Origin of the sequence: Kribbella sp. NBC_00359, assembly GCF_036097425.1 — a bacterium.
GTDB lineage: Bacteria > Actinomycetota > Actinomycetes > Propionibacteriales > Kribbellaceae > Kribbella.
On the sequence record NZ_CP107975.1, the window covers coordinates 2,894,130 to 3,009,472 of the forward strand.

Annotated in this window: 104 protein-coding genes and 2 pseudogenes (2 of these 106 cut by a window edge); 53 read left to right on the forward strand and 53 right to left on the reverse strand. The window is 68.6% G+C overall.

Features of this window, described 5'->3' with window-relative positions; all coding sequences use genetic code 11:
• From OG876_RS14250 to OG876_RS14265, 4 genes are all read right to left on the reverse strand, one after another.
• On the reverse strand, window positions 1-383 hold the 5' portion of the coding sequence (locus OG876_RS14250; protein WP_328525320.1) for a penicillin-binding protein. 2,023 nt of this gene lie to the left of the window's left edge; the window shows 383 of its 2,406 coding nt (coding positions 1-383); its start codon is at window positions 381-383; its stop codon lies off the left edge, out of view.
• Window positions 384-525: 142 nt separating this feature from the next.
• Entirely contained in the window at window positions 526-2,877 is a 2,352-nt protein-coding gene (gene lon, locus OG876_RS14255; protein WP_442914128.1) for an endopeptidase La, read from the reverse strand.
• A 96-nt stretch (window positions 2,878-2,973) separates the two neighbouring features.
• Window positions 2,974-4,095, reverse strand: coding sequence for an ArsA family ATPase (locus OG876_RS14260; protein ID WP_328525321.1), 1,122 nt, complete (start codon window positions 4,093-4,095; stop codon window positions 2,974-2,976).
• Complete coding sequence (locus tag OG876_RS14265) at window positions 4,092-5,042, reverse strand: ArsA-related P-loop ATPase (RefSeq protein WP_328525322.1); 951 nt, start codon at window positions 5,040-5,042, stop codon at window positions 4,092-4,094. The genes OG876_RS14260 and OG876_RS14265 overlap by 4 nt, the downstream gene beginning before the upstream one ends.
• A 95-nt stretch (window positions 5,043-5,137) precedes the next feature.
• On the opposite strand from OG876_RS14265, the gene OG876_RS14270 reads away from it, so the two are divergent.
• The 5 genes from OG876_RS14270 to OG876_RS14290 all read left to right on the forward strand — a co-directional run bounded on the left by OG876_RS14270 (window position 5,138) and on the right by OG876_RS14290 (window position 8,454).
• Entirely contained in the window at window positions 5,138-5,299 is a 162-nt protein-coding gene (locus OG876_RS14270; protein WP_165553378.1) for a DUF4177 domain-containing protein, read from the forward strand.
• Entirely contained in the window at window positions 5,296-5,757 is a 462-nt protein-coding gene (locus OG876_RS14275) for a RidA family protein (RefSeq protein WP_328525323.1), read from the forward strand. Before OG876_RS14270 ends, OG876_RS14275 begins: the two co-directional genes overlap by 4 nt.
• Before the next feature lie 7 nt (window positions 5,758-5,764).
• A complete protein-coding gene (locus OG876_RS14280; protein WP_328525324.1) occupies window positions 5,765-6,592 on the forward strand; it encodes an NUDIX hydrolase in 828 nt (275 codons plus the stop codon).
• Window positions 6,589-7,356 carry an MBL fold metallo-hydrolase gene (locus tag OG876_RS14285; protein WP_328525325.1) on the forward strand — a complete coding sequence of 256 codons (768 nt, stop codon included), beginning with the start codon at window positions 6,589-6,591 and terminating at the stop codon, window positions 7,354-7,356. The genes OG876_RS14280 and OG876_RS14285 overlap by 4 nt, the downstream gene beginning before the upstream one ends.
• Before the next feature lie 162 nt (window positions 7,357-7,518).
• Window positions 7,519-8,454, forward strand: a complete 936-nt coding sequence (locus tag OG876_RS14290) for a type IV toxin-antitoxin system AbiEi family antitoxin domain-containing protein (RefSeq protein ID WP_328525326.1) — start codon at window positions 7,519-7,521, stop codon at window positions 8,452-8,454.
• Window positions 8,455-8,656: 202 nt separating this feature from the next.
• On the opposite strand, the gene OG876_RS14295 is transcribed toward OG876_RS14290, so the two are convergent.
• Window positions 8,657-9,334, reverse strand: coding sequence for a Crp/Fnr family transcriptional regulator (locus tag OG876_RS14295; RefSeq protein ID WP_328525327.1), 678 nt, complete (start codon window positions 9,332-9,334; stop codon window positions 8,657-8,659).
• Between the two features lie 132 nt (window positions 9,335-9,466).
• On the opposite strand from OG876_RS14295, the gene nth reads away from it, so the two are divergent.
• The 6 genes and pseudogenes from nth (at window position 9,467) to OG876_RS14325 (ending at window position 13,661) form a co-directional block, all read left to right on the forward strand.
• Entirely contained in the window at window positions 9,467-10,231 is a 765-nt protein-coding gene (gene nth / locus OG876_RS14300) for an endonuclease III (protein WP_328525328.1), read from the forward strand.
• Window positions 10,228-10,815, forward strand: coding sequence for a TlpA family protein disulfide reductase (locus tag OG876_RS14305; protein WP_328525329.1), 588 nt, complete (start codon window positions 10,228-10,230; stop codon window positions 10,813-10,815). The genes nth and OG876_RS14305 overlap by 4 nt, the downstream gene beginning before the upstream one ends.
• Complete coding sequence (locus tag OG876_RS14310; RefSeq protein ID WP_328525330.1) at window positions 10,812-11,582, forward strand: NUDIX hydrolase; 771 nt, start codon at window positions 10,812-10,814, stop codon at window positions 11,580-11,582. The genes OG876_RS14305 and OG876_RS14310 overlap by 4 nt, the downstream gene beginning before the upstream one ends.
• Complete coding sequence (locus OG876_RS14315) at window positions 11,579-12,751, forward strand: MarP family serine protease (RefSeq protein ID WP_328525331.1); 1,173 nt, start codon at window positions 11,579-11,581, stop codon at window positions 12,749-12,751. Before OG876_RS14310 ends, OG876_RS14315 begins: the two co-directional genes overlap by 4 nt.
• Window positions 12,752-12,761: 10 nt before the next feature.
• Window positions 12,762-13,028: pseudogene (locus tag OG876_RS14320) on the forward strand (sigma factor); the annotation flags it as partial.
• 114 nt (window positions 13,029-13,142) lie between these two features.
• On the forward strand, window positions 13,143-13,661 hold the full coding sequence (locus OG876_RS14325; protein WP_328525332.1) for a hypothetical protein: 519 nt from the start codon (window positions 13,143-13,145) through the stop codon (window positions 13,659-13,661).
• A 3-nt stretch (window positions 13,662-13,664) separates the two neighbouring features.
• Here OG876_RS14325 and OG876_RS14330 read toward each other — a convergent pair whose 3' ends face one another.
• The 4 genes from OG876_RS14330 to OG876_RS14345 all read right to left on the reverse strand — a co-directional run bounded on the left by OG876_RS14330 (window position 13,665) and on the right by OG876_RS14345 (window position 17,604).
• On the reverse strand, window positions 13,665-14,570 hold the full coding sequence (locus OG876_RS14330; RefSeq protein ID WP_328526907.1) for an alpha/beta fold hydrolase: 906 nt from the start codon (window positions 14,568-14,570) through the stop codon (window positions 13,665-13,667).
• Window positions 14,567-15,010, reverse strand: coding sequence for a phage holin family protein (locus OG876_RS14335; RefSeq protein WP_328525333.1), 444 nt, complete (start codon window positions 15,008-15,010; stop codon window positions 14,567-14,569). Before OG876_RS14335 ends, OG876_RS14330 begins: the two co-directional genes overlap by 4 nt.
• A gap of 73 nt (window positions 15,011-15,083) precedes the next feature.
• Window positions 15,084-16,298, reverse strand: coding sequence for a Na+/H+ antiporter NhaA (nhaA, locus tag OG876_RS14340; RefSeq protein WP_328525334.1), 1,215 nt, complete (start codon window positions 16,296-16,298; stop codon window positions 15,084-15,086).
• 358 nt (window positions 16,299-16,656) lie between these two features.
• Complete coding sequence (locus OG876_RS14345) at window positions 16,657-17,604, reverse strand: glutathione S-transferase family protein (RefSeq protein WP_328525335.1); 948 nt, start codon at window positions 17,602-17,604, stop codon at window positions 16,657-16,659.
• Window positions 17,605-17,814: 210 nt separating this feature from the next.
• Between OG876_RS14345 and OG876_RS14350 the strand changes: the two genes are divergently transcribed.
• Complete coding sequence (locus OG876_RS14350; protein WP_328525336.1) at window positions 17,815-18,573, forward strand: GntR family transcriptional regulator; 759 nt, start codon at window positions 17,815-17,817, stop codon at window positions 18,571-18,573.
• A 6-nt stretch (window positions 18,574-18,579) separates the two neighbouring features.
• Here the strand turns inward: OG876_RS14350 and OG876_RS14355 are convergent, their stop codons facing one another.
• The gene (locus OG876_RS14355) at window positions 18,580-19,254 is read right to left on the reverse strand and encodes an SIS domain-containing protein (protein WP_328525337.1); all 675 of its coding nucleotides are present in this window, start codon (window positions 19,252-19,254) and stop codon (window positions 18,580-18,582) included.
• Between the two features lie 45 nt (window positions 19,255-19,299).
• Window positions 19,300-19,902 (reverse strand): NAD(P)-dependent oxidoreductase, encoded by a 603-nt coding sequence (locus tag OG876_RS14360; protein ID WP_328525338.1) that lies wholly within the window; start codon window positions 19,900-19,902, stop codon window positions 19,300-19,302.
• Window positions 19,903-19,981: 79 nt separating this feature from the next.
• On the opposite strand from OG876_RS14360, the gene OG876_RS14365 reads away from it, so the two are divergent.
• The gene (locus OG876_RS14365) at window positions 19,982-20,353 is read left to right on the forward strand and encodes a winged helix-turn-helix transcriptional regulator (protein ID WP_328525339.1); all 372 of its coding nucleotides are present in this window, start codon (window positions 19,982-19,984) and stop codon (window positions 20,351-20,353) included.
• Between the two features lie 46 nt (window positions 20,354-20,399).
• Window positions 20,400-20,837 (forward strand): MarR family winged helix-turn-helix transcriptional regulator, encoded by a 438-nt coding sequence (locus OG876_RS14370; protein WP_328525340.1) that lies wholly within the window; start codon window positions 20,400-20,402, stop codon window positions 20,835-20,837.
• Here OG876_RS14370 and OG876_RS14375 read toward each other — a convergent pair whose 3' ends face one another.
• A complete protein-coding gene (locus OG876_RS14375) occupies window positions 20,838-20,996 on the reverse strand; it encodes a hypothetical protein (RefSeq protein WP_328525341.1) in 159 nt (52 codons plus the stop codon). It lies immediately after the preceding gene.
• 267 nt (window positions 20,997-21,263) lie between these two features.
• Here OG876_RS14375 and acs point away from each other — a divergent pair, with 267 nt between their 5' ends.
• The 6 genes from acs to OG876_RS14405 all read left to right on the forward strand — a co-directional run bounded on the left by acs (window position 21,264) and on the right by OG876_RS14405 (window position 28,400).
• Complete coding sequence (gene acs / locus OG876_RS14380; protein ID WP_328526908.1) at window positions 21,264-23,198, forward strand: acetate--CoA ligase; 1,935 nt, start codon at window positions 21,264-21,266, stop codon at window positions 23,196-23,198.
• Window positions 23,199-23,315: 117 nt separating this feature from the next.
• Window positions 23,316-23,900 (forward strand): helix-turn-helix domain-containing protein, encoded by a 585-nt coding sequence (locus OG876_RS14385; RefSeq protein ID WP_328525342.1) that lies wholly within the window; start codon window positions 23,316-23,318, stop codon window positions 23,898-23,900.
• The gene (locus tag OG876_RS14390) at window positions 23,897-25,459 is read left to right on the forward strand and encodes an MFS transporter (protein ID WP_328525343.1); all 1,563 of its coding nucleotides are present in this window, start codon (window positions 23,897-23,899) and stop codon (window positions 25,457-25,459) included. Before OG876_RS14385 ends, OG876_RS14390 begins: the two co-directional genes overlap by 4 nt.
• A 103-nt stretch (window positions 25,460-25,562) precedes the next feature.
• Window positions 25,563-26,003: a hypothetical protein gene (locus OG876_RS14395; protein ID WP_328525344.1), complete on the forward strand. Its 441-nt coding sequence runs from the start codon at window positions 25,563-25,565 to the stop codon at window positions 26,001-26,003.
• 85 nt (window positions 26,004-26,088) lie between these two features.
• A complete protein-coding gene (gene asnB / locus OG876_RS14400; protein ID WP_328525345.1) occupies window positions 26,089-27,933 on the forward strand; it encodes an asparagine synthase (glutamine-hydrolyzing) in 1,845 nt (614 codons plus the stop codon).
• A gap of 50 nt (window positions 27,934-27,983) precedes the next feature.
• Window positions 27,984-28,400 carry a MarR family winged helix-turn-helix transcriptional regulator gene (locus tag OG876_RS14405; RefSeq protein ID WP_328525346.1) on the forward strand — a complete coding sequence of 139 codons (417 nt, stop codon included), beginning with the start codon at window positions 27,984-27,986 and terminating at the stop codon, window positions 28,398-28,400.
• A 181-nt stretch (window positions 28,401-28,581) separates the two neighbouring features.
• Here the strand turns inward: OG876_RS14405 and OG876_RS14410 are convergent, their stop codons facing one another.
• From OG876_RS14410 to OG876_RS14420, 3 genes are all read right to left on the reverse strand, one after another.
• A complete protein-coding gene (locus tag OG876_RS14410) occupies window positions 28,582-29,094 on the reverse strand; it encodes a hypothetical protein (protein ID WP_328525347.1) in 513 nt (170 codons plus the stop codon).
• A 262-nt stretch (window positions 29,095-29,356) separates the two neighbouring features.
• Window positions 29,357-32,947, reverse strand: coding sequence for a discoidin domain-containing protein (locus OG876_RS14415; RefSeq protein ID WP_328525348.1), 3,591 nt, complete (start codon window positions 32,945-32,947; stop codon window positions 29,357-29,359).
• A gap of 167 nt (window positions 32,948-33,114) precedes the next feature.
• The gene (locus OG876_RS14420; protein WP_328525349.1) at window positions 33,115-33,549 is read right to left on the reverse strand and encodes a hypothetical protein; all 435 of its coding nucleotides are present in this window, start codon (window positions 33,547-33,549) and stop codon (window positions 33,115-33,117) included.
• Between the two features lie 49 nt (window positions 33,550-33,598).
• On the opposite strand from OG876_RS14420, the gene OG876_RS14425 reads away from it, so the two are divergent.
• Entirely contained in the window at window positions 33,599-34,255 is a 657-nt protein-coding gene (locus OG876_RS14425) for a winged helix-turn-helix transcriptional regulator (protein WP_328525350.1), read from the forward strand.
• Window positions 34,256-34,300: 45 nt separating this feature from the next.
• Here the strand turns inward: OG876_RS14425 and OG876_RS14430 are convergent, their stop codons facing one another.
• From OG876_RS14430 to OG876_RS14475, 10 genes are all read right to left on the reverse strand, one after another.
• A complete protein-coding gene (locus OG876_RS14430; protein ID WP_328526909.1) occupies window positions 34,301-35,944 on the reverse strand; it encodes a solute symporter family protein in 1,644 nt (547 codons plus the stop codon).
• A gap of 5 nt (window positions 35,945-35,949) precedes the next feature.
• On the reverse strand, window positions 35,950-36,291 hold the full coding sequence (locus OG876_RS14435; protein ID WP_328525351.1) for a DUF485 domain-containing protein: 342 nt from the start codon (window positions 36,289-36,291) through the stop codon (window positions 35,950-35,952).
• A gap of 89 nt (window positions 36,292-36,380) precedes the next feature.
• Window positions 36,381-37,196, reverse strand: a complete 816-nt coding sequence (locus OG876_RS14440) for a class I SAM-dependent methyltransferase (protein WP_328525352.1) — start codon at window positions 37,194-37,196, stop codon at window positions 36,381-36,383.
• 38 nt (window positions 37,197-37,234) lie between these two features.
• Window positions 37,235-37,972 carry a glycosyltransferase family protein gene (locus OG876_RS14445; protein WP_328525353.1) on the reverse strand — a complete coding sequence of 246 codons (738 nt, stop codon included), beginning with the start codon at window positions 37,970-37,972 and terminating at the stop codon, window positions 37,235-37,237.
• A complete protein-coding gene (locus tag OG876_RS14450; RefSeq protein ID WP_328525354.1) occupies window positions 37,960-38,775 on the reverse strand; it encodes a hypothetical protein in 816 nt (271 codons plus the stop codon). The genes OG876_RS14445 and OG876_RS14450 overlap by 13 nt, the downstream gene beginning before the upstream one ends.
• Window positions 38,775-40,196, reverse strand: a complete 1,422-nt coding sequence (locus tag OG876_RS14455; RefSeq protein WP_328525355.1) for a hypothetical protein — start codon at window positions 40,194-40,196, stop codon at window positions 38,775-38,777. The genes OG876_RS14450 and OG876_RS14455 overlap by 1 nt, the downstream gene beginning before the upstream one ends.
• 10 nt (window positions 40,197-40,206) lie before the next feature.
• Complete coding sequence (locus OG876_RS14460) at window positions 40,207-41,331, reverse strand: aminotransferase class I/II-fold pyridoxal phosphate-dependent enzyme (RefSeq protein WP_328525356.1); 1,125 nt, start codon at window positions 41,329-41,331, stop codon at window positions 40,207-40,209.
• 2 nt (window positions 41,332-41,333) lie between these two features.
• The gene (pseB, locus tag OG876_RS14465) at window positions 41,334-42,317 is read right to left on the reverse strand and encodes a UDP-N-acetylglucosamine 4,6-dehydratase (inverting) (protein WP_328525357.1); all 984 of its coding nucleotides are present in this window, start codon (window positions 42,315-42,317) and stop codon (window positions 41,334-41,336) included.
• 98 nt (window positions 42,318-42,415) lie between these two features.
• Window positions 42,416-42,886 (reverse strand): type II toxin-antitoxin system VapC family toxin, encoded by a 471-nt coding sequence (locus OG876_RS14470; RefSeq protein ID WP_328525358.1) that lies wholly within the window; start codon window positions 42,884-42,886, stop codon window positions 42,416-42,418.
• Window positions 42,876-43,103 (reverse strand): AbrB/MazE/SpoVT family DNA-binding domain-containing protein, encoded by a 228-nt coding sequence (locus OG876_RS14475; RefSeq protein ID WP_328525359.1) that lies wholly within the window; start codon window positions 43,101-43,103, stop codon window positions 42,876-42,878. Before OG876_RS14475 ends, OG876_RS14470 begins: the two co-directional genes overlap by 11 nt.
• A 111-nt stretch (window positions 43,104-43,214) precedes the next feature.
• On the opposite strand from OG876_RS14475, the gene OG876_RS14480 reads away from it, so the two are divergent.
• Window positions 43,215-44,237, forward strand: coding sequence for a PseG/SpsG family protein (locus OG876_RS14480; RefSeq protein ID WP_328525360.1), 1,023 nt, complete (start codon window positions 43,215-43,217; stop codon window positions 44,235-44,237).
• On the opposite strand, the gene OG876_RS14485 is transcribed toward OG876_RS14480, so the two are convergent.
• On the reverse strand, window positions 44,230-46,380 hold the full coding sequence (locus OG876_RS14485; RefSeq protein ID WP_328525361.1) for a hypothetical protein: 2,151 nt from the start codon (window positions 46,378-46,380) through the stop codon (window positions 44,230-44,232). The genes OG876_RS14480 and OG876_RS14485 overlap by 8 nt on opposite strands.
• Window positions 46,381-46,524: 144 nt before the next feature.
• On the opposite strand from OG876_RS14485, the gene OG876_RS14490 reads away from it, so the two are divergent.
• Genes OG876_RS14490 through OG876_RS14515 form a run of 6 tightly spaced genes read left to right on the forward strand, consistent with a single transcriptional unit; the run spans window position 46,525 to window position 55,390 of the window.
• Window positions 46,525-47,508: a glycosyltransferase family 2 protein gene (locus tag OG876_RS14490; protein WP_328525362.1), complete on the forward strand. Its 984-nt coding sequence runs from the start codon at window positions 46,525-46,527 to the stop codon at window positions 47,506-47,508.
• A gap of 12 nt (window positions 47,509-47,520) precedes the next feature.
• Window positions 47,521-48,273, forward strand: coding sequence for an N-acetyltransferase (locus OG876_RS14495; protein ID WP_328525363.1), 753 nt, complete (start codon window positions 47,521-47,523; stop codon window positions 48,271-48,273).
• 50 nt (window positions 48,274-48,323) lie between these two features.
• Window positions 48,324-50,603 (forward strand): glycosyltransferase, encoded by a 2,280-nt coding sequence (locus OG876_RS14500; protein WP_328525364.1) that lies wholly within the window; start codon window positions 48,324-48,326, stop codon window positions 50,601-50,603.
• Window positions 50,603-51,424, forward strand: a complete 822-nt coding sequence (locus tag OG876_RS14505) for a hypothetical protein (RefSeq protein WP_328525365.1) — start codon at window positions 50,603-50,605, stop codon at window positions 51,422-51,424. The genes OG876_RS14500 and OG876_RS14505 overlap by 1 nt, the downstream gene beginning before the upstream one ends.
• Complete coding sequence (locus OG876_RS14510) at window positions 51,417-53,153, forward strand: hypothetical protein (RefSeq protein ID WP_328525366.1); 1,737 nt, start codon at window positions 51,417-51,419, stop codon at window positions 53,151-53,153. The genes OG876_RS14505 and OG876_RS14510 overlap by 8 nt, the downstream gene beginning before the upstream one ends.
• The gene (locus tag OG876_RS14515) at window positions 53,153-55,390 is read left to right on the forward strand and encodes a glycosyltransferase (RefSeq protein WP_328525367.1); all 2,238 of its coding nucleotides are present in this window, start codon (window positions 53,153-53,155) and stop codon (window positions 55,388-55,390) included. Before OG876_RS14510 ends, OG876_RS14515 begins: the two co-directional genes overlap by 1 nt.
• Here OG876_RS14515 and OG876_RS14520 read toward each other — a convergent pair whose 3' ends face one another.
• From OG876_RS14520 to OG876_RS14530, 3 genes are all read right to left on the reverse strand, one after another.
• Window positions 55,391-56,665, reverse strand: coding sequence for a class I SAM-dependent methyltransferase (locus tag OG876_RS14520; RefSeq protein WP_328525368.1), 1,275 nt, complete (start codon window positions 56,663-56,665; stop codon window positions 55,391-55,393).
• A 218-nt stretch (window positions 56,666-56,883) separates the two neighbouring features.
• Window positions 56,884-57,933 carry a pseudaminic acid synthase gene (gene pseI / locus OG876_RS14525; protein ID WP_328525369.1) on the reverse strand — a complete coding sequence of 350 codons (1,050 nt, stop codon included), beginning with the start codon at window positions 57,931-57,933 and terminating at the stop codon, window positions 56,884-56,886.
• Complete coding sequence (locus OG876_RS14530) at window positions 57,934-58,437, reverse strand: GNAT family N-acetyltransferase (protein WP_328525370.1); 504 nt, start codon at window positions 58,435-58,437, stop codon at window positions 57,934-57,936.
• A gap of 84 nt (window positions 58,438-58,521) precedes the next feature.
• On the opposite strand from OG876_RS14530, the gene OG876_RS14535 reads away from it, so the two are divergent.
• On the forward strand, window positions 58,522-60,099 hold the full coding sequence (locus OG876_RS14535) for a glycoside hydrolase family 10 protein (RefSeq protein ID WP_328525371.1): 1,578 nt from the start codon (window positions 58,522-58,524) through the stop codon (window positions 60,097-60,099).
• A 263-nt stretch (window positions 60,100-60,362) separates the two neighbouring features.
• Here the strand turns inward: OG876_RS14535 and OG876_RS14540 are convergent, their stop codons facing one another.
• Window positions 60,363-62,816 carry a hypothetical protein gene (locus OG876_RS14540; RefSeq protein ID WP_328525372.1) on the reverse strand — a complete coding sequence of 818 codons (2,454 nt, stop codon included), beginning with the start codon at window positions 62,814-62,816 and terminating at the stop codon, window positions 60,363-60,365.
• A gap of 115 nt (window positions 62,817-62,931) precedes the next feature.
• Here OG876_RS14540 and OG876_RS14545 point away from each other — a divergent pair, with 115 nt between their 5' ends.
• From OG876_RS14545 to OG876_RS14560, 4 genes are all read left to right on the forward strand, one after another.
• Window positions 62,932-63,108 (forward strand): hypothetical protein, encoded by a 177-nt coding sequence (locus OG876_RS14545; RefSeq protein ID WP_328525373.1) that lies wholly within the window; start codon window positions 62,932-62,934, stop codon window positions 63,106-63,108.
• Window positions 63,109-63,196: 88 nt separating this feature from the next.
• On the forward strand, window positions 63,197-63,400 hold the full coding sequence (locus OG876_RS14550; RefSeq protein ID WP_328525374.1) for an acyl carrier protein: 204 nt from the start codon (window positions 63,197-63,199) through the stop codon (window positions 63,398-63,400).
• The gene (locus OG876_RS14555; RefSeq protein WP_328525375.1) at window positions 63,397-64,638 is read left to right on the forward strand and encodes an AMP-binding protein; all 1,242 of its coding nucleotides are present in this window, start codon (window positions 63,397-63,399) and stop codon (window positions 64,636-64,638) included. Before OG876_RS14550 ends, OG876_RS14555 begins: the two co-directional genes overlap by 4 nt.
• Entirely contained in the window at window positions 64,631-65,377 is a 747-nt protein-coding gene (locus OG876_RS14560) for an SDR family NAD(P)-dependent oxidoreductase (protein WP_328525376.1), read from the forward strand. Before OG876_RS14555 ends, OG876_RS14560 begins: the two co-directional genes overlap by 8 nt.
• Here the strand turns inward: OG876_RS14560 and OG876_RS14565 are convergent.
• Entirely contained in the window at window positions 65,374-66,768 is a 1,395-nt protein-coding gene (locus tag OG876_RS14565) for an FAD-binding oxidoreductase (RefSeq protein ID WP_328525377.1), read from the reverse strand. The genes OG876_RS14560 and OG876_RS14565 overlap by 4 nt on opposite strands.
• A 117-nt stretch (window positions 66,769-66,885) precedes the next feature.
• On the opposite strand from OG876_RS14565, the gene OG876_RS14570 reads away from it, so the two are divergent.
• The gene (locus tag OG876_RS14570; RefSeq protein WP_328525378.1) at window positions 66,886-68,091 is read left to right on the forward strand and encodes a DUF2786 domain-containing protein; all 1,206 of its coding nucleotides are present in this window, start codon (window positions 66,886-66,888) and stop codon (window positions 68,089-68,091) included.
• A gap of 3 nt (window positions 68,092-68,094) precedes the next feature.
• Here the strand turns inward: OG876_RS14570 and OG876_RS14575 are convergent, their stop codons facing one another.
• Window positions 68,095-68,673 carry a TetR/AcrR family transcriptional regulator gene (locus tag OG876_RS14575; RefSeq protein WP_328525379.1) on the reverse strand — a complete coding sequence of 193 codons (579 nt, stop codon included), beginning with the start codon at window positions 68,671-68,673 and terminating at the stop codon, window positions 68,095-68,097.
• A 147-nt stretch (window positions 68,674-68,820) separates the two neighbouring features.
• Between OG876_RS14575 and OG876_RS14580 the strand changes: the two genes are divergently transcribed.
• Window positions 68,821-70,308, forward strand: a complete 1,488-nt coding sequence (locus tag OG876_RS14580; RefSeq protein ID WP_328525380.1) for an MFS transporter — start codon at window positions 68,821-68,823, stop codon at window positions 70,306-70,308.
• Here the strand turns inward: OG876_RS14580 and OG876_RS14585 are convergent, their stop codons facing one another.
• From OG876_RS14585 to OG876_RS14600, 4 genes are all read right to left on the reverse strand, one after another.
• On the reverse strand, window positions 70,309-71,277 hold the full coding sequence (locus OG876_RS14585) for a GNAT family N-acetyltransferase (protein WP_328525381.1): 969 nt from the start codon (window positions 71,275-71,277) through the stop codon (window positions 70,309-70,311). It abuts the gene before it with no gap.
• Between the two features lie 41 nt (window positions 71,278-71,318).
• Complete coding sequence (locus OG876_RS14590; protein WP_328525382.1) at window positions 71,319-72,347, reverse strand: alpha/beta hydrolase-fold protein; 1,029 nt, start codon at window positions 72,345-72,347, stop codon at window positions 71,319-71,321.
• A gap of 17 nt (window positions 72,348-72,364) precedes the next feature.
• Complete coding sequence (gene argS / locus OG876_RS14595; protein WP_328525383.1) at window positions 72,365-74,059, reverse strand: arginine--tRNA ligase; 1,695 nt, start codon at window positions 74,057-74,059, stop codon at window positions 72,365-72,367.
• Window positions 74,060-74,177: 118 nt separating this feature from the next.
• The gene (locus OG876_RS14600; protein WP_328525384.1) at window positions 74,178-76,400 is read right to left on the reverse strand and encodes a bifunctional glycosyltransferase/CDP-glycerol:glycerophosphate glycerophosphotransferase; all 2,223 of its coding nucleotides are present in this window, start codon (window positions 76,398-76,400) and stop codon (window positions 74,178-74,180) included.
• A gap of 24 nt (window positions 76,401-76,424) precedes the next feature.
• Here OG876_RS14600 and OG876_RS14605 point away from each other — a divergent pair, with 24 nt between their 5' ends.
• The gene (locus OG876_RS14605) at window positions 76,425-77,204 is read left to right on the forward strand and encodes a Fic family protein (RefSeq protein WP_328525385.1); all 780 of its coding nucleotides are present in this window, start codon (window positions 76,425-76,427) and stop codon (window positions 77,202-77,204) included.
• A gap of 266 nt (window positions 77,205-77,470) precedes the next feature.
• Here the strand turns inward: OG876_RS14605 and OG876_RS14610 are convergent, their stop codons facing one another.
• On the reverse strand, window positions 77,471-78,289 hold the full coding sequence (locus tag OG876_RS14610; RefSeq protein ID WP_442914129.1) for an HAD family hydrolase: 819 nt from the start codon (window positions 78,287-78,289) through the stop codon (window positions 77,471-77,473).
• A gap of 412 nt (window positions 78,290-78,701) precedes the next feature.
• Here OG876_RS14610 and OG876_RS14615 point away from each other — a divergent pair, with 412 nt between their 5' ends.
• Both OG876_RS14615 and OG876_RS14620 read left to right on the forward strand, forming a co-directional pair.
• Complete coding sequence (locus tag OG876_RS14615; protein ID WP_328525387.1) at window positions 78,702-80,396, forward strand: chitinase; 1,695 nt, start codon at window positions 78,702-78,704, stop codon at window positions 80,394-80,396.
• A 1-nt stretch (window position 80,397) separates the two neighbouring features.
• Window positions 80,398-81,312, forward strand: a complete 915-nt coding sequence (locus OG876_RS14620; protein WP_328525388.1) for a helix-turn-helix domain-containing protein — start codon at window positions 80,398-80,400, stop codon at window positions 81,310-81,312.
• Here OG876_RS14620 and OG876_RS14625 read toward each other — a convergent pair.
• Window positions 81,309-81,758, reverse strand: a complete 450-nt coding sequence (locus OG876_RS14625; RefSeq protein WP_328525389.1) for an aminoacyl-tRNA deacylase — start codon at window positions 81,756-81,758, stop codon at window positions 81,309-81,311. The genes OG876_RS14620 and OG876_RS14625 overlap by 4 nt on opposite strands.
• 4 nt (window positions 81,759-81,762) lie before the next feature.
• Window positions 81,763-82,971 carry an MFS transporter gene (locus OG876_RS14630; RefSeq protein WP_328525390.1) on the reverse strand — a complete coding sequence of 403 codons (1,209 nt, stop codon included), beginning with the start codon at window positions 82,969-82,971 and terminating at the stop codon, window positions 81,763-81,765.
• A 71-nt stretch (window positions 82,972-83,042) separates the two neighbouring features.
• Here OG876_RS14630 and OG876_RS14635 point away from each other — a divergent pair, with 71 nt between their 5' ends.
• A complete protein-coding gene (locus OG876_RS14635; protein WP_328525391.1) occupies window positions 83,043-83,930 on the forward strand; it encodes a LysR family transcriptional regulator in 888 nt (295 codons plus the stop codon).
• Window positions 83,931-84,017: 87 nt separating this feature from the next.
• Window positions 84,018-84,773, forward strand: coding sequence for a hypothetical protein (locus tag OG876_RS14640; RefSeq protein ID WP_328525392.1), 756 nt, complete (start codon window positions 84,018-84,020; stop codon window positions 84,771-84,773).
• Between the two features lie 49 nt (window positions 84,774-84,822).
• On the opposite strand, the gene OG876_RS14645 is transcribed toward OG876_RS14640, so the two are convergent.
• Both OG876_RS14645 and OG876_RS14650 read right to left on the reverse strand, forming a co-directional pair.
• Window positions 84,823-86,367, reverse strand: coding sequence for a glycoside hydrolase family 18 protein (locus OG876_RS14645; RefSeq protein ID WP_328525393.1), 1,545 nt, complete (start codon window positions 86,365-86,367; stop codon window positions 84,823-84,825).
• Between the two features lie 28 nt (window positions 86,368-86,395).
• Entirely contained in the window at window positions 86,396-88,138 is a 1,743-nt protein-coding gene (locus tag OG876_RS14650; RefSeq protein ID WP_328525394.1) for a glycosyl hydrolase family 18 protein, read from the reverse strand.
• A 232-nt stretch (window positions 88,139-88,370) separates the two neighbouring features.
• Here OG876_RS14650 and ssd point away from each other — a divergent pair, with 232 nt between their 5' ends.
• The 9 genes from ssd to OG876_RS14690 all read left to right on the forward strand — a co-directional run bounded on the left by ssd (window position 88,371) and on the right by OG876_RS14690 (window position 97,659).
• A complete protein-coding gene (ssd, locus tag OG876_RS14655; RefSeq protein WP_328525395.1) occupies window positions 88,371-89,423 on the forward strand; it encodes a septum site-determining protein Ssd in 1,053 nt (350 codons plus the stop codon).
• A 36-nt stretch (window positions 89,424-89,459) separates the two neighbouring features.
• Complete coding sequence (locus tag OG876_RS14660) at window positions 89,460-90,680, forward strand: TadA family conjugal transfer-associated ATPase (RefSeq protein ID WP_328525396.1); 1,221 nt, start codon at window positions 89,460-89,462, stop codon at window positions 90,678-90,680.
• Window positions 90,681-90,955: 275 nt separating this feature from the next.
• Window positions 90,956-91,534 (forward strand): type II secretion system F family protein, encoded by a 579-nt coding sequence (locus OG876_RS14665; protein ID WP_328525397.1) that lies wholly within the window; start codon window positions 90,956-90,958, stop codon window positions 91,532-91,534.
• 327 nt (window positions 91,535-91,861) lie between these two features.
• Window positions 91,862-92,578 (forward strand): type II secretion system F family protein, encoded by a 717-nt coding sequence (locus OG876_RS14670; RefSeq protein ID WP_328525398.1) that lies wholly within the window; start codon window positions 91,862-91,864, stop codon window positions 92,576-92,578.
• Between the two features lie 108 nt (window positions 92,579-92,686).
• Window positions 92,687-92,911: a DUF4244 domain-containing protein gene (locus OG876_RS14675; protein WP_328525399.1), complete on the forward strand. Its 225-nt coding sequence runs from the start codon at window positions 92,687-92,689 to the stop codon at window positions 92,909-92,911.
• Between the two features lie 68 nt (window positions 92,912-92,979).
• Window positions 92,980-93,981 (forward strand): TadE family type IV pilus minor pilin, encoded by a 1,002-nt coding sequence (locus OG876_RS44020; protein WP_442914130.1) that lies wholly within the window; start codon window positions 92,980-92,982, stop codon window positions 93,979-93,981.
• Complete coding sequence (locus OG876_RS14680) at window positions 93,978-94,436, forward strand: pilus assembly protein TadG-related protein (RefSeq protein ID WP_328525400.1); 459 nt, start codon at window positions 93,978-93,980, stop codon at window positions 94,434-94,436. Before OG876_RS44020 ends, OG876_RS14680 begins: the two co-directional genes overlap by 4 nt.
• 96 nt (window positions 94,437-94,532) lie before the next feature.
• Window positions 94,533-95,930 (forward strand): MFS transporter, encoded by a 1,398-nt coding sequence (locus OG876_RS14685; protein WP_328525401.1) that lies wholly within the window; start codon window positions 94,533-94,535, stop codon window positions 95,928-95,930.
• A gap of 1,108 nt (window positions 95,931-97,038) precedes the next feature.
• Window positions 97,039-97,659, forward strand: a complete 621-nt coding sequence (locus OG876_RS14690; protein ID WP_328525402.1) for a response regulator transcription factor — start codon at window positions 97,039-97,041, stop codon at window positions 97,657-97,659.
• Between the two features lie 62 nt (window positions 97,660-97,721).
• Here the strand turns inward: OG876_RS14690 and OG876_RS14695 are convergent, their stop codons facing one another.
• The 12 genes and pseudogenes from OG876_RS14695 to OG876_RS14745 all read right to left on the reverse strand — a co-directional run bounded on the left by OG876_RS14695 (window position 97,722) and on the right by OG876_RS14745 (window position 110,230).
• The gene (locus tag OG876_RS14695) at window positions 97,722-97,883 is read right to left on the reverse strand and encodes a hypothetical protein (RefSeq protein ID WP_328525403.1); all 162 of its coding nucleotides are present in this window, start codon (window positions 97,881-97,883) and stop codon (window positions 97,722-97,724) included.
• Between the two features lie 341 nt (window positions 97,884-98,224).
• A complete protein-coding gene (locus tag OG876_RS44025; RefSeq protein WP_442914176.1) occupies window positions 98,225-98,569 on the reverse strand; it encodes a VOC family protein in 345 nt (114 codons plus the stop codon).
• 296 nt (window positions 98,570-98,865) lie between these two features.
• Window positions 98,866-99,147, reverse strand: a pseudogene (locus OG876_RS44030) (VOC family protein); the annotation flags it as partial.
• A 93-nt stretch (window positions 99,148-99,240) separates the two neighbouring features.
• On the reverse strand, window positions 99,241-99,645 hold the full coding sequence (locus OG876_RS14705) for an NYN domain-containing protein (protein ID WP_328525405.1): 405 nt from the start codon (window positions 99,643-99,645) through the stop codon (window positions 99,241-99,243).
• A 447-nt stretch (window positions 99,646-100,092) separates the two neighbouring features.
• Window positions 100,093-101,340 carry a CehA/McbA family metallohydrolase gene (locus OG876_RS14710; RefSeq protein WP_328525406.1) on the reverse strand — a complete coding sequence of 416 codons (1,248 nt, stop codon included), beginning with the start codon at window positions 101,338-101,340 and terminating at the stop codon, window positions 100,093-100,095.
• A gap of 31 nt (window positions 101,341-101,371) precedes the next feature.
• On the reverse strand, window positions 101,372-102,490 hold the full coding sequence (locus tag OG876_RS14715) for an ABC transporter ATP-binding protein (protein WP_328525407.1): 1,119 nt from the start codon (window positions 102,488-102,490) through the stop codon (window positions 101,372-101,374).
• The gene (locus tag OG876_RS14720) at window positions 102,490-103,332 is read right to left on the reverse strand and encodes a carbohydrate ABC transporter permease (RefSeq protein ID WP_328525408.1); all 843 of its coding nucleotides are present in this window, start codon (window positions 103,330-103,332) and stop codon (window positions 102,490-102,492) included. The genes OG876_RS14715 and OG876_RS14720 overlap by 1 nt, the downstream gene beginning before the upstream one ends.
• Window positions 103,329-104,270, reverse strand: a complete 942-nt coding sequence (locus tag OG876_RS14725; protein ID WP_328525409.1) for a carbohydrate ABC transporter permease — start codon at window positions 104,268-104,270, stop codon at window positions 103,329-103,331. The genes OG876_RS14720 and OG876_RS14725 overlap by 4 nt, the downstream gene beginning before the upstream one ends.
• On the reverse strand, window positions 104,270-105,697 hold the full coding sequence (locus OG876_RS14730) for an extracellular solute-binding protein (RefSeq protein WP_328525410.1): 1,428 nt from the start codon (window positions 105,695-105,697) through the stop codon (window positions 104,270-104,272). Before OG876_RS14730 ends, OG876_RS14725 begins: the two co-directional genes overlap by 1 nt.
• Window positions 105,698-106,299: 602 nt before the next feature.
• A complete protein-coding gene (locus OG876_RS14735; protein WP_328525411.1) occupies window positions 106,300-107,067 on the reverse strand; it encodes a hypothetical protein in 768 nt (255 codons plus the stop codon).
• 406 nt (window positions 107,068-107,473) lie between these two features.
• Window positions 107,474-107,884, reverse strand: coding sequence for a hypothetical protein (locus OG876_RS14740; protein ID WP_328525412.1), 411 nt, complete (start codon window positions 107,882-107,884; stop codon window positions 107,474-107,476).
• Window positions 107,885-107,920: 36 nt separating this feature from the next.
• Window positions 107,921-110,230, reverse strand: coding sequence for a DEAD/DEAH box helicase (locus tag OG876_RS14745; protein ID WP_328525413.1), 2,310 nt, complete (start codon window positions 110,228-110,230; stop codon window positions 107,921-107,923).
• Between the two features lie 190 nt (window positions 110,231-110,420).
• Here OG876_RS14745 and OG876_RS14750 point away from each other — a divergent pair, with 190 nt between their 5' ends.
• The 4 genes from OG876_RS14750 to OG876_RS14765 form a co-directional block, all read left to right on the forward strand.
• Window positions 110,421-110,750, forward strand: a complete 330-nt coding sequence (locus OG876_RS14750) for an STAS domain-containing protein (protein WP_328525414.1) — start codon at window positions 110,421-110,423, stop codon at window positions 110,748-110,750.
• Between the two features lie 214 nt (window positions 110,751-110,964).
• Window positions 110,965-113,271, forward strand: coding sequence for a sodium-translocating pyrophosphatase (locus OG876_RS14755; RefSeq protein ID WP_328525415.1), 2,307 nt, complete (start codon window positions 110,965-110,967; stop codon window positions 113,269-113,271).
• 378 nt (window positions 113,272-113,649) lie between these two features.
• Window positions 113,650-114,642, forward strand: coding sequence for an ABC transporter ATP-binding protein (locus OG876_RS14760; protein WP_328525416.1), 993 nt, complete (start codon window positions 113,650-113,652; stop codon window positions 114,640-114,642).
• A gap of 1 nt (window position 114,643) precedes the next feature.
• Window positions 114,644-115,343, forward strand: the 5' portion of a protein-coding gene (locus OG876_RS14765) for an ABC transporter permease (protein WP_328525417.1). It continues 65 nt past the right edge of the window; 700 of the gene's 765 nt are visible here — the first part of the coding sequence; the start codon lies at window positions 114,644-114,646; its stop codon lies beyond the right edge, outside the window.

Sequence of the window (115,343 nt, forward strand, 5' to 3'; positions counted from 1 at the left end):
TTGTTCTGCAGCAGCGCGCGCAGTGTGCCCTTGAGGTCCAGCGCGCCGTGCTCGTAGAACCGGTCGTCCTCGATCGCGACGATCGCCTTCTGCATGATCGGCGCGACCGCGCTGAGCTTGACCGGCACCCGGTTCTGCTCAGCCAGGGTGGCGATCACCGAGCCGTCGGCGGCCAGGATGGTGCTCTTCTGTTTCAGCGGGACCTCGTCGAACTGCTGCGGCAGGTCCTGCAGGGTCTCGGTGGTCTTCTGGGTGGTGAACCCGGCCAAGCCGGCGAACGGGATGGCCAGACCGGCGGCCAAGGCCCCCGACAGCACGCTCACCCCTAGGAACAAAACCACCGATTGGACGACTCCCCGGTCACCCTTCTCCCTGACGCGCATGGTTATAGAGACTACGGGAACGTCCTGTTGGGTTACCGCCGTGTTTGTGAGCTCCATCACGCTCTGCGGGGGGTGCTCTCAAGTTTCATCCAAAAGGAGGAGGGCCCGAGCAGATGCTCGGGCCCTCCAGCAGTACGACGGGTCAGGCGGCGTACTGGTGTGCGGTCACCTGGGCCGGCTCCAGCGCCAGCTCCAGCACTTCGCGGACGTCGCTCACCGGGTGAACGGTCAGCTCCGACAGCACGGACTCCGGCACGTCCTCCAGGTCCGGCTCGTTCCGCTTCGGGATCAGGATCGTGGTCAACCCGGCCCGGTGTGCGGCGAGCAGCTTCTGCTTCACCCCACCGATCGGGAGGACCCGTCCGGTCAGCGACACCTCACCGGTCATCGCGACCTCCGAGCGGACCGGCCGCCCGGACAGCAGCGACGCCAGCGCCGTCGTCATGGTCACACCCGCCGACGGCCCGTCCTTCGGGACGGCACCGGCAGGCACGTGGATGTGGGTGTTCCGTTCGGCGAGATCGCCGACCGGCAGACCCAGTTCCGCGCCGTGCGACCGCAGGTAGGACAGGGCGATCTGCGCCGACTCCTTCATCACGTCACCGAGCTGTCCGGTCAACGTGACTCCGGTCGGGCCGGTCTCCTTGTCCGCCAGCGATGCCTCGATGAAGAGCACATCACCGCCGGCACCCGTGACTGCCAGACCAGTGGCCACACCCGGCAGCGCCGTACGCTCTGCCGTCTCCGGCGTGAACTTCGGCGAGCCCAGGTACTGCTTCAGGTCACCCGCACCGACGGTCAGGTTGCCGACGTCCTCGCCAAGCGCGAGCTTCGCCGTCACCTTGCGCAGCACCCGGGAGATCCCACGCTCCAGCTGGCGTACGCCGGCCTCACGTGTGTACTCGCCGGCCAGCAGCCGCAGCGCCGAGTCCTCGACGGTCACCTCGTCCGCCGTCAGGCCCGCCCGCTCCAGCTGACGCGGGAGCAGGTGGTCACGGGCGATGACGACCTTCTCGTCCTCGGTGTACCCGTCCAGCTGCACCAGTTCCATCCGGTCCAGCAGAGGTGCCGGGATGGAGTCCAGCACGTTCGCCGTGGCCAGGAAGACCACGTCGGACAGGTCCAGCTCGACCTCCAGGTAGTGGTCCCGGAAGGTGTGGTTCTGCGCCGGGTCGAGCACCTCGAGCAGCGCGGCGGTCGGGTCACCCCGGTAGTCCGCGCCGACCTTGTCGATCTCGTCCAGCAGCACCACCGGGTTCATCGACCCGGCCTCGGTAATCGCCCGGACGATCCGGCCCGGCAGCGCACCGACGTATGTCCGCCGGTGACCGCGGATCTCGGCCTCGTCCCGCACACCACCCAGTGCGACCCGGACGAACTTCCGTCCCATCGCACGCGCCACGGACTCGCCCAGCGAGGTCTTACCCACACCAGGCGGACCGACCAGAGCCAGTACGGCGCCACTGCGACGCCCACCGACCACACCGAGACCACGGTCCGCGCGGCGGCGCCGTACGGCCAGGTACTCGGTGATGCGCTCCTTCACGTCATCCAGTCCGGAGTGGTCCGCGTCCAGCACGGCCCGCGCCTCGCGGATGTCGTAGCTGTCCTCGGTCCGCTCGTTCCACGGCAGCTCGAGGACGGTGTCCAGCCAGGTCCGGATCCAGCCGACCTCGGGAGACTGCTCCGCGGTCCGCTCCAGCTTGTCGACCTCGCTGAGCGCCGCCTTGCGGACGTGCTCCGGCAGGTCGGCCGCCTCGACGCGGGCCCGGTAGTCCTCTTCCTCGGACTCGGCCTTACCGTCCAGCTCGGCCAGCTCCTTGCGGATCGCGGCCATCTGCTGGCGCAGCAGGAACTCCCGCTGCTGCTTCTCCATGCCCTCCTGGACGTCCTTCTGGATCGTCTCGGAGACCTCGAGCTCGGCGAGGTGGTCCTTCACCCAGCCGATCAGCTTCTCCAGCCGCTCGGAGACATTCGCGTTCTCCACCAGCCAGGACTTCTGCTCGTTGGTCAGGTACGACGCGTAGCCTGCCAGGTCGGACAGCTCCGCCGGGTCGTTCACCTGCTTGATGGAGTCGATGACCTGGTACGCGCCGCGACGCTGCAGCACAGAGGTCGTCAGGGTCTTGTACTCGCGGGCGAGCTCGGCCGACCTGGCGTCGGTGATCTCGTGCAGCTCGGTAGCGCTCACCCAGAGCGCGGCACCCGGACCGGTGGTCCCGGCGCCGATCAGGACCCGAGCGGTCCCGCGGATCACGGCCGCCTGGGCTCCGCCCGGCAGCCGGCCGATCTGCTCGATCTCACCGAGCGTCCCGGCCTTTGCATATTTCCCGTCCAGCCGCGGTACCAGCAGCACCTTGTCCTCGCCGGAGGCCTGCGCGGCGTCGATCGCCGCCCGTGCCTCGGGGTCGGCCAGTCGGACCGGCACGACCATTCCCGGCAGGACCACAACGTCGTCCAGCGGCAGAACAGGAAGATTCAACGTATCGGTCACGCTGTCACACCCTTATCAAAGATTGAGTCTGACAGGCTCAACCACTGGCCCCACCAGGTCATTCCCGGGGCCACCGAGCGTTCGCTGACGGTGAAATCAGGCGGTGAGCAGGTCGCCGATCTGGCGTAGACCACTCAGATCGTGCACGTCGTCGGCCAATGCGGGCACCTCGACCGTCCGGATCGAGCGGTGTCCGCGCCGGAACCGGTCCGCGCGTTTGTGATCGCCGACCACCTGCTGCATCTTGTCCGCGTGCAGCCGCAGTACGGCGGCCGTCAGTGGCGACTTCTCCGCCTCCTCCAGCCGCTCCGCCGCGGCCAGCGAGCGCTCCGCCGACAGATCCCGCACCTGCGTGTTCGTCACCCGGTTCAGGACGACGCCGGCCAGCGGCATGCCTTCCTCACGCAACCGCTCGGCGAAGTACGACGCCTCCCGCAGCGCGTCGTTCTGCGGGGCGGCCACCACCAGGAAGGCGGTGTGCGGCTCCCGTAGCAGCGCGACCGTTTGCTCGGCTCTCTGCCGGAAACCACCGAACAACGTGTCGAACGCGGCAACGAACGTCTGTACGTCGGTCAGCACCTGAGCACCGAGCACCTTGTTCAGCACCGACATCGCCATGTTCACCCCGGCTGACATCAGCTTGAACGGCCCGCGGGCCGGTGCCAGCAGCAACCGCAGGAACCGTCCCTCCAGCAATGACGCCAGCCGCTCCGGTGCGTCCAGGAAGTCCAGCGCCGACCGCGACGGCGGGGTGTCCACCACGATCAGGTCCCACTCGCCGGTGCCCTCCGCCTGCTTGTGCAACTGGCCGAGCTTCTCCATCGCCATGTACTCCTGCGTCCCCGCGAACGACGACGACAGCGCGACGTAGAAGGGATTCGCCAGGATCTGCTCGGCCTTCTCCGGCGTCGCGTGCGCGAGCACCACGTCGTCGAAGGTGCGCTTCATGTCCAGCATCATCGCGTCCAGCCGGCCGCCGTTCGCGGTGTCGACGTCGGCCACCGCCCGCGGGGTGTTGTCCAGCTCGGTCAGCCCGAGCGACTGCGCCAGCCGCCGCGCCGGGTCGATCGTCAGTACGACGACCTTCCGCCCGCGCTCGGCAGCCCGCAGACCAAGTGCCGCGGCCGTCGTCGTCTTGCCGACCCCACCCGCGCCGCAGGTGACCACGATGCGCGTCGCGGGGTCGTCGATCAACGCATCCAGATCCAGAGCACTCATCCGCGCAGCTCCTCGGCCAGGTCCACCAGTGCACCCTGGTCGATGCCTTCCGGCTGCAGTGCCAGCTCGGTGACCTGCTTGCCCAGGGCATCTATTCGGTCGCGGTTCTCGCGTTCGAGGCCGACCCGGATCGCGTGGTCGTGTGCCTCGGTGGCCAGCGTCTTGACCAGCTCGCTGCCGGCCGTGAGCCCGGCCGCCCGCAGGCCCCTGGTCAGCTCGGTGACCGGCAGTTTCTCCTTCACCGCAAGGGCCAGCGCGTCGTCGTCGAGCGGGCTCTTCCGGACCATGTTCACCACGATCGATCCGATCCGCAGGTCGAGGGCCTCGAGCTGCTCGACCGCGTCCAGGGTCTCCTGGACCGGCATCTCCTCGAGCAGCGTGACCAGGTGGATCCGGGTGACGTCCGAGCGCAGCATGCCCATGATCGCGTCCGCCTGGTTGCGGACCGGTCCGACCTTGGCCAGGCCGGCCACCTCGTGGTTCACGTTCAGGAACCGCGCGATCCGCCCGGTCGGCGGCGCGTCCAGCACGACAGCGTCGTACGCAAGCCGCCCGTGCGACTTCCGCCGCGTCGCCTCGTAGACCTTGCCGGTCAGCAGTACGTCGCGCAGGCCCGGCGCGATCGTGGTGACGAAGTCGATCGCCCCCACCTTCTCGAGCGCCTTCCCGGCCCGGCCGAGGTGGTAGTACATGTCGAGGTACTCCAGCAGCGCGGCCTCGGCGTCCACGGCCAGCGCGAACACCTCGCCGCCACCGGGACCCTGGGCGATCCGGCGTTCGACGTACGGCAGCGGGGGTACGTCGAAGAGCTGGGCGAGCCCCTGGCGTCCCTCGACCTCGACGAGCAGAATGCGCTTCCCCTGCTCGGCCAGGGACAACGCCATGGCAGCCGCAACAGTCGTCTTCCCGGTGCCCCCTTTACCGGTGACCACGTGCAGTCTCGCCATACGCTCCAGGGTAGGACGTGGCCCACACCACACTGCCCCTGACCGGGGCGGTGGGGCGGGGAGGGTATCGAGCGGAGCCCGTTAGAGTCCGTGTCATGAAGAAGTTCGAGTACTTCACCGCACCGCTGCTGGTCCACTCGACCAAGGAGATCCTGGACAACTTCGGCCAGGACGGCTGGGAGCTGGTCCAGGTCGTCCCGGGCCTGAACCCGGAGAACCTGGTCGCCTACTTCAAGCGGGAGATCGAGGACAAATGAGCCACCCCGAGGAGAAGCTGGCCGAGCTCGGCCTGAAGCTGCCCGACGTGGCCAAGCCGGTCGCCGCCTACATCCCGGCGGTGCGGACGGGCAACCTCGTCTACACGTCCGGCCAGCTGCCGCTGCGTGACGGCACCCTGATCGCCACCGGCAAGGTCGGTGATGCGGTCAGCCCCGAGGTCGCGAGCGAGTGCGCCCAGCAGTGCGCGCTGAACGCGCTGGCCGCGGTCAAGTCCGAGATCGGCGACCTGGCGAACGTCAAGCGCATCGTCAAGGCGGTCGCGTTCATCGCCTCCACGCCGGACTTCACCGGTCAGCCGCAGGTGGCGAACGGCGCCTCCGAGCTGTTCGGCCAGGTCTTCGGCGCGGCCGGCCAGCACGCCCGCAGTGCGGTCGGCGTACCCGTCCTGCCGCTCGACGCTCCCGTCGAGGTCGAGTTGATCGTCGAGGTCGGCTGATCTTCTCGTGCGGGACACGACGTCGGAGTTGATGTCCGGCCGGATGGCCGCGACGGCGCTGGCGCACGTCCGGGAAGCGCGGACGCCGGTCGAGTCGCGGCCGGCGTCGACGGTCATCCTGCTGCGTGACACCGCCGCCGGACCGGAGGTCTACCTCCTCCGGCGGCAGCGGTCGATGGCGTTCGCGGCCGGGATGACCGTGTTCCCCGGCGGCCGGGTCGACGCGACCGACGCGACCATCGCCGACTCGTGGTCCGGGCCGTCGCCGGCCTGGTTCGCGGATCGGCTGGGGTGCTCGGCCGACACCGCGGCGGCTTACGTGGCGGCCGCCGTACGGGAGACGTTCGAGGAGTCCGGCGTACTGCTGGCCGGGCCGTCGAGCTCGTCCGTGGTCGGCGACACGACCGGGGCGGACTGGGAGGCCGATCGGATCGCGCTGGAGACGCGCGAGCTCGGGTTCGCCGAGTTCCTGCACGGGCGTGGGCTGGTGCTGCGGGCCGATCTGCTGGGGCCGTGGGCGCATTGGATCACGCCTGAGTTCGAGCCCAAGCGGTACGACACCTGCTTCTTCGTCGCCGCGCTCCCGGCCGGCCAGATCACCCGGGACGTGACGAGCGAGTCCGACCAGGTCGCCTGGATGCGCCCGGCCGACGCTGTCGCCGCGGTCGACGCCGGTGAGTTGTTGATGCTGCCCCCGACGTACGTGTGCTGCCGTGAACTCACGCCGTACGCCGACGTCGCCGCCAGCCTGGCTGCGGCGGGCGACCGCGAGATCCGGACGGTCATGCCGACTGTGCGGGTGGACGGCGACGACGCCTATCTGGAGACGACATGAGAGTCACCGACTACGCGAGCAGGGTGCTCGCGAACAATCCCGGCCTGATGACGCTGGAGGGGACCAACACGTGGATCCTCCGGGCGCCGGACGGGGAGCGGTCGGTGGTGGTCGACCCCGGGCCGATGCTGGAGGACCACCTTCGCGCGGTCCTGGACGCGGCCGGGACGGTCGCCGTCGTACTGCTGACACACAAGCACCCGGATCACTCCGAGGGCGCCGCCTGGTTCGCGAACCAGGCCGGATGTGGGGTCCGGGCGGTGGATCCGGCGTTCCGCATCCCCACCGACCACGCCCACGGACTGTCCGAAGGCGACGTCATCACCGCCGACGGCCTCCGGATCGAGGTCCTGCCGACACCGGGCCACACGCTGGACTCGGTCTGCTTCTGGCTCCCGCAGGACGGCTCCCTGCTGACCGGCGACACGGTCCTCGGCCGCGGCACGTCCGTGGTAGCCCACCCGGACGGTGCCCTCGGCCCCTATCTCGAGTCGCTCGACCGCCTCCGCGCGTTCGCCAACTCCCCGGCCGGCGTCGACCGCCTGCTCCCCGGCCACGGCCCGGTCATCGAAGACCCGACCGCGGTCCTCGACTTCTACCTCGAGCACCGCCAGGAACGCCTCGCCCAGGTCCGCGCGGCCGTGGCCGCCGGCCACACCACCCCACAGGCCGTCGTCGAACACGTCTACTCCGACGTAGACCCCACCCTCTGGCCCGCCGCCGAACGCTCGGTCCGCGCCCAGCTGGAGTACCTCAACTCCTGATCCGTTGAGTGGGTTGCCCCCAGACCTGGAGGGTTGCACGCTCAGATTCTCGGTGGGCAACCCTCCAACTGAAGGGATATCCCCCAAGCTAGGGGCCACCGGTTATCCACAGGAGGGGACGGGTGGCAGCGGGGGGCCGCTCGGACGGCCGATGCTTGATCGGTGAATCCGAAGTTGAAGCTGCTGGCGGACGGGCAAGGCGGCGTGTACAGCCGTGCGCAGGCCGCGGACTCCGGCTATACGCCCGGCCAGATCCACGACCGCATCCGGGACGGCCGCTGGGAGCGGATCCGCTACGGGCAGTATGCCGAGGCAACGGATCTGAGCCATCTCGCTCCATGGGAACAGCAGATCCTGAGGCACCGGCGGCTGATTCACGCGGCGATGAACTCCCTACGTCCCGGCACTGTTGCCGTCAGCCACCAGTCGGCGCTCGCGCTGCACGGTGTACCACTGTGGGGAGCGGATCTCGCGGAGGTTCACGTCAGCCGCCTGGACCGGCACCACGGGGGTCGTATCGGCGGCGTACGCCATCATCGCGGCAGGCTGACCGAGGCTGACCTGACTGTCGTGAGCGGCCGTCCCGTGACAACCGTGTCACGGGCGCTGCTCGAAACGGCGTGTACGTCGTCCTTCGAGACGGCTGTGATCAGCGCCGACGCCGTACGCCGTGATCGTCCGGGCAGTGCGGAGGACCTACGGCGTCTGCTCGAGGTGACCGAGTTCTGGCCGGGCAGTGCGACGGCGCGAGCTGCCCTGGCCTTCAGCGATCCGTTGTCGGAGTCGGTCGGGGAGTCACGGCTGCGAGTGCTGATGCACAACCAGGGCCTTCCTGCACCGCTGCTCCAAGTGGCGTTCACCGACGCCGATGGATTCGTCGGTCGAGTCGACTTCTACTTCCCCGGCCAGCGGACGGTGGTCGAGTTCGATGGTCTGGTCAAGTACGCCGGCGGAACACCCGAGAGCCTGGTGAAGGAGAAACTCCGCGAGGACCGCCTGCGTGGCCTTGGCCTGCAGGTCGTCCGTATCACTTGGGCCAACCTCGCCCGCCCCAACCAAGTCGCCGCCCGCATTCGCACCGCCTTCGCCCGCGCCTGACTCCTGCCCGCTCCTCGGCCCGGCCGCCCTTGGCGCCGCCCGACCTTCGCCCGCCTGACGTTGCCCCTCTGGCTGGAGGGTTGCCCCCTCAAATTCCCAGTGGGCAACCCTCCAACTGAGGGGATGCCCGCCGAGTTGGAGGGTTCGCTGAGAGGAGCGGGGCGAGGCTGGGCCGGGTGTGGTGGCCGGGGCAGCGGGTGGGCTAGCGGGCGCGGCGCTGTAGCCGGTCTACGTCGAGGAGGACGACGGAGCGGGGTTCGAGGCGGACCCAGCCGCGGGAGGCGAAGTCGGCCAGGGCCTTGTTGACGGTCTCGCGGGAGGCGCCGACCAGCTGGGCCAGCTCCTCCTGGGTCAGGTCGTGGTGGACGTGTACGCCGTCGTCGGCGGTGCGGCCGAAGCGGCTGGCCAGGTCGAGCAGGGCCTTCGCGACCCGGCCCGGTACGTCGGAGAAGACCAGGTCGGCCACGACGTCGGAGACCTTGCGCAGCCGGGAGGCCAGCTGGAGCAGCAGGCCACGGGCCACCGCGGGGCGGCCGTCCAGCCAGCGGAGCAGCTCGTCGTGGGTCAGCGACATGATCGAGGCGTCGGTGACGGCGGTGACGGTCGCGGACCGCGGTCCCGGGTCGAACAGCGAGAGCTCACCGAACATCTGACCCGGGCCGAGCACGGCGATCAGGTTCTCCCGGCCGTCCGCGGAGGTGCGGCCGAGCTTGACCTTGCCCTCGACCACGATGAACAGCCGGTCACCGGAATCGCCCTCGTGGAACAGCACCTGACCGCGGCGCAGCCGGCTCTCGGTCATCGACGCGGCCAGGGCGTCGGCCGCCTCGTCGTCGAGCTGACTGAACAGCGGTGCCTGTCGGAGCACTGCGGCATCCACTTTGGGCCTCCTAGGACCTTCGACCACGGCTGCGAACGAGGGATCGACCCCGCCCGGCACCGGGTCGTTCACACCCGGTTGCCCAAAACCGTAGCCCCTCCGGTGTCGGGACCGCCACGTAGGCTTGCCTCCATGCCATCTCAGCGTGTCGCGGAGCCCCTCGCGGTGGTGCCGTTGAAGCTCCCCCGCAAGGCGCCGGTCTATACCGACGAGACCCCCACCCAGCTGGTCCGCCGGGCCCGGAAGATGCACAAGGTGCTCACCGAGGCGTATCCGGACGCTCACTGCGAGCTGGACTTCACCAGCCCGCTCGAGTTGCTGGTGGCGACCATCCTGTCGGCCCAGACCACCGACGTCACGGTGAACAAGGTGACCCCGACCCTCTTCGCCAAGTACCCGACCGCGCAGGCGTACGCCGAGGCCGACCGGGAGGAGATGGAGGCGATCCTCAAGCCGACCGGATTCTTCCGGGCCAAGACCAACAGCGTGATCAAGCTCGGCCAGGCCCTGGTCGACGAGTACGACGGCGTCGTGCCGAACAAACTGGACGAGCTGGTCAAGCTCCCGGGCACCGGCCGCAAGACCGCGAACGTGGTCCTCGGCAACGCCTTCGGCATCCCGGGCATCACGGTCGACACGCACTTCGGCCGGCTGGTCCGGCGGTTCGGCTGGACGACCGAGGAGGACCCGGTCAAGGTCGAGCACATCATCGGCGCCCTGTTCCCGAAGAAGGACTGGACGATGCTGTCGCACCGGCTGATCTTCCACGGCCGCCGCCGCTGCCACGCCAAGAAGCCGGCCTGCGGCGCCTGCCCGGTCGCCCAGTGGTGCCCGTCGTACGGCACCGGCCCGACCGACCCCGTCGTGGCGGCGAAGCTGGTGAAGGTCCCCGCGTGAACTTCCGTACGACGCTGTGCGCGATCGGCTGGCTCGTTGCCGGACTGGTCCTGGCGTCGTGTGGATCCGAACAGCCCGCCGCGACCCCGTCGGCCACCACCCCGAGAGCGGTGGCCGGCGCGGACAAGCTCGCGCCCTGCCCGGCGACGCCGTCCAAGCCGCCGGTCGGCGACGGAATGCCGGACGTCAGCCTGCCGTGCCTGGGCGGCGGACCGGACATCCGGCTCGCCGACCTGCGTGGTCCGCTCGTGGTGAACGTGTGGGCGCAGTGGTGCGGTCCCTGCCGCGACGAAGCGCCGTACCTGGCGAAGCTGGCCAAATCGGGCAAGGTGCGGATGCTGGGGATCGACTACGCCGACCCGCGACCCGAGCTCGCGGTGAGCTTCGCGACCGACGAAGGTCTCGCCTACCCACACCTGGTCGACCAGGACAAGGCGATCCAGTCACCGTTGAAGGTCGGCGGCCCCCCGTTGACGGCATTCGTGAACCAGGACGGCGTCGTCGTCTTCGTACACCGTGGCGTCCTCACCTCACAGCAACAACTCGACCAACTCGTAAAGGACAAGCTGGGGGTCACACCATGACCTTTGATGGTGTGGAGATTCCCGAGTGGCTGACGACGTTGGCGAAGGCGTCGGAGGCGGTGGATCCGAACGAGTTGTCGAGGTTCCTGCCGCCGGACGATCCGTCGGTGCGGAAGTCCGCCGTTCTGATTTTGCTTGCTGATGGCAACGACGGGCCGGAGGTGCTGCTGACCGAGCGGGCCTGGACATTGCGCAAGCACGCCGGGCAGATGGCGTTCCCCGGTGGTGGTGTCGATCCGGAGGACGGCATCGGCGACGAGGGACTGGTGCGGACCGCGTTGCGCGAGGCCGAGGAGGAGACCGGGCTCGATCCGGCCGGCGTCGTACCGTTCGCGGTCTGGCCGGCGTTGTGGGTGCCGGTCAGCAACTTCGGCGTGTCGCCGGTGCTGGCCTGGTGGCGGGAGCCGTCGCCGGTCGCGGTGGTCGACCCGGCCGAGGTCGCCTCCGTGCACACCGTGCCGCTGCGCGCGCTGGCCGACCCGGCGAACCGGATCAGCTGCCTGCACCCCTCCGGCTTCACCGGGCCGGCCTTCACCATCGGCGACCTCTACATCTGGGGCTTCACCGCCGGGCTGCTGGACAAATTGCTCCTGCTCGGTGGGTGGGCCCGCGACTGGGACCCCTCGGTCGTCGTACCGTTGCCCGACCGACTGGTCGAGGCGGCCTGGCGGAGCGAGGGGCGACGGCCGGAGGACGTGCGGCGGCTGACCGCCATCGAGCACGACCTCGGCCGGTCGATGGGTGAAGAGCCGGAAGGTGTGGAGTGAGCAAGCTCGACTGGGCGTTGGTGATCGTGACCGCGCTGGTGGCGATCTCGGGATACATCGAGGGGTTCGTGCTGGGCGCCTGCGCCACCCTCGGCCTGCTCGCCGGTGCCGCCATCGGGGTCTGGGGTGTGCCGCGGATTCTCGACAACTTCTCGCCGAGCGTGTCGGTGTCGTTCGCCGCGCTGGTGCTGGTGGTGCTGCTGGCCTCGATCGGCCGGACGCTCGGCGCCGTCCTCGGGTCCAGACTGCGGAACAGGATGTCCTGGCGGCCGGTGAAGTTCCTCGACGCCCTCGGTGGCGCCGCGCTGGCGGCGGTGTCGGTGCTGATCGTGTCCTGGGTGCTCGGCGTCGCGGTCAGCGGGGCGCGGATCCCGAGCGTGACGTCGGCGGTGCGTGGCTCGCAGGTGCTGGCGAAGGTCGACGAGCTGCTGCCGAGCAGCGCCGACCGGGCCTTGCAGTCGTTCAACGACGTGGTCAACACCGATCTGTTCCCGCGCTTCCTCGATCCGTTCGTGCCCGAGCGGATCCGCGAGACGCAACCGCCGGACGCCGCGATCGCCCGGCAGAAGCCGGTCCGCGACGCGTATACCCGGATCGCGAAGGTGACCGGGGTCGCCAGCTGCTCGCGCGGCCTCGAGGGGAGTGGATTCGTCTACGCGCCGCAGCGGGTGATGACGAACGCGCACGTGGTTGCCGGGGTGAGCTCGCCGCAGGTCGAGGTGAACAACAAGAAGTACGACGCGACCGTCGTACTCTTCGACCCCGAGGTCGACGTCGCCGTACTGTACGTGCCCAAGCTGACCGAGACGCCGCTGGACTTCGACTACACCGGCAAGGCCGACGACCCGGCGGTGGTCCTCGGCTACCCGGAGAACGGTCCGTTCGACTCCGAGCCGGCCCGGATCCGGTCCGAGGAACGTCTCCGCGGCCCGGACATCTACGGCGACCGCACGGTCACCCGGGAGGCGTACTCGATTTGGGCCTCGGTCCGACCCGGCAACTCCGGCGGCCCGCTGCTGTCGAACAAGGGCACCGTGTACGGCGTGGTCTTCGCCGCCTCGGTCGAGGACAACCGCACCGGCTACGTCCTCACCGCCGACCAGGTCTCCGACGACGCCAAGGACGGCTCCACCGCCACCCAGGAGGTTTCCACCCAAAGCTGCACCTAGTGCAGCAGCGGAGGACCTGGTCCAGACGGTCTTCGCCCGCGCGCACCGGAAGTGGGACCGGATCAGCGCGGTGGAGAGCCCTGAGGCGTACCTGCGCACGATGGTGGTCAACGAGTTCCTCAGCTGGCGCCGCCTGCTGAAGAGCCGGGAGGTCCCGCTCGCCGAGCCGATCGACCGGCCGTCCGACGAGGACATCGGTTCCCGGCAGGCCCAGCGCGACGCCGCCCGCGGGCTGGCGACCCTGCGCACCCATCTGCCCGCCGAGGAGGAGCACTGACATGGGCAAGCTGACGGAGGAGGACATCGAGCAGCTGCTCCGCGAAACCTTTGCGGACAAGGAGAATCTGGTCGATGAGTTGCCTCTAGCAACCAAACGCCGAACCCCGCGCCGGTGCTGCTCGCGGCCGCCGCGGTCCTCGTCGTACTGGCCGGAGTCTTGTACGGCGTCAGTGGCGCCGGCGACCCGGGTGCGGTGTCACCCACCGGCCAGGTGAGTACGACGGTGCGGTCAGAGAGCGACGACGCGATGATCTGGGCTGCTGCCATCGAATCGATGCTTCGGCAGGTGACGCCGGGACAGGGCTGGAAGACGGTGTTCGTGCTGGACGAGTCGAAACTCGGAAAGGGGCCTGCCTTCTCCGGCCGGCAGCAGAAGCTGATGGCTGCGATTGTTCGCAAGACCGCCCCGATCGAGTTCCACGAGGATCTGTCGCCGGCGCCTCCGACGTGCCGCGACCGTCGGGTCGGGGTGATCCTGGTCAGCGAGATAGCCGACGCGGCCGACCACACCGAGGTCGACGTGAGCCTCTTTCATGACTGCAACCACTGGACGTCGGCGAAGTATCGCATCGAGAAGCACAAGACCTGGGTCGTCACGGCGACCTTGGACCAACGGACGCAGACCTGGTAGGTCTCACTGCACACTGGCCAGCCAGTCCACCACCAGAGTGTTGAACAGGTCCGGGGTCTCTTCGTGGGGGAAGTGACCGGCGGTGGCGAGCAGTTCGTGGCGGAGGGAGGCCGTGACCAGGCGCGGAGGGGTGGTCGCGGTGGGGGACACCGCGGAGTCCTGCGCCCCGTGGAGCTGCAGCACGGGGACGTCGATCGGCGTACGCATCCTGGCCGAGTACTTGCGGCCGTCGGGACGTAGCCGGGAGCGGGCGAACCAGCGGTGGTACTCGAGCGCACAGTGCGGGGCAGGCCATACCTGCAGCGCCGCGCGGTAGCGGCGGGACGCCTCCGCGTCCGGGAACGTGCCTCCGGGCGCCGACCAGGCGCGGAGGAGTCCCTCGATGTGCATGCCGTCGTGAGCCAGCAGCCGGCGCTCCGGGAGGATCGGCAGCTGGAACCAGGCAGTGCGGGTCAGCGCCTTCGTCAGACCGGAGCGGGCCAGCAGGAGCGGGTGTGGCGCGGAGACGGCCGCCAGCCCGCGGACCTGTCGCGGTGCGAGTACGGCGGCCGACCAGGCGATGAACCCACCCCAGCCATGGCCGACCACGACGGCATCCGTGGCGCCGAGGGATCGGATCACGCCGGAGACGTCAGCAGCGGCGGTGTAGGGGTCGTAACCGCGGGGCGTCTTGTCGCTGGCGCCGTACCCGCGCAGGTCCATGGCCACGGCGCGGTAGCCGGCCTCGGCGACCACCGGCAGCTGGTGCCGCCAGGCCCACCAGAATTCGGGGAAGCCGTGCAGGAAGAGGACGAGCGGGTCGTCCGCGGCGCCGCACTCGGCGACGTGGAACCGTGCCCCGTTGGCCGCGACCAGCGAGTGCGACCAGGGCCCGTCGACCAGCAGGTCGACGACACCCGCCGGGCTCAGCGCCGTACGCCCGAGTCGGGCCGGGCCTCGAGCGCGGGCTCCTGGTCGCCCTTGCCGATCGCCTTGAGCGCCTCGACCGACTCCTTCGAGCTCTCTATCGCGCGCTGCGGTCCCTTCGCGCCGGCCAGCGTCCGCCGCCCGATGAGCACCAGCACCACCGCGATCAGCAGGTACAACACGGCAACGATCAGGAACGCGAGGGCCGGGGGCAGCCCGAGCGCGATGAGCCAGAACGCCAGCGCGATGGACAGCAGGATGATCGCCAGCACGAGCAGGAAGGCGGCTGCCGCGAACATGCCGGCGCCGGTCCCGGCCTTCACGGCGGTCTTCTTGAGCTCGGTCTTCGCCAGCTCGATCTCGCCGCGGACCAGGCCGGACAGATCCTTGCTGGCGTTCGCGACGAGCTGGCCGATCGTGGGCTCATCCCCGTTCTGCCCCATCGACATGGCACTCCTTCCACACGTCCCTCCCCTGACACTACCGCCGCGACTCCCCAACCTCGTGTACCCAGGCTCAGTCGGCGTACGTCCGGTTCCGCCGGGCGAGCAGGATGGCGGCGATCAGCGCCGCCAGTACCGAGGCGATCAGTACGGCGGCCTTCGCGCGCTCGACCTGGGCGACGTCGACGCCGAACGCGAGCTGCGCGATCAGCAGCGCGACCGTGAACCCGATCCCGGCCAGCACCGACACCGCGGCGACATCCCGCCAGGCCAGGTCGGAGTTCAGCTCGGCCCGGGTGAAGCGTGCCGTCAGCCACGACCCGCCGAACACCCCGATCGACTTGCCGAGCAACAGACCCGCGACCACGCCGATCGCGACCGGGTCGGTCAGCAGCTGCCGTACGGCGCTCCCACTCAGCGTCACCCCGGCCGCGAACAACGCGAACAGTGGTACGGCGATGCCCGCGATCCACGGCCGGAGCCGGTGCTCGATCCGCTCGGCCGGTGCGTGCTCTTCACCCGGATCCGGCACCACCCGGGTGACCAGCCCGAGCGCGACCCCGGCGATCGTCGCATGGATCCCCGACTCGTGCATGAACCACCAGGCGCCGATGGCGACCGGGATGTACAGGAACGGTGTCCGGATGCGGCGGTGCTGCAGCAGGTAGAAGACCGCGATGAGGGCGATCGAGGCGAGCAGCGGGAGCAGGTGGAAGCCATGCGAGAAGAACGCCGCGATGACCAGGATGGCGCCGAAGTCGTCGACCACCGCCAGCGTGAGCAGGAAGGCCCGCAGCGCGCTCGGCAGCGACGACCCGACGATCGCCAGCACGGCGAGCGCGAACGCGATGTCCGTTGCCGTTGGCACCGCCCAACCGCTCGGCCGGCCGTGGCTGGAGGTCAGGTTCACCGCGAGGTAGATGATTGCCGGGAGCACCATTCCGGACAGCGCCGCCACCACCGGCACGACCGCCTCGCTCAGCTTGGACAGCGTGCCGACCACGAGCTCCCGCTTCAGCTCGACGCCGGCCAGGTAGAAGAAGAAGGTCAGTGCGCCGTCCGAGGCCCAGCCTTCGACCGTGAGCGGCCCGAGCTGGGTTTCGCGCAGGTGGTGGTAAGCGTCCTGCCACGGAGAGTTCGCCCAGACCAGCGCGACCACCGCGGCGGCGAGCAACAGCAGGCCGCCGGTCGTCTCGGCCCGCAGCGTGTCGGCGAGGAACGCCCGTTCTCGTCCGAGAATCCGGGGAAACGCGCGCTTCTTCTGCCGGACCCGCGGGTGCTCGCTCATACTCGGGCCCTTCGGCTCGGGGTCGGTCGGACGCACGCCGACCAGCCTTCCCGGCACACCCTGGCCAGGATTCTACCTGCTGAGCTCCGCCGCGAGGGCTTCGAAATCCGGTACGTCGAGATCCGGCGCGAGAAACGTCCTCGGGTACGGCGTCGTGCGCCGGTCGGCGTGGATCCCCCGGAGCCCGGCCCGTCGGGCGCCGTCGACGCCCCTGGGTGCACCCCGGCATGAGGGGAGGCCTTCGCCAGCCATCAGCGACTGCGGCGCCCGCAAGCGGGTCCACCTGCGCTAAAAGTTGCCGAAGGCAATTATCTGCGAGGCGGGCCGAGGTGGAAGATGTGGCGGGTTCGCCCTGTGATCAGGCGGTCCAGACGCGTGGGTCCGGGCCCTTGGGGACAATGCCGGTGGGGTTGATCGTGTCGTGGGTGACGTAGTAGTGGCGCTTGATCTGGTCGAAGTCGACCGTCTCGCCGAAGGACGGGAGCTGGAAGAGGCGGCGGGCGTAGGCCCACAGGTGCGGGAACTCGGTCAGCTTCTGGCGGTTGCACTTGAAGTGGCCGTGGTAGACCGCGTCGAAGCGGACCAGGGTGGTGAAGAGGCGGACGTCGACCTCGCGGAGCGTGTCCCCTAGCAGGTACGGGCGGTCCGCCAGCCGCTCCTCGAGGACGTCGAGTCGCGCGAACAGAGCGTCGTACGCCGCCTCGTACGCCTCCTGGCTGGTCGCGAAGCCGCAGCGGTAGACGCCGTTGTTCACGTCCCGGTAGATCTGTTCGATCAGCTCGTCCATCTCGGCGCGGTCCGGTGGGATCAAACGGGGCGCGCCCTCGCGGTGGAAGTCGGTCCACTCGGTCGAGAAGTCGAGCGTGATCTGTGGGTAGTCGTTGGTGACCACGTCGCCGGTGCGGGTGTCGATGATCGCGGGCACCGTCACGCGGCCGTCGTACGACGGGTCCGTCCGCAGGTAGGCCTCGGACAGGAACCCGATGCCGAGCACCGGGTCGCGGCCGTCCGCGTCCAGGGTGAACCGCCAGCCGCGCTCGTCCCGGATCGGGTCGACGATCGCCAGGCTGATCACGTCCTCCAGCCCGAGCAGTCGCCGGACGATCACCGACCGATGCGCCCACGGGCAGGCCAGGCTCACCACCAGCCGGTACCGACCGGGCTCGACCGGCCAGCGGCCCTGGTCGTCCGGGCCCTGGCCGGGAGCGGATCGGGAGTCGCGGGTGATCCGGTCAGTGAATCGATTGCCCTGCCGCTTCCACTCGCCGGTGGATGAGCTCTCCTGTGCGAACTGTCCCGCAGCCATGGTGACGAAACTACCCGGTCCGAAATTGCCGCGACCTGTGGATGGGTTACTGGCCGTGAAGTGGTAGCAGCCGTTACAGTCAGGCTGACAAGGTGGTTCGGGACAGCGATGTCACGGGCGGCCGAAGCACTCGAATGATCAGGAGCACGACCGCGGCTCTCGACCCCCGGCAACCGGTTTGCCGGGCAGATTCCCAGGGATACTGACCTCATGGCCCGCCCAAGGAACAACCCCGGCGACCTCGCCGAACTCCCCACGGAGCTTCGGACCGATCGGCCGAAGGGTGACCAGATCCGCGAGATTCTGGAGAACCTCACCCGATCCCTCGCCGTCGGCACTGTGCTGCCGTCCGAGCGCGTCCTGGCGGAGCGCTTCGGCGTGGCGCGGATGACCGTGCGCCAGGAGGTGGACCGAGTGGTGGCCGAGGGCCTGGCCGCCCGGCGCCCCGGTGGCGGCACGTTCGTCGCCGAGCCGCGGCCGTCCCGGATGCTCGCGTCGTCGTTCAGCCAGGACATGATCAACCGCGGCATCAAGCCGGGCGGCAAGGTGCTCGAGCACCGGGTCGGCTCGGCCGACGAGGACCTGGCCCGCGAGCTGGAGGAGCCGGTCGGCACCCCCGTGCTGCACCTGGTCCGGCTGCGCACCGCCGACGGCGAGCCGATGGCGATCGAGCGCACCGCGCTGTCCCTGCACCGCTACCCCGGCCTCGAAGACATCGACTTCGACGAGAACTCCCTGTACGGCGAACTGTCGTCCCGCTGGGGCGTCACCCTCGGCATGGTCTCGGCGTCGATCGTCGCCGCCCCGCCCGAGCCCGGCGACGCCGCCCTCCTCGAGATCGACTCCACCACCCCCTGCCTGATCATCACCTCGGCCCCCCGCACCGCCTCCGGCGAGGTCATCGAGTTCGGCCGCTCCACCTACCGCTCCGACCGCTACGACATCACCGTCGCCTACCGCGCCACCTGACACGGCCTAGACGTTCAGGCTGCGGAGGACGTTGGGCGTCTCGCCGCGCTCGGCGAGGCGGGTGACTATTTCGACCGTGAGGGCCTGGACAAGCATCGCGCCGACCATCGTCGAGGTCGCTCCGGTCTTCTCCGGGCTGCCGGCTACCTCGATCAGGGCGTCGCCGGGGACGCCGCAGTTGTCGATCACCACGTCCGCGGTCTCGAACAGCCGCTGACCACCCGGGGCTCGCGACGTCGTCGCCGTACTGTGCGCCATCGATGTCAGCACGATCACCTGCGCACCCCGCTTCCGCGCCCCGAGCGCGAACTCCACGGGTACGGCGTTCCGCCCCGAGTTCGACGCGATCAGTACGACGTCACCCGCGGCGATCTCGTTGATCTCCAGGAATACGTCGGCCAGCCCGGGCAGCCGCTCGAGCAGTGAACTCTTCTGCAACCCCTCGTGCAGCATCAGCCCCGGTTCGAGCACCGCCCGTACGTCGGCCAGCCCGCCGGCCCGACCGTACAACTCCTCGGCCAGCGCATGACTGTGCCCGGTCCCGAACACCCAGAACCGCTTCCCGGCGGTCAGCGCCTCGACCACCAACCCGGCCGCGACCCGAATCGGCCCGACCTGCGTCTCCGCCGCCCGCTGCGCGATCTCCAACGCCTTCTGCAAGTACCCCTCGGCCCCAGCCATGTCGCTGAACCTACCGCCCCGGCACCCCGCCCACGAGAACCCCGGCTAGACCACTACACCGACCCCAACCCGGTGATGCCTCGGCTGGTCCACCTCGTCGACCACCGCGATCGCGAAGTCCGCGTACCCGATCAACCCGCCACCATCCGCCGGGCTGAAGCGGTAGGCACCAGTAGGCGTGGGATCGGCGTGGTTGAAATCCCCAGCCGGCGCAACCGACACCCAGTCCAGCGCCGATGCCGAGATGGTGTCCAGCGCAGCCTGATGCGCGAGGAAGAATGCCCGGAACTCCTGCGGATATCCCTCCGTGTCCATCAACAATATCCCGTCAGCGGTAGCCAGGATCGATGCCAGCCCGACCCAGACGAGACGCTCGACGCCCGCCTTCGCCAGCCCGTCGACCAGCGCCCGAGCCGCCCGCGGGAAGAACTCCGCCGGGTCCGTGCCACCGTCGTACACCGCCGCAATCACGGCATCGTGGTCCACTGCGAGCTCGGCGATCCGCGCCGCATCGGTGACATCCCCGGTCACCTGGCCGGCTTCTGCCGTACGCGCGACTTCCGTCACCTCGTGACCGCGCCGCCGGGCTTCCTCGACCGCCGCGCTCCCGGCGCGACCGCGAGCCCCGATGACCAAGATCTTGCTCATGACAACCTCCTCGATTCGCTGGTCCGGCGACTGTAGAAGGAGCCGTGGTTACCGATCGGATACCGGCTACGCTGACCACGTGCAGGCGTTGAAAGCGGACATGTTCGAGGAGATCTGCCCGTCGTCGCTGCTGCCGTTCCGGATCGGCGGGGACAAGTGGGCGGCGCTGGTGATCCGGTGCCTGGAGGACGGGCCGCGGCGGTTCTCCGAGCTGCGCGTGCCGCTCGTGCGGGTCAGCCCGAAGGTGCTCACCCAGTCGCTGCGCGGCTTGGAGCGGGACGGCTTCGTGCTGCGGACCGAGTACGCCGAGCCGGTACGACGCGTGACCTACGAGCTCACCGACCTCGGCCGGAGCCTGCTGGATCCGATCCGGACGGTCTGCGAGTGGACCGCCGACCACTGGGACGAACTCCTCGACGCCCGGGATCCCGGAGACGCCGCGGAATCGTAGAGTCGCGCGGGAATTGTGGGACTGGCCAATGGTTAGACTGCCCGGCGTGGACGAGCAGACGCCGAGCGTGTTGACGCAGTTGCCGAGCTGGTTGCTGACGCAGAGCGCGACGCACGCGCAGCGGATCGTCGGCGAGGCGTTCGCCGCGGGTGGTGCGCGGGGCTATCACTTCCGGCTGCTCGCGACGCTGGTCGAGTTCGGACCGGCCAGTCAGGCGGCGCTCGGCCGGCGCAGCTGCATCGACCGCAGCGACGTGGTTGCCGCTCTCAACGAACTCGAGGCCGACGGGTACGTCGAACGCTCTCCGGACCCGGACGACGGACGACGCAACATCATCACGATCACCCCGTCGGGCCGCCGGCGGTACAAGCGCCTGACCACCCTGGCCACGAGGGCCCAGGACGAGATCTTCGCCGCGCTCTCACCGGCGGACCGCAACCGCCTGACCACTCTCCTCGGCCGGCTCCTCGCCCAGCACCAGTAACTACCAGGCCGGGAGCTGAGCGCGAGCCGCCTTCTGGGTACGGCGAACGCGGTGCTCGCGGGCGTGGACCCGGCGGCGGGCGGCGCGGGAGATCTTCCGGGGCTCCGCGGCGGAAGCGGTCGGCTCGGACATCTGGGGGTTCGGCTGCGTCGCGTTCACGACCACTCCGATGCACGGGCCGTCCGAATGGTTCCGTCGTACGCCGGAATCTCCGGCCGCCGGGCCCGGAATTGGTCCTGTTCGGCGCAGATCGGGGGCTGCTCGGCGATACACCGGTTCCGCCTCGGCTCCGGCGTTGGTAGAAAGGTGGCGGGCGCCCCAGCGCGCCGAAGCCAGCGAGGAGGAGTCGTCGACGTGACGAATGCAGAGTCACCCCAGTCCGGAGCCGCCCAGGCAGGGGGCCAGTCCGAGGCACTGTCGAACCTGATGCACGAGGAGCGCAGGTTCGAGCCGCCGGCCGAGCTCGCCGCGCACGCGAACCTCAAGGCCGACGCCTACGACCGCGCCGCCGCCGACTTCGAGGGGTTCTGGGCCGAGCAGGCCAAGCGGCTGACCTGGGCCACCGAGCCGACCGAGACGCTGGACTGGAGCAACCCGCCGTTCGCGAAGTGGTACGCCGACGGGAAGCTGAACGCGGCGTACAACTGCGTCGACCGGCACGTGGAGAACGGCCTCGGCGACAAGGTCGCGTACTACTTCGAGGGCGAGCCCGGCGACACCCGGGAGATCACCTACGCCCAGCTCAAGGACGAGGTCAGCCAGGCCGCCAACGCGCTGCTCGAGCTGAACGTCCAGGCCGGCGACATCGTCGCCATCTACATGCCGATGATCCCCGAGACCGTGGTCGCGATGCTTGCCTGCGCCCGGATCGGTGCCCCGCACACGGTCATCTTCGGCGGCTTCTCCGCGGACGCCCTGAAGGGCCGCATCCTGGACTGCGACGCCCGCGTGGTGATCACGTCCGACGGTGGCTACCGCCGTGGCGCCGCGGCAGCGCTGAAGCCCGCGGTGGACGCCGCGCTGGTGGACTGTCCCGATGTGCGCAACGTGCTCGTAGTACGCCGTACCGGCCAGGACACCGCGATGGTGGAAGGCCGCGACCTGTGGTGGGACGACTTCGTCGCGAAGCAGTCGGCCGAGCACACGCCGGAGGCCTTCGACGCCGAGCACCCGCTGTACGTGATGTACACGTCCGGCAGCACCGGCAAGCCCAAGGGCATCCTGCACACAACCGGCGGCTACCTGGTCGGTACGTCGTACACCCAGTGGGGCGTGTTCGACCTCAAGCCGGACACCGACGTGTACTGGACCGCGGCCGACATCGGCTGGGTCACCGGCCACAGCTACATCGTGTACGGCGCCCTCGCGAACGCGACCACGTCCGTGCTGTACGAAGGCACCCCGGACACCCCGCACCAGGGCCGCTGGTGGGAGATCGTGCAGAAGTACAAGGTCTCGATCCTGTACTGCGCGCCGACCGCGATCCGGACCTTCATGAAGTGGGGCAAGGACATCCCGGAGAAGTTCGACCTGTCCTCGCTGCGGGTGATCGGGTCGGTCGGCGAGCCGATCAACCCGGAGGCCTACATCTGGTACCGCGAGAACATCGGCGGGAACAAGGCACCCGTGGTCGACACCTGGTGGCAGACCGAGACCGGCATGCACATGATCTCGCCGCTGCCCGGCGTGACAGCGGGCAAGCCGGGCGCCGCGATGAAGGCGATCCCGGGTGTCAGCGTGGATGTCGTCGACGACGCGGGCAACTCGGTGCCGGACGGTTCCGGTGGTTACCTGGTCATCACCAAGCCGTGGCCGGCCATGCTGCGCACGCTGTGGGGCGACGACCAGCGGTTCGTCGAGACCTACTGGTCCCGCTGGCCGGGCGTGTACTTCGCCGGTGACGGTGCGAAGAAGGACGAGGACGGCGACCTGTGGCTGCTCGGCCGGGTCGACGACGTGATGAACGTGTCCGGCCACCGGCTGTCCACCACGGAGATCGAGTCCGCGCTGGTCTCACACCCGAAGGTCGCCGAGGCCGCGGTCGTCGGCGCGTCCGACCCGACCACCGGGCAGGCGATCGCAGCCTTCGTGATTTTGAGGTCCGAGGCCGGTGACGGCGGTCCCGACGTCGTCCAGGAACTCCGCAACCACGTCGCCAAGGAGATCGGCCCGATCGCGAAGCCGCGCCAGATCATGGTCGTCGCCGAGCTGCCGAAGACCCGCTCCGGCAAGATCATGCGCCGCCTCCTCCGCGACGTCGCCGAGAACCGCGAGGTCGGCGACGTCACCACCCTCGCCGACTCCACCGTCATGGACCTGATCAGGTCCAACCTCGCCTCCGGCAAGTCCGACGAGGACTAGGCCCACCGCGTCGTACTCAGAAGGCCCTCGGAACGCTCCGGGGGCCTTCTGTTGTGTGGCTCCAGAAACTGCACGCATACCTTTGCAAAGGGGTCTTTGCAAAGGTATGTTGTGGATATGGCATCCTCTGCGATCACGCCGTCCGCCGCCGGGCTCCGGGCGCTGTCCCACCCGACCCGGCTGAAGATGCTGATGCTGCTCCGGCTCGAGGGGCCGGCGACGGCGACTCAGCTTGCGCAGCAGCTCAAGCTCAACACCGGCGCCGCGTCGTACCACCTTCGTCAGCTGGCCGAGCACGGGTTCATCGCCGAGGACACCGAGCGCGGCGACGCGCGTGACCGCTGGTGGAAGGCCGCCCACGAGAGCACCCGCGCCAACCTCGATGCGCGTTCCGGCGAGGAGGAAGCCGAGAGCGCCGAGGCCTACCTTCACACCGTCGCGCTGATGTACACCGAGACGCTGATGCAGCACGCCGAGGAGCGGCGCTACCTCCCGGCACCGTGGCAAGCGGCCAGCACAACCAGCGACTGGCATCTGCGACTCACCCCGAAGCGCGCCGAGCAATTGGTCGAAGCACTGGCGAAGCTGATCGACGACTGGCGCGAGGATGGCGAGGATGCGTCCGGCACCGGTTCGTTCGTGGTCAACCTCAACGCCTTCCCGCGCCCGGGCACCGTGGTCCTGGAGGGAGACGACTCATGAGTGTCAGCAGCCGGCGCGTCCCGCTCTACGGCTGGCTGACCGCGCAGGCGATCTCCCTGCTCGGCACGCGGGTCTCGATGATCGCCATCCCGTGGCTCGTGCTCACGACGACCGGCTCGCCGACACGGACCGGACTCGTCGCCTTCGCCGAGATCACCCCGATGGTGCTGCTGAAGGCGTTCGGCGGGCCGCTGGTCGACCGGGTCGGACCGCGCCGGATAGCGATCAACGCCGACGTACTCTCCTTCCTCGCGGTCGGGATGATCCCGCTGCTGCACCACACCGGCGCGCTCACCTTCCCGATCCTGCTCGGCCTGGTCGCCGTCGCGGGTGCGCTCCGCGGTCCAGGCGACGCAGCCGGCACGGCCCTCATCCCGGCCCTCGTCGAGCGCGCTGGCGTGCCGTACGAGCGGGCGACCGGCCTCTCGTCGGCCATCGAGCGCGGCGCAACGATGATCGGCGCCGCCATCGCCGGCGGTCTCGTGGTCGCTGTCGGCGCCGCGAACGCCGTCGCCGTCGACGCCGTCTCGTTCGCGGTCTGCGCCGTCGTTCTCCTCCTCACCACCCGCGGCCTGGTCGACCGCAATCCCGACCGGCATGAAGTGGTCGAACCAGTCGCCCCCGACCCCACGTCGTACGCCGCCCCCGAGCCCGCGTCGTACGCCGCTCCCCAGCCCACGTCGTCCGTCGCTCCCGAGCGTGCGTCGTACGCCGCCGACCCTGCGGTCAGGTCGTCCGTCGCCGAGCGCACGTCGCACGCTCCCGGGCCCGCGTCGTACGCGGCCGACCCCGCGATCGCGTCGTCCGTCCCCGGGCCCGCGTCGTACGCGGCCGACCCCGCGATCGCCTCGTCCGTCCCCGGGCCCGCGTCGTACGCGGCCGACCCCGCGATCATGCCATCTGTCGCCGGGCGCACGTCGTACGCCGCGGAGTTGCGTGCTGGTTGGCGGTTCCTGCGTGGTGACGCCGTATTGATGAGCCTGTGCGTGATGGTGGCTGTGACCAACCTGCTCGACCTGGCCTGGTCGTCGGTCCTGCTCCCGGTCTGGGCGCGTGACTCCGGCGCCGGAGCCGGTGCCGTCGGCCTGGTCTTCTCGGTCTGGGGAGGCGCGTCGATGCTCGGCTCGGTCGTGGCGGCGGCGTACGGCGCGCGGCTGCCCCGGTTCGCGACCTACCTGGTCGCCTTCCTGATCACCGGATTGCCGCGCTTCGTCCTGTTCGCGCTCGGCGTCCCGCTGTGGGCGATCCTCGCGATGTGTGCGATCGGCGGACTGTCCTCCGGCTTCCTCAACCCGGTGCTCGGCGCCGTCCAGTTCGAGCGGATCCCGCGCGAGATGGTCGGCCGGGTGACGTCGCTGACCAGCGCTCTGTCCTGGTCGCTGATGCCCCTGGGAGGCGTGCTCGGCGGCATCCTGGTCAGTGGCATCGGGCTGTCGCCCGCGCAGTTGGCGATCGGGCTCGCGTACTTCGCCGCGACCATGGCGCCGGCGCTGATTCCGAGCTTCCGCGGGATGAACCGTCAGCAGCCCGCCGCCGAGCGCGCGACGGTCACCGCCTGACAGCCGTTCCGCGCACGCGCTGCGGACACCGTCTGACGGCCGTTCCACACACGCTGCGGTCACCGCCTGACGGCTGGTCCGCGCACGGCCTAGGCTGCCGGGCATGACTGCCCTCGTCGCGATCATCCACGCGGGCCTGGCGGCGGCGTGGGTCGGTGGGATGGCCTACTCGCTGTTCGTCGTCCAGCCGAAGCTGAAGCGGTACTTCGGTCCCGATCAGGAGGGCCGCGAGGCGCTGACCGCGGTGATTGCCTCAGGCAACCGCTGGAAGGTGGTCGGCCTGATCGCGGCGATCGCGCTCAGCGGTCTGGTCCTGCTGCTGATGCATCACCAGCACTGGTGGATCCACGCCGTCAAGGGCTTGTTGTTGCTCTGTGCAACCGGCATCTTCTGGTACGTGTCCTGGCGGCACTGGCCGCGCCGGGTGTTCGCGACCGCTGCGGAAGTGCCCGCGCTCCAACGCCGGCTGATCGTTCTCGCGACCACGATGCTGGGACTGGCCGGACTCGCCTTCGCTCTCGGAGTGGTCGCCGTCTACCTATGAGGTTCGTCACCGGATCCGTCCGTTGTGATCACGCATCGTCAGAAATACATTGGAATGGAATGTATCTCCGGAGAGGAGCGACTCTGTGTGTGGCATCACCGGATGGGTGGCCTACCGGCACGATCTGGACGCTGAGCGGGACGTCGTCGACGCGATGACGGAGACGATGTCGTGTCGCGGGCCCGACGCACGAGGCACCTGGTATGCCCCGCACGTCGCCCTCGGGCACCGAAGACTCGCCGTCATCGACCTGCCCGGCGGTGAGCAACCGATGACCACCGAGGTGATGTCGGAGGGCCGGTCGATCACCCTCGGCATGGTCTACAGCGGTGAGGTCTACAACTACACCGAGCTGCGCGACGAACTGCGCCGCCGCGGCCACGCGTTCACGACGGACTCCGACACCGAGGTCGTGCTCCGCGCGTACGTCGAGTGGGGTACGGCGTTCGCCGAGCGGCTGAACGGGATGTACGCGCTGGCCATCTGGGACCCGCGGATCGAGACCCTGGTGATGGTCCGCGACCGGATGGGCATCAAGCCGTTCTTCTATTACCCGACCTCCGACGGCGTGCTGTTCGGCTCCGAACCGAAGGCGATCCTTGCGAACCCCGGCGTCCCGGCGGTCGTCGAGGCGGCCGGACTGCGTGAGCTCCTCACCGTGTCGAAGACCCCCGGCCACTCACTGTGGGCCGGGATGTACGAGGTCGAGCCGGGCACTGTCGTCACCGTCGACCGGTCGGGCATCCACACCAGCACGTACTGGCGTCTGGAGACCAAGGCGCACACCGACGACCAGGACACGTCCGTGGCACACGTGCGCGAACTGCTCGACGACATCACGCGCCGCCAACTGGTGGCCGACGTACCTCGCTGTGTGCTGTTGTCGGGCGGTCTCGACTCGAGTGCGATCACGGCGCTCGCGGCCGGTCAGTTGGCCGAGGAAGGTCGCAAGGTCCGCAGCTTCGCGGTCGACTTCGCCGGCCAGGAGGAGAACTTCCGGCCGAACGAGCTCCGGATGACGCCGGATACGCCGTACGTGCATGACGTCGCGGACAAGGTGCAGTCGCAGCACTCCGACATCGTGCTGGACAACGCCGTCCTGACCGACCCGGAGATCCGGCGGAAGGTCGTCCGGGCGAACGACGCTCCGCTGAGCGGCGACATCTTCGGTTCGCTCTACCTTCTGTTCAAGGCGATCCGCGAGCAGTCCACCGTCGCGCTGTCGGGTGAGTCGGCGGACGAGGTGTTCGGCGGCTATCTGTGGTTCCACGATGCCAAGGTTCGGAAGGCGAAGATCTTCCCGTGGATCGCCTACATGGCGTCGCGGCGGGAAGTCGGGCAGGTCAGCGTGCTGCGCCGGGAGGTGCTCCAGCGGCTCGACCTCCGTGCTCATCTGCGAGACCGGTACGCCGAGGCCGTGAGCGAGGTCGAGCGGCTCGACGGGGAGTCCGACGACGAGTGGACGATGCGGAAGATCTGCTACCTGCACCTGACCCGGTTCGTGCGGATCCTGCTGGACCGCAAGGACCGGATGAGCATGGCGGTCGGGCTGGAGGTCCGGGTGCCGTTCTGCGACCACCGGCTGGTCGAGTACGTCTACAACACGCCGTGGTCGCTGAAGACGTTCGACGGCAAGGAGAAGAGCCTGCTCCGCGCCGCGACCCGCGACGTGCTGCCGGAGTCGGTGGCCGAGCGGAAGAAGTCGCCGTACCCACAGACCCAGGATCCGGCGTACGTCGAGGCCATCGCCGGCCAGGTCCGCGGCCTGCTCTCCGATCACCACCCGGTTTTCGACCTCGTCGACCGGGAGGCGGCCACCCGGCTCGCTCGCTCAGCTGCCCCGGAAGCCCGCAGGCACCTGGAGCAAACGTTGTCCCTGGCGACGTGGCTGGATCTTTACCAGCCGGACATCCGCTGGAACCAGTCATAGGAGATCGCTCTCAGCTGTGCCAGGATGGCGCTTCTTCGGAGGTGATCGCGATGGCGCAGGAGACCCTGCAACTGCTGGTGAGCATGCACCGGATCGTCAGGCACCTGCGCCGGAGCAGAACCACCACGGATCTGCACCCGACGCAGTTCCTGGCGCTGATGCTGATCGCCGACGAGCAACCGATCCGGATCGGCGAGATCGCCGCCCGGGTGCCGTGCTCACAGCCCACCGCGACGACCACGGTCGCCTCCCTCGAGGAGGCCGGGCTCGTCCGCCGCGAGCCCGACCCCGTCGACGGCCGGGCCACCGCGGTCGTCCTCACCGAAGCCGGCGTCGCCACCGTCGAAGCCTCCGGCCGCCAAGCCGCCGACGAGCTGGGCAAACTCCTCCACCGCCTAGACGAAGCCGACCAAGCCCTCATCCTCAACGCCGGCCAAGCCCTATCCCGCCTCGCCGACGACCTCTAGCAAAGGCCGGGCCCCGGAGTTCTGGTACGGCGGGGCAACCCAGGGCAACCTGGGGCAGATCCCGAAACGCCCTCCCCAAACCGCCAACACCCGCTACAGTTGAACTCGCTCGTGGACAGAAGAGTCCCTTGAAGTGGACCCGGCAGCCTACCGGACGGTGGGTGAGCCGGGTCGGCGCATTTCAGAGCTCTCGCAGTTGGCTGAATGGCTCGACCAGTCGTCGCCAGTGCCCGCCCCGCGTCCAGGCAGCGGCGACGGCGTCCGGCACCCAGAGCAACGGGTCCAGCTTCGGCATCAGCAACTCCCAGCGCAAGTCGAAGCACCTGTACCGATGACAGGCGGCATGGAGCGTTCCGCGGTCGTAGTCATAGGTCGAGTCGTCCCGCTCGATCACCAGCCGCTCGGCATCAGCCGCGCTGTCCCGGACGATCGCGTCCAAACAGCGTCGCCGGTTGGCGAGCGTCTCCCGCTGCGCGTGGTAGATGTCCACCAGGACGTGGAAGTCGCCGATCATCCTCAGGATCTGCTTGCGTCGTGCGTCGGTCTCGTGGTTGAAGTGAAGTCGTTCCTGGCCGGGCAGCAGGAAGGCTCGCAGCGCCTTCCGGTTGACCGTGACATTTCCTGCCGGGCATCGTGCGGCGGCCATCAGGAGACCCCGGGACTTGCTTTCGTCGACGAATACGTGGATCGGCATTTCCCCGCCCTGTTGAGTGGCAAGGGTCGACCTTCACACGTGAGAAATCGGGTCGTCGGCTGCGACACCGGGGCAGCTCGGGGCAGTTCGGGGCAGATTAGAAATGCCCCAGACACCTGCAAAACAAGGGGATATCTTGGTGGTGTCTCGGGATAGAAGAATCCCTTGGAAGTTGGCCTGGTAGCCCTCCGGACGGTGGACGAGCTGGGTCGGCGGCCGCAGGGAGCCGCCGGAGGGGTGAGTCCTCCGGCGGCTCTCGTGGTCAGTTGCGGGTGATGGTGAAGGTTGTGGTGGTGTTGCGGATGTCTACTGCGTTGTTGGTGAGGGTTAGGTTGTTGAAGGTGGCGTTGCCGACGGCTGGGCCTTGGCCTGGTTCGGGGAGTTCGTTGGCCCAGATGCCGAAGCCGGACTTGGCGTCGAAGGCGTCGCCGCTCTTCTGCGCGCCGGAGATGGTGACGTTGGTCAGGACGGTGTCGGCGACCGGGAACTGCGGTTGCCCACCGACGTAGTTGGTCTGGAACATGATGCCGCTGTACGTCGGATCGACGATGTCGACATCACTGACCCGGATGCCCTGGAAGATCTTCGACGCCGAGAAGATCCAGATCCCGGGGAACGCCTGGTTGCCCCAGAAGTGACCGCCGGACCGCACCACGGAGACGTTCTGGAACTGGGTCGGCGGGGTCGCGCCGAAGCCGTTCATCGGGATGCCGAAGTCGAGTGAACTGATCGTGATGCCCGGATAGGTGAGCATGTCCGCGGCGTACAGGTTGCGGAACACGTTGTTCGTCCCGCCGTACACCGCGAAGCCGGCGGCCCGCCAGGTCAGCGACGTGGACAGGTTCTCGAAGACGTTGTCCCGGACCTCGCCGCCGCCGTTGTCGGTGGCGTTGAAGAGCGCGAAACTGTCGTCCCCGGTGGACCGGGCGTCGTTGTTGCTGACGGTGTTGCCGGCCGAGCCGTTCGTCATGTTGATGCCATCGGCGAACGAGTCCCGGATCCGCGAGTTCTTGATCACCGAGTTGTCGGTGTTCGCGCCCCAGTACAGGCACATCTGGTGTTCGGCCCAGACGTTGTCGATGGTCATGTTCGAGGTGTTCGCGAAGTTGAACACCTTGCCCGGTCCGTCGTTGCGGCTGTCGTAGTTGCCGAAGTACGAGAACCCGCTGAACGTCGACCCGTTCGCGGACGACTGAGCGTCGAAGCCGACGTCGGTGTTCGACTGGCTCTGCGGCGCCACGAACCGGGTGAACCAAGGCCCGGCGCCGACGACGCGCACAGCCTTCCCGTAGACGGTGAACTTCGACGACGTCTGGTAGTCACCCGCCGGCAGATACACGCCCTGCAGCGTGGCGTCCTGCCGCACCCGGTCGAGCGCGCTCTGCACGTCCTGCTGGGTGAACCCGGCCGGCGTCACGAAACCCGTGCCAGGGTTGGCGATCGGCGTTGCGGCCTCGGTGTCGACGAAGTCGATCGAGTACGTCGTACCGTTCGACGGATCCTTCTGCAGCCGGATCTTGGTGCCGGCCGGGTAGGTCTGGTCCAGCATGATGTTGGCTTCGTCGTAGATGTGCCGGGCCGGACCGGACCCTGGTGAGTTGTTCGGCGAAGCCTCCGCGCCGTACAGCCAGGAGTACTTCGAGGTCAGCGGCAACGTCTTGGCGAAGCTGCCGTTCACGTAGACGCTGATCGACGACGTCTGACCGCCACCGCCCGCCGAGTCCGGGATCGAGAACCGGGTGACGAGGGTGTTCGTGCTGGCCCGGGTGGTGAACTCGACGTACGCGCCGTTCGAGTTCAGGGTCACCGCGCGCCGTCCGGACGCCTCGCCGGCGAGGTCGCCGATGGTCCGGTTCGGCCCGATCACGGACGCGCCGCCACCGATGGAGGCGTCCTCGGCCTCCATGTGGTCGTACGGCATGTTCGCGCCGCGGCCCACGAAGAACGGCCGCTCGCTGGTGTTGTTGGTCCGCTTGACCGGCAGTTCGTTCGCGTCGTCCGCGAGTACGACGCGAACCGTGTAGCGACCGTTCACCGCTGTCCAGTTGCCGAGGGCAACAGCAGGAGTGGTCACGCCGGCCGCGATCGAGCCGTTGTACGAGCCTGTCAGGGTGGTCACGACATTGGCGCCGTTGAGCACTGTCAACGTGATGCCGTGTGCGCCGGATGCCGATGCGACGCTGCCCTGGTTCTTCAAGGCGACGGAGAAGGCGACGGAGTTCCCGGCGGCCGGATTGCCGGGCGTCCAGTTGACCGCGGCCGCGATCAGATCCGAGCTCGCAACCGGCGTCACGACCAGTGGTCCGGACGCATTCGCCGTGTTGTTCCCGTCGTTCTGCTCGATGACAGTGTTCGACTCATCGACCTTCGCGCTGAGGGCATAGCTGCCCGCGTCGCGAGTGCCGATCGAGGCGCTGACCGTGGTCGACGCCCCGGCCGCGAGTGCGCCGACGGCCGCCGTACCGACCTTGGAGGCACCGAGGTAGAAGTTGACGTCGGTCGCTGGGGAGCCCGCCGTACCGCCGTTGTTGACGGTCGCGCGGACCGTGATCGTGTCCGTCTCGACCGGCGAGGTCGGCGTCCAGGACACGTTGGAGAGCGTGAGATCCGGGTTCGGTGCCGGCACGCCCATCACCTGGAGCTCGGCGACCTGGCCGGCCGGTGCGCCGGTGTTGCCGGTGAAGTTCAGCCGTACGTCGGCCACCCGCGCGCTGACCGGGATCGTCACGCTGTTCCCGCTCGCCGGGCTGAAGTTGTACGCCGCGCTCGGCACGATCGTGGTGAACCCGGACGCGCTCTGCTCCCGCCCGAGGATCGAGAAGGTCTGCGTCCGCGGTCCCCAGGCCGAATCCGGGTTGAGCCGGATCACGATCGAGCTGAGGTCCGCGTTGGCGCCGAGCTGGGTGGTCAGCGTGGCCGGGTTGGTGTCGCCCTCCCAGTAGGTCTGGACGTTGTCGTCGTTGGCGTTGGCCGGGACATAGGTGAACGTGTACCCGGACGCGGTGATCGGCTTGCCCAGCGCGAGGTTGCTACCGGGTCCGCTGCTGCCGTTGCGGGTCGCCGCGTTGCTGTTCGGCGATTGGTTGCCAGCAGCATCTTTCGCGCGAACGTAGTACGTGATCGACGCGCTGCCCGGCTGGTTGTCCGTGTAGGTGAGCACAGTGCCGGCCACGCTGGTCCGCAGTTGCCCGTTGGCGTACACGTCGTACCCGGTCACGCCGACGTTGTCGGTCGACGCGTTCCAGGTGAGCCGGATCTGGCCGGTGCCGGGTTCGGTGAAGGCCAGGTTGCCCGGGGCGGTGGGAGCCTGGGTGTCACCGGTCGCCGGACCGTACACCTCGAGTTCGGACAGCTGTCCGGCCGGCCAGCCGGTGTTGTCGGTGATCCGGATCCGGACGTAGCGCGCGGTCGCGGTGCCGTAGTCGATCGTCACGGTGTTGCTCGGCGGGTTGAACGCGCGGGACGCGGACGCGGACAGGTCGGTGAAGTTCTGTCCGTCGGTGCTGCCCTGGACCGCGAGGGTCTCGTTGCGGGCACCCCAGTTCGCGGTCGGAAGCTTGAGCACGACCTGGTTGGTCGCGACGGACGAACCGAGGTCGACCTGGACCCACTGAGGGAACGCGTTGTTGGCGCTCTCCCAGTAGGTGCCCTGGTTGCCGTCGGTCACGTTCGACGCGACGTAGGTCTGGGTGACGCTGCTGGCCGACGCGGCCTTGCCGGCGGCGAGGTTCGGTCCGGCCAGTACGGCGGCGGCCGCGGTGCCGGCCGGGGTCGGGTGGACGAGCGGGGCGGCCGCGAGCGCGAGACTCGCGGCGAGCAGGGCGGTTGGCAGCCGCCACTTCGGGATTCGCATGGCCTCTCCTGGGTGGGCGGGGGTGAGGGCGCAAGGGAAGAGCCGCCACGCGAAGTCGGAAACTTGCTCTAGTTCTGCTCGTTTCTTGCGCGACGCTGGCCTATTGTTACGGCATGGCTACGCGAGCGTCAACGCCTTGTGACGCTTGGTGCGGCTTTGGTCCAGCGTCAGGAGTAGTCGCCGGAGAACCAGCGGGTCGGGGTGAAGCTGAAGAAGACGATGGTGCTGTCCGGGTTGTCGACCTCGGAATGCGCGAACTGCTGCGCGGCCTCCTCCGGCATGTACCGGCGCGTGATCGTCAGCATCTGCTCGATCGTCGGCCGGGTGGCCGAGTCCAGCGTCGCCTCGACCGCGACGTACTTCGCCGGCCAGTTCTCATCCTGGACCAGGAACGTGACGACGCCCGCCGACTTGATCGCCTCGCCCCGGGCGGTCGTCCGGCCCTGGGTGTTGGTGAACATCGTCAGCGCGCCGTCCGGCTCGTAGGCGTAAAACGTCGGCACGGTGGTCGGCGGCAACCCGTCGGGCCGGCCAACGCTCACCACCCCGATGTGCTGACCGGCCAGGAACTCCTCGCGCTGCTGCTTCGTCATCGTCGTCATGCAGCAAGCTTGCAAAAAACAAGTAAACTCTGTCAAGTAGACTGAAGGGATGACGACGAAGACCTACGGTCAGTACTGCGGGGTCGCCCGGGCGCTCGAGCTCGTCGGGGAGCGCTGGGCGCTGCTGATCGTCCGCGACCTGCTCGTCGGCCCGAAGCGCTACACGGATCTGCGCTCCGGCCTGCCGAAGATCCCGACCAACGTCCTCGCCACCCGGCTCAAGGAGCTCGAGAGCGCCGGCCTGGTCGAGCGCCACGTGCAGCCGCGGCCGTCGGGCGCGATTGTCTACCAGCTCACGCCGTACGGGCTGGACCTGGAGCCCGTCGTACTCGCGCTCGGCCGCTGGGGAGCGCGGTCACTCGGGGAGCTCCGGCCGGGCGAGATCGCCACCGCGGACTCGCTGGTGATGGCGCTGCGGTCGACGTACCACCCACCGAAGCGCGGGACCGGCAAGCTCGCCTACGAACTGCGTTTCGGCGACATCGTCGTGCACGCGCTCTGCTCCGGCCCGACGCTGACGGCGGCGCCCGGCCCGTTCCCCGAGCCCGCGCCGGCCGACCTGGTCGTCGTCGAGGCGATGGCGCCGCTGACACCGCTGCTGACCGGTGCGATCGACGGCGCGAAAGCCCGCGCCGACGGGGTCGTCGGCAAGCAGGCAAGCGCGGCCAACCTGGATCTGTTCGCGACGATCTTCCAGATCAACTGAAAGGGCCGGCTCGCAGAACGCGAGCCGGCCCTTTGAGTGCCAGAACTAGTGCTTGGCCACGCCTTCCGCGCCGGCGCCGGTGTGGGACCGGACGGAGAGCTCGTGGTAGCGGTCCTCGCTCGACTTGTCCCGGCCGAGGTGCGTGCCCAGGATGCCGAACAGGAAGCCGAGTGGGATCGACACGATCCCCGGGTTCGACAGCGGGAACCAGGCGAAGTCGGCGCTGGTGATCATCGAGGTCGGCTTGCCGGACACCACCGGTGAGAACACCACCAGGACGACGGCCGAGATCAAGCCGCCGTAGATGCTCCAGACCGCGCCGGCGGTGTTGAACCGCTTCCAGAACAGGTTGAACAGCAGCGCCGGCAGGTTCGCGGAGGCCGCGACCGCGAAGGCCAGTGCGACCAGGAACGCGATGTTCAGCTTCTGCGCCGGGATCGCCAGTGCGATCGAGATCGCGCCGATCCCGATCGCGGCGAACCGGGCCACCCGCAGCTCACTCTTCTCGGACGGCTTCTCCTTCGCGATGACGTTGGCGTAGAGGTCGTGCGCGAACGACGAGGCCGAGGTCAAGGTCAGACCGGCGACCACCGCGAGAATGGTCGCGAACGCCACCGCCGCGATCAGCGCGAGCAGGATCGACCCGCCCAGCGAACCCGCACCACCGCCGACGGACTCGGCCAGCAGCGGCGAGGCGACGTTGCCCTTCGACTCGGCCACGGCCGAACCCTTACCGGTGTCCAGCAGTGCGGCCGCGCCGAACCCGAGGGCCAGCGTCATCAGGTAGAACGCGCCGATCAGACCGATGGCCCATTGCACCGACCGGCGCGCGGCCCGCGAGTCCGGCACGGTGTAGAAGCGGATCAGGATGTGCGGCAGGCCCGCCGTACCGAGGACCAGCGCGAGGCCGAGCGACAGGAAGTCGATCTGACCGGTCAGGTCCTTGCCGTACAGCAGTCCTGGCTGCAGGAACGCCTCGCCCTTACCGGACTTCGCCGAGGCCGCGCCGAGCAGCTCGGAGAGGTTGAAGTGGAACTTCAGCAGCACCAGGAAGGTGATCAGGACCGCGCCGGCCATCAGCAGCACGGCCTTGACGATCTGCACCCAGGTCGTGCCCTTCATGCCGCCGAAGGTCACGTAGATGATCATCAGTGCGCCGACCAGGATGATCACACCCGCCTTCAGGCCCTCGCTCTTGACGCCGAGCAGCAGCCCGACCAGCGCGCCGGCGCCGACCATCTGGGCCAGCAGGTAGAAGATCGACACCACGATCGTGGAGGTGGCGGCCGCGGTCCGGACCGGCCGCTGCCGCATCCGGTACGCGAGCTGGTCGGCCATCGTGAACCGGCCCGAGTTCCGCAGCAGCTCGGCGACCAGCAGCAGCGCCACCAGCCAGGCCACCAGGAACCCGATCGAGTACAGGAAGCCGTCGTACCCGTAGAGCGCGATCGAGCCGGAGATGCCGAGGAACGACGCCGCGGACATGTAGTCACCGGAGATGGCGAGGCCGTTCTGCGCGCCGCTGAACGAGCGGCCGCCGGCGTAGTAGTCGGCGGCGGTCTTGTTCTGCCGGGACGCCCACCAGGTGATGTACAGCGTCACGGCGACGATCGCGCCGAACAGCGAGATGGTCAGCGCCCGGTTGCCCGGCTCGGCGTCGGCCAACGGGATCAGGGCGGGGATGCTCAGCGCGCTCACCGGCGGCGCTCCCTCTTGTACTTGGCGTTGAGCCCCTGGGCGAGCGGATCGAGCTTCCGGTTCGCGAACCGGCCGTACAGCGCGGCGATCACGAAGGTCGACACGAACTGCAGCAGGCCGAAGATCAGCGCCACGTTGACGTGCCCGACCACCTTGTGGTCCATGAAGCCACGGGCCCAGTTGCAGCAGGCGACATAGGCCAGGTACCAGGCCATGAACGTGATGGTCCACGGCACGACGAAGTTCTTGTAGCGCCGTCGCAGCTCGGTGAAGTCGGCTGTCTCGTACACCGCCTCATAGGCGCGGGCGTCGCGCTCGCGCACCATTTGCTCGTCCATGAGATCCCCTTTTGCTGGACACGAACAGGTGCACGTTAGCCGCAAGTCGCGGGTTTGTGACCTACCGCAACCAAAACGTTTCGCCGGTTTTAGAGATGCGGGGCGACCGGCGCGTCGAGAGTACGGCGGTAATTCGCCAGATCGCTGGGACGAGCGCGGTAACAGTCGGTGAAATACGGCATCCGCAGCGGCTCCGGTGGACGCGCGGTGGTGTCGTAGAGAGCGTTGACCTGGTCCAGCACCGCCTCGCGACGGGACTCGGTCAGGACCGCGATCCGGGAGTGCGACAGGGCCAACTGCCGCAGGCCCATCCGGTCCAGGTCGTGCCAGTGCCGGAACCGGGCGGTCTCCACCAGGGCGAACAGATCCGACTGCAGCAGGATCGGCATCGGGTCGAACCGGTCGCCGCCGATGTGGTCACTGCCCTGCATCGCGTGCACCATCCGCCGGACCCAGGGGACGACGGTGTCGGCGTGGTTCCAGAGCAGGCCGAGTACGCCGTTCGGCCGCAGGACGCGGGAGATCTCGGGCAGCGCGCGGGCGTGGTCGAACCAGTGGAAGGCCTGACCGACGATCACCGCGTCCACCGAGGCGTGCGCCAGCGGGATCGACTCGGCCGCACCGACCATGGTGTCGATGCCGGGTCGGCGGCGGCAGACCTCGAGCATCTCCTGCGACGGGTCGACCGCGACCACATCGTGCCCGAGCCCGGCGGCCACCGCGGCGAGCTTGCCGGTGCCGGCGCCCAGATCCAGGACCTGCAGTCCGCGGCCCGGGCCCAGGATCCAGGTCAGCGCCTCGGCCGGAAACGTCGGCCGGCCGGCGTCGTACGCGGCCGCTACTGCGCCGAACGACTTCGCGCGGGCCTCGTTCGCCGGCTCGGAACCTGGATCATCGGTGGTCATCACCGCAAATCATGCCGCAGCCGCAGCCTCGCGCGCTCTCACTCGCCGAGCTTCTTCTGTTCGATGTGGGCGTTGAGCGTGGCCAGTTGCGGATTCGCGTCAAGGATCGCGACCAGTTCGGCGCAGTTCAGCGTGGTCGCGTCGAAGTCGTCGATGAGGGCGTCGAGCAACTTCCAGTCGTCCGGGGTGTCCAGGGTCAGCCGGTACTGCGCTCCGCCGCCGGACCAGGGCAGGTTCAGCAACCGCATCTCGCCGGACCGGTTCTGATGCAGGTACGGCGTCACGTGCTCACGGTCAGGTCGCAAGGTCGCCTTGGCCTCGGCGTCGTACAGCCGGGCCGCGGAGAAGATCTCGTAGTCCATGCCCCGGGGGTAGGTTCGCTCGAGGCAGTTCGAGACGTAGAGATCGAGATCGTTCTCGGTCCGCCAGCGATCGACGCCGGCGGCAACGACCTCCGGATCGATCAGCGGGCAGTCCGACGTCACCCGGACGATCCCGTCCAGACCGTGCTCGCGGGCCGCTCCGGCGAAGCGGCTCAGGACGTCGTCCTCGCTGCCGCGGAAGACCGGGACCCCGGCGTGCTCGGCCACCTCCAGCACGACGTCGTCGTTGAAGTTCGTGGTGGTCGCCACGATCACCGGAAGGCCGGTGCCGCGCAGCCGGTCGAGGTGATGCTCGAGATAGGTCCGGCCGCGGACGCTCAGCAGGACTTTTGCGGGCAGCCGCGAGCTGGTCACCCGGACCTGCGTGACGATGCCAATGGTCAGGGGTTCCATCGGAACAACTCCCGGATCTCGGCCGGGCCGGCGAGATGGCCGGCGCCCAACTCGGTGTCGGTGAACTCACGGGCGATCGCGGGCGGCACGAACGGCTGATCCAGCTCCGGCCACAGCCGCTTGATCCTGGCCTGCCCGCCGAACGAGGGATGTTCGTGTTCCAGCACCATCGGGTCGCCGTAGACCCCCGGCTGCAGGCCGATCGACGCGCCGTACAGAACTGCGGAACTCAGCCGGTTGGACGCGACCCGCGTGTGTCTGCGGAGTTCGCGCAACTGTTTGACCAGGAACTTGGCGTCTGTCCGGCGCCAGTGCAGGCCTCGATAGCCATGGGTGATGACGCGGAAGCCGGCCTCCTGGTAGAGGTTGCGGATCTCCTGCTTCTCGTACTCGTTCCAGTACAGGCAGACGGTCACCGGGCCGGTCTCATGCTCGTTGATCGAGGCAATGAGCCGGCCGTGGTCGCCCAGCACGTGCTGGCCTTCCCAGCCGTGGAACGGGTAGAAGATGGTGCCCGCGGCACCTTTTGCCGGTGTGGCGAGCTCGGGGTTCACCGCGAGCAGGTAGAGCCAGACCGATCCGATCACCGAGTAGTTGCGCAGGCCCATCGAGTGGCCGCGCCGGCGGACGCTGTCGGACCAGACGAACTTCGGCATCCCGGGCGCGAACGTGGTGCCGTGGGCGAAGCCGTCCAGGATGTTCCAGCCGTGCTGCAGGTAGCCCCAGATCCGGGGCGGCTTCGCGAGTCCGGCGTACGACGCCATGATGTTGGCGTGCCCGTAGAAGTGGTTCGCGTGGTGCATCAGCGGCGCACCTTCCGGAGCAGGCGCTTCGCGCGGCGGCGGATCACCCGGGCCGGGTTGAGGACCGCGTGGCCGACCCGGTAGGGCAGCGACCGGCGGATCCCGCTGACCGTGCCCTCGAACAGGATCGCCCGGGCGCTCGCGTGCGCCAGCTCGTCCGCGAGCCGTGCCACGGTCGCGAGCTGCTCGGCACTCCCCATCGGCCGGATCACCTCGGCCGAGGCTGAAACCTCTTCTGTCACAGTGATCCCGGCCATCGACGCCAGTCGCGCCGTCAACGCGTGCGGATCGCCACCCGCAGGCCATGGTTGCCGTGAGCCACTTTCCAGCACCCGCCGCGCGAACCGGGTGAGATGCGTGACCACATCCCCGTCCTGCGCCTCCCCGAACAGCCGGTACGACGCGCCGTCCAGGATCACGTTGTCCGGCGAACCCGCACCCCCGCCGCCGAGCCAGGCAACGTAGTCAGGAATGATCCGGCGCAAAGTCGCCTGGTCATCGACCCGCAAGGCGGCAAGGAGGTACTCCTCCAAGAGGACACCGGAACCGCTGGGGACAGCTGCCTCCGGCAGCACGCTGGGGGCGGCGCCCTCGGGTCGGCTGCTGGGCGCCTGGCCGTCGGCTCTGCCGACGAAGTACCACGCGGGTGCGAGATCCCTGCCCAGGCCCGCCTCGGCTGCGTCCAGAACCAGGCGGTACGGATCCATCAGCGTTGGACCTGCGTTGCGCGCGGCAACAGCCTTGGCGGCGGCGACAGCCGCCAAGCCATCCACCGCGGTGAGAGCCACCTCGGCCTCGACCAAGGATGGGAAGACTGCGTAGGTCTGGGCGACCTCGATGCCTGCGTCGCTCAACGCGGTTTGTAGTGGTTTGAGGCCGGCGGGGGCGGTGTCGGCTACGTCGCGGGCCCAGTCCTCGTCGCGGGGGAGGGCCGCCGTGATCACGGGCTGGATCAAACGTTCGACGCCGAAGGAGTTCTGGGCGCCGAGCAGTAACCGGCCGGTCGGAGCGAGCCGTGACTGGAGACGGGCGAGGGCCTCGGTCCAGGTCAGCTTCGGAGTGTCCGGGCCGACGAGCCGCTCCAGGCCATCGAGCGCGATGATCACGTCGTATGTCTCGTCGGCGCCGAAGCGGTCGAGGGCGCCGCAGAAGACCTGACCCTTGGTGTCGTCGAGGAGTTCGGCGATCTCCTCCGCGTCCGGGGCCGAGCGCAGCAGCAGGTCGACCGACGTGACACGGGTGGCGACAGTGGTGATCACATCGACGGCGTGCGGGCCGGCGATCAGGACGGAGTCCCCGGGCTGGAGGGCGGCGGCCAGGAGTGCTGTGGCTGCGGGGGCGGCGGCCGCGGGGCGGGCGTCGACCGGGTGCAGATCCGACCAGTTGAGCATCTCTCCGCCGATCAAGTTCGATCGGGTCACATCAGTCACGTTAACGAACCAGCTTCGTCAGAGTGTCGATCACCCGGTCGACATCGGCGTCGGTCAGGTCGGGGAAGAGGGGCAGCGACAACTCCTCGGCGTAGAAGGCCTCGGCGTTCGGGCACAGGCCGCGCCGGTATCCCTGCCGCGCGAAGACCGGGTGCCAGTAGACCGGAATGTAGTTCACCTGGACGCCGATGCCCGCCGCCCGCATGCCTTCGAACACCTCGCGGCGGCGGCCGCCGAGGACGCGGATCGGATAGAGGTGCCAGGCCGGATCCACGCCGGCCCGCTGCACCGGCGTACGGAGGCCGTCCACGCCGTGGAACGCTTCGTTGTAGCGGGCGGTGATCTCGGCTCGGCGGCGCTTGAAGTCCGCGAGCCGGGTGAGCTGCGACAACCCGAGCGCGGCGCCGAGGTCGGTGAGCCGGTAGTTCACGCCGTACTCGTGCACCTCTTGATGCCACGGACCTTCGCCGGTGATCTCGAACCGGTCCGGGTCGCGGACGAGGCCGATGAAGTGGAACTCGTGCGCCCGTTGGCCGATCGACGGATCCTTGCACACCACCGCGCCGCCTTCGCCGGTGGTGAGGTTCTTGGTCGGGAAGAACGACATCGTGGTCACGTCGGCCAGATCCCCGACCGGCCGGCCGCCGGCGAAACCACCGATCGAGTGCGCCGCGTCGGCGAGAGTGCGCGCGCCGACCCGGTCCGCCAGCGGCTGCAGTACGGCGTACTCCGCGGCCTGGCCGGCGTAGTCGACGGCCGCGATCACCTTCGTGCGCTCGGTCAGTGCCGCCTCGACGGCCGATGGATCGATCAATGCGGTGTCCTCGTCGACGTCCGCGAAGACCACCTTCGCCCCGAGCATCGCCGCGCAGGATGCCGTCGCGACAAAGGTCATCGGGGTGGTGACGACCTCGTCACCCGGTCCCACGCCGAGCGCGGCGTACGCGATGTGCAGGGCCGCGGTCCCCGACGTACAGCTGACCGTGCGGTGTCCGCCGGCCAGCTCCGAGACGGCGTTCTCGAAGGCCGTGACAGCCGGCCCGGTCGTGAGCCAATCGCCTCGGAGTACGGCGGTGACCGCCGCGATGTCCGCCTCAGAAATGGACTGACGTCCGTACGGCAACATTGCTAGACGTCGCTCTCCAGGATCTTGCGGATCTCGTCGATCGAGTACCACAGGTCGTTGGTGTCCGACGCGTAGTGGAACCCGTCCGCCACCGGGATGCCGTCGGCCGGTGGGAGATAGCCCCAGCTGGCCAGGTCGGGCTGGAGCACGAACCGGTGGCCGAGCGCGAGCGCGCGGCGGCCTTCCTCCGGGCTGATCATCTCCTCGTGCAGCTTCTCGCCCGGGCGCAGGCCCATGTCGTGCATCTTCGCGCCGGGCGCGATCGCCTCGGCCAGGTCGGTCACCTTCATCGACGGGATCCGCGGCACGTAGAGCTCGCCGCCGGTCATCAGGTCGAACGAGTCGACCACGAACTCGACCGCCTGCGGCAGCGTGATCAGGAACCGGGTGCAGCGCAGGTCGGTGATCGGCAGCGACTGGCCGGCCGCGTGCAGGGCCCGGAACTTCGGGATGATCGAGCCGCGGCTGCCCATCACGTTGCCGTACCGGACCACGGCGAAGCGGGTGTTGTACGCCGCCGCGTAGTGGTTGCCGTTGATGAACAGCTTGTCCGCGGTCAGCTTGGTCGCGCCGTACAGGTTGATCGGGCTGGACGCCTTGTCGGTGGACAGCGCCACTACGCGCTTCACGCCGGAATCGATTGCGGCCTCGATGACGTTCTGCGAACCGACCACGTTGGTCTGGACGAACTCCCACGGGTTGTACTCACCGCTATCGACCTGCTTCAGGGCGGCCGCGTGGATGACGTAGTCGACCTTGTGCATGGCGCGCAGCAGCCGGGACCGGTCCCGGACGTCGCCGAGGAAGAACCGCAGCCGGGGATCGTCGCCGAACAGCTGGCGGACCTCCCACTGCTTGAGCTCGTCGCGGCTGAAGACGATGATCCGGCGCGGGTTCAGCTGGTCCAGCGCATGCCGGACGAACGCCCGGCCGAAGGACCCGGTGCCTCCGGTGACGAGGATGTCGGAGCCGGTGAGGATGGACACTCGAGCGGGACCCTTCTGACGGACAGTTCCGAGCACCGTACGCGCAGTGCAGACTCGAACAATAGCTGCCCGTTCCGCTGCTCTCTCAATCCCGCGTCTCAGCCGGGCGTGATCAAACGAACGCTGGGGAAGTACGTCCGGAATGGACGGTGGTCGCGGGTGATCACCTGATAGCGCTGCACCGCGGCATGTGCGCCGATGTAGAAATCCGGCAGCGGCGAGGTCTTCACGCCGCCGCGGCGACGGTAGGCCACGAAGGCGTGCGCGGCCAGGAACCCGGCCGGGAACGGCAGCGGTTCGCGCCGGAAGTCGCCGGCCGGGAGCGCGGCGTCGACGTCCTCGATCCGGTCGAATCCGGCCGACACCTCGGCATAGACGATCGGGTTGATCACCAGCTCGCCCTGGTCCCGGGCGTCCGCAACAGCCGTCGCGGACCACTCGCCCCACTCGCGGTCGTCGGTCAGGATGTCGAGCAGCACACAGGTGTCGACGAGGGTGACGGGCGGCTCGCCCGCAGCGGGGTCGGCGCGCCGCGCGCCGAGCAGCCCGGAGGTGCGGTCAGTCGCCACGCAGCAGCTCCATCAGCTCCTCGGTGCTCATCGCGCTCGTCGCCCGCCCGCGCATCTCGCGCACCAGCCGCTGCCCGCGGCTCTCCGCCTCCGCGACCCGCACGATCCGCAGCCCGTCCGCCGCCTCGACCACGGTCACCTCGTCCCCCTCGTGCAGGTGGTGCTTCCGCCGGAGCTCGGCCGGAATCGTCACCTGGCCCTTGCTGTTGAGTCGCATCCTAGCCTCCTACGTAGTACGCCTCCTACGTATTACCAGTCTATCCACAAGTGCGGATTCTCACCCGGGGTCCGCGGCCGAAAGCGGATATGCAGCCGATACGGTCGGGGCGTGAAACGCGTCGGGGTGCGGTGTGACGTCGGTCCGGGGCAGGGGATCGGGCACGTGATGCGGTGCCTGGCGCTGGCGGAGGAGGTACGGCGGCGCGACGTCGAGATCGTGTTCGTCTGCGACGCGCACACGGTGCCGTGGGCCGCGGAGCAGATCGCGGCCCGGGGGATCGGCGTGGAGCGGGCGGTGTCGACACCGGGCGAGCATGGTGAGCTGGTCGGCCGGCTCGGCCTCGATGCGGTGGTCTTCGACGCCTACGACCTGGACCCATCGGTCTACCGTGCCGTCCGGGCGACCGGTGTCCCCACCCTGGCAGTCGTCGACGGCGACTTCCGCGGCGCCGAGGCGGACCTGCTAGTCGACCAGAACCTCTATGCCGAGCTCGACCACCCCGAGCTGCCACCCGGCACGATCCGGCTCGCCGGCCTCCAGTACGTGCTGATCCGCGACGAGATCCTCACCCTCCGCCCGTCCGAACCGCCCGCGCCGCGGCAGGTCGCCGTACCGAAGGTGTTCGCGTTCTTCGGTGGGACGGACGCGTTCGGCGCCGGTGCGCCCGTGGTCCACGCGCTCGCGGCGACCGGCGTGCCGTTCGAGGCCACCGTGGTCGCGCCGACCGCGGACCTCTCGGCGCGGATCGCCGCGATCCAGCTCCAACCAGGGCAACACGTCAACGTGATCCCACCGACCGATCAGCTGGCGGCGGCGGTTCGCGCGGCCGATCTGACCATCAGCGCATCGGGTACGTCGACTTGGGAGCTGCTGTGTCTCGGTGCGACGGCCGGACTCGTCTGTGTCGTGGACAACCAGGTGATGGGCTACGAGCGCGCGATAGCCACCGGTACGGCGGCCGGCGTCGGCGTGCTGTCCGAGCTGAAGGACGAGCCGTCGCCGGCGGCCGCCGTGCTCAAACGGCTGCTGACCGATCCGCTGGAGCGCGCCCGTCTCGCTGCGGCGGGCTGGAAGCTCGTGGACGGCCTCGGCCGCGCGCGTGTGGCCGACGCGCTGCTGGCGCTTATCTGAGCTCGTAGATCGTGGCGTCCAGCGTGGCGTGGCGGAGCCGGACGTAGTTGCGGAGCGCTGGTGACACGTCGCCGGCTCGATGGTCGGCGTACAGCCAGCGCACGCCGGCTGTCCGCAGCCGTTCGATCGCCGCGGGCGTCGGGGCCTTGAAGGCGGCGTCGTTGGCGGCGAGCTCCTCGCGGTTCCAGTACGGGATCAAGCTCGGGTTCCCACCGGTGGTGAGGGCGATCCGGTTGGCCTGGTTGGAGTACGACCAGCCCTCGATCAGCACCGGCCGCTCGGACAGGGCGGCAAGCCAGAAGTGCCGGCTGTCGCAGAGGCCGTTGCGTTCGATGATGCAGTGCGCGTTGGTCGCGACCAGATCGCCCGGTGTGCTGTTCCGGCGCAGCCATTGCGCCGCACCGGCCTCGGCCGCGGTCGCACCACCGCGGAAGGGGTGGGCAAAGACCAGATCGGACGCCTTGCCCGATACGAACGCCTGCAGTGGGACCAGCGTCGCCCCGATCATGCTCGCTGCCACCGCACCGGCCAGCAGAGCCACGAACACGTTGCCAGGCCGCCGGAACGCCTTCCATGCAAGGGCGACGACCACAGCGACCGTCCCGAGCACGGCAGCCGTCCATAGCCAAGGACCCTTGATCCCACGCAGGTCCGCCGACTCCGCTCGAGCGACAGCGAGTCCCGCCAGCCCGAGCAGTCCGGCCACACCCACGAGCACCACGGCCCGCCGATCGCCCAGTCGCCCGACCAGGTTCGCCAGCCCGACCGACGCGAGTACGGCGACAACCGGAAAGGCCGTCCGCAGGAAGTACAGCTGGCTGACCCCCGACTGTGTCGTCAGCAGCGTCCCGAGCAACCCGGCGACCGCGAAGCCCAGCAGGAACACCGCCCCGGTGTCCCGCCACTTCCGCCCGACGAACAGCAGTCCGGACGCCGCCAATCCCCAGCTCAGCAGGGTCGTTGCTGCCGACAACAATTGGGCCTGCGGGTTCGCCACCAGCATCGGGTACGGCGCCAGTTGGACGAACGTCTCGAACGGCTTGATCTGCGTCCCCCACGTGCTGCCGCCGAAGATCGTGATCAACGCGGCCAGGAACACCACGAAGGACAACAGTCCACCGAGCAGCGCCGTACGCGTGCTCTTCCGGGCCATCCCCAACTGCAGGAACGCGAAAGCGAACCCGAGCCCCAGCAGCGGAAGGATCGTCGACTTCGCCCCGGCCGCGACGAGGGCGAGCAGGATCAGCAGCACCCACCGGCTCTGCGGCGCCCCCGACCGCAACAGATCGACCGCGACGATGCACAGCGCCAGTGCGATCAGGACGCCGAGGTTCTGCGTCGGACTCAGGTACGCCGCGACCGCGGTCGAGATCCCGCCGAGTCCCTGATCAGCCAGTGGTTGCACCGCCCCACCCAGCCCGGCGATCAGGACGGCCAGCGGCCCGGCCCAGGTCGCGCCCGTCTCTGCGGTCGGGGTGAACCGGGTGGTCAGCGCGAAGACCAGTCCGCACCCGGCGAGGAACAACGGCAGCCAGCTCAGCGAGTGGATCAGATCGGTCAGGTCGATCCGCGTCCCCCAGGCCGTCGCGGCGGTCGCCTGGTGGAAGAACGTGTGGTACTTCATCGGCTCGCCACCGAGCCACAACGTCGAGATCGGTACGTCGTACTTCGCACTGGCGGCCAGAGCCTGCTGGAAGGCGAGGTCCGGGTACGCCCGCAGCGGATCCGTGTACGCCGGCAGGAACTGACCCGGTCCGCGCCGGTAGACGATCAGTACGACGACCGCCGTCGACGCGGCGAGCAGCCACGCCTGCAGTGGTCGCAAGGGCTGGTCAACCCGCCGCCAGACCCGCGCTCGGACGTCGCTATCCGCATAGGTGAGCAGCAGTACGACGGGCGCCCAGACCCAGGACCAGGCCTGCAGCCCGATCGACGCGCTGGCCAGATACACGATGACCTGTGCGGCGGTGCCGACCGCGAACCCGGCGGCGAGGTCCTCGACCAGGTTGCGTCCGTAGCTGCCGATCAGCCGCCACAGCGCGAACCCGGGCAGCGCGACCGCGAGCCCGGTGAACAGGACGAACCGGCCGAGTTCGAAGAAGGTCGAGTGCAGGGCGAGCAGGACGATCGCGAGAATCAGCACCGTCAGTCCGGCCGCCAGACCGGCAAGGGAGGGCCCCGCTGTTCGCGGCCCCCGCCGCCTCGCCCTCGCGCGCATGTCGTAACAGTAATGTGAAATCTGTTGCGTCACGAATGCGGAGTGTCACCGCTAGTAATGTCCCGAAGTATGCGAACCGATCAGCCGGCGCTCTCCGTCGTCGTACCGATGTACGACGAGGAGGAAGTGCTGCCGATGTTCTTCGCGCGGATGCGGCCGCTGCTGGACGGACTCGGGATCTCCTACGAGCTGGTCGTGGTCGACGACGGCAGCCGCGATCGGACCGCGACGCTCCTGCTCGAGGCCGCGAAGGACTGGGCTCAGCTGCGGGTGGTCCGGCTGCTCCGGAACAGTGGTCATCAGGCCGCGCAGTCGGCCGGCTTTCGCCGGGCCCGGGGCGAGTACGTGGTGACGATCGATGCCGATCTGCAGGATCCGCCGGAGGTCATCGCCGAGTTCCTGACCGCCGTACGCGACCAGGACGTCGATGTCGTGTACGGCGTTCGCTCGGACCGGTCGAGTGACACCTGGCTGAAGCGGACGACCGCGCGGATGTACTACCGGCTGATGTGCCGGCTGGTCGGCAAGGAGATCCCGTTCGACGCCGGGGACTTCCGACTGGTGTCGCGCCGGGTGGTCGACGCCGTGAACTCGCTGCCGGAGGACGGCCGGGTGTTCCGGTTGGTGATCCCGTGGCTCGGCTTCCCGAGTGCGGAGGTGAAGTACGTCCGCGCGGAGCGGGCGGCCGGGACGACGAAGTACAGCTTCACGAAGATGCTCCGGCTGGCCTTCGACAGCGTGACCGCGTTCTCGGCCGCGCCGCTGCGGCTGGCGACCTGGCTCGGGCTGCTCGGTGGGATGTTGTCGGGCGTGTTCGTGATCGGTGCACTGGTCATCAAGCTGACCGGGCGCAGCATCCCGGGCTGGACCTCGACCGTGCTGGCGGTCAGCGTGATCGGCGCGATCCAGTTGCTCTGCCTCGGCCTGCTCGGCGAGTACGTGGCCCGCCTGTTCCAGTCGAGCCAGCGACGCCCGCAGTTCCTCGTCGGCTACGACAGCCTCGAGGACCACGGACACCACACCTTCGCCGAAACGATCGAGGAAACCGACTAAGCTCCGTCCTCTATGAGTTGGTACGACGCGCTCGAGGCCGGTGAGTTGACCGTGCGGCCGTCCGTGGACGCGGCGAAGCGGTTCGGCGTCTCGATCGACCGGATGTCCGTGTCCGCCTCGGCCGGTACGCCGCTCGCCGAAGTGCTGTCCGCCGTCGAGAGATCGACCGCCGACGTGATCGTGCTGCGCTACCCCGCCCGCGAGACCACTTGGTTCGCGGCGCTGACGAGCGGGCCGCGGCAGGCGCTGCTGGCCGACACCGTCGTCTTCTGGTCGCTCCCGACCGGCAAGGGCCGCCGGCCGGCGCCACTGGCCGGGTTCAGCGCGCAGGTCGAGCCCGCGGCCGACGACGTCCTGGTCGACGACGTGGCCGCGGACGTCTTCGGCGACTCGGGGAACCATTACTGCGCCAACCCGCAGTTCGACCGGACGCTCGCCCTGGCCGGCCGGCAGGACTGGGCCCGCCGGCGGATCGCCGACGCCGGCGCGGTGGTCCTGCGCGGGCCGGACCGCCGGGTGCTCGCGCTGGCCGCGATCGACCAGCAACGCTCCTGGACCGAGATCCAGCTGGCCGGCGTCGTCCCGGCCGAGCAGGGCCGCGGCCGGTACGGTCACCTGCTCGCCGCGATCGAGGACGCTTGCACGAGCCGGCGCCTGGTCGTGTCCACGCAGGCGCACCACACCGGCATCCAGCGGGTCTGGGCCCGGTACGGATTCGAGCCCGTGCATAACCTTCTGACGGTTCACCTCGTTGCCGCTACGTAGAAAGTGCTTGGGGGAGCACACCTAGCTGCAGCGAGGGGAGTTTTGCCGGAGTGACGCCGCGGCTGAGCGTGGTCGTGCCTCTCTACAACGTCGGTGAGTACGTCGAGCCGTGCCTGGACTCGATCGCCCGGCAGACGTGGAGCGACTTCGAGGCGATCCTGGTCGACGACGGGTCGCCCGACGACAGTGCGGTGATCGCCAAGGAGTTCTGCAGCCGGGACTCCCGGTTCCGGCTCGTCCAGCAGGACAACGCCGGGCCCGGTCCGGCCCGGGACACCGGGATCCGCGCGGCGTCGGGGGAGTACCTGGCGTTCGTCGATGGCGACGACCTGGTCTCTCGGCACGGGTTCGAGTCGCTGATCCGGACCCTCGACCGGACCGGGTCCGACTTCGCCGGCGGCAACGCCCGGCGGTTCAACAACAGCTTCGGGGTCCGGCCGTCGTGGTTGCACCGGCAGCCCTTCGCCCGCACCCGGAACGCGACCCACGTCTGCGAGGTCCCCGACCTCGTGCTGGACCGGATGCTCTGGAACAAGGTCTACCGGCGCTCGTTCTGGGACGAGTTCGGCTACCGCTTCCCGCCGATCCGCTACGAGGACTACCCGGTCGCGCTGAAGGCGCACCTGGACGCCGTGACCGTGGACACCATCACGGCTCCGGTCTACTACTGGCGCGAGCGCGAGTCCGGTGAGTCGATCACCCAGCAGAAGTTCCAGCTCGGCAACCTCCGCGACCGGGTCGTCTCGGCCGGGATGGTGATGGACCTGGTCGAGGACGGCCTGCCATGGATTCGCCGGCGGGTGCACGCGCATCTGGCCCAGATCGACGTACTCACGCTGATGTCTGCGTTCGGTTCGGTGCCGGTCGAGGAGGAGCAGCACCTCGTCGAGCTGGCGCAACTGCTGCTCGGCCGGCTCGACCCCTCGGTCCTGGCGGCCACTCACCGATACGACCGGATTCAGCATGCCGCGCTTCGCGCCGGTGACGTCGAGCTGCTCCGGCGGCTCGCCTTGTTCCGCAACGACGGCGGACTCCGCGGCGGTGCTCGGGCAGTGCCCCGGCCGCGGTCTCGGCAGCTCGATTACAACTACCCCGGCCTGCGGGCGGCCGTCGTACCGCAGGAGTTGTACCGGGTGTCGGACAAGGACCTGACGCTGGCGACGAGCGTGCGCGAGGTCGCGTGGGTCGACGGCGCACTGTCGGTCAAGGGCACCGCCGAGATCCGTCACCTGGAGACCGAACGCTCCTCGAGCCTGCAGATCTCCTTGGTCATCGAGGACGCTCCGCACCCGCTTCAAGTACGCCGGTACGACGCGCTGGACCTGCACGGTGACACGACGCGGGTCGGATTCGAGGTCGTGCTGGATCGCGAGCTGCTCGCTCTGTGCACGGGTGCTCCGGCGCACTTCGCCGTACAGATGACGTCCGGGCGCCGGCGCCGGCGGGGCACGCTCGGCGGGCAGGGGCCGGGCAGTCCTGGGTGGCCGCCCGGCGCGTGGATCGACGACGCCAGCTGGATTCAGCCCGGCCCGGGCAAGAACGGATGGTTCGCCGTCCGGCGGCTCACGGATCCTTGCCGCGTGACGTCGGTCGAACCGGCGCCGGATGCGCTGGTACTGCACGGCCGCTCGTCGTTCGACGAGCCGTCGTTGTTCGTCACCCGGCCGATCGTGGGCGGCGAAGAAGAGATCCCGCTGGAGGTCGACGGCCGCGACTTCACCGCGAGACTGCCGATCGCGGACCTCCTGGCGCAGGCGAATCCGGACGACCCTTTCGGTCAGCGGACGACGCGGTCGTTCCGGCTCCGCGGCCCCGAGGGACAGCAGCGGGTGTTGCTCTGGACGGCTGGTGAGTCCGCGGTGTCCCGGACCGAAGGCGATCGGGTCGTGACGGTGACGCGGTCGACCGGCGGGTACGTGAACCTGCACGAGTCCCCGATCCGGACGACGGCCACCTCTGTCGTTGCGATGGGCAACATGGTGGTGGTGCGCGGGTCGCACTGGCGTGACGTCGGCTTCGGTTGGCGGCGCTACCTGGCCGACTCCGACGACCACCTGGACGTCGCGTGCCGCCGTACCCTGTCCGGCGACGACTGGGAAGCGGCGGTCGAGGTGGACGCACTGATCCCCGCGGCGGCGGAGCGGGTCTCGGACGACCCGTTGGCCTCGCTGGCGGACTGGATCCTGTTCGCGACCGCGCCCGGCGGCTCGTCGCATGCCGTGCAGTGTGAGCCCTTCCTGTACAGCCGGTTGCCGTTGACCATCTCGCGAGACGCGCACGTTCTCGCCGTACGGCCGCATGCCGGCACGTTGCACGTGGAGGTCCGCTGATGCATCACCACAACCACTACTACGGCCAGACGCACATCCTCAGTCGCTACGCGGGTTTCGACTTCGATCACCCGCCGCGGTTGCGCGGCTATCTGCAGCACGGCTGGAACATCGGCTGTGGGTGGAACCCGGTGCACGAGTTCTACGACGGCGCCTGGCGCTTCACCTGGAGCGACGCACCGCGACGGCGCGGGCATGCGCTCGGCCGGCGGAACTACCACAGCATCGGCGCGCCGTTCCTTTACCTGCTGGAGCTCGAGAAGGAAGCCGAGCCGGTCGAGCGCGAGGGCACGCTGTGGTTCCTCTTCCACGGGTGGGAGGGCGGCAAGATCCACGGCGACCATCAGCGATTGATCGACGAGATCCGCGAGACCGAGCCCGGGCCGGTGACCTTTTCGTTGTATTACACGGAGTACGACCGTCCCGAAGTGCGCGGATTCTACGAGGACGCGGGCTTCCGGGTGGTGTCGTTCGGGCGCCGCGGGTTCTCGTACGAGGGGACGGACCGGCGCTTCCTGTTCAAGCAACTGGCCGAGCTCCGGCGGCACAAGCGGGTCGCCGCCAACCGGTTGTCGACGGCAATCTTCTACGGCGTCGCGGCCGGCTGCGAACCCGCGGTGTACGGCGACCCGATGGAGATGGACGGCGAGAACCCCTTGTTCGGTGGGCAGAGCCGGATCGAGCGGCTGTGGCCGGAGATGCTCGGTCCGTCGATCGACCTCGAAGCCGCCCGGGCGACCACCGACCTGGAGCTCGGCAAACCCTGGATGATGCCGCCCGCGGAGTTGCGGATGCTGTTCGATTGGAGAGAGCGTGTCTGACCTGCAGGTGGTCCTCGGCGAGATGCAACCGTGGACCGACCGCGCCGACCACCATCCGGCCCTGGCCGCCGTGCTGGCCGACGTCCTCCCCAGCGACCGCCGCACCCTGATCGTCGGCCCGCACTCTCGCCCGCTGATCTCGGCGGTCCTCGACCGGACCGCCGACGCGACGATCCTGGTCCGCTCGGTGTCGGATGCCGAGGAGCTGGCTGCGGAGTTCGCCGACCGCCTCCAGGTCGTCGCCGGCGCGCTGGACGGCCTTCGCGCCGAGCCGTTCGAGGTGGTCATCGCCGCTGACGGTCTTGATCGGGTTCTTGGCTACGACAGCGGGAACCTCAGCTGGACCGAGCGGTTGCACGCGTTGGCGGCGCTCGCTGCTCCGGACGCGGTGGTCGTGCTCGGTCTCGAGAACGAGTTCGCTCTGGTGAATCTGCTGGACAGCCGTCCGGCGGACGAGCGCCACGGCGACGACGAGTGGCGGCCGCTGCACGACGACCCATCGCGCCCGGTCTCGGTCTCTCAGTTCGAAGCCGCGTTGCCGTGGACGGCGGCGATCTATGCCGACTTCGGCTCGCGGGCCCTCGTAGCCGCGGAGGTCGCCGCGGCCGCCCGGCCGGGTGAGTTGCCTACGCGTCTGGCCGCGGATGCGTTGGAAGCGGCCGACGTTCCGCTGCTCTCGTCTATCGCCCAAGGTGTCGACTCCGCCGCCCGGGCTGGCCTCTTGCCCGCTATCCCCACCGCGTGGCTCGCAATCTCCGGCGTCCCGGCCGCCCACGCCGTCTACGCCCAGACCGGCCCGGCCGTTCTCACTGCAGACCAGGGCCCCGCCGGTTGGCGGACGACCGTTACCTCACCGCCCATGGCCGACCGCTCCACGGCCGATCACCCCGAGGCCGACAGCCTCGCGGCGGCAGTCGACTCCTTGGCGTCCGCGACCACTCCTGTGTTTGACGCGAGCGTCGTCCCGGCTGCTGTTCCCGGCGGTGTGACCGTCGAGTCCGTTCTCCTCCGGCTGGCAGCCGCCGAGGACGTTCCCGGCTTCCGGAGACTGGCTGCCTGCCTCGGGGACTGGGCTGCTGACTCGCGGGTCGTGCTTCGGTGGGACGACGTCGTGGTCGATGGAGACACCTTTGCCTACGGGGTTTCGCCATGGGTGACTGCGGAACCGACGGACAAGGCGGACCTGCTGGCGGCGGCCTGGTATCGGTTCCACGATCGGTTGATCGGCGACCATCGGCGCCACCCGTGGCCGCCGTGGATGGTCGGCGACGATCTGGTGTCCACCTGGATGAGCATGTCCGGCGTCGAGCTGCCGGAGCCGGTCCAGGCGACCTCACCCGACACCGCACCGGCCTCCGCCGGACATGTTGCCCGCGGCAAGGAACTGGCCGCCGCGCTGGCCGCTGTACTCGAGACACGCGAGCACGCGGCCGCCGACGTACGCACCGCACTGGCGGATGCCGAGGCTGCGCGGCGCGAGCTGTTCGAGCTGAAGGGGCATGTCTACGGTCTCGAGCGCACGCTCGGATTCCGCAACAAGGCGATGAAGACGCGCGAGAACCGCATCCGCGAGCTTCGGATCCAGCTGCAGAAGCTGACCGCCGACCACGAGCGCATCCGCGGATCACGCACGTACGCCCTCTCCCGGGTGGTGTTCCACGCCGCCCAGGTCCGCAAGCCGCGGGTAGTGGCCCGCAAGCTCCGCCGTCGCCTGCGGAGCTTGCGGTAGTGAGGCCCCGGCTCAGCGTGGTCGTGCCGTTCTACAACGTCGGCGCGTACATCGGCGACTGTCTGGAGTCGATCGCACGGCAGACCTGGACGGATTTCGAGGCGATCCTCGTCGACGACGGCTCACCCGACGACAGCGCGGTGATCGCCAAGGAGTACTGCATCCGGGACTCGCGGTTCCGGATCGTCGCGCAGGACAACGCAGGACTCGGACCCGCGCGCAACACCGGTGTCGATCACGCCGTCGGAGAGTACGTCGCCTTTGTCGACAGCGACGATCTGGTCACTCGGCACGGCTTCGGCATGCTGGTCCGGACCTTGGACCGGACCGGCTCGGACTTCGCCGGCGGCAACGCACGGCGGTTCAACAACAGCTACGGGGTCCGGCCGTCGTGGCTCCACCGGCAGTGCTTCACCCAGGACCGGCTGGCGACCCACGTGTCGGAAACGCCTGACCTGGTGCTGGATCGGATGGTCTGGAACAAGGTTTACCGGCGCTCGTTCTGGGACGAGTTCGGCTTCCGGTTCCCGGCGATCCGCTACGAGGACTACCCGGTCACCCTGAAGGCGCATCTCGCGGCGGTCACCGTCGACACGCTCGCCGCTCCGGTCTACTACTGGCGCGAGCGGGAGTCGGGCGACTCGATCACGCAGCAGAAGTTCCAGCTCGGCAACCTCCGCGACCGGGTCGTCTCGGCCGGGATGGTGCTGGATCTGGTCGAGGACGCCCTGCCGCCGGTGCGCGAGCGGGTGCATTCGCATTTCACCCAGATCGACCTGCAGGCCCTGTTGACGGCTTTCGGCACGGTTCCCGCGGAGGAAGAGCAGCAGCTCGTCGAGGTCACTCACGAGCTGATCGACCGATTGGACGCATCGGCGCTCGACGGAGCGTCTCGCTTCGACCGGCTGCAGTATGCGGCGCTTCGGGCCGGTGACGTCGAGCTGCTCCGGCGGCTCGCGGTGTTCCGCGACGGACAACGCCAGGACGTGCGTGCGGTACGGCGGTCGGGGCGGTGGCAGCTCGACTACCCCGGCGTGCGCGAGGCCGCCGTACCGCAGGAGCTGTACGTCGCGTCGGAGCAGGACCTGACGCTGGCGACGAGCGTGCGCGAGGTGACGTGGGTCGACGGCAAGTTGTCGGTCAAAGGCACGGCCGAGATCCGGCACCTGGAGACCAAACGCGCCTCGAGCCTCCGCATCGCACTCGTCATCGCCGGCAGGCCCTATCCGTTGAAGGTACGGCGGTATGCCGAGACCGATCTGCACGGCGACGAGGCTCTGGTCGGGTTCGAAGTACTGCTGGATCGTGAGCTGCTCGCCAAGTGCACGGCCGGTCCGGCGCACTTCGACGTGACGATGAGGTCCGGCCGCGTACGGCGGCGGGACACGCTGCGCGGGCAACGGGCCGGCAGCCCGGGATGGCCGCCGGGCGCGTGGATCGACGACACGAGCTGGATTCAGCCGGGTCCCGGCAAGGATGACTGTTTCGCCGTTCGGCGGCTGACCGATCCGTGCCGGTTGACCTCGGTCGAGCAGACGCCGGATGCGCTGGTGCTGCATGGCCGGTCGAGGTTCGACCACCCGGTCCTGTTCGTCACCCGGCCGGTGGCGGGCGGCGAGGAAGAGGTCCCGCTGGAGATCGACGGCCGCGATTTCACCGCGAGGTTGCCGATCCGGCCGATCATCGAGGAGACGAATCCGGACGACCCGTTCAGCCAACGGACGACGCGGGCGTTCCGGATGCGCGGTCGCGAGGGTCAGGAGCAGGTGCTGTTGTGGACGGCCGGCGACCGGCTGGTCTCGCATGCCGAGGGCGGCCGGGTGGTGATGCTGACCCGGTCGACCGGTGGGTACGTGAACCTGCACGAGTCCCCGATCCGGATGACGGCCACCGCTGCTGTTGTTGCTGGCAACATGTTGGTGGTGCGCGGGCCGGATTGGGGCGACATTGGGTTCAGCTGGCGGCGGTACCTGGCCGGCTCCGACGACTACGTGGACGTGGCCTGTCGCCGTACCGTCTCGGACGACGGGTGGGCGGCTGTGGTGGACGTGGATGCGTTGCGGAGGGACGAGGTCCCGGCGGACTGGATCTTGTTCGCGACGGCGCTGGACGGTTCGTCGCATGCCGTGCAGTGTGAGCCGTTCCTGTCCAGCCGGTTGCCGTTGACGATGTCGCGTGACTCGCACACTCTCGCCGTCCGGCCGCTGGCGGGCACGCTGCACGCCGAGGTGCGCTGATCAGCGGCGCGCGACCAGGAGTTGGTGGGTGTCCGGCCAGTCGATCGGGTCGCCATCGGGTGAGGTGAGGAACGCGACCGGCGCGATCCGGTGCTCGATCACCCAGTCGTTGCGCCAGGCCTTCGACGCCGGATCGATGTGGAACCCGGCCCGCTCGGCGACTGTGGACCAGCCGGCGAAGTTCAGGCCGCAGAACTGTTCGTGCGTCTCGCTCAGCCAGTTGTCGACGTAGTCCTTGCGGGTGAGGAAGTCCATCGCGTCGGCCAGCCGGAGCACGAGCCCGTCGCCGCGGACGCCGTACTCGAACGGCACGTTCGCGTTCCGCCGGAAGTCGTGGGCGAACTGGAAGAACCGAGCCCGCGTGGACAGACCGTTCACGTACGCCGCTGGGTCGTCGAGGGATTCGAGTTCGGTGATGCCGTCCGGATTGGCGCCGTCGCTGTCGTGCAGCCGCAGTACGACGGATCGGTCCGGCTCGGCGGGTCCACAGACGTCGGAGTTGATCCAGACACCGCCGGGTGCGGTGTGCGCGAAGAGCGCGTCGGCGAACCGCTGGACGGTGTCCGGTCGCGAGCCGTCGGCGTACGACCAGATCTCGTGGGTCAGCGCGAGCGTGAGCGTGGTGTCGATCGACCGCGGGGGGAAGACGGCCGAGCCGAGCATGTTGCGCTGGTAGAAATAGACGTTCGGGTTGTGGAACAGGCCTTGTTCCTTCTTGTGCACGCATTCGGCGTACAAATGCCGGGCGACCTCGACACCGATCAGGTCCGATTCGTGGAACCGCGGATCGCCGTCGATCAGTTGTAACGTCGCGCCGGTCGCGCAGCCGATGTCGAGAATGCGGCCGGGCCGGACGAAATCCTTGATCTGCTGCCATTTCCGGCCCGCAGCCGTTTCGAACGCGTCGGCGTATGTCTTGTAGTCGCGGGTCGTGGTGAGCCCACCGTCGTCGCCGACCACCGGGTCGTTCACACACCGCCGGATGTGTGCGTCCAGCGCGTACCGCTCGAACACGTCCACGGTCGCCGGATGTGCGAGGTCCCGCCACTGATCATTGCCCTCAGCAATCATCAGCAACACGTCCCACGGCCGCGCCGTACCCTCCGGCTCGACCCCGACCACCGCGAAGCCGAGCTGTTCGTACAGCTTGCTCACCTCAGGCGTGGAACATGCCACCACCGTGTTCTCCGGCGTCAACCGCACCAGGTCATCGGTGCCGGCCTCGATGGCCTTGACCGTCACCTCGGCGAACTCGTCCGTAGGCGGCGTATCCACCACCCCCACCACCAACGACCGAATCCCCGTGTCCACACTGAACCGCTCGATCGCCGCCTCGTGCCGATCGAAGCCCACCGGATTCCGTTTGGTGGTCTGATGATTGGCCGACGTCACCGCCCAGACAACCGTCCGATCCGCAAACCGCTCGAGGAACTCCCCTTGAAACCGGGTCAACACATGATGCCGCCCCGGAAACAACAAATACTGGGTCATTCTCAGAGCAGGTCCCAGGTCAGGGGAGTGCCGGCCTTGGCGTCTACGCGGAAGGGGCGGCCTTCGACCTGTTGGAAGGTGTCGGGGGCCAGACCGCCGGCCGGGCGGATGGAGCGGACGTTGTCGGGGGTGATGGGGTCGCCGGCGTGGACGTCCTGGGTGACGTAGAGCGAGCGGCGGAAGCGGAGGACGTTCTGTTCGGCCTGCTTGGGGCCGACGATCGGGCGGCCGAGGGAGAGTTGGGCGATGCGGGTGTTCTCGACGAGGGACTCGAGCTCCTGCGGTTCCAGGGAGAAGGCCGCGTCGACGCCACCGTCCGCGCGCTTGAGGGTCACGTGCTTCTCGATGACGGTCGCGCCGAGCGCCACCGCGGCGATCGCGGCACCGATGCCCATGGTGTGGTCGGAGAGCCCGACCTGGACGCCGAGCGCGTCGCGGAGGACCGGGATCGCGCGCAGGTTGGACTGCTCGGGTGGCGCCGGGTAACTCGCCGTACAGGACAGCACGATGATCTGCTCGTTGCCGGTCGAGCGGGCCGCGCGGACGGCGGCGTCGATGTCGGTCAGCGTCGCGGAGCCGGTGGAGATGATGATCGGCTTCCCGGTCTCCGCCATCCCGCGCACCAGCGGGAGGTCGCCGATCTCGTTCGACGCGACCTTGTACGCCGGGACGTTCAGCTTCTCCAGGAAGTCGATCGCGCTCTGGTCGAACGCCGACGAGAACGCCACCAGCCCGAGCGACGTCGCCAGCTCGAAGATCGGCTCGTGCCACGCCCACGGCGTGTGCGCCTCCGCATAGAGGTCGTACAGCCGCGCCTCGCTCCACAACTCGTGCTCCAGCGGCAGCCGGAACGCCGGCAGATCGACGTCGAGCGTCATCGTGTCCGCGGTGTACGTCTGCAGCTTCAGCGCCTGCGCACCGGACGCCGCCACCGCGCGGACGATGTCCTTGGCCCGCTCGAGATCGCCGTTGTGGTTGCCCGACATCTCCGCGATGACGAACGGCTGGTGCTCGGACCCGACCGGCACTCCGCCGATCTCGATCGTGCTCACTTACTTCCCCTGTCTACGGTCCTGCTTGCGCAGGCTGATCGGAATCACGGTGATCTCGCGGCCGTCGGCGTACCGCTGCTCCGGCGTACCCTCGGTGAAGCGGAACCGCCGGTTCATCTGCCGGACCACGGTGTTGTACTCGAGCACCTCACCGGTGAGGACGTCGAGGCCGAGCTCGTCGAACGCGTACGACGTGGCCTCGCGCATCACCTCGATCCACGCGGGCAACGTCTCACCACGCTCCGCGAGACCGTCCGCGTCCAGGAAGAATCCCCAGGCGCCGGTCGATCCTTCGATGTCGAAGAAGTTCACGACTCCGGCGGTCACGCCGTCCCGCGCGTAGATCAGCACCCGCCGCGTCGGGTCGGCCGAGGCCTTCGCCCACCACGCAGCGTGCTCGTCCGCGCTGATCTCGTGCGCCGTGATGCTGACGTCGCGATTCGCCTGCTGGTTACGCAGGCGCCGGATGGTATCGACATCGGCTTCGGTGGCGGCGCGGAACATAGACCTAACCTAGCGTCTTCACTTCAAGCGCCTGGTTGTGTAAACATCTTTCGACTTCACCTTGAACGACGGTCGGAGAGTGACATGAGAGTCTGGCGAGCCATGGGTGTTCTAGGCGTGACGGCAGGTCTGTTGCTGAGCGGCGTGGCCGGTACGGCGTCGGCCGCGCAGGTGCCCGCGGACCAGCAGAGCTGTGCCCCGAGTCCGACCACCCCGCTGCGGCAGTTCCGGGCGAGCTGGGTGTCGTCGGTGGTGAACATCGACTGGCCGTCCAAGACCGGTCTGAGCGCGGCACAGCAGCAGGCCGAGCTGATCTCCTGGTTCGACGATGCGGTCCGCCAGCACCACAACGCGGTCATCCTGCAGGTCCGTCCGACCGCGGACGCCTTCTGGCCGTCCAAGGTCGAGCCCTGGTCGCGGTACCTGACCGGCACGCAGGGCGGCGACCCCGGCTACGACCCGCTGGCCTTCGCCGTCGCCGAGGCGCACAAGCGCAACCTCGAGCTGCACGCCTGGTTCAACCCGTACCGGCTCTCGATGGGCACCGACATCAACGCGCTCATCCCCACCCACCCGGCGCGGCAGCATCCGGACTGGGTCGTCACGTACGGCGGGAAGCTCTACTACAACCCCGGCATCCCGGCGGCCCGCAAGCTGGTCGAGGACGCGATCATGGACGCGGTGTCGAACTACGACATCGACGGCGTGCACTTCGACGACTACTTCTACCCGTACCCGGTGGCCGGCCAGGTCTTCGACGACGCCGCGACGTACGCGCAGTACGGCGCCGGCTTCCCGACGCTGGCCGACTGGCGGCGGCACAACATCGACCTGCTGATCCAGGAGATCCAGCAGCGGATCAAGGCGATCAAGCCGTGGGTGAAGTTCGGCATCTCGCCGTTCGCGGTCTGGCGGAACAAGGCCACCGACCCGGAGGGCTCCGACACCACCGCGGGCGTGCAGACGTACGATGACCTGGCCGCGGACACCCGCAAGTGGGTCCGCGAGGACTGGATCGACTACATCGTCCCGCAGGTCTACTGGGCCGGTGGGTTCGCGCCGGCCGACTACAACAAGATCGTCCCGTGGTGGGCCGACCAGGTCCGCGGCACCCATGTGCACCTCTACATCGGCGAGGCGACGTACAAGGTCGGTACGTCGACGCAGTCGCCCGACTGGGCGGATCCGCAGGAGCTGAGTGACCACCTGGCGTTCGACAGCACGATCCCCGAGGTGAAGGGCAACATCTACTTCTCCGCCAAGGACGTACGTGCCGACCGCCTCGGTGCGACCACACTGCTGAACAACATCTGGTACACCCGTCCGGCCCTCATCCCCGCGATGCCGTCGCTGGACTCCCGTCCGCCCCTCCCGGTCCACGCCGTCCAGGCCACACGCACCGCTGACGGCGTCCAGGTCAAGTGGCGTCGTACGACCAGCGACACCACCTCGTACGCGATCTACCGCCGCGAGCTGCTGGGCGGCGACCACTGCCCGGACAACGACGCCCGCAACCTGATCGCGACAGTCCGCTCAACCGGCGACACCCAGTCCTACCTCGACACCACAGCAACCCCCGGCACGAAGTACCTCTACACAGTCACCGCCCTGGACCGCCTAGCCAACCAGAGCATCCCCATCCCAACCATCTCCCTGCACTGACAGTCCTGCTATCGGTAGCCTTCGCGGCCCGCTAACGGTCGTCTTCGTGAGGGCGGGGACCAGGAAGCGGGGTTACGGCTCTTCTCCTGGATCTGTGGACGAAGTGAGCGAGGTCGGCGGGGGTGCAGCTCGACAGGAGGTGTCGGGCCAGGGGTGCTGGTCGAGCGAGGCATTCACGCTTGGCCCGGCCGCCCCGGCCGACGCTAGGGCGGACACCTCCTGTCGAGCCGCACGCCCCCAGCCATCCACGGACCTTGAAGTCGTCAGGGGCTTCGGAGGCCTGGGGTGGTGGTGAGTTGCGTGGGGAGGGGGCCGGTGGGGAAGGTGGGCGGGAGGCTGCCTGTTGGCAGGCTTCCGGTTGGGAAGGGCTGACTCGGGAGGGTCTGTCCGGGAGTCAGGGTTGAGATCCCAGGCGTCTGGGGCGGGAGACCGGGCGTCTGGGTCGGGAGGGTGGGCGAGCCGGTGGGGAAGCTCGGCGTCTGGGACGGCGTGCCGGTTGGTGACGGGGTCTGGGACGGGAACGGGTTGGCCGGCGGGGGCGGGTAGAGCTGGTAGACGCGGACCGTGCCGAACTGGAACCGGAGCTCGGTCAGGCGGTCCAGGTTCTTGGGCGGTGCGCTGACGCGTTCGTCGAGCAGCAGCCACTGCACGCCGTACTTGGTTCGCAGCGTCTCCACGACGTCACGGGTGGGGTTGGTGAAGGCCTCGTCGTTGAGGCGGAGCTCCTCCTGGTCCCAGAAGGCGCTCTGGACGCCGTCGGGGTACGTGTCGTCGACTCGGCTCTGGTAGGCCCAGCCCTCGACCAGGACCTGGCGTTCGGCATACCCGGCGATCCAGTAGGAGCCGGTGAGGCAGTGGGACGCGCGGGCGCGCTGGCAGTGCACGTTGGTGGCGATCAGGTCCTCCGACCCGGAGTTCCGCCGGATGAACCGCGCCGCCTCGATCCCGCCCGGTGCGATGGAGGCGTACTCCGTCAACGGCGGTGTGGCGAACTTCCGCAACGACGCCACCGTGGTCGACGCCGTCGTACCCAACAGGACGGCTACGACGATGACAGCCCAGGTACGACGTGAGCCGCGCAAGACCAGCCCAAACACACCGATACCAAGGGCTGCGATCACCAAAGCGACCGCGGGGCCCTGTGCGAAGCAGCTGGTCGACGTACACGAACCGTCCGATCGGTCGCGGCCCCAGTAGATCGCGGCGACCCCGATGGCCAGTGCGATCGCTGCCACGTAGTACTGGCGACGCTCCAGCGACCCGAGACCCCAGGTCGCGAGCAGTACGCCGTAGATGAAGCCGCTGCGGACGAAGAACACCGGAGTCAGGCCCTCGTCGTACAGCAGGGACGCGCCCAGGATCGCGGCGGCGAAGCCGAAGAGCAGGAACACCGGCATCGGGTCGCGTGGCAGGCGTCGCCTGATCAGCAGTGCGCCGACTGCCGGCATGACCCAGCCGAGCACCACGACGACCGCGATGACCGCCACCGCGGACTCGCCACCCATCTGGTCGGCCAGGTCTTCGAACGTCGCGCCCGGATCGAATCGCACACCGGACGCGGCCCCACGCAGTACGACGAAAAAGGTCACCGCGTACGCGGCGGCGACCGCCACACCGAGCACCAGCGCCCGCAGGTTGAGCCGTCCGGCCCGGACCGTCAGATAGATCCACGCAGCGGCCAGCCCGGTGGCGTAGACCGGCAGTGTGGTCGCCTTCGTCAAAGCCAACGCGGCAATCAACACTCCGGCAGCGACGAAGAGCCGGAACACCTGACCGCGCGTCTGACTGGGCTTGCGGCGCAGGAGCAACGCAGTGACAGCGATGAGCGGCAGCAACAGCACCGTGGAGAACGCCTGCGGCGGATTGGTCAGCTGACCCAGTGAGAACGGGCCATCCGCGAACACCCGGTCCGACACCGCCCACGGCCAAGCGATCAGGTTACCGGCGGCCACAGTGAGTCCAGCTGCGATCGGAGCGGCGACAGCGCGGCCCGTGAGCAGCATGCCGACCGCAGCGGCTCCCAAGACCGTCAGCAAGATCCAGGCGAACGGCACCATCCGATACGTCAGTACGTCGAGTGGGACGCTGGTGATCCAGTGCGACGACGCGATGTGGTCGTACGCCGCCCAGTGGCTGGTCAGCCACCTGCCATCGGCGTACGGGATGCGTGGTGGGAAGTGGTGCGTCAGCTCGGCCGCCACCGCGAGGTTGTGCGGGGCGTCCGAGTTCGGCCGGAGGGCGTCCGGTCCCACCAGCGGAATGAGTTGCGATCCGACGCGGACGAACCACGCGGCCGCGACGCCGACCGCCACCATCGCCCCGGCCGTCGCCCACCACGGCGTCGGCCGCTCGGGCAGCTTGCGCCGCGGCAGCGCCCGCCACATCCCGAACGCCAGCGCCGGCATCAGCAGCGCCGCGAACGGCATGCTGAACAGCATCCCGATCGGATAGATCAGCGTCTCGACGGCCAGGCCGAACGCCGTCCCCAGGACCGCGTCCGCCGCGAACCAGCCGGTGCCGCCGGTGAGCCGCCGCCAGAACATCGTGCCCGGTACGGCGATGATGAGCAGGAGGTACCCGAGATACGCGCCGGCCATCCAGGGCGGCTGCTCCTGCAGCGCGACGAACCAGGCCAGTGGCAGCACCGGGAGGCTCACCATCGCCGCCAGGCGCTTCCCACGGACCGCGGCAACGCGCTTCCCCCGGCCTCTGATCATCGGCAAAGTGTATGAGCCTGCCGAGTCGCGTCCCCGCCCGGTAAGCCGTTTACGGCCAGGAAAATCACCTTTACACTCTGTAATCTCCCAGATCACGCAGCGTTCGGGAGGTCCGATGGTCGCCCTCCACATCGCCGGCCTGCCGGTCGAGGAGGTCCTGCTCGCCGCCGTCGCGGCCGCGAGTCCGCTGATCGCCCTGGTCGGTTGGGAGATCTCGGCGCGGATCAAACGCCTGAAAGCCTGGGTACGCCGCCGCCCGCCGGTGGCAGCGCCGCCGCCGGAGCCCCCTTAGCCGGGGATGCCTCCGGATGGGGACGCTAGGCTTTGGGCTTATGAGTTCGGTGCCACGGGGTCGGGTCAGGGAGTTGATGGGTGAGGTGATGACGGCTCAGGGACGGATATTGCCGGGTGAGGACGCGGCGGATCTGCGCGATATCGGATTCCGGTCGCTGGACTTCTCCGAGCTGGCCCTCCGGGTGGAGGACGAGCTCGGTGACGAGCTGAACTTCGATGCCCCCGGGCTGCGCCGGATCGCCACTGTCGGCGACGTGCTGGATTTCATCGAGCAGCTCCAGTCGGCGTGACTGCGCGGCGCCGGACCACCGCCTTGATCGGTGACGACAACACGGTTGTCGTCGCCGGGAAACGCCTGACCTGGCGGACCCTGCACAAACTGCCGCAACTGCCGTCGCCGGCCGCGGTCCTGGTCGACAACGGCGCCGACGCGCTCGCCGCCCTCCGCCACCACGCGGTGCACGGCACCGAGCTTCTCGTCGCCACCCGAACCCGCGTCGACGAGCGGATGCGCGAAGAACTGGGCGAGTCCGGTTTCGCGATCGTGCTGCCCGATGGCGAGGTGGCACCGGCCAAACTCAAGCGGGTCGAGGAGTCCGGCCGCGCCTGGCTGCTCACCTCCGGCTCGACCGGTCGCCCGAAGCGCATCGGCCACACTCTCGAGAGCCTGACCACCGTCACCGGCGACCAGCCGCCGCGCACCTGGCTGCTTCCTTATTCTCCCGGCACGTACGCGTGGTGGCAGGTCGTCACGCTCTCACTGACCCACGCCGATCAGGGCCTCGTCGTGATCGAGCCGGACGAACTCGAGGATTGGCCCGCCATCGCCGCCGAACACGGTGTCACCGCCGCCTCCGGCACGCCGACCTTCTGGCGGCAGGCGATCTACCGCGACGCCGACACGCTGGGCTCCGTACCGCTGGAGCAGATCACGCTCGGCGGTGAGCCTGTCGACCAGGCGATCCTGGACCAGCTCCACGAGATCTTCCCGAAGGCCCGGATCTCCTGGATCTACGCATCCTCCGAGGTCGGTGCGTCGATCGTCGTGCACGACGGCAAGGCGGGCTTCCCGAAAGCATGGCTCGATCGCACGCCCGACCCGGACCGCCCGATCCTCTCGGTCGAGGGCGACGAGTTGGTCATCCGTTCGCCGCATCACGGTGCCGGCCTGGTCGGCGCCGTCCACACCGGAGACCGGATCGAGTACGACGGGGACCGGGTGCTGATCACCGGGCGGCTCGACACCGACGAGATCAACGTCGGCGGATCGAAGGTGTCGGCCGGAGTGGTCCGCAACGTGCTGATGCGTCACCCGGGGGTCTCCTGGGCGCGGGTGTTCGCGCGCAAGGCGCCGCTGGTCGGCCGGATGGTCGCGGCCGAAGTGGTGCCGAACCGGGCGCTCGGCCCGATCACTGACGCCGACCTGGTCCAGTGGTGCTCGAGCCGCCTGCCCGATTACGGCGTACCGCGGCGGATCAAGTTCCTCGACCAGATCCCGCAGAAGGAAACCTTGAAGAGCGATGTCTGAACCCAGCGCCGTCCCGCCCGCGTCGGTCGTGCTGGTGTCGGGTGGCTCCCGCGGCCTCGGCCTGGCGATCGTCACCGACCTGCTCGCTTCGGGCCTGAAGGTCGCCGCCTTCGCCCGCACCGTCACGCCCGAGCTGACCGCGCTCGGCGAGAAGTACCCGGACCACCTGTACTACGGCTCCGTCGACATCAACGATGCCGCCGCCGGCCAGGCGTTCGTCAAGGCCGTCGAGACGCAGCTCGGTCCGATCGATGCCTTGGTCAACAATGCGGCCATCGGCCAGGACTCGCTGCACGTGCACACGTCGGCCGATCACCTCGCGGAGATCATCCAGACCAACCTGACCTCGCCGCTGATCCTCACCCGGTTCGTCCTGCGCCGCATGCTCGCGAAGGGGCTGAAGGGCCGGATCGTCAACGTCACCTCGATCTGCGCACAGCGCGGCTATCCCGGCCTGGTCGCCTACTCCGCCACCAAGGGCGGCATGGACGCGGCCACCCGTTCACTCGCACGTGAACTGGGCGGCCGCATCCTGGCCAACGCGGTCGCGCCGGGCTTCTTCGCCTCGGAGATGTCCGCCGTCCTCGGCCAGACCCAACTCGACCAGATCGTCCGCCGCACCCCGACCGGTCACCTGACCGAACCCGACGACGTCGTCCCCGTCGTCCGGATGCTCCTCCTCGACAACACCAACATCAACGGCCAGGTCCTGACCATCGACGGCGCCGCCTCGATCTAGGCCGGCTTGATGTTCGCGTTCCGGTGGAAGATGTTGTCCGGGTCGTACGTCGCCTTGATCGCGGCCAGCCGGTCGTACTTCGTGCCGTACGACGCCCGGACCCGATCGTCCACGCCGGCATCGCTGATCGCGTTGACGTAGCTGCCGATGCCACGGCTGACCGGCACGAGCGCGTCCCAGAACGACCGCACCCAGGCCCGGTCCTGCTCGAGCAGCTCCGGCGTCGGGCAGACCGCGATGATGAAGCCGGCGAAGCCGGGCGCGCGGCTGCCACTGAACGCGGTGGCGTCCTCCGGGACCTTCGAATAGGCGCCGTCGAGGCGGTAGAACAACAGCACCGACCCCGGTGACTGTTTGAGCGGCACCTGCTCGGTGATCACCTGGATCGCGTCCTCGGTGAAGTCGTCGAGGTAGAAGCCCTTGTCGTACGCGTGGAATCCCCAGGCGTTCGCCTCGTCGAGCAGCTGCTGCAACGCCAGGTAGGGCATCGGGCTCGCGAACTCGACCAAAGGTGGCACCGCCGAACGGATCTCGTCCATCACCTGCGCGTGCTCCTCGGCCGACCCGAAGCCGGTGACGATCAGCGCGTACCCGGGCCGGAAGTGGTACTCGGCGGGCACGAACGGAGCCGGCGGAGCGTTCACCGCACCGACCACGACGTTGATCTCGTCCGGAAGTTTCGCGATCACCTCGCGGGCCATCCGGAGTACGTCGGCGCCCCGGTCGAGATCCCAGAACGCCAGACCGAACTGGATCATCGGCCCGGCCTCGTGCAGCTGGAACTCGAACTCCGTCACCACCCCGAAGTTGCCGCCGCCACCGCGAACAGCCCAGAACAGCTCCGGGTTCTCGTCGGCGGAGGCGCGCCGGAGTTGCCCGTCGGCGGTGACGATCGCGACCGAGACCAGGTTGTCGATGCTGAGCCCGTGCTTGCGGGTCAGCCACCCCATGCCACCGCCGAGGGTGAGACCGCCGACGCCGGTGTGACTGATCATGCCGGCCGGTGTCGCCAAGCCGTACTCCTGGGCCGCCGCGTCGACTTGCCCGAGCAGCGCGCCACCACCGACCCGGGCCCGTTTCGCCACCGGGTCGACCGTGACCTCGTTCAGCAGGCTGAGGTCGATCATCAGCCCGTTCTCGACGGTGCTCGAGCCGCCCGGGTTGTGGGCGCCGCCGCGGACCGCGATCTCCAGTCCGTGGTCGCGCGCGAACAGCACCGCCCGGCAGACGTCCGCTGCGCTCTGGCAGCGCGCGATCACGGCGGGATGCCCGTCGATCGCCGCATTCCACAGTCGCCGCGCGTCGTCGTACCCGGGATCATCCGGACCGAGCACCGGTCCACCCATCGTTTGGCGCAGATCGCCGATGCCACTGTCGGCAAGTTGAGTCATGGCACTGCCTCCCCCTGTGAGTTCCCCTTGTCGGCAGCATCATCCTGGAGCGGGCTCAAGGCAACGTCAGACCGGCTTGACGTTCGCATTCCGGTGTCGTCTGTCAGACTTGTCCGAGTGAGTGACGACGACATCCTGCGACTGTTACCGATCGCGGCGACGGTCGTTGCCGCACAGGACGACCGGGCCGATGCGCAACTGGCGCGGCTGGGTGCGTACGACGAACGCGACCAGCCGCAGGTCGATCGTTGCGTGCAGACGTTCCTGGCCGGTCTGCTTCGGACCGCCTGGGAGCGCGGCTGGGCGCCCACCGATGTCGTCCAGCACAGTCGTCGCGAGCTGGACCCCGGCGTCGAACCCTTGCTGCTGGCCGCGATCTCCGCGGAACACCAGAGCTACCGAGCCGCCACCATCGACCCACGCTGGCTCGATCAACTCACCGACCTCGGCGTCCCGCAGCCGTTCACCGAGCTGAGCCTGACGGCCTGGGCGGTTGGTGCCCGCGTCGGCCGCTACCTCACCCTCCACCACGCCCTGTCGCTGGCCGGCTTCCTGCAGTCGTTGCCGGTCCTGGCCCGGCTCTACCCCTTGCCCGGTACGACGGTCCGCCGCGGACAACCCGTCGTACCGGCGAACGGGAAGATGCTGGCGCGGATCCGGAGTCTGCTCGCCAAGGCGGAAGCGACCGAGTTCCCGGAGGAGGCGGAAGCCCTGTCCGGCAAGGCTCAGGAACTGATGGCCAAGTTCTCCCTCGACAGCGCGTTGCTCGAGGCCGACGTGGAGATCCCGGACGACTCCGCGGGTCGCCGGCTCTGGGTCGATACGCCGTACGTCTCGGCCAAGGCGCAGCTCGTCGGCGCCGTGGCCTCGGCGAATCGATGCCGTACGGTCGTGATCGACGCACTCGCTGTGGTCACGATCGTCGGGGCCGAGCTGGATCTGCAGCACACCGAGATCCTCAGCACCTCCCTGCTGGTACAGGCCAACCGGGCGATGCTTGCCGCGGGCAAGCACATCGGTCATCGGGGTGAGTCCCGGACGCGGTCGTTCCGGCAGTCGTTCCTGATGGCTTACGCGCAGCGGATCGGCGAGCGGCTGGAGGCGACCACGGCCGCGACGCAGGCCGCCGTACCCGAAGCGGATGCGGGCCGGCTGCTGCCGGTGCTCGCCAAGCGGGAGGAACAGGTCGACGCGCTGTTCACCAAGCTCTTCCCGAATACGACGACCCGGCGGACGCGCATCGCCAACGGCGCCGGCTGGCACGCCGGCCTGACCGCGGCCGACCAGGCCCAGCTCGACGCCCGCCGGCAGGTGCGCCGCTGAAGGTCAGGAAGCGGCGGGCCTGAGGCCGCACAGCACGATGTCGAGCAGGCGGTGCGCCTGGTCAGGCTCCATGTCGCGGCCCATGTTGATGCCGCCGACCAGTCGCATGATGTCCATCAGGTCGAGGTCCTGCCGGACCTCGCCGGCCGCCTTCGCTTTGTCCAGCAGCAACTGGCCGGCGTCCTGCACGTTCAGCTTGCAGACCTGGAAGAACTGCGAGTCCTTGCCTAGAGCAACAATAAGCTCGCTGGCCAGGCTCTTCTTGGACAGTCCGTATCCGATGAAGCTGCGCAGCCAGGCGGCCAGCGCCTCGAACGGCTGCAGTTCCCGATCGAAGTCGTACGCGCGATCGCAGACGGACTGGATCTCGTCCACGTAGACCGCCTCGAGCAGCGCGGTCCGGCTCGGGAACCGCCGGTACAGCGTGCCGATGCCGACACCGGCCCGGCGGGCGATCTCCTCCAGCGAGGTGTCCGTGCCGTGCTCGGAGAACGCCTCCCGGGCGGCCGTCACCAGCAGGTCGTAGTTGCGCGCCGCGTCCGCGCGGGTCGGCCGCATCGACGGCAACGGTGTCGGCGCCATCCAGCCTCCTCACTGTCCGTGGCGGGCATGCCGCGCAAAGTTCTCGCAGAATATCGCTTGCTAAAGCGGAGGGTGCCTCCGTATCGTATCCGGAGGAGCGCTCCGCTTTTCCCTCCCAACTGTAGCCCCTTCGGGGTAAGGAGCAATATGTCGGCAACAGCCGCGGCGCCGGCCGGCGCCGCCTCAGGCACGCCTGCCCGGCGGCCCGGGGTCGTTCTCGCAGTCATCCTGATCACGCAGTTGATGGTGATCCTCGACGGCACCGTGGTGAACATCGCGATGCCGCATATCCAGCACGCCCTCAACTTCAGCCCGTCCAGCCTGTCGTGGGTGCAGAACGCCTACGCGCTCGCGTTCGGCGGTCTGCTCCTGCTCGGCGCCCGCGCCGGGGACCTGCTCGGTCGCCGCCGGGTGTTCGTCACCGGCGTCAGCATCTTCACGCTCGCCTCATTGCTCGGCGGTCTCGCGCCGAACGCAGAGCTGCTGCTCGCCGCCCGCGTCCTGCAAGGCATCGGCGGTGCCATCGCGGCACCGGCGGCCCTGACCCTGCTCATGCTCACCTACCGGGAGGGCCCGGAGCGGATGAAGGCACTCGGCTACTACAGCCTGGTGTCGTCCGGCGGCGGCAGTGTCGGCCTGGTGCTCGGGGGCATGCTGACGGACTGGGCGTCCTGGCGCTGGGGCCTGTTCGTCAATGTCCCGATCGGTATCGGCCTGGTCTTCGCGGCCCGGCGGGTGCTGACCGAGACGGAGCCGGAGACCGGCCGGTTCGACGTCGCCGGCGCGCTCACCTCGACGCTCGGCATCACCTCGCTGGTGTACGGCTTCATCCGGGTCGCCGACGCCGGCTGGACGTCCCCCGAGGTGCTGGCCGCGTTCGCGGCCGGGGTGATCCTGCTCGTCTCGTTCGTGCTGATCGAGCGCCGGGTCAGCCACCCGATCGTGCCGCTGAAGCTGTTCCGGTCCGCCAGCCGGTCCACGGCATACCTGACCATGCTGCTGGTGGTCGGGACGATGTTCGGGATGTTCTTCTTCCTGACGCAGTACCTGCAGGGCGTGCTCGAGCTCAGCCCGCTGGCCGCCGGTCTGGCCTTCCTGCCGCTGACCGGTCTGCTGTTCACCGCGTCACGCGTCGTACCGAAGCTGGTCGCCCGGATCGACGGCGCCAAGCTGATGCTCACCGGATCGACGCTGGTCGCGCTCGGCACGGTCTGGCTGACGCGACTGGACGCGCAGAGCACCTACCTGGCCGACGTGGTCGGACCGCTGCTGCTGTTCGGAGCGGGTGCCGGGATGATCTTCATCCCACTGGTCGGTCGGGCCATCTCTGGTGTCGCGCCGGAGGACTCGGGTGCCGCATCCGGCATGCTGAACGTGGTCCAGCAGGTCGGCGGCGCACTTGGCCTCGGCATCCTGGTCACCATCTTCGGTACGGCGAGCCGCAACTCGACCTCTGCCGTCCCGCGCGAGGTCCTGGTCGACGGCGTCCACGCCGCCTTCATCGGCTCGCTCGTGTACGCCGTACTGAGCCTGACGATGATCGTGGTCAGCGTCCGCCCGTGGACCTGGTTCCGCGGCAAGCCGGAGCCGGTGGAGGCGACCACCGAGCCCGTGGTGGCCGACTCGCACGTCTGATCAGAGCGGCAAGCGGTAGGTGATCCACTTGCTGTGAACCGTGAAGCCGAGGCTTTCGTACAGGCCGAGCGCACCGGTCGGGTTGTCGGCGTCGACACCGAGCCCCGACCGTTGGTACCCGGCCTGTGCGGCCTCGGTGAGGACCTTCGCCAGGGCGGCCTTGGCCAGCCCACGGCCGCGGTAGGACCGTCGCGTCCCGACCTGGCCGATGTACAGCTCCCGGATCCCGGTCAGCGCGGTGTCGGCGTCCCACTCGTAGCAGAGCACATAGGCCGCGATCGTCTCCCCGTCCAGGACGAGGTACGACGATCCGCCGCGGAACGACCGGGATCCGGCGTGCCTCGCCTTCCAGCTCTCCACGCTCCGTGGCGTAAAGCCCCAGTGGTCGAGGAACACCTCGTTGTGGGTCAGCCGCAGCGCCTCGTCGAGCTCGGGCCCGTACACCTGCAGGCGGAATCCGTCCGCCGGCGCTGCGTCGGGGACCGGCTGGTCCAGCCGGCGCTTCATGTCGATGAAGTACCGAGCCTCCTCGAAGCCGAAGCTCCGCAGCAACGTGCCGGCGCCGGTGTTCGTGCTGATGGCGCCGTTGCTGACCTCTCCGACCGCGTCAGGGTGCTGCGCCGTGTGCAGCTCACCGGCTCGGTGAATCAGCCAGCGCATCAACGTCGTACCAAGGCCACGTCGGCGCCACTCCGGATGGATGGTGCCCTCGGTGTGCACCCGGTCCACGTCCACCACGGTCTCGGAGATGCGAACCATGCCGTAGCCGATCATCCGGCCGTCGGCCCACAGACCGATGGTGTCGTGGGCCGGGTCCAGACGCGAGTCGTCCAACGCCTCGATCAGGTCTTCGGCGCCGTAGATCTCGCCCTCCTGATCGACCTTCTCCCTGGCGGCCAGCAACTCCGCCCAGGCCACGACATCTCCCTTGTCGATCGGGCGCGCGACGATCCCCTCCGGCCAGTTCATGGCTCGAAGGTACGGCCCCGCGTGGGATCAGAGCATCCGAATTACCGCATCTGCTCGCACAGCCAGCGGACCGCGAGCGGGTAGCGGTACTCGATGCCGCCGTGGGTGCCCTCGAAGAGCTCGAAGTGCACTCGCTCGTCCGGCAGACCTGCCTTCTGGGCGGCCCGATGGAACGCGGTGGCGCCCAAGTCGAGGTAGTACTCGTCCTGCCGGCCCGCGTCGATCCACACGGCCTTCAGCGAGCGCAGCGCATCGGCGTACTGCGGCTGACGGACCATCTCGACCGGGTCGCGGGACAGCCAGCGCTCCCAGATCTCCGGGATGACCTCGCCGAGGTCGTCGAAAGGCAGCAGCACCGTGCCGTCCGGTTCGGCCGAGTACGCCGAGGCGTAGCCGTACATCTCGAGCAGGTGCAGATCCTCGTTCGTGGTCCGGCCGGCCCGGGTCGCGAGTTCCTCGAAGTACTTGTCGTAGCTGCCGTCGTACTTGTCCCGCAGCGTCCGGGCGCGCACCGGGAACTCCGGCCGGTAGCACAGGTCGAAGGCCGCGTCGCCGGCGTGCGTCGCGAGCGCGCCGAAGACGTCCGGCCGCAGCAGCGGCGTCACCATGGCCGTGTAGCCGCCGCTGGACTTGCCGGTGACGGCGCGGTGATCGCGGTCCGCGATGGTCCGGTACGTCGCATCCACCCAGGGGACGATCTCCTCGCACAGGTACGAGTGGTACTGCCCGGTGCCGGGCGAGTCGAGGCACTGGCTGCCGCCGTACTTCGTCCACGAGTCGACGAACACGACGATCCCCGGCGGCGCATCCGCTTCGGCGAACATCGCATCCAGCAACTCCGGATACGGCTGCCGGAACGGCACTCGGTTGAACCACATCCCGACGTGGCCGGTGTACCCCATCGTCACGTAGACCGTGGGGTAGCGCTGGTCCGACTCGTCGTACCCCGGCGGCAGGTAGACGAGCACCGGCCGCTCGTGCGGATCACCCAGCGGATTCCCGCGGAGCAACTCGCTCTCGTACGTCGTCTGCTCCAACCGCCCGGCGAGCTCAGCGGACCACGGCAACATGGGCAACCTCCGAAGTGTCACATCGCGTCAGGGGCCTCGATCCCGAGCAGGCCGAGTCCATCCTGCAACACCTTCCGCGTCGCCGTGCAGAGGGCTATTCGGCTCGCCCTGGTCTGGCCGTCACTGGTCAGGACCGGACACTGCTCGTAGAAGACGGACAGTGCGGACGCGACCTCGTAGAGGTAGGTGCACAGCCGATGCGGCTGCAGGGTGTCGGCGACCTGGGCGACCGTGCTCGCGAAGCCGGTCAGCAGCAGGGCCAGCCGCTCCTCGGCCGGGTCCTTGAGCTCGACCACCTCACCGCCTTCGGAGCCCGCCTTGCTGAGAAGCCGGGTCAGCCGGGCATGGGCGTACTGCAGGTACGGACCGGTGTTGCCGGTCATGGCGACCATCCGGTCGAGGTCGAACACGTAGTCGTTGCCCCGGTCGCTGGACAGGTCGGCGTACTTGACGGCACCGATCCCGACCGCCCGCGCGGTCGCCTGCCGATCGATGCCCGCTCTTCCCTCGAGCAGTCCATCGGCCCGTTCGACGGCGTCATCGAGGAGCGTGGTCAGCTTCACCGTGCCACCGGCCCTTGTTTTGAAGGGCTTTCCGTTCGGTCCGAGCACGGTGCCGAAGGACACGTGTTCGGCTGGAATCGACGCCGGCAACCAACCGGCGGTCCGGGCGAGCGTGAAGATCTGGTCGAAGTGCAGGGCTTGCCGATGGTCGACGACGTACACGATCCGATCGGCGTGCAGGGTGTTCACCCGGTGCCGGATCGCGGCGAGATCGGTCGCGCTGTAGCCGAAGCCGCCGTCCGACTTCCGCACGATCACCGGCAGCGGCTGGTTGTCCCGCCCGATGAAGCCCGGCAGGAACGCACACAGCGCGCCGTCGGACTCGGTCACCAGGCCGGCTTCGGTCAGCTCGTCGACGATCGTCGGCAGGTCATCGTTGTACGCACTCTCGCCGACCACATCCGCCCGCTGGAGATTGGAGCCGAGGAGCGCGTAGACCCGCTCGAAGTCGTCCAGCGACACGTCGACCATCCGCTGCCAGCTCGCCCGGGTCTCCGGATCACCGGACTGCAGCAGCACCACCCGTCTCCGGGACAGGTCGGCGAAGGTGCCGTCGGCATCGAAGTGCTTCCGGCTCCGCTCGTACAGCAGCTGCAATCCCTGCAGATCAAGGGATTCCGCGGCGAGCCCCTCCTCGAGCAACTGCTCGATCATCATTCCGTACTGCGTACCCCAGTCGCCGACGTGGTTCTGCCGGATGACGTCGTACCCGACGTACCGCAACACGTTGCAGAGCGCGTCGCCGATCACCGTGGACCGTAGGTGGCCGACGTGCATCTGCTTGGCCACGTTCGGCTGCGAGTAGTCGACGACGACCCGCTCGTTCCTCGGCCCGAAGGTGGTCGGCTGGTTGACCGCGGTCGCGAGGGTCGACGGGAGCAAGGTCAGGTTGATGAAACCGGGGCCGGCGATCGACGGGGTCTCGCACAGGTCGGCGAGGTCCAGGGCGGCGACCAGGCGTGCGGCGACCTCCCGCGGGGGCAGGCTCAGCAGGTTGCCGAGCCGCAGCGCGAGATTGCTCTGGTAGTGGCCGAACTCGGGTTTCGTCGCCGACCGCAGTTCGGGACCGAGGTCGGCGTACGACGCACCGAAGGCGGCCGCGGCGGCGGCGGACAGTCTGGTGGCGAGCACAGGCAGAACAGCGGACATGATGAAGTCCTTCGAAGGAGACGCGACTGGAACAGGCTGGGGTGTTCAGACAGTGCGTCGTCGTCGCAGGCTGGAGCGCACGCGCAGGGCGTGGGCGAACTCCAGGCTGATCGACATGTCAGCCATTATGCATGAAGTGCGGCGAGGGTGCCGCCTTGCGATCCGCGAGCGGCACGATCGCCGGTACGTCGGTCTCGCCGAGGAAGACGCGTCGTACCACTCGTTCGGCCGCCCGGCCGTCGTCGTACTCGCAGAACTTCTCCCGGTACAAGTGGCGGTGCTTGGCCGCCTCCGGGGAGGCGAACGCCCCGGTCCGGAAGGCGGCGTGCAACTCCTCGGCCGACCGCGCGATCAGCCCGGGCGGGAACTCGGTGATGTCGAAGTACGTCCCCCGGCGCCCGTCGTAGAAGCCCTTGTCGTCGACCAGCAGCACGATCGGGCGGTCCAGGTTCGCGTAGTCGAAGGTGATGGATGAGTAGTCCGAGATCAGCACGTCCGCCGCCAGCATCAGGTCCTCGACGCGCGGGTGCTCGGACACGTCGATCACCTTGCCGGAGCGCACATCTGGTGCCTTGGACAACGAGTAGTGCGTCCGCACCAGCACCCGGCCGTGCTCACCGGCCGCGCTCCCCAGCTGGTCCAGGTCGAGATGGATCCCGTCTCCACCGAGGTCGACCAGGCCGCCGGGCGCCCGGATCGAGTCGACGCCGTCGCGGAACGTCGGCGCGTAGAGCACGACCAGATGCGAGTCGTCGAACCCGAACCCGGCCCGGATCGCCCGGACGTCGTCGACGGTCGCGGTGAGCAGCCGGTCGTTCCGCGGGTAGCCGTACTCGAGCTCCTCGAAGTACGCCGGATAGGTCCGCTCCCAGATCTCCGAGGAGTACCGGTTCGACGACAGGTTGAAGTCCCATCGGTCGACCTGGCGCATCAACTCCTCCAGGTCCAGGTCCTTCCCGGCCTCCGGGAAGAACCGGAGATCGGTCCCCATCGTCTTGAGCGGCGTACCGTGCTGGGTCTGCAGGTGGATCTGGCCCTCGCGTTTCTCCAGTTCCTTGGGCCAGTTCATGTTGCTGACGAAGTACGTCGCCCGGTCCAGCAGCTTCTGGTACGCCGGTGAGCCGGCGACGACGTACTCGACACCCTCCGGGATGGCGCTCAGGTGGTCGGCGTCGACAACCCACACCCCCCGCAGATGCGGCGCCAACTCGGCGGCCTTCTCGTAGATCGCCCGCGGATTGCACGCGAACTGCTTGGCCCAGTACGCCGTGTAGGCCGCCAGATTCGGGTCGAGCTTTCCGCGGCGCAGCAGCTTGCCGACCGTCTTGCGCGGACTCGGGACGTGCAGCACCTTCGCGCTCAGCTTGAGGGTCGAGTACGTCGCATAGTCGTCGTGGATCAGCAGCCAGCGCTTGAACCCACGGCCGGTCCGGTCGGACGTATACCCGTCCGGTTTCCAGCGCTTGGCGAACTCATGCGCCGCGTGGAAGAAGTCGGCCCGGTCGTCGGCGTCGATCCGCTCCGGCTTCGCGAGTACGGCGAGGATGTGGTCGAGCGACCGGTCGAACGCGAACCGGCGCCACCCGGCCAGGTCCGGATCGGACTGGATGAACGCGTGCACCCGGTCGTACTGGTCGAAGATGTCCCACTGCTTGCGGCCGCTGGTGGCGTGGATGTTGCCGCCGGTCCGGTGCTGCCGGTAGTGCACGACGACCCGGTCCAGGGTGGCGATCCGCTCGGCGGTCAGCATGGTCGAGTAGGTCCAGGGCGCGTCCTCGTAGAAGCCGGCCGTGAACGCGAACCCGTGCCGGCCGAGGAAGTCCCGCCGGCAGGCCTTGTTCCAGACCACTTCGAGGAACGTCAGGAAGATCGGCCGCTCGGCCGCGGTGAACACCCCCGCGCCCTCCCGGGCGAACGCGTCGTGCCGCTGGTTGCGCACCACCCGGCCGTCCCAGAAGATCCGCTCGTAGTCGAACAGCACGATGTCCGGCCGCCCGGTCGCGTCGATCCGACCCGCGATCGCCTCAAGGGAGCCCGGCAGGTACAGGTCGTCGGCGTCCAGGAACAGCACGTACTCGCCGCGGCACTCCTTCAGCCCGGCGTTCCGGGTCGGGCCGAGGCCGACGTTCTCGTCGAGGTGCAGCACCCGCACCCGTGGGTCGGCGGCGGCGTACTCGTCCAGGATCCGCCCGGACCCGTCCAGGTCCGCGTCGTCCACCCCGATCACCTCGAAGTCGGCGAACGACTGGCTCAGCACCGAGTCCAGGCACGGCCGCAGCCACGCCCGCGACGCATGACACGGAACCACGATGCTGAACTTGGGGACGATGCCGAGCGCCATGCCACGTCATCTTAAGGTGCACCTATGAGTGCAGACGTGTTCGAGCCGTTGGCTGGTCTGGAGGGGGTCGGGTCGGCGGCCCGGGCGGCGCGGGACGCGGTCGACGTACTGCTCCGGGACCGCGGGCTGCGCAAGGTCGGCTCGGACATGACCGCCGAGGCGTTGCTGCTTGGCGCGCACGCGTCCGCCGCGCTGGCCGGCAGCCCGGCGACGCTGGACGAGGTACGGCGGGGTGCCGGCGACGGACTGGCCTCCGGCGCGGTCCGGATGACCGGCGAGCTGATGGCGCTCGCGCCGCGCGTGGACACCGCGCCGGTGCAGGTCTGGACCAGACTGCACCAGTTGGCCGCGGCCGACCTGGGCCCAGAACAGGAACTGGGCCATCTGCGGACCAGGCAGGAGCCGGTGCCGGACGACATTCCGGGTCTGCCGCCGGCGCCGCCCGCGGACGAGATGTGGGAGCGGCTGAGCGCGCTGGCGCAGAACCTGACCCGGCCGACCAACGCGCCCGGCCTGGTCGTCGCAGCCATCGTGCACGCCGAACTGGCCGTCCTGCGGCCCTTCCCGACCGCGAACGGACTCGTTGCCCGGGCCGCCGAACGCTGCCTGTTAGTTGCCAGGGGCATCGATCCGGTGGCGGTCACGGTGCCGGAGGCCGGTCACTGGGAGTTGGCGGCGACCTATGGATCGGGCCTCGATGACTACGCAGCGCGAGGACTGACCGGGGTTCGTGACTGGTTGCTGCGGTCGTGCGAGGTCGTGTCACTCGGTGCCGAGCGCTCACCGCTGGGGACCAGGGCCTGACGTGCGAACGGCGTTCTCTGATGAGAACGCCGTCGCTGGCACGTCACTCTGGTTACCATGCGTGCACCTGTTTTGCCGCCCAGGACAAGCCTGGGTCGAGCTGCCCGTTTGGGATGGGCTGGTCGCCGCGTGGGTGCCTGACTGCCGTGCAATCTCTACCGGACCCGAAAGTCCTTTGTGCTTCCTTTGTACTCCTGAAAACCCTTCCTGTGAAGGGGAATGGGTGGCCTTCATGGAGTTGAGCACAATGAAGCAACCTTCAGCTTTCAGGCCTCCCGGCGGCTGCGCCGGCGAGCTGCCAGGAACAGCGCGAAGGCTGCCAGCCCGGCGACCGCGGTGGCTGCCGCGGGACGTCGTACCTCCCGGAAACGGGATCGCTCGGTCAGGCCGACCGGCTCGCTGAAGTCGAGCACCGGCCAGTCCCGCGCGACCGCCAGCCGGCGCAACGCCTTGTCCGGATTGACCACGTACGGGTGACCGACCGCGGCCAGCATCGGCTCGTCGGTGATGGAATCCGAGTAACCGTAGGAGGTTGCGAGGTCGTAGCCCTCGGCCGCGGCCAGCGCGCGGATCGCGGTCGCCTTGTGCGGACCGTACGCGTACTCGGCGATCTCGCCCGTGTACTTGCCGTCAGCAACGACCATCCGGGTGGCGATCACCTTGTCGGCGCCCAGCATCGCGCCGATCGGCTCGACCACCTCGGCGCCCGACGAGGACACGATCACCACGTCCCGGCCGGCCGCGTGGTGCTGCTCGATCAGTTCCACCGCCTCGTCGTGGATCATCGGGGTGACGATGTGGTGCAGGGTGTCGGCGACGATCGCCTGCACGGTCCGGACGTCCCAGCCGGCGCACATCGCCGAGATGTACTCGCGCATCCGCTCCATCTGGTCGTGGTCGGCGCCGCCGAGCAGGTAGACGAACTGCGCGTACGCACTGCGGAGCACCGTCCGGCGGTTGATCAGCCCGCCGGCGTAGAACGGCCGGGAGAACGCGAGGGTGCTGGAGCGGGCGATTATGGTCTTGTCCAGATCGAAGAAAGCGGCCGATCGGGGCGGGCTGGAGGGCTCCATGAGGTCGAGCATAGGCAGCCGGGCGAAACGCCGAGAGACCCGGGCTTTTGTGTCGGCCGGTATCCCGTTAGACTGGTCGGCAGTGTGACAGTGACACTGGTTGGAACCGCCTGATCGGCGGGTCTGACGCCTGGGTGACACGGGTCTGGTTCGCAATCGAATCGAGATGTGTGAAATCTGGTTTCGGGGGGTACATACCCCCTGACAGTGGCAGACTGTCGCCTCCTGAACGGCCCCCGGCTCCTCCCCCCGAGCCCGTGGCCGAAGACGGCCCCCGGTCACCCCCCCGCCGGGGGCCGTCGCCTTTCCTCCTCCGGGTTCCCGTGTAAAGACCTGTACAGTTCTCAGCTTTTTCGTGCGTGAGAGCGCGTTCACTTTATGCAGGGTCTTGACAATGTAGTTGCGCGGTCACAGTTTGTAAGCCATGAACCCGCCTGCACACCGCCCCCAGGCAGCGGTCATCACCGGCCTGCTCGCGTTTGCTCTGGCCCTCATGGGCCTGCTCCTGGTCCCTTCGACCGGGTCCGCCGCCACCAACCTCGTCACCAACGCCGGCTTCGAGTCCGGCAGCCTGTCCGGATGGTCCTGTCCGGCCGGCAGCGTCACCACCTCCAGTCCGCACTCCGGCTCGTACGCGCTCCAGGCCAGTCCGAGCTCGAACGACATTGCTCGGTGCACTCAGTCGATCGCGGTCCAGCCCAATACGGCGTACACGCTGTCGGCGTGGGTCAAAGGCTCGAACGTCTACCTGGGTGTCGACGGTGGGGCCAGCACCTGGACCACCAGCTCCACCTGGAGTCAGCTGACCGTCCCGTTCACCACGAGTGCGTCGGCGACGTCGGTCACTATCTATCTGCACGGCTGGTACGGACTCCCGCCGTATCAGGCGGATGACGTCGTACTGGATGGACCGGGTGGGACTGCGGACACCACGCCGCCGTCGACTCCGGGTGGACTGACCGTCGGCAGCCCGACCTCGAGTTCGCTGCAGCTCAACTGGACCGCCGCCTCCGACGCCAACGGCATCGACCACTACGACGTCGTCCGGGGCACCAACGCCGCGCAGGGCGTCGGCAACGTGACCAACTGGACCGCGACCGGGCTGAGCCCGAGTACGACGTACTCCTTCAAGGTGCGGGCGTGTGACCCGAGCGGCAACTGCTCGCCGTACGGCGCGACCGTGTCCGGCACCACCTCCAGCGGTCCTACCGACCCGCCGCCCGCCAGCAACCTGCCGAAGCACATCGTCACGGGCTACTGGCAGAACTTCAACAACGGTGCGACGGTGCAGCGCATCTCCGATGTGCAGTCGGCGTACGACCTGATCGCGGTGGCCTTCGCCGACGCAGACTCGTCGCGGCCCGGTGGCATCACCTTCAACCTGGACAGTGCCGGGCTGGGTGGCTACACCGTCGCCCAGTTCAAGGCCGACATCGCGGCGAAGCACACGGCAGGGAAGAAGGTCATCCTGTCGGTGGGCGGCCAGAACGGCACCATCTCGGTCGCCGACCCCACCGCCGCGGCCAACTTCGCCAGTAGTGCGCTGTCGGTGTTGCGCGAGTACGGCTTCGACGGGATCGACATCGACCTGGAGAACGGTGTCAACGCGCAGTACATGGGTCAGGCGCTGCGCAGCTTGCAGAGCCAGTTCGGCAGCGGGCTGATCATCGCCATGGCGCCGCAGACGATCGACATGCAGAGCACCTCGTTCGAGTACTTCAAGCTCGCGCTGGCGATCAAGGACATTCTGACCGTGGTCAACGTGCAGTACTACAACTCCGGCTCGATGAACGGCTGTGACGGGCAGGTGTACTCCCAGGGCACGGTCGACTTCATCACCGCCCAGGCCTGCATCATGTTGCAGGGCGGGCTGCGGCCCGACCAGGTCGGTCTCGGCCTGCCGGCGTCGTCCCGGGCGGCCGGGAGCGGCTATGTCTCGCCGACGATCGTCAACAACGCGCTGGACTGCCTGACCAAGGGCACGAACTGCGGCAACTTCAAGCCGAGCACCACGTGGCCGTCGCTGCGCGGTGCGATGACCTGGTCGACCAACTGGGACGCGCTGAACGGCAGCGCGTTCGCCAACCAGGTCGGTGCCCACGTCCACTCCCTGCCCTGACATGCACAGTTACCGACCCGCTCCGGTGCTGGAGGCGCTCGGTGTCTGCTCGGAGGACGAGCAGCTCTACCGGGCGCTTCTGGCCCGCCCGGAGTCAACGACGACTGATCTGGTCCGGGACACCGGCTGGCCGGCCACCCGTGTCGGCCGGCACCTGCGGTCCCTGCTGTCCCTCGGCCTGGCCGCGCGGACGCCGGTGCGCCCGGCTCGCTACGTGCCCGCCGTACCGGAGGCTGCTGTCGAGTTGCTGGCGCTGCGGAAGCAGGCCGCGATCGTCGAGGCGCGACTGGGTGCTTCGGTGCTCTCTTCCGAGTTTCGCCAGCGCAACGCCTTCACCGTGGTCCGAGGGGCCGAGGCGATCGCTCAGCGGTTCTACCAGGCACAGCAGTGCGCTCAGGATGAGGTGGTGATCCTCGACCGGCCGCCGTACGCCGTGGTGCCGATCGAACCACGCCGTGCGTACGGGGTGTCGTACCGGACCATCTACGACATGGCGTCGCTCTCGGAGCCCGGTGACCTGGTCGCTGCCAGGTCCGCCGGGTGCCGGATCCTGCGCGACGTACCGCTGAAGCTCCTCGTGGCGGACCGCCGCACCGGCCTACTCCCCACAGGTCCCGATGTGGTCGTGGAACTGGGCCCCTCAAGCCTCCTGGACGCCCTACTACGTCTCTTCGACCTTCTCTGGCAGCAGGCAACCCCGCTGACCCCGTCGACCAGCGAAGGCCCCCTGACCTCCGACGACCGCCAACTGCTCTCCCTGGCCGCAGCCGGTCTGACAGATCAAGCCATCGCCCGCCGCCTGGGCGTAGCCCAACGCACCGTAGAACGCCGGATGCAACGCATCCTCAAAACCCTCGACGCAACCACGCGCTTCCAAGCCGGACTCCGAGCCGGGCAGCGTGGCCTGCTCGTCTAGTCAGTGACATCGGCGACGGTGGCGTTGAGAGCCTTGGCCAGCGCCTCGGCGTCCACCGTGATGCCGACGCCGTGGTCGCCGCCGCCGATCGAGATCGTGCCGGTGATCCGCTCGTCGGCGATCACCGGCCAGGGACGGGTGCTGCCCAGCGGGGTGATCGTGCCGCGAACATAGCCGGTCACGTCGAACGCGGTGTCCTTGTCAGGCATCGAGATGCGGTTGACGCCCAGCAGCGTCCGCAGTTTCGGCCAGGCGATCTCGCGGTCACCGGGGACCAGCACGAACCGGTAGTCGTCGTCGGACAACCGGACCACGATCGTCTTGATCAGCCTGGCCGGCTCGATGCCCCGGGCCGCCGCGGCCTCCTCCAGCGAGTTCACTCGGCCGTGCCGGGTCACCTGGTAGCTCAGACCCAACTGATCGGCTGCATCGGTTGCTTTCGTCACTTGGCTAGTTTTGCACTCTGCTCGGGACGTTCTTCAGCAGTACGGCGAGCACCAGCGTCGCCAGGAACAGCACTCCGGCCTCCAGGGCGACTCCACTCCAGCCTGCGCGGCTCCACGCCGTACCTGCCAGACCTCCGAAGACAGACGAGCCCAGGTAGAAGGAGAAGAGGTACATGCTGGACGCCTGGCCCGTGCCTCCGCCGCTGGCGTGTGCCCGGGCGGGGACCCATCCGCTGGCCACACCATGGACCGCGAAGAAGCCAGCGGTCATCAATGCGAGGCCGAGCACGATGAGCGGCAGCGGCGCGGCAAGGGTGACCGACACACCGGCCAGCGTGATCAGGCAGCCGACCGGTACGACTGCACGCCGCCCGTAGCGGTCCGCGAGCGACCCTGCGGTGGCTGAGCCGGCCGACCCGAGCAGATAGACGCAGAAGACCAGCCCGGCCGCTCCGGCACTCAGGTGGTACGGCGCTCCGGACAGCCGGAACACGGCTCCGTTGTAGATGGCGACGAACGCGCCGACCGCGGTCGCGGCGATGCCGTAGAGCGCCAGCAACGCCGGATCCCGCAGTACCGGCCAGATGCTCACGCGTCCTGAGCTTCGACGGAAGTTCCGCGAAGCGGGGAGCAGTAGCCAGACCACTGCGGCGCACACCACCCCGACCATCGCGATGCCACCGACCGCGAATCTCCACCCAGCGATATCCGCTAATCCTCCAGCGATGAGGCGGCCCGCCATACCGCCGACCGCCGTACCGGCGATGTAGAGGCCGCTGGCGCGTGCATGGCTGTCCCTGTGTACTTCCTCCCGCAGATACGCCATGGCGACCGCAGGTAGCCCAGCCATCGCGACGCCCTGCAGACCGCGGAGCAGGAGCAGGGTGTGCCACGTCGGTGCGACTGCGCTGAGGAGGGCGAATCCGGACGTCGCCCCGACCGACCAGCGCATCAGTGTGGTCCGGCCGATCACCTCGGAGGCCGGACCGGCGATCAGGAGCGCGATGCCGAGCCCGAGCGTGGCGAGCGACACAGTGAAGGCGCTCTGGCTGGGGGAGACGTGGAAAGCGTCGACCAGCTCAGGGAGCAGCGGCTGTGTGCTGTAGAGAAGTGCGAACGTCGCTAGTCCGGCCGCGAACAGAGCGATGGAGAGTCTGCGGTACTCCGGCTCACCGGGCAGGTACCCGGGCTCCAGGGCGGCGGACTTGTGCATGTCCTCGACGGTCGCACAGCTTGTGCCATACGTAAAATGTCGATCTCAGCAGTAATCGATACACTTTCGGCATGCATGTCGAGGACCTGCGGTGGTTCGCCGTACTCGCGGAGACCGAGCATCTGACCGAGGCGGCGGCGACCCTCGGGACGAGTCAGCCGAATCTGTCCCGCGCGCTCCGGCGCGTCGAGAGCGCCTTCGGGGTGCAGTTGTTCGAGCGCGAGCATCGGGGCGTGCGGCTGAATCCGTACGGGCGGCTCGTGCTGGAGGCGGCCCAGGCCGGGACCGCGGCGGTCGACGCCGCGCGGCAGCGGATCGATGCACTGCTCGATCCGGAGTCGGGGACGGTCCGGTTGGGGTTCCTGCACTCGGTCGCGACCAGCCTGGTGCCGGACCTGCTGAAAGCCTTCCGCGACGTTGCGCCGAGTGTCAGGTTCGCGCTGCGGCAGGAGCCGGCGCACGACATCGTCCAGGACCTGGAGAGCGGCGAGGCCGAGATCGGCATCGTCGCGCCGCGACCGGACCCGCAGGTGTTCGGCTGGCATCTGCTCGAGCAGCAGCGGCTGTGCCTGCACGTCCCGCCGGGGCACCCGCTGGCGGCGCGGCGCCGGGTGGAGCTGGCCGCGGCGGCGGACGAGCCGTTCATCGGGCTACGGCCCGGGTTCGGGTTCCGGCGCATCACTGAGGAGCTGTGCCGAGCGGCCGGCTTCACGCCGCGGCTGGCCTTCGAGGCGACTGACCTGGCGACCATCGACAGTCTGGTCGGTGCCGGCCTTGGGGTAGCCGTCCTGCCGTCCGGGGCCGTCCGTGGGAATGACAGTGGAGCCGTGTCCGTGCCGCTGGCCGGTGTCCAGGCTCGTCGCGAGATCGGCATGGCGTGGCGGCTGCGGACCCAGCTGACCCCGGCGGCCGAGCGATTCCGGACCTTCGTCCGCTCCCGGCCGGTGGCGTCCACCTGACTTCCCCGGCAGCAACTTCCGTAGCATTCGTCCAATTTCCCGGTGTCGACTTGCAGTCAGAGGCCTTTCCACCGCACGCTTTCCTCCGTGAGGAAGCGTCTCAGTTCGTTCCGGCCGAGCCGGCGACTGCTGTTCGCGGCCGGTACGGCGGCCGCGGCGTCGACAGTCGCGGCCGCTTCGGCGTCGGCCGAGTCGGTGACGGGACTGACCTCGCTGGGCAACTACGGGTCGGGCGTGCTCGGCGCCTGGGAGCGGCAGGCGCGCGCGATCTCGAGCGAGGCGCAGGTCCGCAAGACGCGGGAGAACGACGGCGTCTTCATGTTCGGCGACAGCATCGGCGTCCAGGACGGACCCCCGCTGGCCAGGCAGTTGTCCCAGCTCGGCATCAGCGTCGCGGTGCACAACTGGGCCGGCCGCCCGGTGACCCCGGCGGTCGACGCCCTGGACACCTGGGCGCAGGACTACGGCCTGCCCCACCGGATCCTGATGTCGGTCGGGTCCAACGACATCTTCACGCCGCCCGCGGTCGCCGCTCAGGTCGACCGGACGATGCAGATCGTCGGCGACGAGCGGACCGTCTACTGGGTCAACGTGCAGGCGGCCCGGACGGCGCACGGGCCCGGCGTGCAGGTCTCCGACCAGCGCAACAGCGCCTGGATCAACCTGCAGCTCGCGGAAGCGCAGCGCCGGTACGAGAACCTCCGGATCGTGCACTGGGCCGAGCATCTGGCGGCCAAGCCGAACCGCCTGGCCAGGTACCTCCGCGACGGCCTGCACCCGTCGGTGCCGCTCGGGCAGAACGCCCGCAACGGCCTCATCGTCGACGCGATCAAGGCCGGCTGAGTCCGGCGGCGTACGGGAGGTCTTCCCGCACGCCGCCGTACCTCTGGTTCTAGAAGCCCGCTGTAATGCGGGTGAACTCCCAGTCGGGCTGCGCGATGCCGCTGCAGTTGGAGACCACACCGCCGCCGGCACAGCCGCGGTCGCGGTTCACCGACCAGAACGCCAGCCGGCCGAGCCCGTTGCTCTTGGCCCAGTTGGTGATGTTCTGCCAGGTCGCCGTCGTGGTCATCTCCTGCTGGTCCGACAGACCGTTCATCCCGGAGATGCCCTGGTGGGCGTAGGCCTCCGCGGTGCTCCAGCCGAAGGTCGCCTTGAGCTTGTTGTTCAGCCCCTGCGACGCGCCGACCGTGTCGTTGTAGATGTTCGAGCTGCCGAAGTCGAACGGCATCAGCGTGAAGATGTCGATGTTCGCGCCGAGGGCCGCGGACCGCTCGATCAGCCGGTTGCCGTAGTAGTTCGGGCCGGTCGTCGAGGTGCCGAAGGTGAGGATCGTCTGGATGCCGGGATTGTTCTGCTTGACGATCTTCAGCGCGTTCAGGATCCGGTCCTGGACCGCCTCGTTCTCGAACTCGTCGGTGTTCTCGATGTCGACGTCGATCGCCTTCAGGCCGTAGGCGCTGATCACCTGCTGGTACGCGCCGGCGAGTGCTTCCGGCGTACTGCAGTTCGGGCCGAGCTTGTTGCCCTGCCAGCCGCCGATCGACGGTACGACGTCACCGCCGGCCGCGTGGATCGCCGCGATCGCGCTCGCGTCCGCACTGCCTTGCAGCGGCCTCGAGCCGTCCCAGGCCGGGTTGCAGCCACCGGACGACAGGATGAAGGCCATGGTGAACCACTTGATGCCGGTGGCGTTCATCACGGTGGTCGGGCTCGGCGGGTCACCCCAGCCCATGTACAGGTACGGCGCTGCCTTGGCGCTGCCCGTGTTGCCGCCACCACCTGTGGTGGTCTTGACCGAGATGCTGCCGCTCTTGAGACCCTCTCCGGCGCTGTTCGACGCGCTGACCTGGTAGCTGTACGTCGTGTTCGCGCTGAGCCCGGAGTCCGTGTACGACGTACCGGTCGGGCTGCCGACCTTCGTGCCGTTGCGGTAGACGCTGTAGCTGGTCGCGCCGGACGTTGCCGACCAATTGAGGCTGACCGAGCTCGAGGACGCCGTACCCGAGAGACCTGTCGGTGCGCCGGGGACTGTCCCGCCACCGCCGCCCGAGCAGGAGCCGCCGTTGAGCCGGCAGGCAGCGAGGCCGGGGAAGTTCCCGGGGCTGCCGTTGAACCCGAAGCTGACCGAAGCGCCCGGTGCGAGCGGTCCGGCCCAGCTGGGCGGGGTGAAGGTGTGGGTCTGGCCGCTGCTCGTGTGGGTGGCGTCCCACGCGCTGCTCACGGTGTAGCCGGACGGGAAGTCCAGTGCGACGGACCAGGTGCTCAGTGAGCTGGTGGTGCCGTTGGTGACGGTGACCTTGCCTTCGAAGCCACTGCCCCAGTCGGACACTTTGGTGAAGGCTGCGGTGACTCCTGCCGCGTTCGCCGCCTGTGCTGTCAGCAGTGCGACAACCACTGCGGTGATGGCCGCTATGGCCAGAGAGATGCGTTTCATGATGCTCCGATCAGTGGGCGGTACGTGATCAGACCCGGCCCCAGAGTGCGGGGACGTTCGGTGGCTCCCAGCCGGTCAGGGAGGTGTGACCCTGGATGCACTTGTAGGTGACGCCGTTGTAGGTCACCAGCGCACCGGTCGCATAGGTCGTGTTCGGCGCCCACGGGGTGGCCGTGGGAGGCGTCGTCGGCGGTGTGGTGGGAGGGGTGGTCGGGGGTGTGGTGGGCGGTGTGGTGGGCGGTGTTGTCGGGGGTGTTGTGGGCGGCGTGGTGGGCGGTGTTGTCGGGGGTGTTGTGGGCGGCGTGGTTGGCGGGCCGCTGCAGCCTGGGGTGTCGGCGTTGACCGAGTTGACGACGGCGTTGAAGAGCGTGACGTTCGGGTCCAGCGCCTCGAGGGAGTACATCATCGCGCCGCCCAGTCCGTTGCAGTGCTGGTAATCGGCCTTGGCCTTGATCGACTGGGCGTTGTCACCGGACCAGAACGTGCCGTTGCTGTAGAACCACGAGGACTTGGTGGCGTCGTCGAAGTACGCCATGGACGGGTTGTCGACGAAGCCTGTGAGCTCCTTGTAGAACGAGACACCCGGTACGTTGCCACTCAGCGCATGTCCGTCGGCCGGTCCGGTCGCGGTCTGGTACTTGCCATTGGCTGTGCTCGGCACGCCCTTCCATCCCCGGTAGTAGAAGGGATAGCCGATGGTGAGCTTGGCGGGCGGGAACCCGCCGGGGATGCCGTACGCCGGGTCACCATTCGTCCACGCCTTGACCGCGGCGTCGACGGAGTACTTGCCCGAGCCCGGTGGGATCGGATTGCTCGGGTCGTTGGGAGCGGTGTAGAGCGAGTCCTGGAAGTTGGTCGGCCCGGTGGCCTCCCAGCCGCCGTGCATGTCGTACGACATCACGTTGTTGTAGTCGAGATACTGCCCGATCTTGTTCGTCTCGATCGTGGCGATCTTGTCCTGGCCGGCCGGAGTGGCCGCGGTCAGGTAGTAGCGCTTGCCGGTCTGGTTGCCATAGGCATCGAGCTGGGCTCGCAGTTCGGCGAGCAACAGGGTGAAGTTCTGCTTGTCGGCGGCGCTGTAGTGGTTGCCGACGTGACCGTTCGGCGAGCCCGGGTACTCCCAGTCGATGTCGATGCCGTCGAAGATGCCGGCCGCCGTACCGGGGCCGCCGAAGCCGTCGACCACCGGCAGGTCACCCTTGAGGAACATGTTCACGCAGGAGCTGACGAAGGCCTTGCGCTTGGCGTCGGTGGAGGCGGCGTCGGAGAAGTACTTCGAGTACGTCCAGCCGCCGATCGAGATCAGGATCTTCAGGTTCGGGTACTTCGCCTTGAGCTTCTTCAACTGGTTGAAGTTGCCCTGGATCGGCTGATTCCAGACGTCACCGACCCCGTCGACGCTGATGTCCGCGCCGTACGACTTGCCGTAGTCGGCGAACGCGTCACCGGCGCCGTCACCGGCGTTCGGGTTGTTCTCGTCCTGCGAGGCGGCCTTGTTGGCCATGAAGCAGGTGTGGTCGGTCGGGTGGACGTTGGCGAACGCGTAGTTGAGGAAGTCCAGGTTGCCGGCCACACCGGTGGTGACCAGGTTCTTCGGATAGAACGCGTTGGCGTAGATCCCCCACTGGGTGAAGTACGCCGTCTTCACGCCGCCGCTCGTCGCAGCCGTGGCGGTGCGTGCTTCTGGGGTGGCCAGCGAGACGCCGGCGGCGGCGATCAGGGCGGTGGCGGCGACGGCGGCCGTGGCGGCGAGCGTGCGCAATCGACTCATGGGCGGGTCCTCCGGAGCGTGGGACGGAAGCGGTCCGGTGAAATTTAGTTAAAGACGCTTCGAAAGGAACCGTAACCGTTCCGGGCGGGTTGGTCGCCGCCTCGTCGTGGCGGGTTCCCGCTGCTGACGGAAACCCGACAACCCTTTGTCCACAGGGATTCCGGTGGGTGCGCGAAGTGGGTCCGGAAACGGCATCTTCTAAGGCATGGACACGAATTCACCTCCCACATCGGTGCTCTTGGCAACTACTAACGAGATCCTGCTCGACGACCTGCTCCGGCTGGCGGCGGCGGCCGCGATCACACCACTGGTCGAGCCCGACCTGACCGGCCTGCGCCGGAGCTGGCACTCCTGCTCGCTGGTCGTGGTCGGGCGAGACCTGGCCGAGCCGCTGGCCCGCGCCCAGCCTGCGCCCCGGCCGGGTGTCGTCATGGTGGGCTCCGCGCTGGACGGCGACGAGCTCTACCGATGCGCCTTCGACGTCGGCGCTGACGGGGTGTTCCGCCTGCCCGACGACGAATCCGCGCTCGCCGGCAAGCTCGCGGACGCGGTGGACGGAGCTGTCCGGACGGCTCTCACTCTCGCCTTCGTCGGCGGCTGCGGGGGAGCGGGTGCCACCACGCTCGCTTCGGCCGTCGCGCTCTTCGGCAACCGGCGCGGACTCCGAACGATGCTCATCGACGGCGATCCCTTGGGCGGTGGCATCGAGCTCGCCCTCGGCATCGAACGCGATCCCGGCGACCGCTGGCCCAAACTTCTCAACGCCTCAGGCCGCGTCAGCGCCGCCGCTCTACGCTCCGCGTTACCGTCAGTCGACGGACTGGCCGTCCTGTCCTGGGATCAGTCCGACGTGACCGTCCTGCCACCCGACACGATGAGCTCGGTGATCGGCGCCGCCCAACGCAGCAGCGATCTGGTCGTGGTCGACCTTCCCCGCCGTGCTGATCCCGCCGTCGAGGAGGGCTTCATCCGTGCCGCGGCAACCCTCCTCGTCGTGCCCTGCGACGTCCGCTCCGTCGCTGCCGCCAAACGCCTGGTCGGACCCCTCCGCGCCGTAGCCGGCGACCTCCGGGTGGTGGCCCGGGAATCCCGCCCCCACGCCCTCTCCGCCATCGACGTAGCCACCCATTTGTCCTTGCCCTTAGCAACAAAGGTAGCCCCCGAACGCGACCTCCCGGCCTCCATGGACCAAGGCCGATTCGACCCCCACCCCCGCGGCCCCCTGTCCCGAGCCGCCACTCAGATCCTCGACCTCTTCCCCACCCCCGAATCAACCGCAGCCTGAGCCCCGCTTGCCGGAGCCACTCGGATCGGAAACCGCATGAACGCACACAACACGCTGCACGGCAGATCCATCTCGGCTCTCGACGGCGCCTCCGTCTCGCCCGAGCTCCTCGACCGTGTCCGCGGCACACTCGCCCTGACCGGCGCCAAACCAACCCCCGCCCACGTAGCGGCCGCCCTCCGCGCCGACGGCACCATCTGCGGCGACGCAATGGTCCTCGCAGTAGTCACCGCCCTCCGCCGCGAAGCCCTCGGCGCAGGCCCCCTCGACACCTTGCTTGCCGAGCCAGGCATCACCGACATCCTCGTCAACGGTCCCGACGAGGTCTACATAGACCGCGGCCACGGCCTGGAACGCGTCTTCGTCCGCACCGGCGACGAACCCGCCATCCGCCGCCTCGCCACCCGCCTGGCCGCCGCCGCAGGCCGCCGGCTGGACGACGCCACGCCATACGTCGACGTCCGACTCTCCGACGGCACCCGCTTCCACGCCGTACTAGCCCCGGTAGCCGCACCCGGCACCTGCCTGTCCCTCCGCGTCCCCTCCCGCCACGTCTTCACCCTCGACGACCTCGTCACCGCCGGCGCCCTCCCACCAGCCGGTACGCCGATACTCCGCGACCTGCTCAACTCCCGCCTGGCGTTCCTCATCAGCGGCGGCACCGGCACCGGAAAGACGACCCTGCTCAACTCCCTCCTCTCCTTGGCCGACCCATCAGAGCGCCTCATCCTGGTCGAGGACGCAAGCGAACTCCGCCCAGACCACCCCCACGTCGTACGCCTGGAAGCACGCCCTCCCAATATCGAAGGCACCGGCGAGATCTCCCTCCGCGACCTGGTCCGCCAAGCCCTCCGCATGCGCCCAGACCGCCTTGTAGTAGGGGAGGTCCGCGGGCCTGAAGTAGTCGACCTACTGACCGCCCTCAATACCGGCCATCAAGGCGGCTGCGGCACAATCCACGCCAACTCCGCCTCCGACGTACCAGCCCGCCTGGAAGCCCTGGGCGCCCTGGCCGGCCTGACCCGCGAAGCCCTCCACAGCCAACTCGCCTCAGCCCTTCACGCCGTGATCCACCTGGCCCGAACTCCCGACGGCACCCGCCGAATCACCGAAATCCAAACCTTCACCCGTCACCCGACCGGCACCGTCACCACCCATCCCGCCGTCCAATTCCACCCCAACGGCACCATCACCATCCTCCCTACGGCCCAGCTCTTCACCAGCCAAGTTCAGCCCGGTCTGAGCGGTGCGGCATGAGCAGCGCGTTAGTTGCGGGGTTACTGGTGTTCCTCGCCAGCGCCCTGATCCTGCCGAAACCAGGCCGCGGCCTACACCGCCTCACCGATCCGCCGCCACGCCGAGACAGACAGGACGGAGGCCGAAGCGCACCGGACGGCCGCCGAGGCAGACCGGACGGGCGCCGACCGGCGCGACTACCGTCGCCGGGCCGCCTTTGGCTGGTCGCCTCCATCGCCACGGCCACTCTCCTCACCCTCGGCGCACAGATCCTGATATCGACCATCGCGATCGCCGTGGTAGCCGCCCTGATCGCCGTACAACGAGCCCAACACCAACGCCGCACAACAGCCGCAGCCCGCCGTACCCAGATCATCGAAGCCCTCGACGTACTGGCAGCCGACCTGACCGCCGGCCGCCCACCCGTCGACGCCCTAGAGGGCGCCGCATCCATCAGCCCCGACTTCCACGTCCCCCACGCAGCAGCCAAACTCGGCGGCGACGTCCCCGGCGCCCTACAACTCGCAGCCGAATCACCCGGCGCCACCGGCCTCCGCGCGTTGGCCGCAGCCTGGCGCGTAGCCGAAGAATCCGGAGCCGCCTTCGCCGCCCTGACCGAACGCCTCGCCGACTCCCTCCGCGCCGACGAAGCCATCCATCGCCAAACCGAAGCCAGCCTCGCCGGCGCCCGCTCCACCGCCCGCATCCTCGCCGCCCTCCCCGTCTTCGGCGTAGCCCTCGGCTACTCCCTAGGCTCCAACCCCCTGACCTTCCTCACCGCCACCCCCACCGGCTGGCTCTGCCTAACCACCGGCCTAACCCTCACCGCCCTAGGCCTCCACTGGACAACCCGCCTCTCCGACACCCCCACATAACAACCCACGCACCCGACGCCCGCACGACAACCCCACGCGCCCGACCCCCGCACGACAGCTCACGTGTCCGACGCCCGCGCGGCAGCTCGCGTGTGTCCAACGCCCGCGCGGCAGCTCGCGTGTCCGACGCACCCACATAACAACTTGCCTATCCTGCCCACCTGCGCCACCCCGCGGCCGCCGCACGGGCGCGCCACCCGGCATCTCCAACGCACCCGCGCGCCACCCCGCATGTCCGACGCACCCGCGCGACAACCCGCCTCCCCACGTGGCGACTCGCCAGTCCGAGATCCCTCACCCTCACCGTCAACGTCTCCGAGGTCCTTCATGCCCCCGACCCTCTCCGCAGCAGCAACTCTGGCGATCACCACCTACCTGCTGACCCCACCCCATCCCGACCTCCGCCGCCTGACCACCCCGCCACGTTCCACCCGGCCCCGAACACCCCGAGTCCATCGGGTAGCAGCAGTCACCGCGGCCATCGGCGCACTCCTCCTCATCGGCCTCCCATGGGGCGCGATACCTGCAGCCCTCGCCTTCTACACAGTCCCTCGCGCCCTCTCCCGCCTCGAACCAACCGCCACCAGACAACGCACAGCCCAGATCACCCGCGACCTCCCACTAGCCATAGACCTCCTCACCGCCTGCCTCCGCGCCGGCCGCCCACCCCAACAAGCCCTCAGCCTCGTCGCAACCGCCGTCCCCGGCCCACTAGCCGACCTCTTCACCAAGGTGGCCCACCACCTCGCCCTAGGCGCAGATCCAGCCGAGGCGTGGTCCCACCTACGTTCCGAACCAGCCTGCTCATCCGTCGCCCGAGCAATCGACCGCTCAATCCGCTCAGGCGCACCGCTCTCAAAGACCCTCGAACACCTAGCCGACGACACTCGCCAAACGCACCATCACGCAGCCGACCAACGAGCCCGCGCCGCAGAGTCCCGCTCCGCCCTGCCGCTAGGCCTCTGCTTCCTCCCGGCCTTCGTCCTTCTCTCCATCGTCCCCACCATCGCCGACGCTCTCGTCCCGTACCTGCTCAACCCCTGAAATGCGTCATCCACAGCCCCGAAACTCCTTCAAAAAAAGGCCATCCGGCAACGGCATGTTGTCAGTAAGCGATCCGGACAAGCCGCTTCGCACCCCCGGAGGTATCAGATGTCCAAGGCACTAGTAGCCGTCCGCAACCATCTCCACACCCGCGCCCGCGCCCGCACCCAGCGCGGCGCCGCCACCGCTGAGTACGCCGTCAGCGTCGTAGCCGCCTGCGGCTTCGGCGGCATCCTCGTCGCACTCCTCAAGTCCGACGTGATGCTCAACGCCCTCAAGGCCCTCATCAACTACGCCCTCAAACTGGCCGGCGTAGAAGGCGTCCAGCTCTAACCCGCCCACACACCAGGCGGCCGGTCGAGTCCACCCCTCAACCCGACCGGCCGCCCCAAGGAGCCCAGATGCCCCCCACCAGAACCCCACCCCCCACCACCCCGAACCACCTGGTCCCCGCGGCCCACCCCAACTCAACCGACCACAGCGATCCCGCCACGCGACCCGCCCCACCAAACCACCTGGTCCCCGCGGCCCACCCCAACTCAACCGACCACAGCGATCCCGCCACGCGACCCGCCCCACCAAACCACCTGGTCCCCGCGGCCCACCCCAACTCAACCGACCACAGCGATCCCGCCACGCGACCCGCCCCACCAAACCACCTGGTCCCCGCGGCCCACCCCAACTCAACCGACCACAGCGATCCCGCCACGCGACCCGCCCCACCAAACCACCTGGTCCCCGCGGCCCACCCCAACTCAACCGACCACAGCGATCCCGCCACGCGACCCGCCCCACCAAACCACCTGGTCCCCGCGGCCCACCCCAACTCAACCGACCACAGCGATCCCGCCACGCGACCCGCCCCACCAAACCACCTGGTCCCCGCGGCCCACCCCAACTCAACCGACCACAGCGATCCCGCCACGCGACCCGCCCCACCAAACCACCTGGTCCCCGCGGCCCACCCCAACTCAACCGACCACAGCGATCCCACCGCGCAGCCCAACTCACCCGACCGCAATGTTCCCGCCAGGCAACGCAAATCATCCGACCGCGGCGCTGTCACCGCCGAGCTCGCGATCACCCTCCCAGTCCTGCTTTCCCTTCTCCTGTTAGGCATCTGGTCGATCGGCCTCGTCATCCTCAACATCCGATGCATCGACGCCGCCCGAGACGTAGCCCGCGCAGTAGCCCGAGGCGAACCTCCCGACCAAGCCAAAGCCATCGGCCACCGCGCAATCCCCACCGGCACCATCACCATCTCCCGCGAAGGCCCCGACATCCACGTAACAGTCACATCCACCCCAACCCACAACCCCCCACTCCTCTCAGCCCTAGCCCCCACCCACCTGACCGCACACGCCACCCTCGAGTCCGAACCCACCCAGGACGAATCCCCATGACCCACAACGAGAAAGGCAGCGCCACCCTCCACTCCTTCTTCGCCGCCGTACTCCTCCTAACAGCCCTAGCCGCCGCCATCCTCTGGTCCACAATCTCCACAGCCCGCCACAAGCTGGCGACCGCAGCAGACCTAACAGCCTTGAGCGCCGCCCAATCCCTAGCCAATCCAGCCGCTGACGCGAGTACGACGGCCTCAGGCGCAACCACCTTCGACATCACCGGAACGCGCACGGCGTCAGACCCGCCCGGCCCAGACCTGACCACCTCGAGCTCCACCAGGCTGAACCCCACGACTCCCTGCGCCACCGCGGCCCGAATAGCTGCGCTCCATAAGGTCGATCTGGTCGCCTGCCACCCCACGCCCACCTCAGTAGCCATCCAGGTAGCCCTCGATCTGCGCCTGCCCTTCATCCACCCAACCCTCACCACCACTGCGCGCGCCGGCCCCCTCTGACCTGCCGCCATCGAAGCTGGACTCCAGATCTTTGACGCAACCAATCAGTTGCTATAAATTAGCAACCAGTCAGTTGCTAAAGAGTCGGAGGTCGTGATGGCTGGCGAGGTTGGGGTGCGGTTCAGCCCTCGGGAACAGGTGGTTTTGCTAGTCCTGCTGGGTGCCGGGTTCATGCTGTCGGTCGACTTCTCGATCCTGAATGTGGCGCTGCCCGAGGCTGGGGCGGGCGTCGGACTGGGGCCCGAGGGGTTGCCGTGGATCTCGTCGGCGTTCGCGCTGCCGGCGGCCGGCTTCACGCTCCTGTTCGGCCGGCTGGGCGATCTGTACGGTCGGCGCAGGTTCTTCCTGGCCGGCATGGTTCTGCTGGCCGGAGCGTCGTTGCTCGGCGGTTTCGCGGGCAGCGCCGAGGTGCTTCTGACCGCGAGGGCGTTGCAGGGGCTCGCTACCGCGATGGCGCTACCTGCCGCGCTGTCGCTGCTCACGACGACATTTGCGGAGGGCGCGCGGCGTGAGCGGGTCCTCGGGCTGAGAGGCGCCCTGGGGTCGGCCGGCTTCGCCGTGGGTGCGTTGGTGGGCGGAACCCTCGTCAGCCTGTTCGGCTGGCGGGCGGCGTTCTTCATCAACGTTCCGGCTGCGGTAGCCGTGCTGGTACTCGGCCCGTTCGTGGTCAAGGAGAGCTCGGTGGCAGTTCGGGCCGAGCTCGACGTGGCCGGAGCCGTGACCGTAACCGGCGGGCTGATGGCCGTGGTCTATGCGGTGATCGAGGGAAGTGTGCGATCGGCAGTTGTCGGCGTACTGCTGCTGGCTGCGTTCGCCGTCATCGAGCTGCGTACGTCGGCGCCGCTCGTACCACTGCGCATCCTCAAGCGGCCATCGGTGACGTGGGGCAACGTGGCCGGGTTGGTGACGTGTTCCATGGTGACCGGGATGATCTTCCTGACGACGCTGTACCTGCAGCAGACGCTGAAGCTCTCCCCGTTGACGACCGGCATCGTGTTCGGTGTGCCAGGCGTGGCGTCTGTGGCAGCCGGAGTCCTGGCCGGGCGAATCATCGGCCGCTTCGGGGGTCGGCGGGTCGTTGCCGTGAGCATGTCCCTCCAGGGGATGGCGACGCTGCCGCTGGCGTTCCTGGGAGCTCAACGGATCGCGCTGGTGATCCTTGTCCCAGCGCTGTTCATCGGCTTCTTCGGTCACGTCGCCGCGATGGTCGCCTACTCGGTGATCGGTACGTCGGGGGTCGCAGACAGCGAGCAGGGTCTGGCGACCGGCCTGACCTCAATGACTCAAGAGGTCGCCTGCACCGTCGGCACACCAGTCCTCAGCGCGATCGCCGCCACCCAGGCCACCCAACTAACCGGAATGCACCTCGCCCTCTCCGTAGCCGCAACCCTGCTCCTCGCCACCGTCCTACTCGTCTACCTCAACCTCCGCCCCCGCCTACCGCACCCCGCTCCCACCCACCCCGCCACCCAACCCACCCCGGCCATCCCATAAACCTCACCCCCTCGATCGCACCACCCAACGCCGAACGCCGCATCCCGCCATCCCGACGTCCTGCCATCCCGCATCCCCGAGGTCACGCCGTCCCGCCACCGGCATCCGCCCGCGCCCGCCTCGCGGGGAAAGCGCCAGAATCCGTCGCACTGCTCCGCCGGTGGGCTCCCGCATCCGGGCCCGCCACCCTCCCGCCGGCGTCCATCCGCAATTGCCTCGCAGCGAAGGATCGGCATCGGTCCGCACCCCGGCCGGGTGGACCCGACATCCAGGCCCGACTTCCGCCACCGCCCGTCGCAACCGCCTCGCAGCGACGGATGGGCATCGGTCCGCACCCCGGCCGGATGAGCCCCACATCGAGGCCCGACTTCCGCCACCGCAACCGCCTCGTAGGGAGCTGCCGGCATCTGTCGCGATCGCCTCGGAGGGAAGCGCCGGCACCCGCCGCAACCGCCTCGCCGGGAGGATCGGCGTTCGTCCGCACCCCTCCCGCTGGTGGCTCCCGCATCCCCGGGCGCCACCCTCCCGCCGACGTCCGTCCGCAACCGCCTCGCAGGAAAGGATCGGCATCGATCCGCACCCCGGGAAGGATCGGCATCGATCGGCACCCCGGCCGAATAGGCCCCACATCCAGGCCCGACTTCCGCCACGCCGGTCACAACCGCCTCGCAGAGAGGCGCCAGCATCCGCCGGAACCGCCTCGCAGAGAAGCGCAGTCGCCATCCTCGGTACTCCTCCGGTGGTGAGCTCCTGCGTCCGCGCTCGCACTCCTCCGGTGGTGGCTCCTGCATCCGCCTCCGCGCTCGTCCAGTCGGTGTGCTCCTGCATCCGCGCCTGCGGCTCTCCGTCGGGTTGCAGGGGTTGATGGCGTTGCGGTCCGTTCGGGTTGGCTGCGCTTTGGTCTTGGGGGACTGTGTGGTCGGAGGTTGTGGGGATGTGGTGGGTTGGGGTGGTTCTGGTGGGGTCGCGATCTGGTCGCAATCTGGTAGAGATGCCGCGTTGATGTGGACGGGGCGTGGGACCGGGCTTCATGATCTGGAACCGAGTCCCTGCTCATTCCTCCCGGACGTACTTCCCCGGCGCCCGGACGGTTATCTCGGAGGTCCGTTTGCCCGACCGGATCCGGCTGCTGCTGGTCGATGACCAGATCCTCAGCCGCGGCTTGCTGCGCAGCGGTTTGGAGCGTGAGCGCGATCTGGAGATCGTTGCCGAGCTCAACCGAAGCGACGACGTGGTGAGTGCCGCGAAACGGCATCGTGCCAATGTCGCGCTGCTCGACGCCGCCGGCCCGGGGAACGACAGCATCACCGTGACCACAAGGTTGCGTACGTCGATGCCGGAATGCCGGGTCGTCATGCTGACGACGTACGGGCGACCGGTGCACTTGCGGCGTGGTCTCGATGCCGGCGCGAAGGGTTTCGCACTGAAGGGGAGTCCGGCTCCGCAGTTGGCAGATGCGGTACGACGGGTGCACCTCGGCCTGCGCGTGGTCGACGCGAACCTGGCGGCCGAGACACTCAGGTACTCCGAGACCCCGCTCAACGAAGACGAGACCGACACGCTCCGGGCAGCCCGCGATGGCGGTTCGGTCTCCTTGATGGCACGAAAGCTCGACGTCTCCGAGCGCGTGGTGCGTACCCGACTCTGGTCGGCAATCGGAAAGACCGGCGCCCGCACCCGCTCCGACGCCATCCAAATAGCCGAACACAACGGCTGGCTCCTCGACTGATCCACCCGCGCACGACTGATCCACCCTCGACTGACCGACCCGCGCATGGTTGATCCGAGCGGTCACCAGGCGGCCGGGGTAATGCACGCGAGGCAGCTGAAGCGAGTGGCGCCGGGCGACGGCCCGAGCAAGGCCGCGAAGGGGCGAACCCGCAGCAGACAGGAGCGGTCCTCCGCGTCGCCGACCACCATCGAGGCCGCCGACCACTGCGTGCCATCCAGCATCCGCTGCGCCGGCGGCTGATCGACCTGCTCGGCGTCGGTTCAGCTGAGCGCGTGACGGACGCGGCGAATGCCTGACCTGAGCAGGCACTGACCTGAGCAGGCTCTGGGCTTAGCAGGCCCGGGGGCTGTTCTGGCGCGGGCGGTGCCCAGGCCTTCGGCGAACGGACGCGGCGAATGCCTGACCTGAGCAGGCCCTGACCTGAGTGGGCTCTGGGCTTGGCAGGCCGGGGGCTGTTCTGGCGCGAGCGGTGCCGGGCCTTCGGTGAACGGACGCGGGGTTGTTTGGGCCAGTGGCGCCGAGTGATTGTGTGCTGGCTGGTGGTGTGTGTGGTCGGGGGGGGCTAGACGCAGAAGGGGTGGCCTGCCGGGTCGGCGTAGACGGTGTGGGCGGGGTAGGTCTTTAGGGTGATGGCGCCTAGGTGCGTGGCGAGGTCTCGGGCGCGTCGGAGGGGGTCGTCGTGGATTCTGGTGTCGGGTGCGGTGAGGATGCGGAGGTCGAGGTGGACCTGCTGTGGGAAGCGGGGTCCGGCCAGCGTGGTGCGGGGAACTGGGCGTGCTGGAAGGCGAGGGCTGGTAGGCGGCCGTCGGCTCGGGTGATGACGACTCGTTCTGGGGTGTCTAGTTCGCGGTGTGGCATGTCCAGCAAGGGCGCGTAGAAGGCTGCGAGGGCTCGTGGGCTGAAGCAGTCGATGACCACGCGCTCGATCCGTCCGAGTCGCGTACGCCGGCTCGGGTCCAGAGTTGTGCGTTCGGTCGAGTCGTCGGTCGCTCGTGAGGCCGGGTCCTTAGTCGTGCGGTCGGTCGTGCGGTCGGTCGTGCGGTTGGTCGGATGGTCCGTCGTGCGGTTCGCTCGTTGGTGCGTCATGCGGTTGGTTGGGTGGTCCGGCGTACGTTCGGTTGGGTGGTCGGTGGTGGGGTCGGATGGGTGGGCTGTGGTCTTGGTGGGTTGGGGTTGCGGCGTGCTGGGGTAGAGGCAGAAGGGGTGGCCGGCTGGGTCGGAGTAGGAGCGGAAGGTGCCCTTGTCCTGGAGTTTGGAAGCGCCTAGGCGTAGGGCTTGGTGCTCGGAGGTGTCCAGGTTGTCGACGGAGATGTCCAGGTGCATTTGCTGGGGGTAGTCCGGGTCGGGCCAGCGTGGGGGTTTGTAGTCGATCGGGCCGTCGCCGAACGCGAGTCTGAGGCCGTCTGGGTCGTCGTCGTGGGCGATGACGAACCAGTCTTCGCGGATGATGCGCATGCCGAGGAGGTTCGCGTAGAAGGTCGCCAGGGGCGGGCGCCGCGTTCATAGGTCTCTTCGGAGTTGCCTGGGCAGGCGAAGACGACGTTCTGGATTGCGATGGTCATGGCTTCACGACCTGCGTTAGTCGAGTTGGTCTAGGAGCCAGCGGGTGCCTACTGGGGTGGCGCCGGTGGGTTCTATGCGCTGGCGGAGGCCTCGGTCGGCGGTGACTACGGTGACTTCCGGGGTGTTTGGTTGGGCGGTGGACTCGGCGGTGATGGCCGCGATGGTGTCGTCGCCGGAGCCGGGGGCGAGGACGACACTCAGTTCGCCGGTGTCGGGGGCGTCGGGGCCGGAGACGGCGGCCCGGGCGGCGCCTTCGAGGATCACGATGATGTCGGTGTCCTCGAGGTGTTGCTGGAGTACGGCGAGTTTTGTCAGGAGGCGGCGGGCTGCGCCGGGGCGGTCGCGCCACCAGCCGTCGGGGCGGGAGCCGATCACGTTCGCGGCGTCGACGACGATCACCTGAGGGCGTCCGGTTGTCATCAGCTCAGTCTGCCCCTCCGCCGTCTCAAATGGTCACAGGCTGAGGTCCGGCCTCGGGTGGTCTCAGGTGGAGGCACTGCGCCGGCCAGCTCGGGCTGAGGTCACGTCTTGGGCGGGCTCGAGTGGAGTCACGGACGGCGCAGGCGGAGGTGCGGGGTCAGGCGCAGGTGGGCGTGGGCAGTCGGCGGTCCTGGTGGGCTGGTGGCTCGGACGGCGCACGCTGCTGGAGTCCGGCGGAGGCGGATGTCGGGCTCGGGCGGTGCCGGTTGAGGAGGGGTGGCGTCAGGCCGTGCGGTGGGCTTGGGCGCTGGAGGGTGGGCATGCGGTCTCGCGCGGCGCAGGCGGCTGTGGGTGCATGCGTGTCCGGCGCGCAGGCGGGAGGCGGAGGCGGGCCTCGGGCGGTCTGGGTGAGGGGCTCGACGGCGGACGCTGGCGGCACAGGTGGGGTTAGGCGCAGGTGGAGAGGAATTGGCCGGTGTGGGTTATGAGGAGGTGGGGGCCTGGGGTGGCTGGGATGGATTGGTGGGGGGTGTGGATGGGGTGGCGAGTGCCGTTGGGGGAGATTACGAGGGTGTTGGGGGCGTCCAGGGCGACCAGTTCGTTGTCGGTGCGGACCAGGACTGGGGCGGTGTAGGACCAGGAGAGGGCTGTGCGGCCGGCGGCTAGGCCTGCTAGGACGGCTAGTGGCAGCTCGTCGGGGCCTTCGGCTGCGGCGTCGACGGCTATCCAGGTGGTTGGGGCGCCAGGTGGGGTGGGTGAGGTTGGGTTGTGCCAGTCGCTGCCACCGATTGGCGTTGTGCTCTCCAGGCCCCATGCCTGCCACCAGGCGACGGGACCGCCCCAGGTGTGGTCCAGCCAGGACGAGTGCCAGATTTCGGCGAGTGGTGGGTGTTCCGAGAGTGGGTGGCGCCAAGAGCAGTCGCCGCCCAGTGGGTGGTTGATCGAGAGCAGGCCGCCGCGGCGCGCGACCTCGGAGACCCAGGTGGCGGCGGGCTGACGGAAGTCGATGACGCCGATGTCGCCGAAGGCGTTCGCGTGGCCGGTGTCGGTTGTCACCTCTTGGCCAGGGATCAGGCCGATGCCGAAGCGCTTGCTGAGCGACGGCAGTTCGAGGTGGTGCGCGACGGTGTTGTGATCGGTGACCGCCAGCACGTCCAGGCCGGCGGTGACGCCGAGGGCGGCGAGGTTCGCGATCGGGGTCGAGCCGTCGGAGTGCAGAGAGTGGGCGTGGAAGTCGCCCGCGACCCACTTCAGTCCTGTCGCTGCCGGGAGGGATCGACGTGGCGGTCTTGCGGGTACGGCGATTGCCGCGTCGGCGTCGGCGTACTCCGCGAGGCCTGGCACGGCGTCGACGGGACCGGTCACGGCTTCGACGATGAGTTCGACGCCTTCGACTGGGATGCGATGGAGGCCGAGGACGACCCACCAGGTGCCGGGCTCGAGTTCGCCCGGGACGTAGCCGGGCGTCGCCGCGGACGGTGTGATGGCGAACGTCTGACGCGCCCCGCCGGACCAACCACGCCAACCGGCCGCACCTTCGCAGCCGATGTCGATGACCGCGCCCTCGATCGGCGGGACGGTGAGCGTGACGAGCAGGCCCGGGCAGCCGGCCGGGATGTCAACGGGCAGCGAGTGGTAGACCGACTCGGCGCGGTCGTCGAGGGTCCAGACGCGGCGGTACGACGTGACGGCCATCAGTCGACCGTAACCGTCGGGAGGGTGTAGGTCATGAGGCCACGGGAGCTGGTTGGCGGGCTAGGAGGTCGCCGGACTCCTGGTCGTAGAGGAGGACTCGGGAGGCCGGGGCGGTCAGGACGACGGTTGCGCCGGGGGACGGCTCGTCTTCTTCCGGGACGGTGACGCCGACCAGGGTGCCGTCGCAGTCGACGCTGACCAGGGACTGGGTGCCCAGGTTCTCGGCTACGACGACTGTGCCGCGCAGGACCGGGCCGGTGACGTCGCCTGTCGCGATAGTGAGGTACTCGGGGCGGATGCCCACGGTCACCTCCGCGCCGGCGGGGGCCGAGAAAGTTGTCGCGGGCAACGAGCCGCCGGCGACCGTGACCGAGCCCTCGGCGGCGGACGAGCCGTTGGAACCCGCTGCGACCTTGCCGGGGAGAAGGTTCATCGGGGTGGAGCCGATGAAGTTGGCAACGAAGGTGTTGGCCGGACGGGCGAAGACCTCGCGCGGCGAACCGAGTTGCCGCAGCTTGCCGGACTCCATCACCGCGATCCGGTCGGCCAGCGCGAGCGCCTCGGCCTGGTCGTGGGTGACGAAGACGGTGGTGATGCCCAGATCGCGCTGCAGCTTCTTGAGGAAGGTGCGCGCCTCCAGCCGCAGCCGCGCGTCGAGGTTCGACAGCGGCTCATCCAAGAGCAGCACCTTGCCTTGCGAGGCGATGGCGCGGGCCAGTGCGACCCGCTGCTGCTGGCCGCCGGACAACTGGCCGGGCTTGCGCTCCAGCAGTCCTTGTAGCGACAGCGCACCAGCGGTCCGCTCAGCTGTCGCTGTACGAGTAGCCACGGCGACCCGTCGTACCTTCAGGGGGTAGGTGATGTTCTCCGCCACGTTCATGTGCGGGAAGAGTGCGTAGTCCTGGAAGACCATCGCCACGCCGCGCTTGCCCGGTTCGGTCCGGGTCATGTCGGCCGAGTCGATCCGGACCGTGCCCTCGGTCGCGGCCTCCAGTCCGGCGATCGTCCGCAGCAGCGTCGTCTTGCCGCAGCCGGACGGGCCGAGCAACGCGAAGAACTCGCCGTGGGCCACGTGCAGGTCCAGCCCGTCGACGGCGCGCACGCCGTTCGGGTAGACGGTCGCCAGGCCTTCGATGTCGATGCCCGCCATCAGCTCTTGATCCCTCCGTGGAAACGGAACCCGTACCGCGAGTTCACCAGCAGGTACAGCACGACGACCGGGATCGAGAACAGCAGCGAGAAGACCGGCAGCACCTGCAGGTTCACGCTGCCGCCTTCGTCGGTGAGGGTCTGCATCAGCACCGCACCGGGCTGCTTGTCGATCGACCGGATGAGCAGGAAGGGCACCAGGAAGTTGCCCCAGGAGTTGACGAACGCCCAGACCATGATGGTGGCCAGGCCGGGCCGCGCCACCGGCAGTACGACGTCCCGCAGGATCTGTCCCGTGGACGCGCCGAACACGCGGGCCGACTCCTCGTAGGACTTCGGCACCGCGTCGACGAAGTCCTTCAGGATGAAGATTGCCGCCGGCAACAGCCCGCCGGTCATCACCAGCGCGACGCCGAAGCGGGAGTCGATCAGCCCGAGCTGGAACATCATCACGAAGATCGGCACCATCGCGGCGGTCCCGGTGACAACCGAGGACAGCAGCAACAGTCCGTACAGCAACGCGTCCCGGCCGGGGAGACGTACGCGCGACAACGCATAGCTGGCCAGCGCGGCGAAGGCGGTCACCGCCACGGCCGTCGTCACGCAGATCAGCAGCGAGTTGACCATCGAGTGCATCGCGTACGGATGGTCGAGCGTCTTGCGGACGTTCTCCAGCGTCCAGTCCGGCCAGCGCACGCCGAGACCGGGGTTCTTGTCGAACGGCGCCGACGCGATCCACAGCATGGGTACGGCGAAGAACAGCGTGATCGCGCAGATCAGCACGTAGAAGCCGATCCGCCGTACGACGAACGCCGGCGTGACCGCCGCGGCACGCGTACTCACGAGCGCCTCCTCAACAGTCGGAGGTAGATGAGCGAGACCAGTAGGTTCGCGATCAGCAGCAGGAACGAGATGGCCGAGGAGTACCCGAGCTCGCCGCCCTGCAGGGCCACGTTGTAGATGTAGACCGGTACCGTCTCGGACTCGTGGTTCGGCCCGCCCTTGGTGAGCAGGAACGGCGAGAAGTCGTTCGCTGTCCAGAGCGAGATCAGCAGCGTGTTCGTCAGCACGTGCCCGCGGATGTGCGGGAACACCACGTCCCGCAGCGTCTGCCAGCCGGATGCACCGACCATCCGCGCCGACTCCAGTTGCGACGGCGGGACCGCCTGCAGCGCGGAGGAGTAGAGCATCATCGAGAACGCCGTACCGCGCCAGGTGTTGAAGAACACCAGGCACGCCATCGGGTAGTCGATCAGCCACGCGGTCCCCGGCGTACCGAGGATGCTGTTGAGCGTGCCGCCGTCGCGGTCGAAGAACGCGACCCACAGGTACGCGACCACCGTCGACGGCAGGATCCAGGCCAGCAGCACGAAGGCCTCGACAGTACGGCGAACGGCCGGCCGGGTACGGCGCATCACCCAGGCCAGCGTGAAGCCGAGGATGTTCTGGCCGATGATCGCGGAGCCGAGGACGAACAACATCGTCAGCCACAAGGCGTTGTGGAAGAGCGCGTCGTTGAGCGCCTTGGTGTAGTTGGACAGCCCGACCATCGACGGCGACACGGCCTCGACACCGGTCAGCCGGTAGTTGGTGAGCCCGATGTAGATGGTCCAGACCGCCGGGAAGACCAGGAACGCGCCGACCAGCAGCAGGGCCGGAGCGACGAAGCCGAAGGCCCGGCCGACGCCGAGGCCCGCCACATCAAGAGCGGGACCCCGGCGGCCTGCCGGACCGCGTTCCCGGACCGGATCGCCCGGCACGGGTGCGGAAGCGGAAGTCATCAGTTGCTGGTGACCTTGTCCTTGCTGCCGGCCGCGGTCTCGACGGCCTTCTGGTACGACGTCCCCGCCGCGTCGGTCGACTTGCCGCCGACCACGTCAGCGGTCGCCTGCTGCAGCGCGGCCGAGATCTTCGGGTACTCCGCCAGTCCAGGCCGGAACTGCGTGATCGGCAGGACCTTGGTGGCGACGAAGTTCAGCATCGGGTCGCCGGCGAGCACCTCGCTGTTGACGTCGTTGCGCTGGGTGATCTTGGCCGCGCCGTCCAGCGAGGCCTTCACCATGTCCGCGGAGTTCATGAACTGCAGGAGCTCCCAGGCCTGCTGCGGGAACTTGGTGTTCGGGTTGATCACGGTCGCGCCGCCGCCGGACATCGAGACGAAGTCCTGGCCCTTGACGCCGCCGCCCGGCTTGCTGGCCGGGATCAGCGCGTAGCCGACGGCCGAGTCGCGGTCGGCCATCTTGGCCACGCCCGCCTTCGGCTCCACCACGCTGCGCCAGAAGTAGTCGCTCTCCAGCAGGATGCCGACCTTGTTCGCGGCGAACTCGGCGAACGACTTGTCCCGGCCCTTGGCCTCGCGCTGGAGCACGGGGTCACCGAGACCGGTGCTGTAGATCTGGTGGTAGAAGTCCAGCACCTGGCGCAGTTGCGGGGTGTCGCCCAGCCACTTGCCGTCGGTGTTCACGGTGGCGCCGGTGCCGACCAGGAGCGGCAGGACACCCTGCATCGTGGTCGCCTCGCCCATCGCCGTGCCGGCGTTGATCTGGATCGGGGTGACGCCGGTCAGCTTCTTCAGCGCCTGGCCGGCGGTGATGATGTCGTCCCACGACTTCGGCTGCCAGTCGGCCGGGAGGCCGGCCTGCTGGAACAGCTTCTTGTTGAAGAACAGCACCCGGCCGTCGGTGCCACCGGGAACGCCGTACCGTTTGCCCTCGAAGCTGCCGAGCTGCTGCACGGCCTCCGGGATCTGCTTCCAGCCGTCCCAGTCGTCGACCTTGGCCGTGTCGCCGACGGTGTCGGTGAGCGGCTTGATGTACCCGGCCTGGGCGAACTCGCCGACCCAGATGCCGTCGATCTGGAACAGGTCCGGACCGGACTTGTTCGACAGGTCGAGCGACAGCTTCTGCTTGTAGACCTCGTCGTCGGAGCCGTCACCCTGGAACTTGACCGTGACGTCGACGCCCTTGCCCTTCTGCTCGGCGACGAACTTCGGGATCAGCACGTCCTCGAGGAAGGTGGCGCCGGCGCTGCTCTTGCCGCCCTTGACCGAGTTCGAGCCGATCGTCAGCTCGACCTTCTTGGCCTCGGAGTTCCGGTTCGCGTCCTGGTCACCGCTGGCGGGGTCGGACGAGCCGAGGCAGCCGGTGAGCAGGGCAAGGGCCGCGGCGCCGAGGACGCCTGCGGTGGTCAACCGCGTGAGTGATCGCATCTGGGGGGCTCCTAGCGAAAAGTGGTCCAGCAAGAGTGCCGGTCAAAGATTGGCACTCCTTGGCGATTATGTGAAGACTTTTTCCCAACCCTGGGGCGAACGTTGTCAGGGGCTGTAGGCAACCAATGGCGGACTGTCAAGCCGGAAGTCCGCGGGACGCGTTGCGGAAGGGTTAAAGGATGCTCAAGGTTTCGTGGCAACAGGTAGTTGAGTAGATACAGAATGTGACAGGCAGCGGTACGGTCATGCCGATCGGTTCAGTGGATCGGAGGTGAACGACATGGGACTGCTGCACGGAGTTGCTTGCCTTCTGGACGACCTGCTCAGTCATTGCCACCACTGGTGCCATCACCACTGGTGGTGACCCGCCTGGCCGGCTGGTGACGGCCGCGACCGGGCTGGTGGGCCGGTGACGATCCCACCGGGCTCCCGCTGACGCGCAAGCAGCGGGGATCCCGGAGTCACCCCGAGCACCGCCCTTCCACCCGAACGAGATCACCAGGACAACTGAACGCAGCGTCGATCGCGAAGGAGTGAGAAACAGCCGGCCCCGACATCGTCGGGGCCGGCTGTTCTCTGTCTGGCTGAGGATCCACTGCGGATCAGCTTTGCGCCAGCTGCATCATCTGCTTCGGCAGCACCGTCATCTGTGCCGGAATCGGGAGCTGGGGACGAACCAGTTGGAGCAGGCTGGCAGCCGCGTTCGCGATCGGCAGCGGCAGGGCCAGACCCAGCGAGGCCAGCAGTGCGTTCACGAGTGCCAGGACCGCGCCCAGGATGTCCAGGCCCGGCAGCGGCAGTGCGCTCCAGCCCTGGACCGGTGTGCCGGCCGTGGACATGCTGCCGGTCGGTTGTGCCTGCTTGGCCTTCCCCTTGCCGAGCAGAGACGTCAGGGCGAGACCGCTGGCGGCGTTCACGAACGTGCCGGCGTCCTCGTCGTAGGTCCACTTCTGGCCGTCGCCGCTACGGCAGGGCAGCACCAGCAGTGGTGCGGAGGCCGGAACCTTCGCCAGGTCCGCACCGCTGTCCAGGCAGGCGCCGGTCTTGGCAAGGGCGCCACCGACGCTCTTGCTCATGGCGACCTGCAGCCGGCCGGACTCGGTGTAGATCCACTCCTGGGTCTTGCCCTCCTTGCCCGGGGCACACGCCATCATGACCGCCATCGGGACCTTGGCAGCCGCGACGAAGGTGAGGCAGTACCGCGTGTCGGCGCGGGTGGCGATCTGTTTCGCCACGCCCACCTCGACGCCCGGAGCGGTCGAGCCGCCGGAGACCGGATTCGCGGCCTGCGCCGGTACGGCGGTGGCCAGGGCCACGCTGACCGCGAGCACTGCCACGCCGGTGCGGCTCAATACCTTACGGATGATCAAGACAACCTCCAGAGGTCGTGCCATCTCAGCTCGCGTCGGGTCGTCGGGACCCCGCGGCGTGAGCCGGTCCGGGCTCCGGGAACCGCGACGGACACCCCTTGCGCGGAGGGCGAACTGCGGGTCGATCCCCCGTGAGGAGGCGGTGTGGCCCGGAAGGCCGATAGTGACTCAACGCGACGTTGACGCCACAACCAGTAAGGCACAGCTGAGTCGGCGGTGGTTATGGCGCGACCGCGGAACTTGATGCCAATGGCAACTAACTGCCAGAGCAAAGTCGTTGCGCAGGGCATCGAAACCCTGCTGCAGGTCCGCCGTGCGGAGGCTGTGCGGTGATCGAGATATTACAGCAATCCGGCGATGAACGGGGTCGTCGCCGCGTTAGTCGATGCCTTCGGCAACGGAGTTGTCAGTGCGGCTGTTTGGTGTCGCCGGGGTCCGGAGCGAGCTCCTGCTCGGTCGCGAGACGTTCGTCGGCCGGTGCCTCGCGGGCGGTCTCGAGGGCTGCCGGCTGCTCGGCACCGGCGTCACCTTCCGTGATCTCGCCGCCGACGGTGTCGCTCGGCGTAGTGGCCGCCTGGGCGCGGAGTTCGCGCATCTCCTTGCGCCGGCGATAGCCGCGGCCGAGTCCCTTCTTCGTCAGCCACAGACCGGCCAGCAGCGCCAGCCCGGTCACCACGCCGAGGAAGAACACAGTCGGTACGGCGACACCGAAGTCGACGCCGAACACTTCCAGCTTGGTCGAGGCGGTGGACGACACCGACACTCCGAGCCCGAACAACACGGCAAGCGTGATCAGAACAATTCCGAGAACAACCATGGCTAGCTGCCTCTCCGCCCGGGGCTGCCGGACTCTTCAGGCCTCACTGCTCAGTAGTGCGGTGAGCAGCGTGACCGCGCCGCTCTTGTCGAGTGGGTTGTTCTGGTTCCCACACTTGGGCGACTGTACGCACGACGGACATCCGTCCATGCACTCACAGTGTGCAATCGCCTCGCGTGTCGCGGTCAACCACTCGCGCGCCGCGGCGTACCCGTGTTCGGCGAATCCGGCCCCGCCCGGGTGGCCGTCGTACACGAAGACGGTAAGGGTGCCGGTGTCGGCGTGCCGGGCGGTGGAGACGCCACCGATGTCCCAGCGGTCGCAGGTGGCGAACAGCGGGAGCAGGCCGATCGACGCGTGCTCGGCCGCGTGCGCCGCTCCGGGCACGTCGGACAGCCCGAGACTCTCGACAACTGCGTCGGGCACGGTCCACCAGACCGCCTTGGTCCGCAGGGTCCGCTCCGGCAGGTCGAGGGGCTGCTCGTCGAGTACGTCGCCGGTCGCGATCAGCTTGCGTTGGTACGAGATCACTTGGCTTGTCACCTGGACCCAGCCGCGCGACAACTCCGCCGTACCCCAGGTGCAGGTCGCTTCGGTCGCCAGGATGCTGATCTCGGTCACGTCCCGGGCGAAGGTGGTGTAGTCGGGCGACGCCGGCTCGACGACGGCTGCGTGCTCCTCGAGGTCCAGAGTCCTGACCAGATAGGACTCACCTGCGTGCACGTAGACAGCGCCCTCATGGACCGAGGCATGTGCGGAGCCGCCGTCGACAGTGCCGAGCAGCCGGCCGGTCTGGTCCTCCACGATCTGCACTGTCTTGCCACCGGCCGACCGGATGTCGATGGCATCCACGGCCCGCTCCCGGCGCGTCCAGAACCAGCCGTGCGGTCGCTCGCGGAGCAAGCCCTGCCGGACGAGCTGCGCGATCACGGATGGCGTCGTACTGCCGAAGATCTCGTAGTCATCGGGGGTGAGTGGCAGCTCTTGCGCGGCGGCGCACAACTGCGGACCCAGGACATACGGGTTCTCCGGGTTGAAGACCGTTGCCTCGACCGGGCGTCCGAAGATGGCGGCCGGATGGCGGACCAGATAGGTGTCCAGCGGGTCGTCGCGGGCCACCAGCAGGGCCAGAGCGTCCCCACCGGCTCGGCCGGCGCGCCCTGCCTGCTGCCACAACGACGCGCGGGTGCCGGGCCAACCTGACAGCAGTACGGCGTCCAGTCCGGCGATGTCGATGCCCAACTCCAGAGCGTTGGTTGCCGCGACCCCAGTGAGCTCACCACTCTGCAGCATGCTCTCGAGTCGTCGACGCTCCTCGGGCAGATAGCCCGCCCGGTACGCCGACACCTGCTCTGACAACGCAGGATCCACCTCAATCAGGTTCTCCCGGGCTGTCATCGCAACTGTCTCCGCGCCACGACGAGAGCGCACGAACGCCACAGTCCGCACGCCCGACACGACCAGATCGGTCAGTAGGTCGGCCACCTCCGCCGTGGCAGAACGCCGTACCGGAGCGCCGTTCTCACCGCGCAGTGAGGTCAGCGGTGGTTCCCACAGACCGAAGGAGATGCCGCCGCGGGGAGAGCCGTCCTCCACCACCTCGACCATCGGCAGACCGGTCAGTCGCTCGCCGGACACCGCCGGCTCGGCCACCGTCGCCGAAGCGCAGACGAAGATCGGATGGGCGCCGTACTGCGCGCAGACTCGACGCAATCGGCGCAGTACGCCGGCGACATGCGCACCGAAGACGCCGCGATAGTGATGACACTCGTCGACCACGACGTACTGCAGGCAGCCCAGGAAGCGCGCCCAGCGCTGGTGGTTCGGCAGGACCGAGCGGTGCAACATGTCCGGATTGCTGAGCACGTACGTCGCGTGGTCGCGAGCCCAGTCGCGTTCGGTGCGCTCCGAGTCGCCGTCCAGCGTCGTGGCGCGCAGACCGGGCACTGTGTACGACGAGACCGCGCGGAGCTGGTCGTGCGCCAGAGCTTTGGTCGGGGACAGGTACAGAACCGAGGCCGTCCGCCGATGTGGTGACGCGGCCTGCGCGATGCTCAACGTCGCGAACGAAGGCAGCAGATAGCCGAGGGACTTTCCCGACGCCGTGCCGGTTGCGACCACGACGTGCCGACCGGAGTACGCCGCTTCCGCGGTGGCGACCTGATGCGTCCAGGGTGCGGTGATCCCGGCGTCGGCGAGCTGGCCGAGCACGTCGTCCGGAACCCAGCGCGGCCAAGCACACGTTCGTCCCACCCGGGGCGGCACGGACTCGACATGGGTGAGCCGATCGTCGCGGCCGTTCGCCAAACGCTTGAGCACGGCCGCCGCCTCACCACCCACACGCATACTGCGAGCCTAGTCCCGGCCACGGACAGCAGCAGCCCAACGTGCACGGGCGAGTGCACACTACAGATGCACGCGGCTTTTTCGGGGTGGAGATCGACTTCGGTCTGGCGAGATGAAAGAGTTTTCGGCAACGGCCCTTCTCACGGTCCGTACATGGTTGAATGCAGCAGTTCACGGATGGGAGGCCGAAGTGAGTCTGTCGCTGACCGCGCGCGCCGAGGGCGGGCGGACCGTCATCGAGGCGACGGGTGAGATCGATGTCGAGACCGCGCCGCAGCTCGGGGACAAGATCGCCGCGCTGGTCGACGAGGGTTCCTACGACCTCGTGCTTGACCTGGAACGCGTGGAGTTCCTGGACTCCACCGGTCTCGGTGCGCTCATCGGCGGACTCAAACGGGTGCGTAACCACGACGGCTCGCTGTCCCTTGTCTGCACCCGTGAACGGTTGCTGAAGTTGTTCCGGATCACCGGCCTGAACAAGGTCTTCGACATCCACCCGGATATCGATTCGGCGATCTGACCACAGCGAAAAGGCATCCCCACCACCACGAGGAGTCACCTGGTTGTCCCGCCACCCGGGTATGGCGTAGACCACCCTGTCGTCAGGTCTGGTCGGATACCCGTTAGAGTGACCCACCGCGCCAGTTCCTGGTGCTGTGTCGTATTTCCCCAACCCTTCGGTTGCGGCAGATGGGGGCCGTCAAGCCTGGATGGGTTGCCTACAAGGAGGACGGATGTCCGCGCTGCTTGCACCACAAGCGGTGGATCTTTCGTCGAGCAACACCACACTGGTGATCGTCGTCGGAGTGATCGCGATCCTCGCGGTCGCCATTGCGATGGTCTTCCGGGGCCAGGTGCTTGCCGCGAACGATGGCACCGAGAACATGAAAACGATCGCCGCAGCGGTTCAGGAAGGCGCGTCCGCCTACCTGAGCCGGCAGTTCCGGACACTGTCGATCTTCGCCGTGGTCGCGTTCCTGTTGCTGTTCCTGCTGCCCGCGCACAGTGACGGCGGCAACGAGACGACGCTGAAGATCTTCCGATCCGTCTTCTTCCTGGTCGGCGCGGGCTTCTCCGCTCTGATCGGCTACCTGGGCATGTGGCTCGCGACGCGCGCCAACGTCCGCGTCGCCGCCGCGGCCCGCGACGAGGGCCGCAACCCGGCGATGCGGGTCGCGTTCCGCACCGGTGGCACCGTCGGTATGGCGACCGTGGGCTTCGGCCTGTTCGGTGCGGCGCTGGTCGTCCTGCTGTTCAAGGGTGACGCCCCGACCGTGCTCGAGGGCTTCGGTTTCGGTGCCGCTCTGCTCGCGATGTTCATGCGGGTCGGCGGCGGTATCTTCACCAAGGCCGCCGACGTCGGCGCCGACCTGGTCGGCAAGGTCGAGCAGAACATCCCCGAGGATGACCCCCGCAACGCGGCGACCATCGCCGACAACGTGGGCGACAACGTCGGTGACTGCGCCGGTATGGCCGCCGACCTGTTCGAGTCGTACGCCGTGATGCTGGTGGCGTCGCTGATCCTGGGCAAGGCCGCCTTCGGTGAGCAGGGCCTGATCTTCCCGCTGATCGTGCCGGCCATCGGTGCCGTCACCGCGGTCATCGGCGTCTTCCTGACCCGCCCGCGGACCGGCGAGAACGGGCTGCGCACGATCAACCGCGCGTTCTACGTCTCCGCCGTGATCTCCGCGGTCCTGTGCACGGTGGCCGCGTTCGTCTACCTGCCGAGCCACTTCAGGGACCTGACCGGCGCCACCGACGCGATCGCCGCCCACGACGGCGACCCGCGGCTGATCGCCACCGTGTCGGTGATCATCGGCATCGTGCTGGCCGCGATCATCCTGGCCCTGACCGGCTACTTCACCGGCACCGAGGACAAGCCGGTCAAGGACGTCGCCAAGACCTCGCTGACGGGCGCGGCGACCGTGATCCTGTCCGGTATCTCGGTCGGCTTCGAGTCCGCCGTCTACACCGCGCTGGTGATCGCGGCCGCCGTGTACGGCGCGTTCCTGGTCGGCGGCTCCGGTGTCGTCGCCCTGTTCGCGATCGCGCTGGCCGGCTGTGGTCTGCTCACCACGGTCGGCGTCATCGTCGCGATGGACACCTTCGGCCCGGTCTCCGACAACGCGCAGGGCATCGCCGAGATGTCCGGTGACGTGGACGGCGAGGCGGCCCAGATCCTGACCGAGCTGGACGCCGTCGGCAACACGACCAAGGCCATCACCAAGGGCATCGCGATCGCGACCGCCGTACTGGCCGCGACCGCGCTGTTCGGCTCGTACACGGACTCGATCTATGCGGTCCTGAACGACGCGGGTGACGCGGCGTTCAACGCGGACGCGCTGGTGTTCGACCCGTCCACCCTGGTCGGTCTGATCATCGGTGCCGCGGTGGTGTTCATGTTCTCCGGCCTGGCCATCAACGCCGTCGGCCGTGCCGCGGGCGCGGTCGTCTACGAGGTACGTCGCCAGTTCCGCGACATCCCCGGGATCATGGAGGGCACCGGCAAGCCGGAGTACGGCAAGGTCGTGGACATCTGCACCCGCGACTCGCTGCGTGAGCTGGCCACCCCGGGTCTGCTCGCGCTGACCGCGCCGATCGCTGTCGGCTTCGGTCTCGGCGCCTCGGCGCTGGCCGGCTACCTGGCCGGTGCGATCGCGTCCGGCACTCTGATGGCGGTCTTCCTGGCCAACTCCGGTGGTGCCTGGGACAACGCGAAGAAGCTGGTCGAGGACGGCAACTTCGGCGGCAAGGGCTCGCCCGCGCATGAGGCCACGGTGATCGGTGACACCGTCGGTGACCCGTTCAAGGACACCGCCGGCCCGGCCATCAACCCGCTGATCAAGGTCATGAACCTGGTCTCGCTGCTGATCGCCCCGGCCGTCGTGGGTATGTCGACCATCGGCGAGGACACCAACACCCCGCTGCGGATCGCGATCGCCCTGGCGGCGGTGGTGATCCTGGCCGTGGCCGTCGTCGTCTCCAAGCGCCGTGAGTCGGTCATCTCCGACACCCCGGCCGAGGTGAACACCGCCGCCTGACCCCGGTCGTACGGCGGAATCCGTCGTACACCGATGTAGCTCGAACGGAACGGCCCGCCGGATCACCCGGCGGGCCGTTCCGGCTTCCTGGTAGTCCCTGCCACTTTGCCGGCGGTCGCGGTCAACCAGCCCGAAGTAGCGCCGCCCGTCGACTTTCGGCTGATGCGCTCCGCTGGGTGGATGGGGGATCGTCGGGGTTGTGGTCAGGGCTTTAACCGATGGCAGCGCTCTCCGGGCGGACGGCAGAATCAACCCACGGGTGGACACACCGGATCCGCCCCGGGTCCGATGATCTGGCCCCGTCCGACCTCGATACTGAATGCGACACAGAACGTCCCGACGACCAACTGACGCGCCACCCGAACGAGGAGTACGGCGATGATCGAGGCAAAGGGCCTCACCAAGCGATACGGCGCAACCGTTGCCGTTGACAACCTGTCTTTCGAGGTGAAACCCGGCAAGGTGACCGGCTTCCTCGGCCCGAACGGGGCCGGCAAGTCGACCACCATGCGGATGATCCTCGGCCTGGACACCCCCACCGCGGGCGAGGTCACCATCGACGGCCAGCGCTACCGCGACCTGCACCGGCCGCTGACCAAGGTCGGCGCGCTGCTGGACGCGAAGTGGGTGCACCCGAACCGGTCTGCCCGGGCCCATCTAGCCTGGATGGCCGCGTCCAACAAGTTGCCGAAGGACTCCGTCGACAAGGTCCTGGAGATGGTCGGCCTGACCACGGTCGCCGGCAAACGGGCCGGCGCCTACTCGCTGGGTATGTCGCAGCGGCTCGGCATCGCCGGCGCCCTGCTCGGCGACCCGGAGGTGCTGCTCTTCGACGAGCCGGTCAACGGCCTCGACCCGGAGGGCATCGTCTGGATCCGTACCTTCATGCACCGGCTGGCCGACGAGGGCAAGACCATCCTGGTGTCCAGCCATCTGCTGTCCGAGATGGCGCTCACTGCCGAGGAACTGATCGTCATCGGCCGCGGCAAGCTGATCGCGCAGAGCACCACCCAGGAGTTCGTCGACCGCGCCAGCGGTACGACGGTCAAGGTGCGGACGCCGCAGCTCGACCAGCTGGCCGGCGTACTGCACCAGCAGCAGCTGGTCACCCGGATCGAGGACGTCGAGAACGAGGGCAAGGTCCTGTTCGTCGAGGGCGACCTGACCACCGACCACGTCGGTGAGGCAGCCGCCGCGCACGGCATCGTGCTGCACGAGCTGACCCTGCAGCGCGGCTCGCTGGAGCAGGCCTTCATGCAGATGACCGGTGACTCGGTCGAGTACCACGCGCACGACGAGATCGCCGCGGTGACCCAGCTGGACGCGCCCACCGCCACCGAGGTGGCCGCAGGTCCGAAGGAGGACAACTGACATGTCGGTGATCACAGTCGAGCGGATCAAGCTCTTCTCCACCCGCTCGCCGTGGTGGTGCATGGTCATCGCGGCCTTCCTGACCGTCGGCTTCGCGGCGCTGACGACCGGCTTCCTCAAGGGCGCCGACGAGCAGCAGGCAACGATCTTCATCACCCAGCCGGGCGCGCAGCTCAGCCAGATGGTGATGATGGTGATGGCCGCGCTGGCCGTCACCACGGAGTACCGGTTCGGCACCATCCGGACCAGCTTCCAGGCTGTCCCGCAGCGCGCTTCGCTGCTGCTCGGCAAGACCGCCGTGGTCGCCTTCCTGGCGGCTGTCGTCGGCCTGATCGCGTCGTTCGGCGCCTGGGGCGTCGGGAGCCTGTTCGCGAGCAACGCCGACCTGTCCATCAACACCGGCGCCGAGTGGCGGCTGCTGGCCGGACAGGGCCTGGTCTTCGCGATCTCCGCGGTGATCGCGGTGGCGGTCGGCATCCTGATCCGGCAGAGCGCCGGCGCGATCGCGATCCTGATCCTCTGGCCGCTGCTGGTGGAGAACCTGGTCAACCTGATCCCGAAGGTCGGCGACGACCTGGCCAGGTGGGCGCCGTTCGCGAATGGCAGCTCGTTCCTGAACCAGGGGCAGGACTTCGGCCTGGCCGGACCCGACGCCGGTGGCAGCAACTTCGCGCTCAGCCCGTGGTGGGCGCTGCTGTACT

Excerpts from the sequence above, each read along its gene's own strand:
- OG876_RS14445 (WP_328525353.1), bottom strand. The coding sequence starts at position 37,972 with ATGGAACCCCTGACCATTGGCATCGTCACGCAGGTCCGGGTGACCAGC.
- OG876_RS14635 (WP_328525391.1), top strand. The coding sequence starts at position 83,043 with ATGCATGTCGAGGACCTGCGGTGGTTCGCCGTACTCGCGGAGACCGAG.
- OG876_RS14260 (WP_328525321.1), bottom strand. The coding sequence starts at position 4,095 with ATGAGTGCTCTGGATCTGGATGCGTTGATCGACGACCCCGCGACGCGC.
- OG876_RS14475 (WP_328525359.1), bottom strand. The coding sequence starts at position 43,103 with ATGCGACTCAACAGCAAGGGCCAGGTGACGATTCCGGCCGAGCTCCGG.
- OG876_RS14385 (WP_328525342.1), top strand. The coding sequence starts at position 23,316 with ATGGCATCCTCTGCGATCACGCCGTCCGCCGCCGGGCTCCGGGCGCTG.
- OG876_RS14505 (WP_328525365.1), top strand. The coding sequence starts at position 50,603 with ATGCATCACCACAACCACTACTACGGCCAGACGCACATCCTCAGTCGC.
- OG876_RS14620 (WP_328525388.1), top strand. The coding sequence starts at position 80,398 with ATGCACAGTTACCGACCCGCTCCGGTGCTGGAGGCGCTCGGTGTCTGC.
- OG876_RS14440 (WP_328525352.1), bottom strand. The coding sequence starts at position 37,196 with ATGACCACCGATGATCCAGGTTCCGAGCCGGCGAACGAGGCCCGCGCG.
- OG876_RS14405 (WP_328525346.1), top strand. The coding sequence starts at position 27,984 with ATGGCGCAGGAGACCCTGCAACTGCTGGTGAGCATGCACCGGATCGTC.
- OG876_RS14740 (WP_328525412.1), bottom strand. The coding sequence starts at position 107,884 with ATGGTTGTTCTCGGAATTGTTCTGATCACGCTTGCCGTGTTGTTCGGG.
- OG876_RS14605 (WP_328525385.1), top strand. The coding sequence starts at position 76,425 with ATGAGTGCAGACGTGTTCGAGCCGTTGGCTGGTCTGGAGGGGGTCGGG.
- nhaA (WP_328525334.1), bottom strand. The coding sequence starts at position 16,298 with ATGAGCGAGCACCCGCGGGTCCGGCAGAAGAAGCGCGCGTTTCCCCGG.
- OG876_RS14535 (WP_328525371.1), top strand. The coding sequence starts at position 58,522 with ATGAGAGTCTGGCGAGCCATGGGTGTTCTAGGCGTGACGGCAGGTCTG.
- OG876_RS14275 (WP_328525323.1), top strand. The coding sequence starts at position 5,296 with ATGAGCCACCCCGAGGAGAAGCTGGCCGAGCTCGGCCTGAAGCTGCCC.
- argS (WP_328525383.1), bottom strand. The coding sequence starts at position 74,059 with ATGTCCGCTGTTCTGCCTGTGCTCGCCACCAGACTGTCCGCCGCCGCC.
- OG876_RS14745 (WP_328525413.1), bottom strand. The coding sequence starts at position 110,230 with ATGCGTGTGGGTGGTGAGGCGGCGGCCGTGCTCAAGCGTTTGGCGAAC.
- OG876_RS14355 (WP_328525337.1), bottom strand. The coding sequence starts at position 19,254 with ATGGCTGGGGCCGAGGGGTACTTGCAGAAGGCGTTGGAGATCGCGCAG.
- OG876_RS14675 (WP_328525399.1), top strand. The coding sequence starts at position 92,687 with ATGTCCAAGGCACTAGTAGCCGTCCGCAACCATCTCCACACCCGCGCC.
- OG876_RS14730 (WP_328525410.1), bottom strand. The coding sequence starts at position 105,697 with ATGCGATCACTCACGCGGTTGACCACCGCAGGCGTCCTCGGCGCCGCG.
- OG876_RS14560 (WP_328525376.1), top strand. The coding sequence starts at position 64,631 with ATGTCTGAACCCAGCGCCGTCCCGCCCGCGTCGGTCGTGCTGGTGTCG.
- OG876_RS14345 (WP_328525335.1), bottom strand. The coding sequence starts at position 17,604 with ATGGCTGCGGGACAGTTCGCACAGGAGAGCTCATCCACCGGCGAGTGG.
- OG876_RS14650 (WP_328525394.1), bottom strand. The coding sequence starts at position 88,138 with ATGAGTCGATTGCGCACGCTCGCCGCCACGGCCGCCGTCGCCGCCACC.
- OG876_RS14660 (WP_328525396.1), top strand. The coding sequence starts at position 89,460 with ATGAACGCACACAACACGCTGCACGGCAGATCCATCTCGGCTCTCGAC.
- OG876_RS14755 (WP_328525415.1), top strand. The coding sequence starts at position 110,965 with ATGTCCGCGCTGCTTGCACCACAAGCGGTGGATCTTTCGTCGAGCAAC.
- OG876_RS14460 (WP_328525356.1), bottom strand. The coding sequence starts at position 41,331 with ATGTTGCCGTACGGACGTCAGTCCATTTCTGAGGCGGACATCGCGGCG.
- OG876_RS14580 (WP_328525380.1), top strand. The coding sequence starts at position 68,821 with ATGTCGGCAACAGCCGCGGCGCCGGCCGGCGCCGCCTCAGGCACGCCT.
- OG876_RS14610 (WP_442914129.1), bottom strand. The coding sequence starts at position 78,289 with ATGCTCGACCTCATGGAGCCCTCCAGCCCGCCCCGATCGGCCGCTTTC.
- OG876_RS14410 (WP_328525347.1), bottom strand. The coding sequence starts at position 29,094 with ATGCCGATCCACGTATTCGTCGACGAAAGCAAGTCCCGGGGTCTCCTG.
- OG876_RS14285 (WP_328525325.1), top strand. The coding sequence starts at position 6,589 with ATGAGAGTCACCGACTACGCGAGCAGGGTGCTCGCGAACAATCCCGGC.
- OG876_RS14550 (WP_328525374.1), top strand. The coding sequence starts at position 63,197 with ATGACGGCTCAGGGACGGATATTGCCGGGTGAGGACGCGGCGGATCTG.
- OG876_RS44020 (WP_442914130.1), top strand. The coding sequence starts at position 92,980 with ATGCCCCCCACCAGAACCCCACCCCCCACCACCCCGAACCACCTGGTC.
- OG876_RS14575 (WP_328525379.1), bottom strand. The coding sequence starts at position 68,673 with ATGGCGCCGACACCGTTGCCGTCGATGCGGCCGACCCGCGCGGACGCG.
- OG876_RS14490 (WP_328525362.1), top strand. The coding sequence starts at position 46,525 with ATGCGAACCGATCAGCCGGCGCTCTCCGTCGTCGTACCGATGTACGAC.
- OG876_RS14395 (WP_328525344.1), top strand. The coding sequence starts at position 25,563 with ATGACTGCCCTCGTCGCGATCATCCACGCGGGCCTGGCGGCGGCGTGG.
- OG876_RS14450 (WP_328525354.1), bottom strand. The coding sequence starts at position 38,775 with ATGCACCACGCGAACCACTTCTACGGGCACGCCAACATCATGGCGTCG.
- nth (WP_328525328.1), top strand. The coding sequence starts at position 9,467 with ATGCCATCTCAGCGTGTCGCGGAGCCCCTCGCGGTGGTGCCGTTGAAG.
- OG876_RS14670 (WP_328525398.1), top strand. The coding sequence starts at position 91,862 with ATGCCCCCGACCCTCTCCGCAGCAGCAACTCTGGCGATCACCACCTAC.
- OG876_RS14715 (WP_328525407.1), bottom strand. The coding sequence starts at position 102,490 with ATGGCGGGCATCGACATCGAAGGCCTGGCGACCGTCTACCCGAACGGC.
- acs (WP_328526908.1), top strand. The coding sequence starts at position 21,264 with ATGCACGAGGAGCGCAGGTTCGAGCCGCCGGCCGAGCTCGCCGCGCAC.
- OG876_RS14695 (WP_328525403.1), bottom strand. The coding sequence starts at position 97,883 with ATGCTGGATGGCACGCAGTGGTCGGCGGCCTCGATGGTGGTCGGCGAC.
- OG876_RS14630 (WP_328525390.1), bottom strand. The coding sequence starts at position 82,971 with ATGCACAAGTCCGCCGCCCTGGAGCCCGGGTACCTGCCCGGTGAGCCG.
- OG876_RS14310 (WP_328525330.1), top strand. The coding sequence starts at position 10,812 with ATGACCTTTGATGGTGTGGAGATTCCCGAGTGGCTGACGACGTTGGCG.
- OG876_RS14540 (WP_328525372.1), bottom strand. The coding sequence starts at position 62,816 with ATGATCAGAGGCCGGGGGAAGCGCGTTGCCGCGGTCCGTGGGAAGCGC.
- OG876_RS14545 (WP_328525373.1), top strand. The coding sequence starts at position 62,932 with ATGGTCGCCCTCCACATCGCCGGCCTGCCGGTCGAGGAGGTCCTGCTC.
- OG876_RS14760 (WP_328525416.1), top strand. The coding sequence starts at position 113,650 with ATGATCGAGGCAAAGGGCCTCACCAAGCGATACGGCGCAACCGTTGCC.
- OG876_RS14495 (WP_328525363.1), top strand. The coding sequence starts at position 47,521 with ATGAGTTGGTACGACGCGCTCGAGGCCGGTGAGTTGACCGTGCGGCCG.
- OG876_RS14725 (WP_328525409.1), bottom strand. The coding sequence starts at position 104,270 with ATGACTTCCGCTTCCGCACCCGTGCCGGGCGATCCGGTCCGGGAACGC.
- OG876_RS14435 (WP_328525351.1), bottom strand. The coding sequence starts at position 36,291 with ATGGACGAGCAAATGGTGCGCGAGCGCGACGCCCGCGCCTATGAGGCG.
- OG876_RS14530 (WP_328525370.1), bottom strand. The coding sequence starts at position 58,437 with ATGTTCCGCGCCGCCACCGAAGCCGATGTCGATACCATCCGGCGCCTG.
- OG876_RS14685 (WP_328525401.1), top strand. The coding sequence starts at position 94,533 with ATGGCTGGCGAGGTTGGGGTGCGGTTCAGCCCTCGGGAACAGGTGGTT.
- OG876_RS14335 (WP_328525333.1), bottom strand. The coding sequence starts at position 15,010 with ATGGGGCAGAACGGGGATGAGCCCACGATCGGCCAGCTCGTCGCGAAC.
- OG876_RS14425 (WP_328525350.1), top strand. The coding sequence starts at position 33,599 with ATGACGACGAAGACCTACGGTCAGTACTGCGGGGTCGCCCGGGCGCTC.
- OG876_RS14565 (WP_328525377.1), bottom strand. The coding sequence starts at position 66,768 with ATGACTCAACTTGCCGACAGTGGCATCGGCGATCTGCGCCAAACGATG.
- OG876_RS14680 (WP_328525400.1), top strand. The coding sequence starts at position 93,978 with ATGACCCACAACGAGAAAGGCAGCGCCACCCTCCACTCCTTCTTCGCC.
- OG876_RS14710 (WP_328525406.1), bottom strand. The coding sequence starts at position 101,340 with ATGGCCGTCACGTCGTACCGCCGCGTCTGGACCCTCGACGACCGCGCC.
- OG876_RS14645 (WP_328525393.1), bottom strand. The coding sequence starts at position 86,367 with ATGAAACGCATCTCTCTGGCCATAGCGGCCATCACCGCAGTGGTTGTC.
- OG876_RS14600 (WP_328525384.1), bottom strand. The coding sequence starts at position 76,400 with ATGGCGCTCGGCATCGTCCCCAAGTTCAGCATCGTGGTTCCGTGTCAT.
- OG876_RS14615 (WP_328525387.1), top strand. The coding sequence starts at position 78,702 with ATGAACCCGCCTGCACACCGCCCCCAGGCAGCGGTCATCACCGGCCTG.
- OG876_RS14390 (WP_328525343.1), top strand. The coding sequence starts at position 23,897 with ATGAGTGTCAGCAGCCGGCGCGTCCCGCTCTACGGCTGGCTGACCGCG.
- OG876_RS14420 (WP_328525349.1), bottom strand. The coding sequence starts at position 33,549 with ATGACGACGATGACGAAGCAGCAGCGCGAGGAGTTCCTGGCCGGTCAG.
- OG876_RS14270 (WP_165553378.1), top strand. The coding sequence starts at position 5,138 with ATGAAGAAGTTCGAGTACTTCACCGCACCGCTGCTGGTCCACTCGACC.
- OG876_RS14415 (WP_328525348.1), bottom strand. The coding sequence starts at position 32,947 with ATGCGAATCCCGAAGTGGCGGCTGCCAACCGCCCTGCTCGCCGCGAGT.
- OG876_RS14360 (WP_328525338.1), bottom strand. The coding sequence starts at position 19,902 with ATGAGCAAGATCTTGGTCATCGGGGCTCGCGGTCGCGCCGGGAGCGCG.
- OG876_RS14585 (WP_328525381.1), bottom strand. The coding sequence starts at position 71,277 with ATGAACTGGCCGGAGGGGATCGTCGCGCGCCCGATCGACAAGGGAGAT.
- OG876_RS14705 (WP_328525405.1), bottom strand. The coding sequence starts at position 99,645 with ATGACAACCGGACGCCCTCAGGTGATCGTCGTCGACGCCGCGAACGTG.
- OG876_RS14350 (WP_328525336.1), top strand. The coding sequence starts at position 17,815 with ATGGCCCGCCCAAGGAACAACCCCGGCGACCTCGCCGAACTCCCCACG.
- OG876_RS14265 (WP_328525322.1), bottom strand. The coding sequence starts at position 5,042 with ATGGCGAGACTGCACGTGGTCACCGGTAAAGGGGGCACCGGGAAGACG.
- OG876_RS14590 (WP_328525382.1), bottom strand. The coding sequence starts at position 72,347 with ATGTTGCCGTGGTCCGCTGAGCTCGCCGGGCGGTTGGAGCAGACGACG.